At 72.1% G+C, this 114654-nt stretch carries 99 protein-coding genes, 1 tRNA gene and 2 pseudogenes (2 of these 102 running past the window's edge); 65 read left to right on the top strand and 37 right to left on the bottom strand.

The genetic code is table 11. From position 1 onward, the window contains the following. From GA0070607_RS17610 to GA0070607_RS17620, 3 genes are all read left to right on the top strand, one after another. Nucleotides 1-346, top strand: the final stretch of a protein-coding gene (locus tag GA0070607_RS17610) for a fatty acid desaturase family protein (protein ID WP_089019181.1). It extends 707 nt beyond the left edge of the window; the window shows 346 of its 1053 coding nt (coding positions 708-1053); its start codon lies beyond the left edge, outside the window; it ends in the stop codon at nt 344-346. Nucleotides 347-462: 116 nt separating this feature from the next. Beyond that, nucleotides 463-756, top strand: a complete 294-nt coding sequence (locus GA0070607_RS17615; protein WP_089019182.1) for a 4a-hydroxytetrahydrobiopterin dehydratase — start codon at nt 463-465, stop codon at nt 754-756. Beyond that, nucleotides 753-1907, top strand: a complete 1155-nt coding sequence (locus tag GA0070607_RS17620; RefSeq protein WP_089019183.1) for an FHA domain-containing protein — start codon at nt 753-755, stop codon at nt 1905-1907. The genes GA0070607_RS17615 and GA0070607_RS17620 overlap by 4 nt, the downstream gene beginning before the upstream one ends. A gap of 168 nt (nt 1908-2075) precedes the next feature. Here GA0070607_RS17620 and rocD read toward each other — a convergent pair whose 3' ends face one another. From rocD to GA0070607_RS17635, 3 genes are all read right to left on the bottom strand, one after another. Beyond that, nucleotides 2076-3290: an ornithine--oxo-acid transaminase gene (gene rocD / locus GA0070607_RS17625; RefSeq protein WP_172899198.1), complete on the bottom strand. Its 1215-nt coding sequence runs from the start codon at nt 3288-3290 to the stop codon at nt 2076-2078. Then, complete coding sequence (gene ddaH / locus GA0070607_RS17630) at nt 3290-4105, bottom strand: dimethylargininase (RefSeq protein WP_172899199.1); 816 nt, start codon at nt 4103-4105, stop codon at nt 3290-3292. Before ddaH ends, rocD begins: the two co-directional genes overlap by 1 nt. A gap of 351 nt (nt 4106-4456) precedes the next feature. Further along, a complete protein-coding gene (locus GA0070607_RS17635) occupies nt 4457-5203 on the bottom strand; it encodes a DMT family transporter (RefSeq protein WP_231931236.1) in 747 nt (248 codons plus the stop codon). A gap of 132 nt (nt 5204-5335) precedes the next feature. Here GA0070607_RS17635 and GA0070607_RS17640 point away from each other — a divergent pair, with 132 nt between their 5' ends. Then, complete coding sequence (locus GA0070607_RS17640; RefSeq protein WP_089019186.1) at nt 5336-6145, top strand: Fpg/Nei family DNA glycosylase; 810 nt, start codon at nt 5336-5338, stop codon at nt 6143-6145. Between the two features lie 28 nt (nt 6146-6173). On the opposite strand, the gene GA0070607_RS17645 is transcribed toward GA0070607_RS17640, so the two are convergent. Beyond that, nucleotides 6174-7058, bottom strand: coding sequence for an aminoglycoside phosphotransferase family protein (locus GA0070607_RS17645; protein ID WP_231929968.1), 885 nt, complete (start codon nt 7056-7058; stop codon nt 6174-6176). A gap of 200 nt (nt 7059-7258) precedes the next feature. Here GA0070607_RS17645 and GA0070607_RS17650 point away from each other — a divergent pair, with 200 nt between their 5' ends. Together GA0070607_RS17650 and GA0070607_RS17655 are read left to right on the top strand one after the other, a co-directional pair. Further along, the gene (locus GA0070607_RS17650; protein ID WP_089019188.1) at nt 7259-8524 is read left to right on the top strand and encodes an AGE family epimerase/isomerase; all 1266 of its coding nucleotides are present in this window, start codon (nt 7259-7261) and stop codon (nt 8522-8524) included. Continuing rightward, the gene (locus GA0070607_RS17655) at nt 8521-9468 is read left to right on the top strand and encodes a carbohydrate kinase family protein (protein WP_089019189.1); all 948 of its coding nucleotides are present in this window, start codon (nt 8521-8523) and stop codon (nt 9466-9468) included. Before GA0070607_RS17650 ends, GA0070607_RS17655 begins: the two co-directional genes overlap by 4 nt. Before the next feature lie 90 nt (nt 9469-9558). On the opposite strand, the gene GA0070607_RS17660 is transcribed toward GA0070607_RS17655, so the two are convergent. The 3 genes from GA0070607_RS17660 to GA0070607_RS17670 form a co-directional block, all read right to left on the bottom strand. Next, nucleotides 9559-10539 (bottom strand): LacI family DNA-binding transcriptional regulator, encoded by a 981-nt coding sequence (locus GA0070607_RS17660; protein WP_089021906.1) that lies wholly within the window; start codon nt 10537-10539, stop codon nt 9559-9561. A gap of 72 nt (nt 10540-10611) precedes the next feature. Further along, nucleotides 10612-11991 carry an FAD-dependent oxidoreductase gene (locus GA0070607_RS17665; RefSeq protein ID WP_089019190.1) on the bottom strand — a complete coding sequence of 460 codons (1380 nt, stop codon included), beginning with the start codon at nt 11989-11991 and terminating at the stop codon, nt 10612-10614. Nucleotides 11992-12014: 23 nt separating this feature from the next. Then, on the bottom strand, nt 12015-13151 hold the full coding sequence (locus GA0070607_RS17670; protein WP_172899054.1) for a carboxylate-amine ligase: 1137 nt from the start codon (nt 13149-13151) through the stop codon (nt 12015-12017). A gap of 206 nt (nt 13152-13357) precedes the next feature. Here GA0070607_RS17670 and GA0070607_RS17675 point away from each other — a divergent pair, with 206 nt between their 5' ends. The 4 genes from GA0070607_RS17675 to GA0070607_RS17690 all read left to right on the top strand — a co-directional run bounded on the left by GA0070607_RS17675 (nt 13358) and on the right by GA0070607_RS17690 (nt 17788). Then, entirely contained in the window at nt 13358-13651 is a 294-nt protein-coding gene (locus GA0070607_RS17675; RefSeq protein WP_231929969.1) for a DUF6412 domain-containing protein, read from the top strand. Nucleotides 13652-13750: 99 nt separating this feature from the next. Beyond that, a complete protein-coding gene (locus GA0070607_RS17680) occupies nt 13751-14506 on the top strand; it encodes a YidC/Oxa1 family membrane protein insertase (protein WP_089019192.1) in 756 nt (251 codons plus the stop codon). A gap of 71 nt (nt 14507-14577) precedes the next feature. Further along, the gene (locus tag GA0070607_RS17685) at nt 14578-15999 is read left to right on the top strand and encodes a carbohydrate-binding protein (RefSeq protein WP_089019193.1); all 1422 of its coding nucleotides are present in this window, start codon (nt 14578-14580) and stop codon (nt 15997-15999) included. Between the two features lie 223 nt (nt 16000-16222). Further along, nucleotides 16223-17788, top strand: coding sequence for a cellulose binding domain-containing protein (locus GA0070607_RS17690; RefSeq protein WP_089019194.1), 1566 nt, complete (start codon nt 16223-16225; stop codon nt 17786-17788). Nucleotides 17789-17801: 13 nt separating this feature from the next. Here GA0070607_RS17690 and GA0070607_RS17695 read toward each other — a convergent pair whose 3' ends face one another. Next, a complete protein-coding gene (locus tag GA0070607_RS17695) occupies nt 17802-18473 on the bottom strand; it encodes a DedA family protein (protein WP_089019195.1) in 672 nt (223 codons plus the stop codon). 124 nt (nt 18474-18597) lie between these two features. Continuing rightward, nucleotides 18598-19212 (bottom strand): DUF1349 domain-containing protein, encoded by a 615-nt coding sequence (locus GA0070607_RS17700; RefSeq protein WP_089021908.1) that lies wholly within the window; start codon nt 19210-19212, stop codon nt 18598-18600. A gap of 93 nt (nt 19213-19305) precedes the next feature. Here GA0070607_RS17700 and GA0070607_RS17705 point away from each other — a divergent pair, with 93 nt between their 5' ends. Further along, complete coding sequence (locus GA0070607_RS17705) at nt 19306-20964, top strand: alpha-amylase family protein (RefSeq protein ID WP_089019196.1); 1659 nt, start codon at nt 19306-19308, stop codon at nt 20962-20964. A 36-nt stretch (nt 20965-21000) separates the two neighbouring features. After that, entirely contained in the window at nt 21001-21759 is a 759-nt protein-coding gene (fabG, locus tag GA0070607_RS17710; RefSeq protein ID WP_089019197.1) for a 3-oxoacyl-ACP reductase FabG, read from the top strand. 60 nt (nt 21760-21819) lie between these two features. Here the strand turns inward: fabG and GA0070607_RS17715 are convergent, their stop codons facing one another. Together GA0070607_RS17715 and GA0070607_RS17720 are read right to left on the bottom strand one after the other, a co-directional pair. Further along, nucleotides 21820-22236 carry a hypothetical protein gene (locus GA0070607_RS17715; RefSeq protein ID WP_089019198.1) on the bottom strand — a complete coding sequence of 139 codons (417 nt, stop codon included), beginning with the start codon at nt 22234-22236 and terminating at the stop codon, nt 21820-21822. Then, nucleotides 22229-22624, bottom strand: coding sequence for a hypothetical protein (locus GA0070607_RS17720; RefSeq protein WP_089019199.1), 396 nt, complete (start codon nt 22622-22624; stop codon nt 22229-22231). The genes GA0070607_RS17715 and GA0070607_RS17720 overlap by 8 nt, the downstream gene beginning before the upstream one ends. A gap of 243 nt (nt 22625-22867) precedes the next feature. Here GA0070607_RS17720 and GA0070607_RS17725 point away from each other — a divergent pair, with 243 nt between their 5' ends. Both GA0070607_RS17725 and GA0070607_RS17730 read left to right on the top strand, forming a co-directional pair. Continuing rightward, nucleotides 22868-23770: a Gfo/Idh/MocA family protein gene (locus tag GA0070607_RS17725; RefSeq protein WP_089019200.1), complete on the top strand. Its 903-nt coding sequence runs from the start codon at nt 22868-22870 to the stop codon at nt 23768-23770. A 365-nt stretch (nt 23771-24135) separates the two neighbouring features. Next, nucleotides 24136-24646 (top strand): annotated as a pseudogene (locus tag GA0070607_RS17730) (rRNA adenine N-6-methyltransferase family protein). A 12-nt stretch (nt 24647-24658) separates the two neighbouring features. Here GA0070607_RS17730 and GA0070607_RS17735 read toward each other — a convergent pair. Next, the gene (locus GA0070607_RS17735) at nt 24659-24850 is read right to left on the bottom strand and encodes a DUF2795 domain-containing protein (RefSeq protein WP_089019201.1); all 192 of its coding nucleotides are present in this window, start codon (nt 24848-24850) and stop codon (nt 24659-24661) included. A 118-nt stretch (nt 24851-24968) separates the two neighbouring features. Between GA0070607_RS17735 and GA0070607_RS17740 the strand changes: the two genes are divergently transcribed. Then, nucleotides 24969-26225: an erythromycin esterase family protein gene (locus tag GA0070607_RS17740; RefSeq protein WP_089021909.1), complete on the top strand. Its 1257-nt coding sequence runs from the start codon at nt 24969-24971 to the stop codon at nt 26223-26225. Between the two features lie 21 nt (nt 26226-26246). Here GA0070607_RS17740 and GA0070607_RS17745 read toward each other — a convergent pair whose 3' ends face one another. The 3 genes from GA0070607_RS17745 to GA0070607_RS17755 form a co-directional block, all read right to left on the bottom strand. Then, the gene (locus GA0070607_RS17745; protein WP_089019202.1) at nt 26247-28463 is read right to left on the bottom strand and encodes an MMPL family transporter; all 2217 of its coding nucleotides are present in this window, start codon (nt 28461-28463) and stop codon (nt 26247-26249) included. After that, on the bottom strand, nt 28463-29050 hold the full coding sequence (locus GA0070607_RS17750; RefSeq protein WP_089021910.1) for a TetR/AcrR family transcriptional regulator: 588 nt from the start codon (nt 29048-29050) through the stop codon (nt 28463-28465). Before GA0070607_RS17750 ends, GA0070607_RS17745 begins: the two co-directional genes overlap by 1 nt. 100 nt (nt 29051-29150) lie before the next feature. Further along, the gene (locus GA0070607_RS17755; RefSeq protein WP_231929970.1) at nt 29151-29585 is read right to left on the bottom strand and encodes a winged helix-turn-helix transcriptional regulator; all 435 of its coding nucleotides are present in this window, start codon (nt 29583-29585) and stop codon (nt 29151-29153) included. A 76-nt stretch (nt 29586-29661) separates the two neighbouring features. On the opposite strand from GA0070607_RS17755, the gene GA0070607_RS17760 reads away from it, so the two are divergent. Next, nucleotides 29662-31113, top strand: a complete 1452-nt coding sequence (locus GA0070607_RS17760) for an MFS transporter (RefSeq protein WP_089019203.1) — start codon at nt 29662-29664, stop codon at nt 31111-31113. A gap of 31 nt (nt 31114-31144) precedes the next feature. Then, complete coding sequence (locus GA0070607_RS17765) at nt 31145-32104, top strand: DNA polymerase domain-containing protein (protein WP_089019204.1); 960 nt, start codon at nt 31145-31147, stop codon at nt 32102-32104. A 74-nt stretch (nt 32105-32178) separates the two neighbouring features. On the opposite strand, the gene GA0070607_RS17770 is transcribed toward GA0070607_RS17765, so the two are convergent. The 5 genes from GA0070607_RS17770 to GA0070607_RS17790 form a co-directional block, all read right to left on the bottom strand. Then, nucleotides 32179-33492, bottom strand: a complete 1314-nt coding sequence (locus GA0070607_RS17770) for a carbohydrate-binding protein (protein ID WP_408630837.1) — start codon at nt 33490-33492, stop codon at nt 32179-32181. A gap of 246 nt (nt 33493-33738) precedes the next feature. After that, nucleotides 33739-33813: transfer RNA gene (locus tag GA0070607_RS17775), tRNA-Arg, on the bottom strand. Between the two features lie 158 nt (nt 33814-33971). Next, a complete protein-coding gene (locus GA0070607_RS17780; protein WP_089019206.1) occupies nt 33972-34664 on the bottom strand; it encodes a winged helix-turn-helix domain-containing protein in 693 nt (230 codons plus the stop codon). Between the two features lie 356 nt (nt 34665-35020). Next, complete coding sequence (locus GA0070607_RS17785; protein WP_089019207.1) at nt 35021-35689, bottom strand: DUF305 domain-containing protein; 669 nt, start codon at nt 35687-35689, stop codon at nt 35021-35023. A gap of 8 nt (nt 35690-35697) precedes the next feature. Next, nucleotides 35698-36498, bottom strand: coding sequence for a DUF3105 domain-containing protein (locus GA0070607_RS17790; protein ID WP_089019208.1), 801 nt, complete (start codon nt 36496-36498; stop codon nt 35698-35700). A 98-nt stretch (nt 36499-36596) separates the two neighbouring features. Between GA0070607_RS17790 and argS the strand changes: the two genes are divergently transcribed. From argS to GA0070607_RS17835, 9 genes are all read left to right on the top strand, one after another. After that, a complete protein-coding gene (argS, locus tag GA0070607_RS17795; RefSeq protein ID WP_089019209.1) occupies nt 36597-38264 on the top strand; it encodes an arginine--tRNA ligase in 1668 nt (555 codons plus the stop codon). Nucleotides 38265-38270: 6 nt separating this feature from the next. Continuing rightward, nucleotides 38271-39656, top strand: coding sequence for a diaminopimelate decarboxylase (lysA, locus tag GA0070607_RS17800; protein WP_089019210.1), 1386 nt, complete (start codon nt 38271-38273; stop codon nt 39654-39656). A gap of 8 nt (nt 39657-39664) precedes the next feature. After that, nucleotides 39665-40975, top strand: a complete 1311-nt coding sequence (locus tag GA0070607_RS17805; RefSeq protein ID WP_172899200.1) for a homoserine dehydrogenase — start codon at nt 39665-39667, stop codon at nt 40973-40975. A gap of 138 nt (nt 40976-41113) precedes the next feature. Beyond that, complete coding sequence (thrC, locus tag GA0070607_RS17810) at nt 41114-42163, top strand: threonine synthase (RefSeq protein WP_089019212.1); 1050 nt, start codon at nt 41114-41116, stop codon at nt 42161-42163. Between the two features lie 163 nt (nt 42164-42326). After that, nucleotides 42327-45626: an efflux RND transporter permease subunit gene (locus GA0070607_RS17815; RefSeq protein ID WP_089019213.1), complete on the top strand. Its 3300-nt coding sequence runs from the start codon at nt 42327-42329 to the stop codon at nt 45624-45626. 153 nt (nt 45627-45779) lie between these two features. After that, nucleotides 45780-47024 carry an MFS transporter gene (locus GA0070607_RS17820; protein ID WP_089019214.1) on the top strand — a complete coding sequence of 415 codons (1245 nt, stop codon included), beginning with the start codon at nt 45780-45782 and terminating at the stop codon, nt 47022-47024. A 64-nt stretch (nt 47025-47088) separates the two neighbouring features. Beyond that, nucleotides 47089-48033, top strand: coding sequence for a homoserine kinase (thrB, locus tag GA0070607_RS17825; protein WP_089019215.1), 945 nt, complete (start codon nt 47089-47091; stop codon nt 48031-48033). Nucleotides 48034-48329: 296 nt separating this feature from the next. After that, complete coding sequence (gene rho / locus GA0070607_RS17830; protein ID WP_089019216.1) at nt 48330-50483, top strand: transcription termination factor Rho; 2154 nt, start codon at nt 48330-48332, stop codon at nt 50481-50483. Nucleotides 50484-50636: 153 nt separating this feature from the next. Next, nucleotides 50637-54125 (top strand): phosphodiester glycosidase family protein, encoded by a 3489-nt coding sequence (locus tag GA0070607_RS17835; RefSeq protein ID WP_089019217.1) that lies wholly within the window; start codon nt 50637-50639, stop codon nt 54123-54125. A 178-nt stretch (nt 54126-54303) separates the two neighbouring features. On the opposite strand, the gene GA0070607_RS17840 is transcribed toward GA0070607_RS17835, so the two are convergent. Beyond that, nucleotides 54304-55200 (bottom strand): phosphatase domain-containing protein, encoded by an 897-nt coding sequence (locus GA0070607_RS17840; protein WP_089019218.1) that lies wholly within the window; start codon nt 55198-55200, stop codon nt 54304-54306. A 275-nt stretch (nt 55201-55475) separates the two neighbouring features. Here GA0070607_RS17840 and rpmE point away from each other — a divergent pair, with 275 nt between their 5' ends. Both rpmE and prfA read left to right on the top strand, forming a co-directional pair. Next, nucleotides 55476-55700 (top strand): 50S ribosomal protein L31, encoded by a 225-nt coding sequence (rpmE, locus tag GA0070607_RS17845; RefSeq protein WP_089019219.1) that lies wholly within the window; start codon nt 55476-55478, stop codon nt 55698-55700. A gap of 132 nt (nt 55701-55832) precedes the next feature. Beyond that, entirely contained in the window at nt 55833-56921 is a 1089-nt protein-coding gene (gene prfA, locus GA0070607_RS17850; RefSeq protein ID WP_089019220.1) for a peptide chain release factor 1, read from the top strand. Between the two features lie 55 nt (nt 56922-56976). Here the strand turns inward: prfA and GA0070607_RS17855 are convergent, their stop codons facing one another. Beyond that, on the bottom strand, nt 56977-58524 hold the full coding sequence (locus GA0070607_RS17855; protein ID WP_089019221.1) for a GGDEF domain-containing protein: 1548 nt from the start codon (nt 58522-58524) through the stop codon (nt 56977-56979). A gap of 72 nt (nt 58525-58596) precedes the next feature. On the opposite strand from GA0070607_RS17855, the gene prmC reads away from it, so the two are divergent. The 4 genes from prmC (at nt 58597) to GA0070607_RS17875 (ending at nt 63024) form a co-directional block, all read left to right on the top strand. Then, nucleotides 58597-59544, top strand: a complete 948-nt coding sequence (gene prmC, locus GA0070607_RS17860; RefSeq protein WP_089019222.1) for a peptide chain release factor N(5)-glutamine methyltransferase — start codon at nt 58597-58599, stop codon at nt 59542-59544. Further along, complete coding sequence (locus GA0070607_RS17865) at nt 59544-60191, top strand: L-threonylcarbamoyladenylate synthase (protein WP_089021912.1); 648 nt, start codon at nt 59544-59546, stop codon at nt 60189-60191. The genes prmC and GA0070607_RS17865 overlap by 1 nt, the downstream gene beginning before the upstream one ends. After that, complete coding sequence (locus GA0070607_RS17870) at nt 60192-60803, top strand: arsenate reductase/protein-tyrosine-phosphatase family protein (protein WP_089019223.1); 612 nt, start codon at nt 60192-60194, stop codon at nt 60801-60803. Between the two features lie 106 nt (nt 60804-60909). After that, nucleotides 60910-63024, top strand: coding sequence for a transglycosylase domain-containing protein (locus tag GA0070607_RS17875; protein ID WP_089019224.1), 2115 nt, complete (start codon nt 60910-60912; stop codon nt 63022-63024). Between the two features lie 42 nt (nt 63025-63066). Here GA0070607_RS17875 and GA0070607_RS17880 read toward each other — a convergent pair whose 3' ends face one another. Further along, nucleotides 63067-64554 (bottom strand): SDR family oxidoreductase, encoded by a 1488-nt coding sequence (locus tag GA0070607_RS17880; RefSeq protein ID WP_089019225.1) that lies wholly within the window; start codon nt 64552-64554, stop codon nt 63067-63069. A 47-nt stretch (nt 64555-64601) separates the two neighbouring features. Here GA0070607_RS17880 and GA0070607_RS17885 point away from each other — a divergent pair, with 47 nt between their 5' ends. The 13 genes from GA0070607_RS17885 to GA0070607_RS17945 all read left to right on the top strand — a co-directional run bounded on the left by GA0070607_RS17885 (nt 64602) and on the right by GA0070607_RS17945 (nt 75557). Next, nucleotides 64602-65879 (top strand): serine hydroxymethyltransferase, encoded by a 1278-nt coding sequence (locus GA0070607_RS17885; protein ID WP_089021913.1) that lies wholly within the window; start codon nt 64602-64604, stop codon nt 65877-65879. Continuing rightward, nucleotides 65872-66297: a hypothetical protein gene (locus tag GA0070607_RS17890; RefSeq protein WP_089019226.1), complete on the top strand. Its 426-nt coding sequence runs from the start codon at nt 65872-65874 to the stop codon at nt 66295-66297. The genes GA0070607_RS17885 and GA0070607_RS17890 overlap by 8 nt, the downstream gene beginning before the upstream one ends. Nucleotides 66298-66489: 192 nt before the next feature. Next, a complete protein-coding gene (locus GA0070607_RS17895) occupies nt 66490-66726 on the top strand; it encodes an AtpZ/AtpI family protein (RefSeq protein WP_089019227.1) in 237 nt (78 codons plus the stop codon). An 11-nt stretch (nt 66727-66737) separates the two neighbouring features. Further along, nucleotides 66738-67535, top strand: coding sequence for a F0F1 ATP synthase subunit A (gene atpB / locus GA0070607_RS17900; RefSeq protein WP_089019228.1), 798 nt, complete (start codon nt 66738-66740; stop codon nt 67533-67535). Nucleotides 67536-67598: 63 nt separating this feature from the next. Then, nucleotides 67599-67826 carry an ATP synthase F0 subunit C gene (locus GA0070607_RS17905; RefSeq protein ID WP_074314047.1) on the top strand — a complete coding sequence of 76 codons (228 nt, stop codon included), beginning with the start codon at nt 67599-67601 and terminating at the stop codon, nt 67824-67826. A gap of 26 nt (nt 67827-67852) precedes the next feature. Further along, a complete protein-coding gene (locus GA0070607_RS17910) occupies nt 67853-68392 on the top strand; it encodes a F0F1 ATP synthase subunit B (protein ID WP_089019229.1) in 540 nt (179 codons plus the stop codon). Beyond that, nucleotides 68392-69213: a F0F1 ATP synthase subunit delta gene (locus tag GA0070607_RS17915; protein ID WP_089019230.1), complete on the top strand. Its 822-nt coding sequence runs from the start codon at nt 68392-68394 to the stop codon at nt 69211-69213. The genes GA0070607_RS17910 and GA0070607_RS17915 overlap by 1 nt, the downstream gene beginning before the upstream one ends. A gap of 117 nt (nt 69214-69330) precedes the next feature. Then, nucleotides 69331-70983, top strand: coding sequence for a F0F1 ATP synthase subunit alpha (gene atpA / locus GA0070607_RS17920; protein ID WP_089019231.1), 1653 nt, complete (start codon nt 69331-69333; stop codon nt 70981-70983). 4 nt (nt 70984-70987) lie between these two features. After that, nucleotides 70988-71917 carry a F0F1 ATP synthase subunit gamma gene (locus GA0070607_RS17925; RefSeq protein ID WP_089019232.1) on the top strand — a complete coding sequence of 310 codons (930 nt, stop codon included), beginning with the start codon at nt 70988-70990 and terminating at the stop codon, nt 71915-71917. Beyond that, the gene (atpD, locus tag GA0070607_RS17930; RefSeq protein ID WP_089019233.1) at nt 71917-73353 is read left to right on the top strand and encodes a F0F1 ATP synthase subunit beta; all 1437 of its coding nucleotides are present in this window, start codon (nt 71917-71919) and stop codon (nt 73351-73353) included. Before GA0070607_RS17925 ends, atpD begins: the two co-directional genes overlap by 1 nt. 222 nt (nt 73354-73575) lie before the next feature. Beyond that, nucleotides 73576-74718 carry an LCP family protein gene (locus GA0070607_RS17935; RefSeq protein ID WP_089019234.1) on the top strand — a complete coding sequence of 381 codons (1143 nt, stop codon included), beginning with the start codon at nt 73576-73578 and terminating at the stop codon, nt 74716-74718. 89 nt (nt 74719-74807) lie between these two features. Then, on the top strand, nt 74808-75089 hold the full coding sequence (locus GA0070607_RS17940; RefSeq protein ID WP_089019235.1) for a F0F1 ATP synthase subunit epsilon: 282 nt from the start codon (nt 74808-74810) through the stop codon (nt 75087-75089). Between the two features lie 12 nt (nt 75090-75101). Next, nucleotides 75102-75557: a DUF2550 domain-containing protein gene (locus tag GA0070607_RS17945; RefSeq protein WP_089019236.1), complete on the top strand. Its 456-nt coding sequence runs from the start codon at nt 75102-75104 to the stop codon at nt 75555-75557. Nucleotides 75558-75787: 230 nt separating this feature from the next. Here the strand turns inward: GA0070607_RS17945 and GA0070607_RS17950 are convergent, their stop codons facing one another. Beyond that, complete coding sequence (locus GA0070607_RS17950) at nt 75788-76360, bottom strand: cob(I)yrinic acid a,c-diamide adenosyltransferase (protein ID WP_089019237.1); 573 nt, start codon at nt 76358-76360, stop codon at nt 75788-75790. Here GA0070607_RS17950 and murA point away from each other — a divergent pair. Next, nucleotides 76359-77801 carry a UDP-N-acetylglucosamine 1-carboxyvinyltransferase gene (gene murA, locus GA0070607_RS17955; RefSeq protein ID WP_089019238.1) on the top strand — a complete coding sequence of 481 codons (1443 nt, stop codon included), beginning with the start codon at nt 76359-76361 and terminating at the stop codon, nt 77799-77801. The two genes, GA0070607_RS17950 and murA, sit on opposite strands and share 2 nt — an antisense overlap. A 108-nt stretch (nt 77802-77909) precedes the next feature. After that, complete coding sequence (locus GA0070607_RS17960) at nt 77910-78758, top strand: 3-hydroxyacyl-CoA dehydrogenase family protein (RefSeq protein WP_089019239.1); 849 nt, start codon at nt 77910-77912, stop codon at nt 78756-78758. A gap of 177 nt (nt 78759-78935) precedes the next feature. Here the strand turns inward: GA0070607_RS17960 and GA0070607_RS17965 are convergent, their stop codons facing one another. Together GA0070607_RS17965 and GA0070607_RS17970 are read right to left on the bottom strand one after the other, a co-directional pair. Beyond that, nucleotides 78936-79781 carry an ABC transporter permease gene (locus GA0070607_RS17965; RefSeq protein ID WP_089019240.1) on the bottom strand — a complete coding sequence of 282 codons (846 nt, stop codon included), beginning with the start codon at nt 79779-79781 and terminating at the stop codon, nt 78936-78938. Further along, nucleotides 79778-80629: an ABC transporter ATP-binding protein gene (locus tag GA0070607_RS17970; RefSeq protein WP_089019241.1), complete on the bottom strand. Its 852-nt coding sequence runs from the start codon at nt 80627-80629 to the stop codon at nt 79778-79780. Before GA0070607_RS17970 ends, GA0070607_RS17965 begins: the two co-directional genes overlap by 4 nt. Nucleotides 80630-80780: 151 nt before the next feature. On the opposite strand from GA0070607_RS17970, the gene GA0070607_RS17975 reads away from it, so the two are divergent. Next, nucleotides 80781-82787 (top strand): protein meaA, encoded by a 2007-nt coding sequence (locus GA0070607_RS17975; RefSeq protein ID WP_089019242.1) that lies wholly within the window; start codon nt 80781-80783, stop codon nt 82785-82787. A gap of 19 nt (nt 82788-82806) precedes the next feature. Here the strand turns inward: GA0070607_RS17975 and GA0070607_RS17980 are convergent, their stop codons facing one another. Then, on the bottom strand, nt 82807-83103 hold the full coding sequence (locus GA0070607_RS17980; RefSeq protein WP_089019243.1) for a DUF1540 domain-containing protein: 297 nt from the start codon (nt 83101-83103) through the stop codon (nt 82807-82809). An 861-nt stretch (nt 83104-83964) separates the two neighbouring features. On the opposite strand from GA0070607_RS17980, the gene GA0070607_RS17985 reads away from it, so the two are divergent. Beyond that, on the top strand, nt 83965-84519 hold the full coding sequence (locus tag GA0070607_RS17985; RefSeq protein ID WP_089019244.1) for a hypothetical protein: 555 nt from the start codon (nt 83965-83967) through the stop codon (nt 84517-84519). A gap of 57 nt (nt 84520-84576) precedes the next feature. Here GA0070607_RS17985 and GA0070607_RS17990 read toward each other — a convergent pair whose 3' ends face one another. After that, nucleotides 84577-85194, bottom strand: a complete 618-nt coding sequence (locus GA0070607_RS17990) for a DUF4126 domain-containing protein (protein WP_089019245.1) — start codon at nt 85192-85194, stop codon at nt 84577-84579. 71 nt (nt 85195-85265) lie between these two features. Here GA0070607_RS17990 and nucS point away from each other — a divergent pair, with 71 nt between their 5' ends. Next, a complete protein-coding gene (gene nucS, locus GA0070607_RS17995) occupies nt 85266-85925 on the top strand; it encodes an endonuclease NucS (RefSeq protein ID WP_074318900.1) in 660 nt (219 codons plus the stop codon). 106 nt (nt 85926-86031) lie between these two features. Here nucS and GA0070607_RS18000 read toward each other — a convergent pair whose 3' ends face one another. Next, nucleotides 86032-87528 (bottom strand): aldehyde dehydrogenase family protein, encoded by a 1497-nt coding sequence (locus GA0070607_RS18000; RefSeq protein ID WP_089019246.1) that lies wholly within the window; start codon nt 87526-87528, stop codon nt 86032-86034. Between the two features lie 255 nt (nt 87529-87783). Between GA0070607_RS18000 and GA0070607_RS18005 the strand changes: the two genes are divergently transcribed. The 7 genes from GA0070607_RS18005 to GA0070607_RS18035 all read left to right on the top strand — a co-directional run bounded on the left by GA0070607_RS18005 (nt 87784) and on the right by GA0070607_RS18035 (nt 94222). Beyond that, nucleotides 87784-88200, top strand: a complete 417-nt coding sequence (locus GA0070607_RS18005) for an FHA domain-containing protein (protein WP_089019247.1) — start codon at nt 87784-87786, stop codon at nt 88198-88200. Between the two features lie 148 nt (nt 88201-88348). After that, nucleotides 88349-89422: an alpha/beta fold hydrolase gene (locus tag GA0070607_RS18010; protein ID WP_172899055.1), complete on the top strand. Its 1074-nt coding sequence runs from the start codon at nt 88349-88351 to the stop codon at nt 89420-89422. 146 nt (nt 89423-89568) lie between these two features. After that, entirely contained in the window at nt 89569-91359 is a 1791-nt protein-coding gene (locus tag GA0070607_RS18015; RefSeq protein ID WP_089019248.1) for a 3-hydroxyacyl-CoA dehydrogenase family protein, read from the top strand. A 40-nt stretch (nt 91360-91399) separates the two neighbouring features. Further along, nucleotides 91400-91894 carry a SigE family RNA polymerase sigma factor gene (locus GA0070607_RS18020; protein WP_089019249.1) on the top strand — a complete coding sequence of 165 codons (495 nt, stop codon included), beginning with the start codon at nt 91400-91402 and terminating at the stop codon, nt 91892-91894. Further along, a complete protein-coding gene (locus tag GA0070607_RS18025) occupies nt 91891-92955 on the top strand; it encodes a hypothetical protein (RefSeq protein WP_089019250.1) in 1065 nt (354 codons plus the stop codon). The genes GA0070607_RS18020 and GA0070607_RS18025 overlap by 4 nt, the downstream gene beginning before the upstream one ends. A gap of 64 nt (nt 92956-93019) precedes the next feature. Next, entirely contained in the window at nt 93020-93346 is a 327-nt protein-coding gene (locus tag GA0070607_RS18030) for a hypothetical protein (protein ID WP_172899056.1), read from the top strand. A 66-nt stretch (nt 93347-93412) separates the two neighbouring features. Beyond that, entirely contained in the window at nt 93413-94222 is an 810-nt protein-coding gene (locus GA0070607_RS18035; protein WP_089019252.1) for an alpha/beta hydrolase, read from the top strand. A gap of 10 nt (nt 94223-94232) precedes the next feature. Here GA0070607_RS18035 and GA0070607_RS18040 read toward each other — a convergent pair whose 3' ends face one another. From GA0070607_RS18040 to GA0070607_RS18050, 3 genes are all read right to left on the bottom strand, one after another. Beyond that, entirely contained in the window at nt 94233-95327 is a 1095-nt protein-coding gene (locus GA0070607_RS18040; protein ID WP_089021915.1) for an AI-2E family transporter, read from the bottom strand. Nucleotides 95328-95438: 111 nt separating this feature from the next. Continuing rightward, complete coding sequence (locus GA0070607_RS18045; RefSeq protein ID WP_089019253.1) at nt 95439-95633, bottom strand: DUF397 domain-containing protein; 195 nt, start codon at nt 95631-95633, stop codon at nt 95439-95441. After that, nucleotides 95624-96403 (bottom strand): helix-turn-helix domain-containing protein, encoded by a 780-nt coding sequence (locus GA0070607_RS18050; RefSeq protein WP_089021916.1) that lies wholly within the window; start codon nt 96401-96403, stop codon nt 95624-95626. The genes GA0070607_RS18045 and GA0070607_RS18050 overlap by 10 nt, the downstream gene beginning before the upstream one ends. A 352-nt stretch (nt 96404-96755) precedes the next feature. Here GA0070607_RS18050 and GA0070607_RS18055 point away from each other — a divergent pair, with 352 nt between their 5' ends. After that, on the top strand, nt 96756-97094 hold the full coding sequence (locus GA0070607_RS18055; protein ID WP_089021917.1) for a hypothetical protein: 339 nt from the start codon (nt 96756-96758) through the stop codon (nt 97092-97094). 98 nt (nt 97095-97192) lie between these two features. Here the strand turns inward: GA0070607_RS18055 and GA0070607_RS18060 are convergent, their stop codons facing one another. The 4 genes from GA0070607_RS18060 to mce all read right to left on the bottom strand — a co-directional run bounded on the left by GA0070607_RS18060 (nt 97193) and on the right by mce (nt 103328). Further along, nucleotides 97193-99448, bottom strand: a complete 2256-nt coding sequence (locus tag GA0070607_RS18060) for a coiled-coil domain-containing protein (protein WP_089019254.1) — start codon at nt 99446-99448, stop codon at nt 97193-97195. 177 nt (nt 99449-99625) lie between these two features. Beyond that, nucleotides 99626-100873 (bottom strand): cell division protein DivIVA, encoded by a 1248-nt coding sequence (locus GA0070607_RS18065; RefSeq protein ID WP_089019255.1) that lies wholly within the window; start codon nt 100871-100873, stop codon nt 99626-99628. 311 nt (nt 100874-101184) lie between these two features. Further along, nucleotides 101185-102540, bottom strand: coding sequence for a crotonyl-CoA carboxylase/reductase (ccrA, locus tag GA0070607_RS18070; RefSeq protein ID WP_089021918.1), 1356 nt, complete (start codon nt 102538-102540; stop codon nt 101185-101187). 314 nt (nt 102541-102854) lie between these two features. Further along, nucleotides 102855-103328, bottom strand: a complete 474-nt coding sequence (gene mce, locus GA0070607_RS18075) for a methylmalonyl-CoA epimerase (protein WP_089019256.1) — start codon at nt 103326-103328, stop codon at nt 102855-102857. Between the two features lie 62 nt (nt 103329-103390). Between mce and GA0070607_RS18080 the strand changes: the two genes are divergently transcribed. The 6 genes and pseudogenes from GA0070607_RS18080 to GA0070607_RS18105 form a co-directional block, all read left to right on the top strand. Beyond that, entirely contained in the window at nt 103391-104590 is a 1200-nt protein-coding gene (locus GA0070607_RS18080) for an acetyl-CoA C-acetyltransferase (RefSeq protein ID WP_089019257.1), read from the top strand. Between the two features lie 55 nt (nt 104591-104645). Continuing rightward, complete coding sequence (gene meaB, locus GA0070607_RS18085) at nt 104646-105650, top strand: methylmalonyl Co-A mutase-associated GTPase MeaB (protein WP_089019258.1); 1005 nt, start codon at nt 104646-104648, stop codon at nt 105648-105650. A 192-nt stretch (nt 105651-105842) separates the two neighbouring features. Beyond that, a complete protein-coding gene (locus GA0070607_RS18090) occupies nt 105843-106253 on the top strand; it encodes an Asp23/Gls24 family envelope stress response protein (protein WP_089021919.1) in 411 nt (136 codons plus the stop codon). 107 nt (nt 106254-106360) lie between these two features. Beyond that, complete coding sequence (locus GA0070607_RS18095; RefSeq protein ID WP_089019259.1) at nt 106361-108049, top strand: acyl-CoA mutase large subunit family protein; 1689 nt, start codon at nt 106361-106363, stop codon at nt 108047-108049. Nucleotides 108050-108227: 178 nt separating this feature from the next. After that, nucleotides 108228-109151: a tetratricopeptide repeat protein gene (locus GA0070607_RS18100; protein WP_089019260.1), complete on the top strand. Its 924-nt coding sequence runs from the start codon at nt 108228-108230 to the stop codon at nt 109149-109151. Nucleotides 109152-109217: 66 nt separating this feature from the next. Further along, a pseudogene (locus tag GA0070607_RS18105) lies at nt 109218-110285 on the top strand (arginase family protein); the annotation flags it as partial. A 299-nt stretch (nt 110286-110584) separates the two neighbouring features. Here the strand turns inward: GA0070607_RS18105 and GA0070607_RS18110 are convergent. Next, the gene (locus GA0070607_RS18110) at nt 110585-112549 is read right to left on the bottom strand and encodes a penicillin-binding transpeptidase domain-containing protein (protein ID WP_089019261.1); all 1965 of its coding nucleotides are present in this window, start codon (nt 112547-112549) and stop codon (nt 110585-110587) included. 289 nt (nt 112550-112838) lie between these two features. Here GA0070607_RS18110 and GA0070607_RS18115 point away from each other — a divergent pair, with 289 nt between their 5' ends. After that, nucleotides 112839-114654: the 5' end (the start) of an NAD-glutamate dehydrogenase gene (locus tag GA0070607_RS18115; protein ID WP_089019262.1), read on the top strand. Its footprint extends 3266 nt past the window's final position; 1816 of the gene's 5082 nt are visible here — the first part of the coding sequence; its start codon is at nt 112839-112841; its stop codon lies off the right edge, out of view.

Genomic DNA, 114654 nt, shown 5'->3' on the forward strand with positions numbered 1-114654 from the left:
CCAGGCGCTGTGGGGCCTCTACATGGGCTGCGCGTTCGCGCCGAACCACAAGGGCATGCCGATGCCGACCGCCGAGGACGAGCTGGACTTCCTGCGCAAGCAGGTGCTGACCTCCCGCAACGTTCGGGGCAGCCGGTTCGTGGACACCGCGCTCGGTGGGCTCAACTACCAGATCGAGCACCACCTGTTCCCGAACATGCCCCGGGCCAACCTGCGCCGAGCCCAGCCGATCGTTCGCGCCTACTGCGCCGAGCAGGGCATCTCGTACGCCGAGACCGGGCTGGTCGAGTCGTACCGGCAGGCGCTCGGCCACCTGCACGAGGTGGGCCAGCCGCTGCGCGGCTGAGCGACGTACCTGGCGGGGGCGGTGCCGTAGGGCACCGCCCCCTTCGTCGTGCCGGGCCGTCCGACACCCCGCCACCGCTGGTCGATGCCGCTCGCCGGCCCCGGTAGGGTCGGCGCATGGCAGACCTGCTCACCGCGGAAGCGGTGCGAGAGAACCTGGGCGGGCTGACGGGCTGGTCCGGTGACGGCACCGGGATCACCCGCACGGTGGAGCTGCCCAGCTTCCCGGCGGCCATCGCCGTGGTGGACCGGGTGGCGACGGTGGCCGAGGCGCTCGACCACCATCCCGACATCGACATCCGATGGCGGACCCTGACCTTCCGCTGCGTCACGCACTCGGCCGGTGGGGTCACCCACCGTGACATCGAGCTGGCCGGGCGGATCGACGACATCCTCCGGAGTGCGGCATGAGATTCGAGATCAGCAAGGTGCTGGACGCCATCGAGGGCCGGGTCTGCACGGACCCGTCGTTGGCCCGGGCTGTGCTCGACCTGGCGGAGGTGATCCGCTACCAGGACCTCGACGGCGGCCGGCCGGCCAGCCTGCTGCGGCTCGGCATGGTCATCGACGCGCTCTCCCGTGAGCTGGAGGAGGACAGCGTCCAGGTCTACGCGGTGGTGCACCGGGCCCTGCTCTCCGACGCCGACCTCACCTCCAACGAGCGGATGGTGGTCCGGCGCTGGGCCGACGACGGGCTCGTCGAGGTGCTCGACAACCCGGGCGACCGGATGCTGGAGGTCGCCGACCTGCTCGGGCTGCCGGTGCTCAGCCGGGTCCGCTTCGACGGGCTGCGTGGGCGGTTCCCGTGGTTGGTCGAGCAGCCCGGTCGGGTGCTCGCCCCGGTGCCCGGCGCCGGCGGGCCAGCGTTCATCGCGCACGTCGGTGGCGGGCACGCGCCGGTCGCGGGCAAGCGCTCGCCGACCGGAGCCAAGCTGCTGGCCCGCCAGTGGCGCTGCCCGGAGTCGGGCTGTGCCCTGTTCGGCAGCGGTGGTGGGGGCGGCGCCTTCGCCGACCTGGCCGGAGGGGCGGACCGCAGCCCGGCCGGGCAGCCGCCGCCCGCGCTGCGCGGCGGCGTACCGACCTGCCCCCGGCACGGCGTACGGCTCGGTGACGGCGGTCCCCGGCCACGCAGCGAGGTGCTCGCGGTGCGGGTCGGCGGCCTGGTCCGGCGGCGCTTCGTGCTGACCGAGGACCAGCCGGTCGTGGCCGGCCGTGCACCCGAGCAGGACGGCGGGATCATGCTCGGGCAGTGGCTCAACGACGAGGCCCGGCGGTGGATCAGCCGGGGTCACGTCCACTTCGAGCTGCGGGTCGGCGAGGTCATCGTGACCGACGTGAGCACCAACGGCTCCGGCATCCGACCGGCCGGTTCGATGTCCGAGTCGGACCGGATCCCCCTGGCGCCGCAGCAGTCCCGGGTGTTGGGCGAGAACGACATGGTGGAGCTCTACCCCGGGGTGCAGATCGGCCGCGCGGAGGAGTTGCCGACCGGCGCCCCCTTTACCCCCACCTCGGTGATGGCCGAAGCCCCGACGATGGCCATGCGCCTACCCCGCGCCTAACCCCGCGCCCCCTGCCGGCGCCCGCGCCCGCGCCCGCCCCGCGCCCGCGCCCCCGCCTCGTCGATCTAGGGCATGTCGTCGCTGATTGATCTACAACCGCGACGATATGCCCTAGATCAACGGGGGTGGGGGCGGGGGGACGGGGGGGAGGGGGCGGGGGGAGGGGGGTTAGGCGGTGAGGACTGCTGCGAGTTGGGCTACCGCTAGGTCGATCTCCTCTTCGGTGATCACCAGTGGCGGGGCGAGTCGGATGGTGGAGCCGTGCGTGTCCTTGGCGAGCACGCCCCGCTCGGCGAGCCGCTCACACGCCTCCCGTCCGCTCATCAGCGCCGGGTCGATGTCCAGACCGGCCCAGAGACCGCGGACGCGTACCCCGACCAGGCCCTTGCCGATCAGACCCTCCAGGCCGGCGCGCAGCCGCTCGCCCAGCTCGGCCGAGCGGCGCTGGAACTCGCCGGTGGCCAGCAGCCGGACCACTTCGATCGCGACCGCGCAGGCCAGCGGGTTGCCACCGAAGGTGGAGCCGTGCTGGCCGGGCTTGAGCACGCCGAGCACGTCGGCGTTCGCGGCCACCGCGGAGACCGGCACGATGCCGCCGCCGAGCGCCTTGCCCAGCAGGTACATGTCCGGCACTACGCCCTCGTGGTCACAGGCGAAGGTCGCACCGGTACGCCCCAGACCGGACTGGATCTCGTCGGCGATGAAGAGCACGTTGCGATCGGTGCACACCTGGCGTACGCCCGGTAGGTAGCCGTCCGGCGGCACCACCACGCCCTGCTCGCCCTGGATCGGCTCCAGCAGCACGGCCACGGTGTTCTCGTCGATCGCGGCGGCCAGCGCGTCCAGGTCGCCGTACGGGACCACTGTGAAGCCCGGGGTGTACGGCCCGAAGTCGGCGCGGGCGTCCTCGTCGGTCGAGAAGCTCACGATGGTGGTCGTCCGGCCGTGGAAGTTGCCCTCGGCGACCACGATGTTGGCCTGGCCGGCGGGCACGCCCTTGACCTGGTAGCCCCACTTGCGGGCCACCTTGATCCCGGTCTCCACCGCCTCGGCGCCGGTGTTCATCGGCAGCACCAGGTCCTTGCCGCACAGCTCGGCCAGCTCCCGGCAGAAGTCGGCGAACTGGTCGTGGATGAAGGCCCGGCTGGTCAGCGTCAGCCGGTCCAGTTGCGCGTGCGCGGCGGCGATCAGCTGCGGGTGGCGGTGGCCGAAGTTGAGCGCGGAGTAGCCGGCCAGGCAGTCCAGGTAGCGCCGGCCGTCCACGTCGGTGAGCCAGGCGCCCTCGGCCGACGAGATCACCACCGGCAGCGGGTGGTAGTTGTGCGCTGTCCAGCGCTCGGCGTCTCGGACCGCTCCCGGCGTCCGCAGGATGTCATCCACGATCACTTGCTTGCCTTTCCCTGACGGAGTCGCAGCGTGCAACACTTCGGTCCGCCGCCGGCCTTACGCAGCTCGGACAGGTCGACACCGATGGTCTCGTAGCCTCGGTCGCGCAGCTTGGCGGCCAGGTCGGTGGCCTGCGCGGGCAGCACCACGTGCCGCCCGTCGCTTACCGCGTTCAGCCCCAGCACCTCGGCGTCGGCCATGGTGGCGTGCACGGCGTCGGGGAAGAGCCGGCGCAGCACGGCCTGGCTGCCGGGGGAGAACGCCTCGGGCAGGTATGCCACGGTCCGCTCGTCGAGCACGGTCAGCGCGGTGTCCAGGTGGTAGAAGCGCGGATCGACCAGCTGCATGGTGATCACCGGGTAGCCGAAGACCTCCTGCAACTGGGCGTGCGAGGCGTGTGCGGTGCGGAAACCGGTGCCGGCCAGCAGGTGGTCACCGGCAAGCAGGACGTCGCCCTCGCCCTCGTTGACGTGCTTCGGGTCGTACATCTCGAAACCGGCGGCCTCGAACCAGGCCCGGTAGGCCGGCGCCTCGTCGGCGCGCTGCGGGTCGCGGAACTGCACGGCCATCGCCTTGCCGTCGATCACGGTGCCGCCGTTGGCGGCGAAGACCATGTCGGGGAGGCCGGGCACCGGAGTGATCTCCTCGACGGTGTGGCCCAGGTCAAGATACGTCTGGCGCAGCTGCTCCCACTGCCGGACGGCCAGGGCGGCGTCGACCGGCGCGCTCGGGTCCATCCAGGGGTTGATCGCGTAGTCGACGGCGAAGTACGTCGGCCGGCACATCAACAGGCGCTGGCTGGTGGCGTCCATCGTCATTGTGGTGCTCCCAGGGGTCGGGCGCGCCCGGCCACCGTGGCCCACGGGCTGGCGCCGTTGCTCAACGGTATGCGGCGCCAGCGGCAGGATCCACCACCGAGGCTTGCGCGGGCCGAACATTCGTTGCGTGTGGCCGGTCTGCCGCTGCGATTCGTTGCGTGGATGGCTGGATGGACCCTGGAAACGCCCCGGGGCCCGGCGAACCGGACCCCGGATGCACTTCAGGGGCGGCGAACCGCCGCCCCTGAAAGGGTGTCGCCCGGCCGGTGAACCACCGGGAAGTTCGGGCTGCCGGCGAACCGCCGGTTTTGGCCGGTGCACCACCGGCGAGCGGGACAGTGCCCGCTAGAAACGATCGACAAACTGTGAGTCGAGCCACTCCCGGAACCGCTGCACCCAGTCGCCGTCGGTGGTCGGCCAGTCGAACTGACCGGTCATCGCCAGCACGCCGAGCACCACCGCGGCCAGCCCGATCAGCACGCCGAACAGCGCGTCGGTCTTGCCGGCGATGTGCCGGCGGCGGGTGGCGATCAGGCCGAGCACCGCAAGCACCGCGCCGAGGGCGCCGAGCCCGATGCCGTACCCGGCCAGGGTGCCGGTCAGCACGAAGAGCGCGCCGACGACCGCCACGATCAGGCCGAGGGTGGCGAGCAGGCTGGCCCGCGGCTTCGGGCCGCGCGTCACGGGCGCCTCCGGCGCGGTCCGGTCGGGGGTCGGCTCGACCGCCCGGTCGGTCGAGACCCGGTCCGTCGTGTCGGACCGACGGGTCGTACGGTCGGGCTCGGCGTCCCGGTCGGCGGTGCGCTCGGGGGCTGACACCGGGGCGGTGCCGGTTCGGGGCTCGGTCTCTGCCGGACGGGCGGTGGCGGCGCGGGCCACGGCCGCCCGCTCGCTCGCCCGCCGCTCGGCCTCGCCGGCCTGCTCGGCGGCCTCGCCGGCCTGCTCGGCGGGCGCGGCGGCACTGCGGTACGTCGTCTGATCGGCGTCCCGGTCGGTGACCGGGGTGTCTCGGCCGTCGATGCGGCCGTCGAGGTTCTCGTCCCGCGTCGGTGCCGGCTCGGACCGGCGGGACAGCGAAGGAATCCTGACCACAACACACCTCCTGATGAATGCGTGGTGGCCGACGGAACGGGTGGCACCCACGCGGTACCGCCCCGAAGTACCCAGGTGGGCGTTTCCTGACACCAGTTCCGGGTACGGCCCGGTTGGCTATCCTTGGCAGCCGTGCCAGAGGGACACACGATCCACCGCCTGGCGGCCCGGCACGCCGAGCTGTTCGCCGGGGACAAGCTGCACGCCGCCAGCCCGCAGGGCCGCTTCGCCGACGGCGCCGCCCGGCTCTCCGGCACCGTCCTGGAGGACACCGAGGCGTACGGCAAGCACCTGCTGCACCACTACGCCGGCGAGCTGACGCTGCACGTGCACCTCGGGCTGTACGGGAAGTTCACCGACGGGCCGGGGGAACCGCCCGAGCCGGTTGGTCAGGTACGGCTGCGGCTGGCCAGCGACCGGCACTGGCTCGATCTGCGTGGCCCGACCGCCTGCGAGCTGCTCACCCCGCCGGAGGTGTCCGCGCTGCGTGCCCGGCTCGGGCCGGACCCACTGCGCCCCGACGCCGACCCGGAGCGGGCGTACGCCCGGATCTCCCGCAGCCCGACGCCGCTGGCCGCCCTGCTGCTGGACCAGTCGGTGGTGGCCGGCACCGGGCTGATCTTCGTGACCGAGGCGCTGTTCCGGGCCGGGTTGCCGCCGACGCTGCCCGGCCGGCAGCTGACCCGCGCCGGTTGGGACACGCTCTGGGCCGATCTGGTCGGGCTGATGCGGCTCGCGGTCGAGCACGGCCGGATCGACACCGTGCGCGACGCGCACCTGCCGGAGGCGATGGGCCGTCCGCCCCGGGTGGACCGGCACGGCGGTGAGGTGTACGTCTACCGCCGCCCCGGCGCGCCCTGCCACGTCTGCGGCGGCGAGGTCAGTCGCGGTGAGCTGGCCGGCCGCAACCTCTACTGGTGCCGTACCTGCCAGGCCGCCTGACCGGCCCGGTGGCCGCGGCGGCGGTCGGTCACCGCTCGTCGAGCAGCCAGCGGACCACCTCGAGGTGGTGCCCGATGACCGCGTCGCCGTCGAGACTCCAGGCCAGCGTCTGACCGATCGTCCAGCCCCGGACCCGTTCCCGGTCCAGCCTCAGCTCCGCGCTGAGCCGGTCCAGCCGGTGCCGGACGGCGGCCGGCGAGTGGCCCAGCTCGCGGCCGCGCACCATCGGCGCCACCGAGAATTCCCGCTCGCCGGTGAGCGGCTTCGGGTCGATCACCAGCCATGGTTCCCGTTCGGCGGAGAGCACGTTGCCGGCGTGCAGGTCCTGATTGACAAGCACCTGCTCGCCCTGGCTCGACGCCAGTTCGGTGAGCAGGGCGACCGCCGCGTCGAGCAGCCGGCGCTCGTACGGCCGGCCGGCCCGTTCCCAGTTGCGGGGCATCCGGTCGATCCAGCCGGCGGCCTCCTCGGCGACCGGGGTGAACGGGGTGCCGGCCGGGCGCCAGAGCCGGGGGAGCAGCCCGGTCAGCACGTCAAGCGCCCGGTCGGGGGGCAGCTCGTGCAGCGGACTGCCGGGTCGACAGCGCTCCAGCAGCAGTGCCCGGCGCCGCGGATCGTGCCCGAGCAGCCGGATCGCCCCGTCGCCGTCCCACCGGGCCAGGGCGTCGGCCTCGTGCCGGCTCTCCCGGTCGGGGTACTGGAGCTTGAGGACCACCGCCGTACCGTCGGGCAGTTCGGCCGGAAGCGCCAGGGAGGCGAAGGCGTACCCGAAGGGCTGCCCGAGCCTCAGCGACCACCGCTCGGCGCACTCGGCCAGCCAGGTGGGGAGCGTGGCCAGCCAGGCCCGGCCATCCGGCGACCGGCGTAGCCAGGCGAGCCCCTCGGGCAGTTCCATCCGGTCATCCTGGATCACCCGCCGGCACCTCGCTGTCCGGGGCCGGGCGCGCGGTTGGCGGTGTGACGAAGCAGAATTGACAGCCGACCGGCCGCCGGAGCAGGGTGGAGGTGAGACAACGATGTCAACGGGCAAATGGGGGAAACGGTACCCATGATTCGTCTCGCCCGCCGACTCTGGCCATATGTCCCTTCCCTACTCGACGGTGACCAGCTGAGATGACCGACGTGCCCCGATCCGCAGCCGAATCGATCCCTGCTCCGGCAGGATCACCCGACCTGCCCGACCTTGATCTGTTCCTCGCCGACCAGACCCACACGCTGCTCGACACGGCGCGGCGGGCGGTCCGGCCCGAGGGCGGCTTCTGGTGGCTGACCGACGACCGCACCCCGGACCGCAGCGAGCCGCTGCACACCTGGATCACCTGCCGGATGACCCACGTGTCCGCTCTCGCCTACCGCAACGGCGATCCGGAGGCGGCCGCCCTGGTCGACCACGGCGTCGCCGCGCTCAGCACGCTGCTGCGCGACGACCGGTACGGCGGCTGGTTCGCCGCCGTCGACCAGCAGGGCACGCCGACCAACGAGCGCAAGGCCGGGTACGACCACGCGTTCGTGCTGCTCGCCGCGTCCGGCGCGGCGCGCGCCGGGCGGCCCGGCGCGGACCGGCTCCTCGACGACGCCCTGGCCGTGGTGCGGGACCGGTTCTGGGACGCCGAGGTCGGCGCGGTCCGCGAATCCTGGAACCGGGACTGGACGGTCACCGAGGACTACCGGGGCGCGAACAGCAGCATGCACATGGTCGAGGCGTTCCTCGCCGCCGCGGCCGCCACCGGCGACGCGAGCTGGACCGACCGGGCGCTGCGGATCGGCACCCACCTGGTGCACGGCGAGGGCGCCCGGCACGACTGGCGGCTGCCCGAGCACTTCACCGCCGACTGGACTCCGCTCCCCGACTACAACCGGGACCGGCCCGCCGACCCCTTCCGGCCGTACGGCTCGACCATCGGGCACTGGCTGGAATGGGCCCGGCTGCTGCTGGAGTTGGAGGCCGTCCTGCCGCAGCCGCCGCGCTGGCTGCTCGCCGACGCCCGCGCCCTGTTCGCCGCCGCCGTACGCCGGGGCTGGGCGGTGGATGGCGCCGACGGCTTCGTCTACACCATCGACTGGGACGACCGGCCCGTCGTCCGCTCCCGGATGCACTGGGTGCTGGCCGAGGCGATCGGGGCGGCGATCACCCTGCACCGGCGCACCGGGGACGCGGTCTACGCCGACTGGTACCGGGTGTTCTGGGCGTACGCGCGCCACCACCTGATCGACGACGCCGGGTGGCGGCACGAGTTGGACCCGCGGAACCAGCCCGCCGGCACGGTCTGGCACGGCCGGCCGGACGTCTACCACGCGTACCAGGCCGTGCTGCTGTCCCGCTCGGCCGACGCGCTCGGCGGCCCCGGCCCGCTCGCCCCGGGCGAGGTGCCGGCGTGATCGTGGTGGCGGGTGAGGCGCTGATCGACCTGGTGGTCACCGCCGAGGGGCAGCGGGCGGTGCCCGGCGGCTCGCCGGCGAACGTGGCGGTCACGCTGGCCCGGCTCGAGCAGCCGGTGCGGCTGCTGGCCCGGCTCGGCAGCGACGAGTACGGCCGGCAGCTGGCCGAGCACCTGAGCGCCAATCAGGTGGACCTGGACTGGGCGGTCCGCGCCGAGCAGCCGACCTCGGTGGCGGTGGCCACCCTGAACGCCACCGGGCAGGCCAGCTACGAGTTCCGGCTGGCCGGCACGGCGGACTGGCAGTGGACGCCGCAGGAGTTGCCCCAGCTGGCCGGGTCGCCGGCGACGGCCCTGCACACCGGGTCACTCGCGCTGGCGCTGGCGCCGGGCGCGCAGGTCCTGGAGGACCTGCTGGCCCGCGAACGCCGCCGGGACGGGCTCACCGTCTCGATCGACCTCAACCTGCGCCCGAGCATCGTCACCGACCGGGCGGCGGAGCAGGCGCGGGTGCGGCGCCAGGTGCGCCTCGCGCACCTGGTCAAGGCCAGCGACGAGGACCTGGCCTGGCTCTACCCGGATCGGACGGTGTCCGATGTGCTGGCCGAGTGGCGCGAGGCCGGGGTGTGCTGCGCGGTGGTGACCCGGGGTGCCGACGGCGCCTGGCTGCTCGCCCCGGACGGCTCGCTGCACGAGGAGCCGGCGGTGCCCACGACCGTGGTCGACACCGTCGGCGCCGGCGACGCGTTCACCGGCGGCCTGCTGGCCGCGCTGGCCGATCTCGACGCCCTCGGTGACCGACCGGCCGACCGGCTCGCCGCGCTGACCCCGGCACAGTGGGCCATGGTGTCCCGGCAGGCCGCCCTGGTGGCCGCGCTGACCTGCGCCCGCCGCGGAGCCGACCCGCCCCGCCGGGCGGAGGTCGCGGCCCTGCTCGAGGCGTGACCGCAAGCGGGTCGATCACGGAGTTGTGGTGGGCGTTCGACAGCACTTCGCGGCATACGCCAAACGCCACAACTCCATGATCGACGCCGCTCAGGCGGCCGGCGGGGTCAGGCCGCGGTGTAGGAGGCGGGTGGGGAGCACGGTGGTCGACGGTGGGGAGTCGTCACCGGCGATCCTCCGGAACAGCCGCTCGCTGGCGATCCGGGCCAGCTCCCGGGTGTCGTAGCCGACGACGGTGAGCGGCCGGGGCATCAGGTGGGCCAACTCGAAGTCGTCGAAGCCCACCAACGCGGCGTCGCTGCCCCGCCTGTGCAGCTCCTGCAGGGCGCCGACGGTGAGCCGGTTGTTGCCGCAGAAGAACGCGGTGGGCGGGTCCGCGAGGTCGAGCAGCTCAGCGACCGCCCGACCGGCCTCCTCCGGTGCGATGAGCCGGTCGCGGACCAGCGACTCGTCGGGCTCGATACCGGCGTCGTCCAGCGCCGCCCGGGCGCCGGCCAGCCGCTCACGAATGGTGGGCACGGTCGGCGCACCGAGCAGGACACCCACCCGGCGGTGCCCCTCGTCGAGCAGTGCTCTCACCCCGGCGCGGCTGCCACCCTGGTTGTCCAGCAGTACGGCGTCCGCGAGCAGCCCCTGCGGCGGCCGGTCCAGGAAGACCACAGGCATGCCCAGCTCGACCTCGCGGCGCAGGAACGAGTGGTCCGGGCCGGCCGGCACCACCAGCAGCCCGTCGACCCTGCGCTGGGTGAAATCCTGGAGCAGGGCGCGTTCCCGCTCCGGGTCCTCCTCGGAGGAGGCGGTGATCAGCATTGTCCCGTGCGCGGCGGCGATCTCGGCGGCGACGCTGGCGATGGTGGCGTAGAACGGGTTGGCGATCTCCTCGATGAGCAGCCCGACGGTGGCGTTGAGCTGCCGGGAACGCAGGTTGCGGGCGATGTCGTTGCGCCGGAAACCCAGCTCGGCGATGGCGGCCAGCACCCGGCCGACCAGCTCCTGCCCCACCGGCTCGTCGTTGACCACCCGGGAGACGGTTTTCAGGCTGACCCCGGCGTGCCGGGCCACGTCGACCATGGTCGGGCGTCGGCGCGTGGTCGGCCGGGTCGGGGTCTGCGTCACGGGGTGGTCCTCCACGGGCGGCGCGGGTCAGCGGTCGACGGCGGCGAGCACGTCGACGGCTTTTCGGGCGGCGATCAGCACCGGGTCCCACGCCGGCGCGTACGGCGGAGCGTAGCCCAGGTCGAGCGCTGTCATATCGTCCACCGTCATGCCGTTCCACAGGGCCACGGCCAGCGTGTCGATCCGTTTGGCCGCCTCGGACCAGCCGACGATCTGCGCGCCGAGCAGTCGCCCGCTCGGTCGCTCGGCGATCAGTTTGACTGTCATCCGCCGGGCACCGGGGTAGTAGCCGGCCCGGTTGGTCGACTCCGCGATCACGGAGATGAAGTCGAAGCCGGCCGCGGTGGCGTCCCGCTCGCGCAGGCCGGTCCGGCCCACCTCCAGGTCGCAGACCTTCGTGACGGCCGTGCCGATCACGCCCATGAAGGTGGCATACCCGCCGCCGATGTTGATCCCGGCAACCCGGCCCTGCTTGTTGGCGTGCGTGCCCAGCGGTATGTGCACCGGCATCCCGCTGACCCGGTGCAGTGTCTCCACGCAGTCGCCCGCCGCCCAGACACCGGGCAGACCGGGCACCCGCATCCGGCGGTCCACCCGGACGGCGCCGGTCGGCCCGAGCGGTATCCCGGCCGCCTCGGCGAGCGCGGCGTTCGGGCGTACGCCCAGACCCAGGACCACGACGTCGGTCGGGATCGGCCCCTCGGCGGTGACCACCGCGGATACCCGGCCGTTCCGCTGTTCCAGGCCGGTCACCCGCAGGTCGGTGCGGATCGTGACGCCCAGGCCGCGCATCGCCTCGGCGACCAGCTCGGCCATGTCACCGTCCACGGTCGCCATGGGCTGGGCGCCCGCCTCGACCAGGGTGACGGAGAGGCCGCGCTGGATCAGGGCCTCGGCCATCTCGACGCCGATGTACCCGCCGCCGACGACCACCGCCCGGCGCGGCTGCGGCTCGCCGTCCAGCCAGTCGCGCAGTGCCGCCCCGTCGTCGAGGGTCTGTATGCCGAACACGCCGCCCGCGTCGGTGTCCGCCCACGACGGCTTCACCGGTACCGCGCCGGCCGCGTACATCAGCTCGTCGAAGCGCTCGCGGACCTCGCCGCCCTGCTCCAGGTCCCGGGCGATCACCTCGCGGCGCTCCAGGTCGATTGCCGTCACCTCGTGGCGGGTCCGCACGTCGATGGCGTACTCGGTGCGGAACGTCTCCGGGGACCGGGCGATCAACTGCTCGGGGTCGGACACCAGGCCGCTGATCCAGTACGGGATGCCGCACGCCGAGTAGGAGGTGAAGTGGCCGCGTTCGAAGACCACGATCTCCAGATCGTCACGGCCACGGCGGCGTCGGGCCTGGGACGCCGCCGACATGCCGGCGGCGTCCCCGCCGATGACGATCAGCCGTTGCGCCACGGGACCATCCTGTCACGCGCTGCTCAGCCGCGGGTCTGCCGCGCCACGTCCTGCACGACGTCGATGAGGCGCCCGGTGCGGGCGAACACCGCCCGCTGCCGCGCCGCGCCGCTGCCGTGCCGGCGCAGCCCGCTCAGCAGGTCGGTCACCTCGGCCCAGTCACCGTGCTGCTCCAGCGCCGGTCGCATGCGTTCCACGAACCGGTCCAGCAGCTCCCAGGCCGGGCGCAGCTCGCCGGTGGTGACGTCGACGCCGTCACCTTCCAGGCCGTCGTGGGCGGCCCGCCAGTGCGCGCCGACCAGCAGGTGGTGGTCGGTCCGCAACGCCGGCCGGCCGGCTTCGACGTCCGCCATGGCGGTGGCCACCAGGGCCCGGACCAGCGCGGCGACCAGCACCGCGTCGTCGACCGACGGGCAGACGTCGCCGATCCGCAGCTCCACGGTCGGGTACTTCGCCGACAGCCGGGCGTACCAGTAGAGCATCCCCTCGTCGAGCATCACCCCGCTGGCGATCAGCTGGCGGATCAGCCGCTCGTAGTGTTCGTGCGACTCCAGCCAGGGTGTCGGCGCCACCGACGGCCACCGTTCCCACTCCACCGACCGCCAGCTGGCGTAGCCGGTGTCCTCACCGCGGGCGAACGGAGAGTTGGTCGTCACTGCGTGCAGCATCGGCAGCCAGGGCCGGACGTGGTTGAGCACCTGCACGCCGGTCTCCGGGTCGGGCACGCCCACGTGCACGTGCATGCCGTTGTTGCCGGGGCCGGGGACGAGCAGCCGGAACCGTTCGATCATCCGGTCGAAGCGGGGCTTGTCCACCACCGGCGGCACCGGGCCGTCCACCGGCCCGGTGCCGATGGCCAGCAGCCGTACGCCGGCCCGCTCGGCGGCGTCGGCGAGCGCACGGCGCAGCACGGCGAGGGAGTGCCGGATCGAGGAGAGTTCGAGGCCGGGCGGGCTGCCGATCTCGATCTGGCTGGTCTGGAACTCCCGCTCCACCTGCCCGCGCAGCTCCGCCGGCACCTGCTCGAGGACCAGGTCGACGGCGGGTACCGCGGCCCCGGTGTGCGGGTCGACGAGCAGGAACTCCTCCTCGACACCCACGGTGCGCAATTCGGTCCCCGCGGTCGTCCCGCTGGGCGCCTCCGCCACCTGGCCGGTCATCGACACCACCGTCCGTTCCTGCCGATCGCGGTCCGTCCGCGTCGGTCGGCCGCTTGGTTACCCACCGTGGCGATGACGGGAAACGTGGCGACAGCGCGTCGACACCGCGTGTCGGGCGGCACCGCGCGTCGCGCTCCGCGTGTCGGCCCGACCCGGCTGGCGGTGATTCGATCGGTTGGCGTGACTCCGGGTCCTAGGCTGGACCCGTGCCGGTGCCGCTGGGGCTTTTCGGGGTTGCGTGGGTCTCCGTGCTCGCGCAGCTCACCCTGCTCGCGGTGCGCCCGGCTGACCTGCTCGCCGGCGCCGCGTTGACCGCGCTGGTGCTGCTGGCCGTACTGCTCGCGGCGCGGGTGCCGGGCCGCTCGGGCGTGCCGGGCGTCGCCCGGCGCTGGACCGGTCTGCGAGCCCGCTCCCGTGGTCGCCGGGTGCCCCGGCAGGTCGACCCGGACGCCGCCGGCCGGCCCCGCCCCCGCGCGCCCGGGCACCCCTCGGTCGCGTAGCGCCACGCCGCCGCGCGGCCGATCCCGCCGCCATCGGTTCTCCCGTCGGGCGGACGCCGCCGGGGGAGGACCCACCGGAATCGGACCGAGGGGTATCCCATGCTCGCCTTCGCACCACTGCACGGCGTGGTCGGCGCCGCCGGCACCGCGCTGTCCTGGCTCACCGATCTGCTCGAACCGCTGGCCGGCGGCATGGCGACCGCCGCCGCCATCGTGCTGCTCACCATCGCCGTGCGGCTGCTGATCTCGCCGCTCACCGTCGCCCAGGTCCGCGGGGAGCGGCGCCGCGCGGCGCTCGCCCCGCAGGTGCGTGACCTCCAGCGGCGGTACGCCGACGACCCGACGAAGCTCCAGAGCGAGCTGTTCGCGCTGTACCGCTCGGCCGGCGCCAACCCGATCGCCGGCTGCCTGCCGTTGCTGCTCCAGGCGCCGTTCCTGCTCGTTCTGTACCGGCTGTTCACCACAGGTGAGGGCGGCACCGGGCTGCTCCAGGAGCGGTTGGCCGGGGTGCCGTTGGGCCAGCACCTCGGCGACGGGCTGGCCGGGGCCGCCGGTCCACTCTTCGCCCTGCTGCTGGCCGCGCTGCTGGTGTTGGCCTGGTGGTCGTCGCGGCGGGCCCGCCGGGCGTCGGCGGCGGTCGGCACGGTGGCCGGTACGCCCGCCGAGGGGCCGGGTGCGGCGACGCTCGGCTGGCTGCTGCCCCTGCTGCCGTTCACGACTGTGCTGGTGGCGTTGGTGCTGCCGCTCGCGGCGGTCATCTACCTGGTGACCACGACCGCCTGGTCGGCCCTGGAGCAGGTGGTGCTCCGACGGCCGCAGGCGGCTCCGGCGAGCGCCGACACAGATCGACGTTGACAACTGTTCCGAGGGGACGTACAACTCTGAGAGAGCGCTCTCTCGACCCGTCCCCGCAGAGAGGCACGTCCATGTCACCTCCACCGGCGGCCACCGCCGCCCCGCCCGTCCGACGCCGCGTGCTGGCGTCCGTCCTGCTCGTCGCCACCACCACCGCCCTGGCCGGCGTCACCGTCACCGCGCAGGCCGCAGTACCGCCACCCCCGGCCGGCTGGAGCACCGTCTGGAGCGACGACTTCACCGGCGCCGCCGGCACCCTGCCGTCGGCGGCCAACTGGATCATCGACACCGGCCACAACTATCCCGGCGGCCCGGCCAACTGGGGCACCGGAGAAATCCAGAACTACACCGCCAGCACCGCCAACGTCAGCCACGACGGCGGTGGCAACCTGCGGATCACGCCGTTGCGCGACGGCGGGGGCGGCTGGACCTCCGCCCGGATCGAGACCGTACGGAGCGACTTCAAAGCCCCGGCCGGCGGTGTGCTGGCCATCGAGGGCCGGATCCAGATGCCGAACGTCACCGGCGCCGCGGCGGCCGGCTACTGGCCGGCGTTCTGGGCGCTCGGCGCGCCCTACCGGGGCAACTACCAGAACTGGCCGGGCATCGGCGAGTTCGACGTGATGGAGAACGTCAACGGCATCAACTCGGTCTGGGGAGTGCTGCACTGCGGCGTCGCCCCGGGCGGGCCGTGCGACGAGTTCAACGGCATCGGCGCGTCCCGGGCCTGCCCGGGCGCCAGTTGCCAGTCCGCGTTCCACACCTACCGGTTCGAGTGGGACGCCTCCATCAGCCCGCAGCAACTGCGCTGGTACGTCGACGGGCAGCTGTACCACACAGTTACGCAGAGTCGGGTCGGCGAGCCCGCCTGGTCGCAGATGACCTCGCACGCCGGCTACTTCCTGCTGCTCAACGTGGCGATGGGCGGGGCGTTCCCGAACGGCGTGGCGGGCGGCGGCACGCCGACCGCGGCGACCGTTCCCGGCCGGCCGATGCTTGTCGACTACGTGGCGGTGTACCGCCGCGGCGGCGGAACCACCCCGCCGCCCACCACCCCGCCGCCCACCAGCCCGCCGCCCGGCGGCACGAGGGACGCGTACGGGCAGATCCAGGCCGAGGCGTTCAACGGGCAGAACGGGGTGCTCGTGGAGGCGTGCGCGGAGGGCGGCCAGAACATCGCCGCGCTGCGCAACGGCGACTGGGCGCGCTACGACAACGTCGAGTTCGGCTCCGCCGGACCCCGGGACTTCGTCGCCCGGGTGGCCTCCGGTGCGGGTAGCGGCGCGAGTGGGCTGGTCGAGGTGCGGTTGGACAGCCAGACCGCCGCGCCGATCGGCAGCTTCGCGATCGGCAACACCGGCGGCTGGCAGAGCTGGCGCTCGGTGCCCGGCAACGTCAGCGGGGTGACCGGCCGGCACACCGTCTACCTCACCTTCACCAGCGGGCAGCCCAACGACTTCGTCAACGTCAACTGGTTCACCTTCCGCCGCTGAGGCGGACCGTCCGGGTCGCCCGCCGCATGGTCGCGGCGGGCGACCCATTTATCTGCGTCGACCCCTGGACATAAACAGTTAACTATCTTAATAATAAGCACACGTTGACGTCCATGGATGCTCACCCGGCGCCCGCGCGGGCGCCGGCACCACCCGCCCGCGCGGCCGGCGTCGCCCGATCGGGCGGGCGGAACCCCCACCACCCCGGTCCCTGGAGGCCACCGTGAAACTCCGATCCCCCCGCGCGGCGACGTTCGCCGTCGCGCTGGCCGCCGCCCTGGTCGCGGCCACCGTCGTGGCGCCGCCGGCCGCGTCGGCGGCCACCGCCGCCTTCGTCCGCACAGCCAGCTGGAGCAGCGGGTACGAAGCCAAGTTCACCGTCACCAACAACACGTCCACCGCGATCACCTCGTGGAACGTCCAGTTCGACCTGCCCGCCGGCAGCACCGTCGGCTCGGCCTGGGACGCGGTGGTGAGCAGCTCCGGTCAGCACGTGACCGCCCGCAACCAGTCCTGGAACGGCGCTCTGGCGGCCGGAGGGAGCACCTCGTTCGGCTTCATCGTCGCCGGCACCGGTGATCCCACCAACTGCACGGTCAACGGCTCGCCCTGTGCGGGCGGTCCGACCATCCCGCCGGGCGCCCCCGCCACCCCCGGCGGCCTGCGCGTCACCGGCAGCACCAGCTCGGCGGTCTCGCTCGTCTGGAACGCGGTCGGCGGCACGGCGACCGGCTACCGGGTGTACGAGGGGTCGAGCGTCCGCGCCACCGTCACCGGCACCTCGGCCACCGTCTCCGGGCTGGCCGCCTGCTCGGCGCACAGTTACACGGTCGCCGCGTACAACTCGTCCGGGGAGTCGGCGCGCTCGGCGGCCGTCGCCGCGAGCACCACCGGCTGCACCGGCGGCGGCGGTTCGATGGCCGCGGCGCCCTACCTGTACCCGGGTTGGGGTGACCCTCCCGCGCCGGCGACGGTCATGTCGGCGACCGGCGTGAAGTGGTTCACCATCGCGTTCGTGCTCTCCGGTGGCGGCTGCACCCCGGCCTGGGACGGCGGCGGCCCGCTGGCCGGCGGCGCGCACGCCAGCACCATCGCGGCCATCCGGGCGGCCGGCGGCGACGTGATCCCGTCCATCGGCGGCTGGAGCGGCAACAAGCTCGGCCCGAACTGCTCCTCCGCGAGCGCCCTCGCCGGCGCGTACCAGCAGGTGATCAACGCGTTCGGACTCCGGGCGATCGACATCGACATCGAGAACAGCGACGAGTTCGAGAACGAGGTGGTGCAGGACCGGATCCTGGGCGCGCTCAAGATCGTCAAGCAGAACAACCCGGGGCTGAAGACCATCGTCACGTTCGGCACCACTACCACCGGGCCGTCGTACTACGGCACCCGGCTGATCAACCAGGCCGCCGCGCTCGGCGCCAACATCGACACCTTCACCATCATGCCGTTCGATTTCGGCGGCGGGGCCAACATGTACCAGAGCACGATCAACGCCGCCGAGGGGCTGAAGAACACGCTGAAGACCGCTTTCGGCTGGTCCGACGCGACGGCGTACGCGCACATGGGCATCTCCGGGATGAACGGGCTCTCCGACCAGCAGGAACTCACCACACCGGCCACCTGGACCCAGATCCGGGACTGGGCGAAGGCGCGTGCGCTGTCCCGGTTCACCTTCTGGGCGGTCAACCGGGACCGGCCGTGCCCCGGCGGGGGAGTGGTGTCCAACTGCTCCGGCATCGCGCAGAGCACCTGGGAGTTCACCTCGATCACCGCCCAGTTCGGCTGAGCGGAGCCGCGGATCAGCGACCGGCGGTCACCGACCGCCGGTCGTCGCGCGTCCGGCGGCGGCGGACCTTGCGGATCACCCAGCCGACCACCATGACGACGAAGACCGCGACGATCGCGTAGTTGAACCAGTCGCTGTACCGCTCGACGTCCTGCCAGCGGCTGCCGAGCGCGTAACCGGAGCCGACGATGAGGGTGTTCCACACCCCGCTGCCGATCGTGGTGAGCAGGATGAACTCGCCCAGCCGCATCCGGTTCGCCCCGGCCGGGACGGAGACCAGGCTGCGGACCACGGGCACGACGCGGCCGATCAGCACCGCCCACCGGCCGTGCCGTTCGAACCAGCGGTCGGCCTTCTCCAGGTCGTCGGCGTCCACCAGCGGGATGCGGTCCAGCCAGCGCTTGAGCCGCTCCTCGCCCAGCGCCGCGCCGAGCCAGTAGAGCACCAGCGCGCCGGCCAGCGAGCCGACCGTCGCGGCCAGCACCACGAGCACCACGTTGAACCGGCCCTCGCTGGCCAGGTAGCCGGCGAGCGCCAGCACGATCTCGCTGGGAATGGGCGGGACGATGCTCTCCAGCGCCACCAGCAGCGCGACGCCGACCGGCCCCATCCCCTCGATCACGGTGGCCACCCAACCGGTCAACCCGGTGAACCTGGCCGGGTCGACATTCTGGGCGAGCGCCATGATCGTCCTTCCGGGTCGGCGGCCGGGGATCAGATGGTCATACCCGATCGGCGTCCCGCCACACCCGCCGGTGAGCCGGGCCACGTAGCCACGTAGCCGTGCCGGTCGATGCCGGCCGTGCCGGTCAGTGCTCCGGGTGCAGCGCGGTGTCGGCCGGCCCCTGCCGCCAGCCGGTGAACACGACGGTGAGGCCGGCGCGGACCGGCGCGCAGCAGAACGGTCCGGCCATGGCCTCGGCCGCCGGGTCCAGCGGGGCGAGCCGGACCAGCCGCCACGGTTCGTCGTCCACCCGGGCCCGGACGGTCAGCGCGTCGCCGGCCCGGCTGACCCGGACGGTCACCTCCCGGCCCGCCCACTCCGGCACCGGTGCCACGGACCAGTCGGAGAACTCCCGGGTCACCACCGCGCCGAGTTGGAGTTCGCCGTCGCTCACCTCGACGCCGGCCTTGGTCCAGGTGCGCTCGTCCACCCGGACCAGCGCACCGGCCTGGTCGAACTGCCCGGTGAGGTCGAGCCGGAAACTCACCTCCATGGCGCTGCCGACCGGCAGCGGGGCCAGCAGGGCGGGACCGTTGTCGTGCACGAACCCGTAGCTGGTCCGCCGCCAGAGGTCGCTCTCCGCCGCCGGTTCGACGACCAACTCGCCGGCCGGGCCCTCCTCGGCGCGGACCGGCGGATACAGCCAGCCGCCCCGGGCCCAGTCCAACGGTTCGCTCGGCGGTACGAGGTCGATCTCCATGACCGGCACGGTACCGGCCGGAAGCGACCGTTCGGACTCCGCCGCCCGTCGTGGGGGTTTGCCGCGGTGATCCACCGGAGAAGTTCCTCCGGCATGGGTGACCGTTGGTATTCCGAAGCCGTCGTCTACTGCCTCGACATCGACACGTACGCCGATTCCAACGGCGACGGGGTCGGTGACATCCGCGGGCTGATCGGCCGGCTGGACTACCTGGCCCGGCTGGGCGTGACCTGCCTGTGGCTGCACCCGATCCACCCGTCACCCAACCGCGACGACGGCTACGACGCCACCGACTTCTACAACGTGGACCCGCGCTTCGGCACCCTCGGCGACTTCGCGGAGCTGCTGCACCAGGCGCAGAACCGGGGCATCCGCGTGATCATCGACCTGGTCGTCAACCACACCTCCGACGAGCACCCGTGGTTCCAGTCCGCCCGCTCGTCGCCGGACTCGCCGTACCGCGACTGGTTCGTCTGGTCCGACACCGAGCCGGACGATCGGCACCAGGGCATGGTCTTCCCCGGCGAGCAGGACGAGACCTGGAGCTACGACCGCACCGCCAAGGCATGGTTCTACCACCGGTTCTACAAGTTCCAGCCGGACCTCAACTTCGCCAACCCGGAGGTTCGGGCGGAGATCAAGAAGATCATGTCGTTCTGGCTCCAGCTCGGCGTCTCCGGCTTCCGGATGGACGCGGTGCCGTTCATCATCGAGCTGACCGAGCCGGGCAACCCGAACTCGCCGAAGGACTTCGAGTTCCTCACCGAGCTGCGCCAGCACGTGCAGTGGCGGCGCGGCGACGCGGTCCTGCTGGCCGAGGCGAACGTCGAGCCGGACCAGCTGCCGACGTTCTTCGGCGACGCCGGAGGCTCGGGCAACCGGATCCACATGCTCTTCGACTTCATGCTCAACGGCCGGCTCATGCTGGCCCTGGCCCGGCAGGACCCGGAGCCGCTGGTCGAGGCACTGCGGGACACCCCGACGCTGCCCGTCGGCGGCCAGTGGGCCACCTTCCTGCGCAACCACGACGAGATCGACCTGTCCCGGCTCACCACCGAACAGCGCAACCAGGTGTACGCGCAGTTCGGCCCGGACGAGGACATGCGCATCTACGACCGGGGCATCCGCCGCCGGCTCGCCCCGATGCTCGGCAACGACAGGCGTCGCCTCGAGCTGGCGTACGCCCTCCAGTTCTCGCTGCGCGGCACGCCGGTGCTGCGCTACGGCGAGGAGATCGGGATGGGGGACGACCTGTCGCTGCCCGGTCGGGAGGCGATCCGTACCCCGATGCAGTGGTCGTACCAGCCCAACGCCGGCTTCTCCACGGCGGACCCGGAGAAGCTGGTCCGCCCGGTGATCGACAAGGGTGAGTTCGGCTACCAGACGGTCAACGTCACAGCCCAGCGTGGTGACTCGAAGTCGCTGCTCGCCTGGTTCGAGCGCATGATCCGGACGCTGCGTGAGGCACCGGAGGTCGGTTCCGGCTCGACCACCCACATCGACGTGCCCGCGCCGGCCGGAGTGCTGGCGCACCGGGCGGACGGTCCGACCGGGACGATGGTCTTCCTGCACAACCTGGGCACCGACGACGTCGAGGTGGACCTGAGCACCCTGGAGGCCGAGGCCGACCTGCCGAACGACGTGCTCGCCGACCGCGGCTACGGCGAGCTGGGCAAGCTCGGCGCGGTCAAGCTCTCCGGTTACGGCTACCGCTGGATCCGGCTCTGTCGGGGCTCGGTGGGGACGGGTTAAGCTCCACCGACCGAGCCAAGTTACCCGGAGGTAATCATGTCGGAGGAGCCCCGCGTCGCCATCGTCACCGGAGCCGCACGCGGTATCGGTGCGGCCACCGCCCGCCGGCTGGCCGCCGACGGCATGGCCGTCGCCGTGGTCGACATCGAGGAGGCGGCCACCAAGGAGACAGTGGACGCCATCGCCGGTGCCGGCGGCCGGGCCCTCGGCGTCGGTGCCGACGTGTCCGACCGGGACCAGGTCGAGGCCGCCGTGGAGCGGATCGCCGCCGAGCTGGGCGCGCCCACGGTGCTGGTCAACAACGCCGGGGTGCTCCGCGACAACCTGCTGTTCAAGATGACCAACGCCGACTGGGACACGGTCATGGGGGTGCACCTGCGCGGCGCGTTCCTGTTCAGCCAGGCCGCCCAGAAGCACATGGTGGACCGGAAGTGGGGGCGGATCGTCAACCTCTCCAGCACCTCCGCGCTGGGCAACCGGGGCCAGGCGAACTACGCCGCCGCCAAGGCCGGTCTCCAGGGCTTCACCAAGACGCTCGCCATCGAGCTGGGGCCGTTCGGGGTGACAGTCAACGCGGTGGCGCCCGGCTTCATCGTCACCGACATGACCGCCGCCACCGCCGCCCGGATGAAGGTGGACTTCGAGGACCTCCAGAAGCACGCCGCCGCCGAGATCCCGGTACGTCGCCCCGGCCGGCCGGAGGACGTCGCGCACACCATCTCGTTCCTGGCCAGCGAGGGGGCGGGGTTCGTCTCCGGCCAGGTCATCTACGTGGCCGGCGGCCCGCGAAACTGACCCGTACCCGTCGAGGGCGCTCCCGCACGAGTGAGCGCCCTCGACGCGTGCGCGGGTCGTTCAGGCGGGGTCGCGGCGGGTGCGCCAGAGCCAGAACAGGCCGAGCACCGGCAACACCAGCGGGATGTAGCCGTACCCGCTGCCGAACTGCGACCAGACCGTCTCGTCGGGGAAGAGTTCCCTGTCGGCCAGGCTCAGGACGCCGACCGCGACCACCCCGACCAGCTCCAGCGAACAGCAGGCCAGCGCGACCCGTCGGCCGGTGTGCCCGGCGCGGGCCAACCCCACCGCGGCGACGATGTAGATGAGCGCGGCCAGCGCGGAGAGCAGGTACGCCACCGGCGCCTCGTCGAACCTGGTGGCGATCTGCAGGCCCGCCCGGCTGGTCGCCGCGATGGCGAAGAGCAGGTAGACCGCGATCAGCAGCCGGCCCGGACCGGTGTTCGTCGCGCGCCGCGCCGGTCGTGTCTCAACCACCGAGGACCTCCCAGGTCTGCTGCAACCGGACCACCACCACCGGGGCCACCAGGCAGACCGCGCAGACGATCGCCGAACCCCAGCGGGTCGGCTCCATCCGGGCCAGCACCCAGGCCAGCGGCGGCAGGCAGACCAGCGTGACCAGGTAGCCGAAGAAGGCGCCGGGCTCGCCGGGCCGGTCCCCGCCGCCGACCGCGACCAACGCCAGCACGGTCAGCGCGAGCAGCGCCAGTTCCAGGACGGCCAGGCCGGCGAACTGCACCCGGTCCGGTGGCCGGTGGCGTACCGCCGCCACCAGTGCCCACACCGCGACGAGCAGCGACAGCACTATCGACGCCGTCGCGAGAATCCCGTCCACCGGCGAGTTGGCCGCCGCCGCACTGGTCATCGGCCCCACCCGGTCGTTGCCTCGGTCACCGGCACAGCCTACTAACCGTCGTAGTACCTCGGTGATCCTGCCTCGCCGTCCTTCGCCACCGCCTGTCGAGCGGCCGGGCCGTGGCGGGCCGGGCGCGGCCGAGAACCCGCGGGCTCGGGGTTGGTCGACCCGCCGCCGTCACGGCTGGTGGGGCGACTAGCGTGGATCACGCCCGTGGCGTCGCCGCGGTGAGGGGAAACGGCGGAGGTACACGTGCTGCGGTTCGGGTTGTTCGGCACCGGTCACTGGGCGATCGAGACGCACGGGAAGGCGCTGCACGCACACCCGGACGCGGAGTTGGTCGGGGTCTGGGGGCGCAACCCGGAGCGGGCCGCCGCGCTGGCCGAGCGGTACGGGGTGCCGGCGTTCGCCGACGTCGACGCGCTGCTGGACGTGTGCGACGCGGTCGCTGTCGCGCTGCCGCCGAACATCCAGGCCGACATCGCGATCCGGGCGGCCGCCGCGGGCCGGCACCTGCTGCTGGACAAGCCGCTGGCGCTGACCGTCGAGGACGCCGATCAGGTGGTCGCGGCAGCCGAGGCGTCGGGCGTCGCCTCGGTCGTCTTCTTCACCCAGCGGTTCCAGCCGAACGTCACCGCGTTCCTCGCCGCCACCGCCGCCGCCGGGGGATGGCAGCACGGGCGGACAGTCGCGTTCGCCTCGATCTTCCAGGAGGGCAGCCCGTACGGCGGTTCGCTGTGGCGTCGGGAGCACGGCGCGCTCTGGGACATCGCCCCGCACGCGCTCTCCATCATCCTGCCGGTGCTGGGTCGGGTGACCCGGGTGGCCGCGATGGACGGACCGAGCGGGATGGTGCACCTGCTGCTGACCCACGACGGTGGCGCCACCAGCAGCGCCTCGCTCTCCCTGGACGCCCCGAGCGAGTCGACGACCCGCGAGTTCGTCTTCTACGGCGAGAACGGCATCGAGACCGTCCCGGCCGGCGAGAACGAACCGGCCACGGCGTTCGGCGTGGCGATCGACCAGCTCGTGGAGCAGGTGCGCGCGGGCACCCGCGACCACCGCTGCGACGTCCGGTTCGGCCGTGAGGTGGTCGCCATCCTCGCCGCCGCCGAAACCGCCCGCACCGAATCCCGCACCATCCCCCTCCCGTAACCCCACCCCCCACCCGTCCCCGTCCCCGCCCGGCCCCCGCCCGACCCCGGCCGTCCCCCGCCCGACCCCGTTGATCATGAAGTTAGCGACACCCGGCACGGCGTGTCGTGACGATAACTTCATGATCAACGGGGAAAGGCAACGGGGGAAGGCCTGGGGGGAGGGAGGGGGAGGGCTGCACCCCGCCACCGCTGATCGGCTCATTCCTGCCGCCGCACCGGCGCTGCCGCCCCGTCGCCGCCGCATCGCCGCGTCTCCGCGCCATCGTCCAGGGCCGTCCGAGTCCAGATCCCACTCGGACAGGCCCGGAATCCCGGCTGCCTGTCCAGCCCGTCGCCGAACGGCGACAGACAGGACGACGACCCGTGGCGCCCCGCAACTCCCGACCAACCGAACGCGACCGGTCCCGTCGCGTACTCAGCCAGAACTTTCTCGTCGACCGGGCCGCGGTGGCGCGGCTGGTCCGCGCTGCCGACCCCGATCCGGACGGGCTCCTGCTGGAGGTCGGCGCCGGTCGCGGCCAGTTGACCCGGCCGCTCGCCGCCCGCTGCGGGCGACTGACGGCGTACGAGGTGGGTCCGGCAGCCGGCCGGGAGTTGGCCGCCGTCCGCGCGGCCCTGCCCAACGTCGAGCACCGGCAGGCCGACTTCCTCGCCGCCGAGCCGCCACCGGTGCCGTTCGCGGTGGTCGGCAACATCCCGTGGTCGCTGACGGCCGCCGTGGTGCGGTTCGCTCGCGGCGACCCTGCGCCGGCACCACCCGCCGGCCCGGGCGGCCGCGGCGCTGCGCGCCACCCGGATAGCGTCGGACGCCCCGGTCGGGTACGTCTGGCCGGAACAGTGGCTGGTGCTGTTCCGACTGCTGCACGCCCGCTGATCGCGGCGGGGGTCAGGAGAGGGTCGTCAGCGCGGCGTTCAGTTCGTCCGGTGACTCGAACTGCTCCACCGGCAACGCCTGCAACATCTGCAACATCGCCGTGCTGGCCCCGTTCTCCTGGCCCCAGCGGACCAGGTCCTCGCGGGAGACCGGGTAGTCGAGCCCGGCCAGGTACTCCTGCAACTGAACCCCGGTGACGGTCATGCCGGCCGGCTACCCGCTCGCCGCACCCGTACACCGGTCGGCCGGGCGGCCGGCGGACGGCGTGTCGCCCGGCGGCGCGCCGACGGTTTGTCGGAGCGGCCGCCGGGTAGCCGCTGGCATGCTGGTTCAGCGGCTCGGCGCGCCGAGCGACTTCGACCCGTTGCTGGAGCGCGTCCGGGACGCCCGGGTGGTGATGATCGGCGAATCCACCCACGGCAGCTACGACTACTACCGGCTGCGCGAGCAGCTCACCCGCCGGCTGATCGCGGAGTGTGGCTTCTCGTTCGTGGCAGTGGAGGGCGACTGGCCGGACTGCGACCGGGTGCACCGCTCGGTCACCGGCGCGCCGGGTGGTGCTCCTGACCCGCAGACCGCGCTCGAGGGGTTCGAGCGGTGGCCGACCTGGATGTGGGCGAACGCCGAGGTGGCCCGGTTCTGCCGCTGGATGCGCGCGTGGAACCTGGAGCGCCCGGAGGATCAACGGGCTGGGTTCCACGGGCTCGACGTGTACAGCCTCTGGGAGTCGATGCAGGCGATCTTCGACTATCTGGGGGAGGAGGACCCGACCTCGCTGGAGGCGGCGCAGGACGCGTACCGGTGCTTCGAGCCGTACGGCAAACGGGTCGAGGAGTACGGCGCGGCCAGCCGGTTCGTCTCCGCCCGGTGCGAGGAGGAGGTGGTGCGACTGCTGGCCAGGACCCGGGAGCAGGCGCTCTCCGACGGTCCGGACCGCTTCTCGGCCTGGCAGAACGCGGAGGTGGTGGCCGGCGCGGAGCGTTACTACCGGGCGATGGTGGCCGGCGGACCGGATTCGTGGAACATCCGGGATACCCACATGCAGGACACCCTGGACCGGCTGCTGGACCGGTACGGCCCGGACGCCCGGGGCATCGTCTGGGCGCACAACACACACGTCGGGGACGCCCGGGCCACCGACATGACCGCGGACGGGATGATCAACATCGGCCAGCTGGCCCGGGAGCGGCACGGTGACGACGCCGTGGCCCTGATCGGCTTCGGCAGTTACCGGGGTACGGCGATCGCCGCACCCCGGTGGGGCTCACCGGCCGAGGCGATGATCGTCCCGCCGGCCCGGGAGGGGTCGGTGGAGCGGCGTCTGCACGAGCTGATGCCGGAGCGGGCGGTGCTGGTCTTCGGCGGCGACGACCAGCCGGGCTGGGTCACCGGCATCGCGGACCACCGGGCGATCGGAGTCGTCTACGACCCGTCCTTCGAGTCCTGGGGCAACTACGTGCCCACCCGACTCGGCGAACGCTACGACGCCTTCATCTGGTGCGACGAGACCACCGCCCTGCACCCGCTGCCCGTCCCGGCCGTGTCCGGCGAGATGGAGACCTACCCCGCGGGTGTCTGACCGGGCCGGGCAGCGGGAGGGTCAGACGTGCGTCGGGGTGCGGTCCGCGAGTTCCGCGCGCAGGCCCTCGCCCTCGATGTCGACGTTCGGTAGGGCGCGGTTGAGCCAGCGGGGGAGCCACCAGGCACGGTCCGCGAGCAGCGACATCACCGCGGGAACGATGGTCATCCGGACCACGAAGGCGTCGATGGCCACACCCACGGCGAGCGCGAAGCCCATCGACTTGATCACCGGATCCTCCAGGAAGACGAAGCCTCCGAAGACCGAGATCATGATGAGCGCGGCGGCGGTGACCACCCGGGCGCCGTGCCCCATGCCGCTGATGGTGGCCTGCCGGGCCGACTCGCCGTGCACGAAGTCCTCCCGCATCCGGGACACCAGGAACACCTCGTAGTCCATCGCGAGCCCGAACAGGATCCCGATGAGCAGGATCGGCAGGAAGCTGATCAGCGGGCCCGGGGTGTCCAGGCCGACGAGGTCGGCGAGGTGCCCCTGTTGGAAGACCGCCACAGTGATGCCGAACGTGGCGGCGACGGTGAGCAGGAAGCCCAGCGCGGCCTTGACCGGCACCAGCAGTGAGCGGAACACCAGCATCAGCAGCAGCACCGAGAGCCCGACCACCAGCAGCAGGTAGACCGGCAGCGCGTCGGAGAGCTTCTCGGAGACGTCGATGCCGATCGCGGTGACACCGGTGAGCAGCACGTCCGCGTCGCGGATCCCGCTCACCGAGGCACGGACGTCGTGCACCAGCGTCTCGGTGGCCTCGTCGGTCGGGCCGGTCTTCGGCACCACCCCGAGCAGGGCCGTCCGGCCATCCGGGCTGAGCTGTGCCGGCGCCACCGCGAGCACGTTGTCGGTGCGCTGGAGCAGCGCGGTGACCTGCGGCACCGCGGCCGAGGTGGCCTGTGGCGTGTCGCCCGCGACCACCACCGCGAGGCGGCCGGTGAAGCCCGCCCCGAAGCCCTCGGTGGTCAGGTCGTTCGACACCCGGGCGGGCGAGCCGGCGGCCGCCGTGGAGGCGTCCGGCAGGGCCAGCCGCATGTCCGGCGTGGGCAGCGCGAGCAGCCCGAGGCCGAGCAGGCCGACGAGGATGACGGGTACGCGGAACCGGGTGACCAGCCGCGCCCAGCGGAAGCCGAAGCCGGACCGGTCCTCGGTCGGCGCGGTGGCGGCAGCCGGGCGGTCGATGTCCGTGTCGTCGGCCGGCGTGCTGTCGGCGGTGACCGAGCGCAGCCGGCGGGGAAGCACCCGGCGACCGGCGAAGCCGAGCAGCGCGGGCTGGAGGGTGATGGCGACGAGCACCGCGACGGTGACCGTGCCGGCGGCGGCGAGACCCATCACGGTGAGGAACGGGATGTCCACCACGGCGAGCCCGGCCAGGGCGATGACGACGGTGGCGCCCGCGAAGACCACGGCGGAGCCGGCGGTACCCACGGCCCGGCCGACCGCCTCCTCGGGGGACAGACCGTCCAGCAGGTTCTGCCGGTGCCGGGAGGTGATGAACAGCGAGTAGTCGATGCCGACCGCGAGGCCGAGCATCAGCGCCAGGATCGGCGCGGTGCTGGTCAACTGGACCACGCTGCTCAGCGCGAACAGGCCGGCCATGCCGGCGCCCACGCCGATCAGCGCGTTGAGCATGGTCATGCCGGCGGCCACCAGCGAGCCGAACGTGATGATCAGGACGATCGCGGCGACCAGTACGCCGAGCGCCTCGGTGGAGCCGATCTCCGGCTCACCGCCCAGCACCTCGCCGCCCGGGGCGACCTGCCAACCCTGCGCCTCGGCCGCGGCGCCCACCTGCTCGTACGCCGTCTTCTGCTCGTCGGTCACCTCGTCCGCTCCGGTGGCGAACTGGACCTGGACCAGCGCGTACCGGCCGTTGGGCGAGACCGCGCCGACCTGGAACGGGTCGACGGCGCCGACCACGCCGGGCAGCGTCGCGGCCTGCTGGACGATCTCCTGCACCACGCCGCGACCCTGCGGGCTGGCCAGTTGGCCGTCACCCGGTGCCTTGACGGCGATGGTGCCGGTGGCACCACTGGCCGCGGGGAACTGCTGCGCGAGCAGGTCGAGCGCCCGCTGGCTCTCGGTGCCGGGCATTGTGAAGTTGCTCGCCGTCGGGCCGCGCAGGGTCGCCGCGGCCAGGCCGGCGACGACGAGTACGACGAGCCAGAGCGCGACGACGAGCCGTCGCCGGCGCAGCGCGCCCCGGCCGAGCCGGTAGAGCAGGGTGGCCATCAGGTTTCCTTGTCCTCGGTCGTGGGTGGTTGGGGCAGGGGAGGCTCGACGGGTTCGACGGCCCGCCGGACGAGGGTGAGCAGAGCGGGGCGCAACTCGTCGTCGGGAACGTCGACGAATTCGGCGCACGCTTCGGGGATGCCGGCGAGTAGCACCAGCGCGCTGATCCGCGCACCGGGCCGCTCGGAGTGCCCGGCGAAGGCGTCCCGCAGGCGTTCCGAGATCTGCTGGATGTGCGCGAACGCCGGCTGGGCCAGCAGCTCCGGGAACTCGCCGCGGAGCAGCGCGATCTGCCGCCGGAACCGCACCGCGAGGTCGACGAAGCCGACCGCGGCGACCTGCTGGGCGGCCGCGCCGGTCAGGCCGGTGAGTTGGTCGTCGAGGTCCCGCAGCATCGCGATGGCCGGGGCCATCAGCTCGGCGAGCAGGGCTTCCTTGTTGGCGAAGTGGTAGAGCACTGTGGCCTTGGAGCAGCCGACCTCGCGGGCGATGTCCTGCAACGAGGTGCCCCGGTAGCCGGTCACCGCGAACCGTCGCGCCGCCGCTGCCAGGATCTCGCCGTGCGTCTCGGACACCGCTCTGGCCATCACCGGTCCACCTCCGCAGACCAGCATGCCTGACCGATCGGTCAGACCCTGACCGATCGGTCAGCTCAATGTGGTGGTGTTCCCCACACGCCGGCGGGGTTTAACCGGCGTGGTCGCGGTCGTACCTGGTCCGCGCCTCGGCGATGGCCCGGCGGTGCCGCTCGGCCCAGCTGGTCAGCGCCACCAGCGACTCGTAGAGCTCCAGCGCCATCGGGGTGGCGGTGTACTCCACCTTGGGCGGGACGGTGGGGTAGACCGTGCGGTGCAGCAGGCCGTCCCGCTCCAGGTTGCGCAGGGTCAGCGTGAGCATCCGGCGGCTGATCCCCTCGATGTGCCGCTCCAGCTCGGTGAAGCGCACCGGACCGTTCGAGGCGGCCACCAGGATGCCGATGCTCCACTTGCCGCCGACCCGGTCGAGCACCTCGCGGACGGTGCACGCCCGGGCCTGGCCCGGGGTGAACGGCACGTTCCCCGGCGCGCAGGCCAGCTCGGCCTGGACCAGCGCGGACACATCGCTGTTCCTCTGGGACATCACAGTGCCTCCTTCCGCTCCCGCTCATGGTCACAGACGATGGCGTCGGTAACAAACAATGCACCAAGGAGGCGTTCCGATGGACCGTGCCGTCCCGTCCCGCTGGCCGGCGCTGCTCGTGCTCTGCGCCGGCAGCCTGATGATCATTCTGGACGGCAGCGTCGTCGCGGTGGCGCTGCCCGCCGTGCAACGCGATTTGGGCTTCACCGCCGCCGGCCTGGCCTGGGTGGTCAACGCCTACCTGGTCGCGTTCGGCGGGCTGCTGCTGCTCTCCGGCCGCCTCGGCGATCTGCTCGGCCGGCGGCGGATCTTTCTGGCCGGCATCGCGCTGTTCACCCTGGCCTCGCTGGCCTGCGCGTCGGCCACCGGGCCGGCCGTGCTGGTCGGGGCCCGCTTCGGCCAGGGTGTCGGCGGCGCCCTGGCCATGGCGGTCAGCCTCGGCATGATCGTCCGGCTCTATCCCGAGCCGGCCGAGCGGGCCCGCGCGATCGCCGTCTTCAGCTTCACCGGGGCGGCGGGCGCCTCGGTCGGCACGGTGGCCGGCGGGCTGCTCACCGAGCTGGCCGGCTGGCGGTCGATCTTTCTCATCAACGTGCCGATCGGGGCGGCGATCCTGCTCGCCGCCGTCCGCCGGCTCCCCGTCGAGCGGGGCGTCGGCCTGCGGGCGGGCCTGGACCTGCCCGGCGCGTTGCTCGCCACCGCCGGCCTGATGGCCGGTGTGCTGGGCATCGTGGGGACCGGCGAGCACGGCTGGACCAGCCCGCGCACCCTCGGCGCGGCGGCGCTCGCGGCGTTGCTGCTGGGCGGGTTCGCGGCCCGGCAGCGGGTGGCACCCGTACCGCTGCTGCCGGCCCGCGTGCTGCGCGTACCCGGCCTGGTCGCGGCGAACGCCGTGCAGTTCCTCATGATCTCCGCGTACTTCGGCTTCCAGTTCCTGCTCGCCGTGGAGCTGCAACTGGTGCTCGGGCTGGACGCGGCGGCGACCGGCTGGGCCTTCCTGCCCACCCCGGTGGTGATCGCGGTGGTGTCGCTCGGCCTGGCGGGTCGGCTGATCGCCCGGTGGGGCGCCCGGGCCGTGCTGCTGGCCGGGCTCGGCCTGGCCACAGTCGGTTTCCTGCTGCTCGGCCGGCTGCCCGCCGACGGCGGCTACCTCGCCGACGTGCTTCCCGCGATGCTGATCTTCGGGATGGCCGGTGGCCTGACCCTGCCGGCCGTCACCACGCTCGCGATGTCCGGCGCGACCGACGCGGACGCCGGGCTGGCGTCCGGGCTCGCCAACACCACCCAGCAGGTCGGCGGGGCGGTCGGGCTCGCCGCGCTGGCGACCCTGGCCGCCACGCGCGCCGACGGTCTGCGGGCCGCAGGCTGGGCCGAGGCGGCGGCGTTGGCCGGCGGCTACCGGATGGCGTTCACCGTCGCCGCCGCCCTGGTGGTCGCCGCGCTGCTGGTCGCGCTGACCACGCTGCCGGGTGCCCGCCGCGCCGCGCCGCCGGCCGGGATCGAGCGGCAGCGAAGCGCCGCGTCCAGTTGACCGACGACACCGGGACCGGGAGGGTGAGCGGGTGAGCGAGGCTGACGAAACCCGGGACGGGGTGGCCCTGACCAACCTCGACCAGCCGCTGTCCGACCGCGACGACGCGACCAAGCGCGACCTGGTCGACTACCTCGACGCGGTCCGGGACCGGATCCTCCCGCAGTTGCGGGACCGGCCGTTGTCGGTGATCCGGGTCCGCCCCGGCCAGCCGCCGTTCATGCAGAAGAACCTGCCCCGGTACACCCCGGACTGGGTCCGCCGGGTGCCGGTCTGGGCGGAGGCGTCGCACCGGGAGGTCTCGTACGCCCTCTGCGACGACCGGCGCACCCTGCTCTGGTTCGCCAACCAGCGGGCGGTGGAGTACCACCCGACGCTGGCCACCGCGGCCGACCTGCACCGCCCGACCCACCTGGTGCTCGACCTGGACCCGCCGGAGGGGGACGGCTTCGGCGCGGCGGTCGGCGCCGCGCTGCTGGTCCGCCAGGCGCTCGCCGACGCCGGTCTGTCCGGGGCGGTCAAGACCAGTGGCGCCAAGGGCGTGCACGTCTTCGTCCCGATCTCCGACGGCCCCATGGCCGAGGAGTTGGCCGCCGCCACCCGGGCGGTGGCCGCCCGGGCCGAGCGGCTGGACCCGGCGCTGGCCACCACGGCGTTCATTCGGGAGGACCGGGGCGGCCGGGTCTTCGTGGACGCCACCCGGGCCGGCGGGGCGACCGTGGTGGCGGCGTACAGCCCGCGGCTGCGCCCCGGGCTGCCGGTCTCCTTTCCTGTCGACTGGGCCGACCTGACCGAGGTGACCCCGGCCGACTTCACCATCCGGACCGTCCCGGCGCTGGTGGCCGGGGCCGACCCGTGGGCCGGGTCGATGCCGGCGCCGCAGCCGCTGCCCGCCGACCTCGTGGCCGAAGGGCGGACCATCCCGGTGGCCCGGGTGCAGGCCATGCACGAGGGCAAGCGCCGGGCCCGCGCCCGCCGTGAAGCCGGCTGACGGTACGCCGACCAGCCGTGGTCTCCGCGGGCGAGGGCGCTCCCGCGGAGACCGTCAGCTGTGGTGGCGAGCTTTCAGCGTCCCTGCAGACGCTTCACGTTGTCGCCGAAAGTCCAGCCCTTCGACCCGTCCCAGTTCGCCGACCAGGTCATCAGGCCCTTGATTCCGGGTACGGCGCTCCACGCCTGCGTGACCAGCGACGTCGACATGTAGCCGCCGCCCGCGCCGGTCTGCGCGGGAAGGCCCGGAACCTGCTTGTCGTACGGCACGCGGATGGTGGTGCCCTGGATGGTCAGGCCGTTGTTCAGGCACTGCGTCTGCACAGTGAAGCCCTGCACCGTGCCGGCGGGGTACGAGTCGCCGGCGCAGCCGTACATGCTGCCGTTGTAGTACTGCATGTTCAGCCACCAGAGCCGGCCGTTGTCCACGTACCTCTTGATGATCGGCAGGTATGAACCCCAGATCGAGCCGTAGACCACGCTGCCGCCTGTGACGTAGGCCGTCTCCGGCGCCATGGTCAGGCCGAAGTTCGACGGCATCCGGGCCAGCACTCCGTCGATGATCCGGATCAGGTTGGCCTGCGACGTGGACAAGGTGTTGATGTTGCCACTACCGGTCAGGCCGGTCTCGATGTCGATGTCGATCCCGTCGAAGTGGTACGCCGTCAGGATCGGCACGATCGTCGCGATGAAGCGGTCGGCGACCGCGCTGGAGCTCAGGTCGATGCCCGCCGCGGCCCCGCCGATCGACATCAGAATGGTGGCTCCAGCGGCCTTGGCCTGGCACATCTCGGCCGGGGTGGCCACCTTCACGCCAGCGTCCATGCCGTTCTCCCAGAGCACCGTGCCGTCCGCGCGGATCACCGGGAAAGCCGCGTTGATCACGTTGTAACCGTGCTGGCTGAGCCGGCTGTCGGTGATCGGGATCCACCCGAGGCCGGGGTGCACGCCGTTGGAGGCGCCGTCCCAGTTCTCCCAGTAGCCCTGCAGCACCTTGCCGGCGGGCCGCGACTTCACCCCGCAGGTCCCACCGGTCGGCGGCGGCGTGGTGGGTGGAGGGGTGGTGGGTGGCGGAGTGGTCGGTGGAGGCGTGGTGGGTGGCGGAGTGGTCGGTGGCGGCGTGGTCGGTGGCGCTGTGCCTCCCGAGCACGCGCCCAGGTCACGCCACAGCGACGGGGTCGCGGCCGGGTTCCAGCCGGCGCCGGGGTGTGCGGTGTGGGTGACCAGAGCCTGGTAGAGCCGGCCGCCGTAGGTGACCTGCGCGCCCGCCTGGTAGGTGTTGCCCTCGGCCCAGGCCGGCGCGGTGCAGGCGACCATCGCGGCGGCGTCCGCCGAGGACACGGCGGCGGTACTGCTGGGGACGAAGGCGACGGCTGTCGCGACGGTCATCGCCGCCCCGGCTACCACTGCGAAAATCCGACGGCTTCTCATGGCTCACTCCCCAGGCATCGACGACCCGCGACCTCCACATATTGACGTTCGTGAAGTTTAATATCAAGGGTTGTTAACAGATTCGGGGACGCCGCGGTGTACGGGAGGTGTCGCCTGGGCCGGGACCGGCGGTGCCTGCCCGGACACACGATTAAGGCCCCTGACCGGTTTCCCTGGTCAGAGGCCTTACGTGCTGAGCGGCTTTGGTGCCCCCGGCAGGATTCGAACCTGCGCCCCCGCCTCCGGAGGGCGGTGCTCTATCCCCTGAGCTACGGGGGCTCAGCGACTGGAGAAGACTAGCAAACCTCCACCACGAACGCCGAATCGGTATCCGGTGCCCCGATCGTGTCGCCGATTGCCCGATGCCCCTGGCCGTCAGGTCGCCCGGCCGGCCGAAACGGGACGGTCAGGCTGCCCGGCCGCGCGAGCCGGGACGGTCAGGCCGCGACCGCCCGGCCGCAGCTGGGCAGGGGGTGCAGCACGATCCGCCGTGGGAGTCGGCGCGGCCACTCGTTGCGCGGCCACGAGCCGTCCACGATCAGGTGCACGGTGCGCTGCTCCTCGCCGCTGAGTCGCAACACGAAGTCGCGGGGGAGTGGCGGGTCGACGGTCGGCGTGGTGATCATGAAGCGAACCCGACCGCGGGACGAGACGGCGGAGATCACGTCGGCCGCCGGCATGGTGCCGCGCAGCCGCACCCGGCCGATCCAGTAGACCTCGGCGAGGTGCTCCTGGGCAGCCCGGGTGATCGTCGGGTACTCGCTGCGTACCCAGCGTTCGACCGCGCTGACGCAGAGCCCGCAGGCGCGCTCGCGCGGCTCCCGCGGACCCAACCCCCAGGCCCGCAGGTACGCCCCGACCGCGCCCGCGTCCAGCGGCAGGTCGAACCGGCGCTGGATGAGCGTGGTCAGGCTCTGCCGCGTCCACAGCTCCTCGTCCAGGCCGAACTCGTCGGGGTGGACGCCCCGCAGCACGTCGATCAGTTCGAGTTCCTGTTCGCGGCTGAGCATTCCCGGCTCGCCCTGCCGCTGTCCGCGACGGACGGCTGCCACCGCCCCGTCACCGCCGATTGTGTGGCGCCGGCACCAACTGGTGACCGAACGCCGTGCGTCTCTGAGTGCAACCCCCACGTCCTGCGCAACGAGCCCGAATCGCAACTGGTCACGATATGTGCGGAGAAAACTCTCTAAGCAACGTAATCGGTTGGACCGACCAAAACGCCCATAAGGAACATTGCCGGACAATAGGCCATGACACCGGCCTTGCAGTGGCGAGTCGATCAACCGCGGGCAGCGAACCAGCCTTTGATCCACTTCAGGTCGCCGATGCGGGGCATCCACACCCGGGGACACCCCCACGTCGGCGATCTGGAGTGGATCAAGCTGACGAGGCGTGCACCGGCGTCATCGTCGTACGCCGACAGGCGAGGGCCCGCGCCCCGCCGGTCTCACGGCGGTGACGCGGGCCCGGGTGCCCGTACGGTGGATCAGCCCTTGGCCTGCGCCTGGAGCTGCCGGAGGTTGTTCAGCTCGTTCTGCTGGGTGGCCTTCATGGTGCGCGCCACCCGAAGCACCTCGGCGTTGTCGGTCTCGCCGAGCACCGCGTCGATCATGTGGATGCCGCCGAGATGATGGTTGATCATCAGGGTCAGGAACTGCCGGTCGACCTCGACACCCTGGGCGTCGCGCAGCGCGGCCATCTCCTGCGGGGTCGCCATCCCCGGCATCAGCCCGTTCTTCACGGTTGCCCCGTCGGACATCCACGACATTGGAGGCTGCGACCCGGTCGGGCTCAGCTCCCACTCCCGCAGCCAGGTCTGCATGGCGCCGATCTCGCCCTGCTGCCCGGTGGCGATGTCCACGGCCATCTGCCGCACCCCGGGCAGCGTCGCCGACCGGTAGGCGGTCAGGCTCATCTCCACCGCCTGGGCGTGGTGCGTCGTCATGTCCCGAGCGAAGCCCGCCTCGACCGAGGTGTCACCGGGCCGGGTGAGGCCCGGGGTGAGCAGGCCGCCGGCGTACCCGAGCAGCAGGCCCACCACCAGCATGGCGGCCAGGGCCAGTACGCCGTAGCGCCGCGTGGCGGGCCGGTCGCCCCGATCCGGAGCGACCGGAGCCTCGTCGTGCTCGCTGTCGGTGGTGGCGGGAGCGGTCATCGCGGTCCTTACTGGGTCGGCGGCTGCTGCTGAAGTTCACGCGGCGTGGTGCCGGTGGCGGTGACACCCTGGTTGCACAGCGCGGTCGGGCCCTCGACGGAGGCGTTCACCCGCAGGTCCTTGATGAACTCGTCGATCCGCGAGTCGTCGGCGTTGTCGACCTTGAGCTGGTAGCCCCACGCCTGGAGCGAGATCGGCTTGTCCAGTCCCTCGTACGGGCTCATCATCGTCTTCTCGACGCCACGCACCTTGCCGGCGAGCTTGTCGACCTGGTCCTTCGGCAGGTCCGGGCGGTAGGTGATCCACACCGCGCCGTGTTCCAGGCTGTGCACCGCGTGCTCGTTGGCGATCGGGGCGTCGTACACCTCGCCCATGCAGTTCTGCCAGGCGGCGTTGTGCACCCCACCCACCGGCGGCGAGATCTTCCAGGTCAGCGGACCGGACTTGTGCGACTCGTACTTCAGGCTGTCCGGGTCCGACTTGCGGATGTTGACGATGCCGTCGATGGCGTTCGCCCGCTTGTCCCACGGCTTGGAGCCCTGGAACGACGCCCAGGCGCCGTAGCCGATGATGCCGGCCGCGAGCACGCCCACGGCGACGAAGAGAGCGATCGGGCCCCAGGCCCGGCCCTGACTCACCTTGACCGGGGCGATCGGCTTGCGGGGACCCTTGCCACCTGCCCGCGGAGTGCCCGCCGGCTTGCCGGAGCCGGCCTTGGCGCCGGACGCCGGCCGGCCCGCGGCCGGCTTCTTGCCGGTGCTGACCACGGTCGGGCGGCGCTCAGGGCCACCCGGGGTGCTGATGCTCATCGTGCCTCGTCAGGTCGGTTGGTCAGGGGAGGTGGCGGGCGGGATGACGTGCAGGGTCGCCGCCGAGTGCCCGAGTCTACCCCCGATAACATGGTTCGGTGACTCCTGCAGAACTAGCCTCGGTCGTCCTCACCGCTGCCCACGCCGTCTTCGCCGAGCGTGGCCTGGACCACGCCGCGCTGCCGGAGCGTACGGCGGTGGAGCGACCGCGCAACCCCGAGCACGGCGACTACGCCTCCACGCTCGCCCTGCAGTTGAGCAAGAAGGTGGGCGTCCCGCCGCGCGAGCTGGCCGCCGCCCTGGCTGATGAGCTGGGCCGGGCGCCCGGGGTCAAGTCGGTGGAGATCGCCGGTCCGGGCTTCCTGAACATCCGGCTGGACGCGGCCGCCGCCGGCCAGCTCGCCCGGGTGATCGTCGAGGCCGGCGCGGAGTACGGCCGCAGCGACCGGCTCGCCGGCGAGAAGATCAACCTGGAGTTCGTCTCGGCCAACCCGACCGGTCCGGTGCACATCGGTGGGGTCCGCTGGGCGGCCGTCGGTGACGCGCTCAGCCGGCTGCTGCGGGCCACCGGCGCCGAGGTGGGCACGGAGTACTACTTCAACGACGCCGGGTCCCAGATCGACCGGTTCGCCCGTTCGCTGCTCGCCGCCGCCAAGGGTGAGGCCGCGCCGGAGGACGGCTACGGCGGGGCGTACATCTCCGAGATCGCCGCCGAGGTGCAGGCGCGTCGGCCGGACGTTCTGACCATGGACGACGCCGCCGCCCAGGAGGTGTTCCGGGTCGAGGGTGTCGCGCTGATGTTCGACGAGATCCGCTCCTCGCTGCGCGACTTCGGGGTGGAGTTCGACACCTACTTCAACGAGAAGGACCTGCACGACCGGGGTGAACTGGACCTCGCCCTCACCCGGCTGCGCGAGCAGGGCCAGGTGTACGAGTCCGAGGGCGCCACCTGGCTGCGCACCACCGACTTCGGTGACGACAAGGACCGGGTGCTGCGCAAGTCCAACGGCGAGTGGACGTACTTCGCCGCGGACTGCGCCTACTACCTGGACAAGCGCGAGCGCGGCTTCGAGCGGGTCGTGATCATGCTGGGCGCCGACCACCACGGCTACATCGGCCGGATGAAGGCGATGGCCGCCTGCTTCGGGGACGACCCGGAGCGCAACCTGGAGATCCTCATCGGGCAGCTGGTCAGCCTGCTGCGCGACGGCGCCCCGATGCGGATGAGCAAGCGGGCCGGCACGGTGATCACTCTGGAGGACCTGGTCGACGCGATCGGGGTGGACGCCGCCCGGTACGCGCTGGCCCGCTACTCCAGCGACTCGCCGATCGACATCGACATCGAGCTGTGGACCCGGGCGACCCGCGACAACCCGGTCTACTACGTGCAGTACGTGGCGGCCCGGACGGCGGGTGTGGCCCGTAACGCCGCCGAGGTGGGGCTGGTCCAGGGCGACGCCGATGCCTTCCGCCCCGAGCTGCTCGGGCACGAGAAGGAGAACGAGCTGCTCAAGGCGCTCGCCGAGTTCCCGGCCGTGGTGGCCACCGCCGCCGAGCTGCGCGAGCCGCACCGGGTGGCCCGCTACCTGGAGGAGAGTGTCGCCGCCTCCTTCCACCGGTTCTACGACAACTGCCGGGTGCTGCCGTTGGGCGACGAGGAGGTCACCGACCTGCACCGCGCACGGCTCTGGCTCAACAACGCCACCCGCACGGTGATCGCCAACGGCCTGCACCTGCTGGGCGTCTCCGCTCCCGAGAGGATGTAGTACCTGATGCGTGCTCACGAGGCTGGTGCGCTGCACGGCGACATCGGCAGCCGAGGGCCGGCCTGGCTGCGTACCCCGGACGACGTCAACGCCCTGATGCCGGCGCTGTGGCCGCGCACCGTGACGCGCGGCGCCGACGGCGCGCTCGCCGTCGCGGGCCTGAGCGTCCGCGACCTCGCGGCCGAGTTCGGCACCCCGATGTACGTGCTGGACGAGGACGACCTGCGGTCACGCTGCCGGGACTTCCGGGCGGCCTTCCCGACCGAGGACGTCTTCTACGCGGGCAAGGCGTTCCTCTGCCGGGCGGTGGTCCGGATGATCGCCGAGGAGGGGCTGCACCTCGACGTCTGCACCGGTGGCGAGCTGGCCACCGCCCTCTCGGCCGGGATGCCGCCGGAGCGGATCGGCTTCCACGGCAACAACAAGTCGGTGGCCGAGTTGGCCCGGGCGCTGGACGCCGGTGTCGGGCGGATCATCGTCGACTCGTTCACCGAGATCGACCGGCTCACCGCGCTGGCCCGCGAGCGGGGCGTCCGCCCCCGGGTCCTGGTCCGGGTCACCGTCGGGGTCGAGGCGCACACCCACGAGTTCATCGCCACCGCCCACGAGGACCAGAAGTTCGGCTTCTCCCTGGCCGGTGGTGCGGCCGCGGCGGCCGCGTTCAAGATCCTCGACGAGGGCGTGCTGGAGCTGCGTGGCCTGCACTCGCACATCGGCTCGCAGATCTTCGACGCCAACGGCTTCGAGGTCTCTGCCCGCCGGGTGCTCGCCCTGCAGGCGCAGATCCGCGACGCGCGGGGGGTGGAGCTTCCCGAACTGGACCTGGGCGGCGGTTTCGGCATCGCGTACACCACCCAGGACGACCCGGCCACTCCGCAGGACCTGGCCAAGCGGCTCCGCAAGATCGTCGACTCGGAGTGCGCCGCCGAGCGGCTGGCCGTGCCGCGGCTCTCCATCGAGCCGGGGCGGGCCATCGTCGGGCCGTCCGTGTTCACCCTCTACGAGGTCGGCACGGTCAAGGACCTCGACGGCATCCGGACGTACGTCAGCGTGGACGGCGGGATGAGCGACAACATCCGCACCGCGCTCTACGACGCGTCGTACTCGGCGACGTTGGCCTCCCGGGCGTCGACCACGGAGCCGATGCTCGCCCGCGTGGTGGGAAAGCACTGTGAGTCCGGGGACATCGTGGTGAAGGATGAATTCCTGCCCGCCGACGTGCAGCCCGGAGATCTTGTCGCGGTGCCCGGCACGGGCGCCTACTGCCGCAGCATGGCCAGCAACTACAACCACGTACCGCGGCCACCGGTGGTCGCGGTACGCGACGGCCACGCGCGTGTGATCGTCCGGCGGGAAACCGAAGAGGACCTGCTCGCATTGGATGTTGGATGACGTCACCTGTGCGCTTGGCGCTGCTCGGCTGTGGCACGGTCGGCCAGGAGGTGGTCCGGCTGCTGCACGAGCAGGGCACGGACCTGGCCGCCCGGATCGGCGCTCCGCTGGAGATCGCCGGCATCGCCGTCCGTCGGCTCGGCCGGGACCGCGGTGACCTGCCGATCGACCCGACCCTGTTCACCACCGACGCGCTCGGCCTGATCAAGCGCGACGACGTGGACGTCGTGATCGAGGTCGTCGGCGGTATCGAGCCCGCCCGGAGCTGGCTGGTCGAGGCGCTGCGCGCCGGCAAGAGCGTGGTGACCGCCAACAAGGCGCTGCTCGCCGAGGACGGCGTGGCGCTGCACGACGCGGCGGCCGAGGGCGGTGGCGACCTCTACTACGAGGCGTCCGTGGCCGGGGCCATCCCGCTGCTGCGCCCGCTGCGCGAGTCGCTGCACGGGGACCGGATCAACCGGGTCACCGGCATCGTCAACGGCACCACCAACTTCATCCTCTCCGCCATGGACGCCACCGGCGCCGGCTTCGCCGAGGCCCTCGAAGAGGCCACCGAGCTGGGGTACGCGGAGGCCGACCCGACCGCCGACGTGGAGGGCTTCGACGCGGCGGCCAAGGCGGCGATCCTCGCCTCGCTGGCGTTCCACACCCGGGTCGGCGCCGCCGACGTGCACCGGGAGGGGATCACCGAGGTGACCGCCGCGGACGTGGCCAGCGCGCAGGCGATGGGCTGCACGATCAAGCTGCTCTGCATCGCGGCCCGGGGAGTCGACCCGGCCGGCCGGGAGACGGTCAGCGTCCGGGTGCACCCGGCGATGATCCCGCGCAGCCATCCGCTGGCCAGCGTCGGTGACGCGTTCAACGCGGTCTTCGTGGAGGCGGACGCCGCCGGGGAGCTGATGTTCTACGGCCGGGGCGCGGGTGGCGCGCCGACCGCCAGCGCGGTGCTCGGCGACGTGGTGGCGGTGGCCCGCAACCGGCTCGCCGGGGTGCGCGCGGCCAGCGAGAGCGCGTACGCCGATCTGGCGGTAAGGCCGATGGGCGAGGCGCTGACCCGCTACCACGTCAGCCTGGACGTGGCCGACCGTCCGGGTGTGCTGGCCGCGGTGGCCGGCGTGTTCGCCCGGCACGACGTGTCGATCGCGACAGTGCGGCAGGGTTCGGCCGGCGGTTCGCCCGGCCGGGACGGCGACGCCGAGCTGGTGATCGTCACCCACGTGGCGCCGGACGCCGCGCTCGCCGCGACCGTGGGCGAGCTGCGCGGCCTGGACATCGTCCGGTCGGTGACCAGCGTGCTGCGGGTCGAGGGCGGGGTGTGAGTCGTTGACCCCGTGGTGGGACGGCCCGCTCGTCCCGCCAGGTGGGTAACCCGGTGTCCGCCGTCGGTCGCTCCGGCAGGCTGGTCCAGGGTGGCCTGGTCCTCAGGTCGGCGCGACGGTAGAGGCGAGGAGAACGACATGTGGCGGGGTCTGATCGAGGCGTACCGGGACCGGCTGCCGGTCACCGCGGCCACGCCCGTCGTCACGCTGCACGAGGGGAACACCCCGCTGCTGCCCGCACCGGTGCTCTCCGCCCGGATCGGGTGCGACGTGCACCTCAAGGTGGAGGGCGCCAACCCGACCGGCTCGTTCAAGGACCGCGGGATGACCCTCGCGGTCTCCAAGGCGGTCGAGGCCGGCAACAAGGCGATCATCTGCGCCTCCACCGGCAACACCAGCGCCTCCGCCGCGGCGTACGCGGCACGGGCCGGGCTGACCTGTGCGGTGCTGGTGCCGCAGGGCAAGATCGCGCTGGGCAAGCTGGCCCAGGCGCTGGTGCACGGCGCGAAGCTGCTCCAGGTGAACGGCAACTTCGACGACTGCCTCGCGACGGCCGCCAAGCTCGCCCAGGACTACCCGGTCGCACTGGTCAACTCGGTCAACATCGACCGGCTGCACGGACAGAAGACCGCCGCGTTCGAGATCGTCGAGGCGCTCGGTGACGCCCCCGACATCCACTGCCTGCCGGTCGGCAACGCCGGCAACATCTCCGCCTACTGGATGGGGTACGCGGAGGAGCAGGCCGCCGGCACCACCACCCGGGCGCCGAAGATGTACGGCTTCCAGGCCGCCGGGGCGGCGCCGATCGTCACCGGCCAGGTGGTGGCGGAGCCGTCGACCATCGCCACCGCGATCCGGATCGGCAACCCGGCGAGCTGGACCAAGGCCCTGGACGCCCGGGACGCCTCGGGTGGCCTGATCGCGGCGGTGACCGACCGGGAGATCCTGTCCGCGTACCGGCTGCTCGCCCGCGAGGTGGGGGTCTTCGTCGAGTTGGGCAGCGCGGCCAGCGTGGCCGGTCTGCTCCAGCAGGCGGCGGCGGGCGCGATTCCGGCCGGGTCGACGGTGGTCTGCACGGTGACGGGTCACGGCCTGAAGGACCCGGAGTGGGCGATCTCCACGGCGCCCGCCCCGATGACCATCGCGAACGACCCGCTGGCCGCGGCCCGCGCCCTCGACCTGGCCTGAGCGGCCACCCGCGCCCGACTGTCGTGGCCCGGCCGGGCGGCGACCCGGGGTGGAACGCGGCAGGCGTTGGGACGGCAGGGGTCCGGCGGGGGTCGGGGTGATCGAGTCAGGCACACTTTCGGGTATCCCCGCCCGCATTCTCTTTCAGGAGTGAGCCAGGCCGATGTCGCTGCTCGCCAGATTCAGCCTCGCCAACCGAGGGCTGGTTGCCCTCATCGCGGTGGTGACCACGGTGTTCGGAGCGTTCGCCGTGCCGTCGCTGAAGCAGCAACTGCTGCCGTCGCTCGAATTCCCGGCCGCGTTCATCGTGGCCGCCTATCCCGGCGCCGGACCCGAGATCGTCGAGTCGCAGGTGACCGAGCCGATCGAGAACGCGCTCCAGGGCATTCCCGGGCTGGACCAGGTCACGTCGACCTCCCGCGAGGGGGCGGCGACGGTCCAGGTGCTGTACGAGTTCGGCACCGACCTGGACGACGTGGTCAACAAGATGCAGACCGCGCTGAGCCGGATCGACGCCCAACTGCCGGAGAGCGTCGACCCGCAGGTCATCGCGGGCAGCACCGACGACCTGCCGGCGGTGGTGCTGGCGGCGACCGGCGCCGCGGACGAGCGGGCGCTCGCCGAGAAGCTGCGCGCGACGGTGGTGCCGGAGCTGGAGGGCATCGAGGGGGTCCGTACGGTCGAGGTGACGGGGACCCGCGACGACGTCGTGGTGGTCACCCCGGACCCGGCCAAGCTGGCCGCGGCGAAGCTCCAGCCGACCGTGATCGGCGCCGCGCTGAAGACCAACGGCGTGTCGGTGCCGGCCGGTGCGGTGACCGACGGTGGCCTGGCCCTCCCGGTGCAGGTCGGCACGCCGGTCGCCACCCTGGCCGACCTGCGGGGCATCGTGGTCGCCCCCGGAGCCGCCCCGGTGCGTCTCGGTGACGTGGCGACAGTCGAGCAGCAGCTCGCCCCGGCCACCGCGATCACCCGGACCAACGGCAAGGACAGCCTCGGCATCGCGGTCACTGCGGCGCCGGACGGCAACGCCGTGGAGATCTCGCACGAGATCCGGGACCGGCTGGCTGACCTGAAGGACGCCTCCGGCAGCGAGCTGACCGTGGTCTTCGACCAGGCGCCGTTCGTCGAGAAGTCGATCGAGTCGCTGACCACCGAGGGCCTGCTGGGCCTGCTGATGGCGGTCATCGTCATCCTGGTCTTCCTGCTGTCGGTGCGGTCGACAGTGGTCACCGCCGTCTCCATCCCGCTCTCCGTGCTGGTCGCCCTGATCGCCCTGTGGATCGGTGACTACTCGCTCAACCTGCTCACCCTCGGCGCGCTGACCATCGCGGTCGGCCGGGTGGTGGACGACTCGATCGTGGTGTTGGAGAACATCAAACGACACCTGGAGTACGGCGAGGAGAAGCGGCACGCGATCATCACCGGCGTCCGCGAGGTGGCCGGCGCGGTGACCGCGTCCACCCTCACCACGGTCGCGGTGTTCGCGCCGATCGCGCTGGTCGGCGGGTTCGTCGGGCAGCTCTTCGCGCCGTTCGCGATCACCGTGACGGTGGCTCTGCTCGCGTCGCTGCTGGTGTCGCTGACCGTGATCCCGGTGCTGGCGTACTGGTTCCTCAAGCCGCGCGGTGGCACGCCGGACGACGAGGCGGTGCGCCGCGGCGCGGAGGAGAAGGAGCTGCGCAGCCCGTTGCAGCGGGCGTACCTCCCGGTGATCGGGTTCGCCACCCGCAAGCGGGCCACCCGCTGGATCACCGTCGGGCTGGGCCTGCTGGTGCTCTTCGGCACCTTCGGGCTGGCCCAGAAGCTGGAGACAAACTTCCTGGACGACTCCGGTCAGGACACGCTCAGCTTCCGGCAGGAACTGCCGGCGGGTAGCGGCCTGGCCGCCACCGACGCGGCGGCCAAGCAGGTCGAGACGGTGCTCGGGCGTACCGACGGGGTCGAGACATACCAGGTGACCGCCGGCGGCGGGGACAACCCGTGGGCCGGCGGCGGTGGCAACAACGTCGCGAGCTGGTCGGTGGCCCTCGACGGGGACACCGATGCGAAGCAGATGCGCGAGGTGCTGCGCAGGGAGTTCGACACGCTCGGCACCGGGCTGGGCGAGATCAGCTTCGGCGGTGGACAGGACGCCTCGACCAGCCAGCTGGAGGTGATCGTCCAGGCCAGTGACCCCGAGGTGCTGACCAGGGCCGCCGAGGCGGCCCGGACGGCGCTGGCCGGGGTTCCGGACGTCGAGGACGTCACCACCAGCCTGGCCGACCAGGTGCCGCGCGTCGACGTGACAGTCGACCGGGTGGCTGCCGGCCGGGTCGGGCTCACCGAGGCCGCGGTGGGTCAGCTCGTCTCGCAGGCGTTCCGCGGGGCGCCGCTGGGCCAGGTCACGCTCGACGGCCAGCAGCAGAACGTGGTGCTGCGGCTGGGCGCGCGGCCGCCGGTGTCGGTGGAGGAGCTGCGGGCGCTGCCGGTGGGTCCGGTCAAGCTGGGCGACATCGCCGCCGTCACCCAGGGCGAGGGGCCGCAGCAGGTCACCCGGATCGACGGTGAGCGCAGCGTTTCGGTCACCGGCACGGCGACCGGCTCCAACCTGGGCGCGACCAGCCAGGAGCTGCAGAAGCGGCTGGACGCCATCGATGTGCCGGGCGCGAGCCTGACCATCGGCGGGGTCAGCGCGGACCAGGCGGACGCCTTCGGCGACCTGGGCCTGGCGGTGCTGGCCGCGATCGCGATCGTGTTCCTGATCATGGTGGCCACGTTCCGTAGCCTCACCCAGGCGCTGATCCTGCTGATCTCCATCCCCTTCGCGTCGACCGGCGCTATCGGTCTGCTGCTGATCACCGGGACTCCGCTGGGCGTGCCGGCGTTGATCGGCGTGCTGATGCTGGTCGGCATCGTGGTGACCAACGCGATCGTGCTGCTCGATCTGATCAACCAGTACCGGGCCCAGGGCATGGGGGTCCGGGACGCGGTGGTCGAGGGCGGACGGCGCCGGCTGCGCCCGATCCTGATGACGGCGGTCGCGACCATCTTCGCGCTGCTGCCGATGGCGCTCGGGTTGACCGGCGAGGGTGGGTTCATCTCCCAGCCGCTGGCTGTCGTGGTGATCGGTGGCCTGCTCAGCTCCACGCTGCTGACGCTGATCCTGGTGCCGACGCTCTACACGATGGTGGAACACACAAAGGAGTCGCTCCGGGAGCGGCGCAGCCGCAGGCGCCGTCGGCGGAGCGCCGGCGACCGGGCGGTGACCGGGCAGACCGACCCGGAGACCCCCGAGCCGGCCAGCCCGAACAAGGTGGCGGTGCCGTCCGGTGCGTCGGCGGTACACGCCGCGGGTTCGCAGCCCGCGGCGGGGCGAGGCGCACCGTCGGGTGCGCTGGTGGAGGGCACGGACCAGTTCGAGGTGCTACGGCTGCCGCGCAGCCGCACCTCGCCGCTGCCCCCCACCGAGCCGACCGAGTAGTCGGACCGGCACCTCGGAACGCCCCCGGCGGGTTCACCCGCCGGGGGCGTTCCGGCACCCGGCGCGCCGGCCGGTTCCGAGCGGAACCGAGGGGCCGGTCGGTGCTGCTCGCGGGGGGTATCGAGCGCGGTCGACCGGGTAGCGTCGCGCTACGTGGCGTCCACCCTCTCGGTCCTGACCGGCAACCGGAGCTTTCGCAACCTCTTCCTCGCCGAGCTGGTCGTCTTCGGCGCCGACTGGTTCGTCATGGTGCCGCTGCTGGTGCTGCTGCCCCAGTTGACCGGCAGCGGGGTCTGGGGCGCGCTGGTGCTGGCGGTGGACACCGGCATCGTGGCACTGCTGCTGCCGTACACCGGCACGGTGGCCGACCGGTTCGACCGGCGGAAGGTCATGATCGCCGCGAACGTGGCGGCGCTGGCGGGCGTGCTGCTGCTGCTCGGCGTCCGGAGTGCCGGGACCGCGTGGCTGGCGCTGGTGGCGATCGGCGTGGTCGCGTTCGCCAAGGCGTTCTACTCGCCGGCCGCCCAGGCCGCCTTGCCCAACGTGCTGGAGCCGCACGAACTGGCCGCCGGCAACGCGGTGGCCGGTTCGGCCTGGGGCACCATGACGGTGGTCGGCGCCTCCCTCGGTGGTGTGCTCAGCTCGGCCGTCGGCCCGTACGCCTGCTTCTGGGTGGCGGCGGTGGGCCTGGCGCTGGCCGCGGGCCTCGCCGGGCGGATCCGCCGGCCGTTGCAGGCCCCCCGGGACGTCGACCGGCCGGCGCAGCGGACCTGGCCGGCGGTCCGCGAGGCGCTCGTTTACATCGGGCACCGGCCGCGGGTCCTGGCGCTGGTCACGGTGAAGTCGGCGGTCGGCCTGGGTAACGGGGTGCTGACGGTGTTCCCGCTGCTCGCCAGCGTGTACGGGGTCGGCTCGCTGGGCGCCGGCCTGCTCTTCGCGGTACGCGGAGCGGGGGCCCTGGTGGGACCCATCCTGATGCGTCGGGTGCTGACCAACCGGTCCTGGCTGCTGCCGGGCCTCGCGCTGTCCATGTCGCTCTACGGCCTGTCCTACCTGGGCGCGTCGGTGGTCCGCTGGTTTCCGCTGGTGCTGCTGCTGGTATTCGTGGCGCACTTCGCGGGCGGCAGCAACTGGGTGATGTCGAACTTCGCCCTTCAGGGCGAGGTGCCGGACCGGTTGCGCGGTCGTGTCTTCGCCACCGACATGATGCTCGCGACACTGGCCATCTCGGTGAGCCAGCTGGCGGTGGCCCTGGTGGTGGACGTGGTGGACGAGCGGGTGGTGCTCGCCGGCTGCGGGCTGGTCACCGTCGTGTACGCGGTCGGCTGGCGGATCGCCACCCGCCGGCTCTCGCTCACCGACCCGGCCGCCGAACCGGTTCCGGACCCGGCCGGCTGAGCTCGCCGGTCCCACGGTGCGGGCGTCGGGCCGGATCGTCGGTGCCGACGCCTAGCATGAGCGCGTGCCGACGAACTTCAGCGCCGGACCGGTCCGGGTCCGGGTCCCCGCGACCAGCGCCAACCTGGGCCCGGGCTTCGACGCGCTGGGCCTCGCCCTCGGGCTGTACGACGACCTGGCGGCCGAGGTCGCGCCGGGTGGGGTCCGGGTGACGGTGACCGGGCAGGGGGCGGGTGAGCTGCCCGACGACGACCGGCATCTGGTGGTGCGGGCCATGCGGGCCGCCTTCGACGTGCTCGGCGGGCAGCCCGCGGGGCTGATCGTGGAGTGCGTCAACCGGATCCCGCAGGCCCGTGGGCTGGGCTCATCGTCCGCCGCGATCGTCGCCGGGGTGTTGCTGGCCCGCGCCCTGGTCGCCGACGGGGAGCGGCGGCTCGACGCGTCGGCGGTGCTCCGGCTGGCCGCCGAGATCGAGGGCCATCCCGACAATGTCGCCCCGTGCCTGCTCGGCGGCTTCACACTGGCCTGGTCGGAGCCGACCGGCGCTCGCGCGGTGTCCCTGGCGGTCGCCGACGGGGTCCGGCCGACGGTTTTCGTGCCGTCGGAGCGGGGATTGACCACGACCGCCCGCGCTGCGTTGCCGGCCACAGTGCCGCACGGCGACGCGGCGTTGACCGCCGGGCGGGCGGCACTGCTGGTGCACGCGCTGACCGCCGACCCGTCGCTGCTGCTGCCGGCCACCGTCGACCGGCTCCACCAGGCATACCGCGCACCGGGGATGCCGGGCACATCGGCCCTGGTCAACGCGCTGCGAGCGGCGGGTGTGGCAGCTGTTGTCAGTGGGGCGGGGCCGACCGTGCTGGCGCTGACCGAGCCGCCGCCAAGCTTCCCGGTGGGAACAGACTGGCAGATCTGGCAGTTACCGATAGACGTCAGCGGTGCACGGGTTGCCCGGGGTAGACTTGGACACGCCGAGCGGGACCCTGTTGCCGCAGGTCGGAAGAGTTGATTACGCTCTAGACCTAGCACAGCCGCGAAGCACGCGATCTCCTGCGGGGCGGCGCACCCCCGAAGCTCTCGGCGGTCAGCCCGTCACCCCTGCCAAGGCCCACGCCGCGCCGCAGTTTCCACAGGTCGCCGCAGACGGCGAGACCTGCTCACCGACGTTTGGTGAGTCGGGAAACCGACCGGCTGCTGTGTCACAGACTCCCGCGACGCGTCCTTGCGAGGCGGGTGCACCGAGGCCGCCCGGCCACCTGAGTCCGACTCCGGGCAGTCCCGGCCTTTATCGAGGGAAGGAATCCATTGAGCGACACCACCGACGTGACGTCGGATGTTTCCAACGTCGCTGGCGATGCCACCACCGCCGCTCCCGCCCGTCGTCGGCGTAGCGGCACCGGTCTGTCGGCGATGCTGCTGCCAGAGCTGCAGAGCCTGGCCGCGTCGCTCGGCATCTCCGGCACGGCTCGCATGCGTAAGGGCGAGCTGATCGCCGCGATCTCCGAGCGGCAGGGCGGCAACGCCGCCGGTACCCCTCGACCGCGGGCCGAGGTCGCGGCCGCGGCCGCTCCGACCCGCGAGGAGGTGCGGGAAACCGTGGACCGTCCGGCGACGGAGGGACGCACCGACCAGGCGCCGGCCGAGCCGGCTGCCGAGACCGAGGGCCGAAGCCGTACCCGGCGCAGCCGGACCGCCGCGGCGGAGGCGCGTACCACTGAGGCGCGTACCACTGAGGCGCGTACCACTGAGGCGCGTGCCGTTGAGGCTCGCACCGACGAGGCGGAGGCCGGCGAGCGGACCGACCGGAGCGAGAACCGCCGGGACCGGGCCGAGCGCCCGGAGCGGGCCGAGCGCACCGAGCGGGGCGACCGTGCCGAGCGGGGCGACCGTGCCGAGCGGGGCGAGCGTGCCGAGCGGGGCGACCGTGCCGACCGCACCGACCGTGCCGAGCGGGGCGAGCGCACCGAACGTGGTGACCGTGCCGAGCGGGGCGAGCGTGCCGAGCGTGGTGACCGGGGCGAGCGCAACGATCGGGGCGAGCGGGGCGAGCGTGCCGAGCGGGGCGAGCGCACCGAACGTGGTGACCGTGCCGAGCGGGGCGAGCGGGCCGAGCGCAATGAGCGTGGTGACCGCAACGATCGGGGCGACCGCAACGACCGTGGCCAGCGGGCCGAGCGCGACAACGACGACGATGACGGCGAGGGCGGTGGTCGGCGTGGCCGGCGCAGCCGCTTCCGTGACCGTCGGCGCGGCCGCGGCGAGCGCACCGAGACCGGTGGCGACACCGGTGGGCGTGAGCCGCAGGTCAGCGAGGACGACGTGCTCGTCCCGGTGGCCGGCATCATCGACGTGCTCGACAACTACGCCTTCGTGCGGACGACCGGCTACCTGGCTGGCCCGAACGACGTGTACGTCTCGATGTCCCAGATCAAGAAGTACGGGCTGCGCCGCGGTGACGCGATCACCGGTGCGGTGCGTGCGGCCCGCGAGGGTGGCAACAGCGGCGATCAGCGGCGGGACAAGTACAACCCGCTGATGCGGCTCGACACGATCAACGGGATGGAGCCGGAGGAGGCGCGGCGCCGGCCGGAGTTCTACAAGCTCACGCCGCTCTACCCGCAGGAGCGCCTGCGGTTGGAAACCGAGCCGCACATCCTGACCACCCGGGTCATCGACCTGGTCATGCCGATCGGCAAGGGCCAGCGAGCGCTCATCCAGTCGCCGCCGAAGGCCGGTAAGACGATGGTGCTCCAGGCGATCGCGAACGCGATCACCCGGAACAACCCGGAGTGCCACCTGATGGTGGTGCTGGTGGACGAGCGGCCTGAAGAGGTCACCGACATGCAGCGGTCGATCAAGGGCGAGGTCATCGCGGCCACGTTCGACCGTCCGCCGCAGGACCACACGACGGTGGCCGAGCTGGCGATCGAGCGGGCGAAGCGCCTGGTCGAGCTGGGGCACGACGTGGTCGTGCTGCTCGACTCGGTGACCCGGCTCGGTCGGTCGTACAACCTGGCGGCGCCGGCCAGCGGCCGGATCATGTCGGGTGGTATCGACTCCACCGCCCTCTACCCGCCGAAGCGCTTCCTCGGCGCGGCTCGCAACATCGAGAACGGTGGCTCGCTGACCATCATCGCCACGGCGCTGGTGGAGACCGGGTCCATGGCGGACACGGTCATCTTCGAGGAGTTCAAGGGCACCGGCAACGCGGAGCTGAAGCTGGACCGGAAGATCGCTGACAAGCGCACCTTCCCGGCCATCGACATCAACCCGTCCGGCACCCGTAAGGAAGAGGTCCTGCTCGCGCCCGAGGAGCTGGCCATCATCCACAAGCTCCGGAAGGTGCTGCACTCGCTGGACTCGCAGGCGGCGATGGACCTGCTGCTGGACCGCCTCAAGCAGTCCCGCACCAACATCGAGTTCCTGATGCAGATCGCGAAGTCGACGCCGGGGGAGTAACCACTCTCGGATGACCGACGACGAAGGGGCACGGCCACGCGGCCGTGCCCCTTCGTCGGCACGACGCGGAAAGAGCCGACGAGGGTGGAGTTTTCCTTCGGTTCAGTCGGTGCATCTTGAAACTTCTATTCACCATCGGGTTGACTGTCGTCCATGCGTACCCGCAGACGATCCGCCCGTCGCACCGGCGTCCTGCTGCTGACGCCGTTGCTCACCCTGGCTGGTCCGGTGCCGGCGACAGCCGCACCGCCGGCCCCGTCCATCGCCGCACCCGTGGCCCCGTCCACCGTCGCCGAGGACGCGCCGCCCGCGTCGTCCCGGCCGGCCGGCTGGGTCAGTCTGGCCGCCGACCCCGCCTCCGCGACCGCCTCGACCGCCGCCGCCGACGGCGTCGAGCCGGCCGGCGGCCTGGAGACCACCAAGGCAACCCGGCCGGTCGCGCCGGGCGTGCAACTCACCTCCTTCGACAGGTACGACGCCGAGGGCTGGCTGCGTGCCGACGCGCTCACCACCGACCTCGCCGGTGGGGCCACCGTCGACTACGTCAACTCCGGGGCCGTCAGCCGGGCCGAGCCGCTGCGGGGAACGGTGGACCGCTCGCGTGCCGTGGCCGCGGTCAACGGTGACTTCTTCGACATCAACAACTCCGGCGCCGCTCAGGGCGTCGGCATCCGCGGCGGCGAGCTGATCCAGTCGGCGGTCAGCGGGCACCGCAATGCGGTGGCGGTCACCGCGGACGGGCTCGGCCGGGTGATCGAGGTGAACTTCGACGGCACCGCCACCCTGCCCACCGGGCCGGTGCCGTTGACGCAGTTCAACAACATCGTGCAGGCGGGCGGCGTCGGCGCGTTCACCGAGCTCTGGGGGACGTACCCCCGGGAGCGGGCGGTCGCGGGCGCGGCCCGGGTCGTCGAGGTCGTCGTGGCCGGCGGCCGCGTGGCCACGGTGACCACCGCGGCCGGCAGCGGCCCGATCGTCGCCGGCAGCACGGTGCTGCTCGGCCGCGACGCCGGCGCGGACGCGCTGGCCGGGCTCCGCCCCGGTGACCCGGTGTCGGTCGCCTGGCAACCGAAGCCGTCCGACGGCAGTACCCTGCACGCGGCGGTCGGCGGCGGCGAGGTCCTGGTCCGCGACGGCGTCGTGCAGAGCATCGCCGACCCGTCGCTGGCGCCGCGCACGGCGGTCGGCTTCACCGCCGACGGTCGTAGAATGATCATGCTGACGGTGGACGGCCGGCAGGTCGACAGCCGTGGCGTCACCCAGACGGAGATGGGCCGGATGATGGCCGAACTGGGTGCCCACCACGCGCTCAACCTGGACGGCGGCGGCTCGTCCACGCTGCTGGCCCGGGAGCCGGGCGCCCCGGCCGTGCAGGTCGAGAACACACCCTCCGACGGCAGCGAGCGGGCGGTGCCCAACGGCCTGGCCATCTACGCGCCGAAGGGCAGCGGCCGGCTCACCGGCTACTGGGTGGAGACCGCCAGCGACCCCACCGCCGCTCCCGGCATCTCACCGGTCCGCGGCGGCCGGCCCGACCGCGTCTTCCCCGGCCTCACCCGCACCCTCACCGCGGCCGGCTACGACGAGACGTACGGCCCGGCGGCCGGCGCCCCGACCTGGCGCGTGACCCCGGCGGTGCACGGCCGGGTCGACCGCGACGGGGTGTTCCACGCCGACGTGCCGGGGGCCAGCACGGTCACCGCGTCGCGCGGCCGGGCAACCGGCTCGCTGGGCCTCACTGTGCTCGGCCCACTGGCCCGGGTCAGCTCCACACTGGAACGCGTCGGGCTGACCGGCCGGGACGGCAACGCCCTGGTCGGGGTGGTCGGCCACGACGCCGAGGGCAACACCGCCCCGATCGAGCCGGCCGACCTGACCCTCGACTACGACCGGGACCTGCTGCGGATCACCCCCACCGACGACGGCAACCTCGCCGTAACCGCGCTGCGTGAGACCGGCTCCGGGCTCGTCACCGTCCACGTCGGACGCCACACCACCGTGCTGCCGGTCACCGTCGGGCTGACCGACGTCCCGGTGGCCGGCTTCGACGACGCCGCGTCCTGGCGGTTCAGCCAGGCCAGGGCCAGCGGCTCGGTCGCGCCGGCGCCGGGGCACACCGGCACCGGCCTGCGGATGTCGTACGACTTCAGCCAGTCCACCGGCACCCGGGCCGCGTACGCCGACCCGCCGGCCTGGATCGAGGTGCCCGGCCAGCCGCAGGCCTTCGGCATGTGGATTCACGGCAACGGCACCGGGGAGTGGCCCAGCCTGCACCTGCACGACGCCCAGGACACCCAGCACGTGCTGCGTGGCCCGCTGATCACCTGGACCGGCTGGCGGTACGTGGAGTTCGCGGTGCCACCGGGGGTGCAGTACCCGGTGCGCGTCCGTCGCTTCTACGTGGCCGAGACCAACGCCGCCGCGCAGTACACCAGCGAGGTGGTCATCGACGACCTCGTGGCGAAGGTGCCGCCCACGGTCGACATGCCGCCGGTGGCGCCGCGTACCGATCGGGTGGTGGTCCGTGACGGCACCGTGGACGGCGCACCCTGGCGGTTCGCGGTGCTGTCCGACGCCCAGTTCGTCGCCGCCGACCCGGACAGCGAGCTGGTCGCCCAGGCGCGACGGACGCTGCGCGAGGTGAAGGCGGCCCGACCGGATTTCCTGCTGATCAACGGAGACTTCGTGGACACCGCCTACCCGGCCGACTTCGCGCTGGCGAAGCGGATCCTCGACGAGGAGCTGGGCGACGCGCTGCCCTGGTACTACGTGCCCGGCAACCACGAGATCATGGGTGCTCCGATCAGCAACTTCCAGGCCGCGTTCGGCGCGACCACACGGGTCTTCGACCACGCCGGCACCCGGTTCGTCACCCTGAACTCGTCCACCGGGACACTGCGCGGCGGTGGCTTCGACCAGGTACGGATGCTGCGCGAGACACTGGACGCGGCGGCCGCCGACCGGCACGTCGGCTCGGTCGTCGTCCTGCACCACCACCCGCCGCGCGACCCCAGCCCGGCGCAGGCCAGCCAGCTCGGTGACCGCAAGGAGGCGGCGCTGCTGGAGCAGTGGCTGGCCGACTTCCAGCACCGGACCGGCAAGGGCGCGCTGTTCGTGGGCGGACACGTCGGCACGTTCCACGCCGACCGGGTGGACGGAGTCCCGTACGTGATCAACGGGAACGCGGGCAAGACGCCATCCACCCCGGCGGAGCAGGGCGGTTTCACCGGCTGGACAGAGGTCGGCGTGGACCCGGTCAGCCCGGCCGAGGCCGACCGGGCCCGGCGCGACCCGCTCGCCGAGGGGCCCCGCTGGGTGGACGCGGAGTTCCACGCCCACGTGGACCGGCTCGCGGTGAGCGCCCCGGCCAGCGTCGCGGTCGGCGTCCCGGCGGCGGTCACCGCCACGCTGACCCAGCCGGGCGGGCGTGCCGTTCCGGTGGCCGCCCCGGTCAGCGCGGACTGGTCCGCCTCACAGGGGGTGCACATCGGTTCGGCGGCCGGGGTACGCCCGTGGCACACCGCCCGCTTCGACCCGGCCACCGGCACCCTGACCGCGCTGCGCCCCGGCGCCCCCATCCGCCTCACCGTCACCGTCAACGGCCTCGTCGCCAACGCCACAATCAAACCCACCGCCGGCTAAGTGCAAGGAAGGGCCCCTTCTTATCGCCTTGTGCATAGGAAGGGGCCCTTCTTAACAACTCGGGTTCCGTTCGCGTCCGCTCCCGTACGTCGGGGCGCGACCCGCCTGCTGGGCGGGGCGGGTGTTAATAGGGGGCCCCTGCTCTACCGGAGGCGTTAATAAGGTGCCCTTCCTTCGCTCAGAAGTCGCCGTCGGCCACCTGGAAGACGGTGAGGCCGAGCGAGCGCCACATCCGGACCACCTGGACGCGGTCGTCGAAGACACCCACCACCCGGTAGCGGTCCCGGATCTCCCGGTCGTAGATCTCGCGCTTGACTATCGCGTCCTTGCGGGAGTCGCCGACGGCGCGCAGGTGCAGGCCGAGGTAGGGAACCCGTACGTGCCGGGCCAGCCACGTCTCGGTGGCCGCCCGCGCCGAGGCGTCCCGCCCGGAGCAGAAGACCACCCCGTACCCGGCGGCGTGCATCGCCCGGACCGCCGCGATCACCGCCGGGTTCGGCTGGTCCTCGCCCACCCGGGTCATGTCGTACGGGCTGCGCGAGACGGCCAGCGCGACCGTGCCGTCGATGTCCACCAGGACGATCTCCGGTGGCTCGGCCGACGGTGGGTGCACGGCGGCGGGTCGTCCGGTGCGGGCCTGCGGCACCGGCAACGGCAGGGTCCGCCCCTCCAGGTAACGCTCGTGCAGTCGGCAGATCACGTCCGCGCCGACCCGGTCGGCCTCCGGCCGGGCGGCGTCGCGGCGCAGGCATTCGGCCAGCGGCACGTCGGTGAAGTCGTGCACCTCGAACTCCGCGCCGTACCGGGCGGCCAGGTCGGCCCAGTCCCGCAGGGTCCGTGAGCGCAGGTTGGTGTCGTCCACGCAGACGTCCGCCCGGGTCCGCAGCAGCGCCTCGACCTGGGCCCGCTGCACGGTGGTCACCTGCGCCTCCGCCCACTGGGTGAAGAGCCGCTCGCCGTGCAGCATCCGGCGCAGGTCGTCGCGGTTGACCCGGACCACGGACGGCTGGAGGGTCCGGGCGAAGGTGGTCTTGCCGGATGCCGGCAGGCCCCGGGTGGCGATCAGGCGGGTCATCGGCTCCCCTCCGGCTCTGCGGACGTACCCCCGTCGGGGTACTCGGCGGCGGCCCGCCGGGTGGGTGAATGCCCGGCCGGGCGGCGGGAATGCGGACGGGAGGGCACGTGTTGACGATGCCGGACGAGGTGTGCGGCCCGATTACCGGGTCGGCTCAGGCCCATGGCACACTGGTCAATCGGCCACCGGTTCCGGTTCACGCCCGAGCCCGTCGCGTACGGCGCGACGGGCGGTGACGGCGACCCGGCGACCATCAACGAGAGGACCGAGGCGAGATGAAGGCAAACATCCACCCGGAGTACGTGACCACCGAGGTCAGCTGCTCCTGTGGCAACACGTTCTCGACCCGCAGCACCGCCAAGGGCGGGGCGATCCACGTCGAGACCTGCAGCGCCTGCCACCCGTTCTACACCGGTAAGCAGCGCGTTCTCGACACCGCCGGCCGGGTCGCGAAGTTCCAGCAGAAGTACGCCAAGGTTCAGGCCAAGAAGGCCAAGTAGCTCCTCGTTCGGCGCCCGCGTCCGGTTTTCCGCCGGACGCGGGCGCCGTCCGCGTTTCGCCCTTTTTCCGGCCGGCGACCGGCACTCGGTCCGGCCCGGCCGGCGCCGCACCCTCGAAGGAGCATCCGCAGCATGAGCAGCGAGCGTCTGGCCGGCCTCCTCGACGAGTACGCGCAGTTGGAGAAGCGGCTGGCCGATCCGGCGATCCACGCCGACCAGGCGACCGCGCGGCGGGTCGGCCGGCGGTACGCCGAGCTGGTGCCGCTGCACAAGGCTGCCGGCGAGCTTGAGCAGGCGCGCGCCGACCTGGCCGCGGCCCGCGAGCTGGCGGCCGAGGATCCCTCCTTCGCCGCCGAGACCGAGGCGATCGCGGCGTCCCTGCCGGTCCTGGAGGAGCGCCTCGCCGAGCTGCTCATCCCGCGTGACCCGCACGACGCCAAGGACGTGATCGTCGAGATCAAGGCCGGTGAGGGCGGCGAGGAGTCGGCGCTGTTCGCCGGTGACCTGCTGCGGATGTACACCCGGTACGCCGAGCGCCACGGCTGGATCACCGAGGTGATCGACGCGCAGGACTCCGACCTGGGCGGGGTCAAGGACGTCTCGTTGTCGATCAAGACCAGGGGTGTCCCGGAGGGCGGCAACGGCGTCTGGTCGCGGCTCAAGTGGGAGGGCGGTGTGCACCGGGTGCAGCGCGTTCCGGTCACCGAGTCGCAGGGCCGGATCCACACCAGCGCCGCCGGGGTGCTTGTGCTGCCCGAGGCCGAGGACGTCGACGTCACAATCGACCAGAACGACCTGCGCATCGACGTGTTCCGCTCGTCCGGCCCGGGCGGCCAGTCGGTGAACACCACCGACTCTGCGGTGCGGATCACCCACCTGCCGACCGGCATCGTCGTCTCCTGCCAGAACGAGAAGTCCCAGTTGCAGAACCGGGAGCAGGCGATGCGGATCCTGCGGGCCCGGCTGCTCGCCGCCGCCCAGGAGCAGGCCGACGCCGCCGCCTCGGACGCCCGCAAGGCGCAGGTGCGCACGGTGGACCGCTCGGAGCGGATCCGCACCTACAACTTCCCGCAGAACCGGATCACCGACCACCGGATCGGCTACACGGCGTACAACCTGGATCTGGCACTGGCCGGCGAGCTGGACGGGGTGCTGGACGCCCTGACCGAGGCCGACCGCGCCGCACGGCTGGCCGGCGACACCGAGCTGACCCGCCGCTGACCGCGGCGCCCCGGGCCCGTCGCCCGGCGGGGGCGCCCAGCGGGTGCCCGGGCGGTCAGCTCGCGCGCGGGCGGCTCTTGGCTCGCAGCATCTCCCGGTCGGCCTCCTCGAAGGCGATGCTGAGCGCGTCGCGCAGCCCACCTCCGCCGGAGACCTCGGCGAAGCCGATGCTCACCCCGACAGGGGTCCCCGGCACCAGCGACTCCCAGTCCTCGGCGTGGACCGCCGCCTCGATCCGGCGGGCGACCTCGGCGGCCTCGGTCATGCCGGTGTCCGGCAGCACCACCACGAACTCGTCGCCGCCGTAGCGGGCCACGAAGTCGCCCCGCCGCATCACCCGGTTGATCACCCCGGCGATGCGTTGCAGCACCAGGTCGCCGGAGTGGTGCCCGTGCCGGGTGTTGACCGCCTTGAAGCCGTCCAGGTCGCAGACGCCGATCACCACCCGCTCGCCGCGGGTGACCACGGCGGTGATGTACCGCTCCAGCCGCCGCCGGTTGGGCAGCCCGGTGAGCGGGTCGGTCAGCGCCTCGCCCTCGAACCGCGCCGCCTCGCGGCGCATCTCCTCGTGGTCGATCCGGGCGGCGATGCCGTCGATGTAGACGTCGCGCAGCCGGTCGTTGCGCTGTGCGGCGAGCCGGAACGCGAGCCGGTCGGCGCGGTGCGCGGCCACGTGGTCCCCGGCCCGGGCCAGCGCGATGCTGCGCAGCCGGGCCGGCTCGGCCGCGCCGAGCGTCTCGGTGGACACCCGGATGGAGTCCAGTCGGGTGACCGCCTCGATCGGCCGTCCGGCGGCGACGGCCAGGCAGACCTGCCCGAGCTGGCGCATGTCGCGCGCCCGGGCGCTGTCCCCGCCATGGCTGAGCAGCCGGGACGGGTCGCCGTCTCCGCCGGACTCCACCCGGTCGCCGAGCGCGGCCTGCCGGGCGGCCGCGTAGCCGTACGCGGCGAGGCTGCTGGGACGCAGCCTGCCGGCCCGCCCGGCGTTCATGAAGCGGGCCAGGTCGGCGGCGACGTCCCGGAGCACGCGCAGGCAGCCGTCGCTGTCGCCGTTGTGGTCCAGCGCCACGGCGTTGCGCAGCCGGATGCCCGGCGCGGCGAACGTCTCCTCCGGGATCCCGGCGGTCAGCCCCAACTGCCGGGCGCGTTCGATCGCCCCGAGGGCGTACCCGTGGAAGCTGAGGTAGCTGTACGCCATCGCGAGGTCGTGCCAGCCCCAGGCGGTGTCCCGGTCCGGGTCCTCCACGGCGCCCAGCGCCCGGGCGGCCTTGACCAGGTGGGTGACGCAGCGGTCCAGTGCGCCCTGGTGGTGCGCGGCGAGCGCGGCCAGCGCGTTGAGGTGCCCGTGCAGATAGGGCTCGGCGAGGTCGCGGACCGCCGCCGAGGCCTCCTCGATGGCTCGGGTGAACTCCGCCGTCCGTCCGAGATTGATCAGCGCGGAGAGTCGCTGCACCATGGCGTCCGCTCGCGCCGCCGGGTCCGTCGTGTTGCGGATCACCCGCTCCAGCAGCGCGTACGACTCTGCGGAACGACTGGCCTCCTGCAACGCCCGGGCGTGCGTGAGGGCGTCAACCTGGTCTTCGACCCGGTCGAGCCAGCCCACTCGCGACCTCCCGTCGTGTGCGCCTCGACGCACCGGTTCGTGGCGTCACCCGCGACGCTTCATGATTATGGCGTGACCACTCTGCCGCAACACCCCCCCGAAGGGACAGGGCGGCTCCGTCCGTCCGCCGCGGTGGCCCGGGCGGCCCGGTTGCTCGCCGCCGCCGGGGTGGGCCCGGCACGTGTGGAGGCCGAGCTGCTGGCGGCGTACGTGCTGGGGGTGCCCCGGGGTCGACTGGCGCTCGCCGACGACCTGACCGACGATCACCGCGCCCGGCTGGACGAGCTGGTGCGCCGCCGTGCCGCCCGGGAGCCGTTGCAGCACCTGACCGGTCGGGCCGGCTTCCGGCACCTGGAGCTGGCGGTCGGTCCGGGCGTCTTCGTGCCCCGACCGGAGACCGAGCTGCTGGCCGGCTGGGGCCTCGAACAGGGCCGGCGCCGGCCCGACCCGCTGGTGGTGGACCTGTGCAGCGGTTCCGGCGCGATCGCGCTGGCGGTCGCTCAGGAGCTGCCGGGGGCGCGGGTGGTGGCGGTGGAGCGGTCCCCGGAGGCGCTGGCCTGGCTGCGCCGCAACGCGGCGGAACGCGCCGAGTCGGGGGACCACCCGATCGAGGTGGTCCAGGCCGATGTCACCGCGCCCGACCTGCTGGCCGACCTGGTCGGCCGGGTGGACGTGCTGCTCTGCAACCCGCCGTACGTGCCCGTCGACGTGGTGGTGCCGCCGGAGGTGGCCGGGCACGATCCGGCGGAGGCGGTCTTCGGCGGCGCGGACGGTCTGGCGGTGATCCGGCCGGTGATCAGCCGGGCGGCGGCGCTGCTGCGCCCCGGCGGCGTGATCGGGGTCGAGCACGACGACACGCACGGCCGGGCGGTGCCCGAGCTGCTCGCCGCGGACGGCCGGTTCACCGCGATCACGGAGCATCCGGACCTCACCGGTCGCCCGCGCTACGCCACCGCGTCCCGACGGGCGGACGGCCAGCACGCCCCGGGCGCGACGGCGTGGCAGACTGACTCCTCGTGATGCTCTACGACTGCCGGTCGCCCGCCGATCGGGACCGCGGCATCGCTGCGGCCATCGAGGCGGTCAAGAACGGCGAGCTGGTCGTCCTGCCGACGGACACCGTCTACGGGATCGGCGCGGACGCGTTCACCCCGTACGCGGTCAAGGCGCTGCTGGACGCGAAGGGCCGGGGGCGGCAGATGCCGCCGCCGGTGTTGATCGGTTCGCGGCAGACCCTGGACGGGTTGGTCTTCTCGCTGCCCAGCGCCGCGCGGGACCTCGTCGAGGCGTTCTGGCCGGGTGCGTTGACGATCGTGGTCGAGCACTCACCGAGCTTGCAGTGGGACCTCGGCGACAAGTCGGGCACGGTGGCGGTGCGGATGCCGCTGCACCCGGTGGCGCTGGAGGTGCTGCGTGAGACCGGCCCCATGGCGGTCTCCTCGGCGAACAAGACCGGCCAGCCCGCCGCGGTCACCGCGGAGGAGGCGCGCGACCAGCTCAGCTACTCGGTGCGGGCCTACCTGGAGGCGGGGCCCTGCCCGGACCCGGTGCCCAGCACGATCGTGGACCTGACCGGCGAGGTGCCGCAGCTGCTGCGGGCCGGCGCGATCCCGCTGGAGAAGCTGCGCGACGTGGTGCCGGATCTCGTCGACGGCCGGGGGGTCTGAGTGCCCCCGTTCACCGTGCTGCACGTCTGCATGGGCAACATCTGCCGCTCGCCGATGGCCGAGCGGCTGCTCGCCCTGGCCGTGCGGGAGCGGTTGGCTCGGCGCGAGCAGGACCCGGCCGGGGCCGAGGAGCTGCTGCACAGCCACAGCGCCGGCACGGGCGGCTGGCACGCCGGCGAGGAGATGAACCCGCCGGCGGCCCGGCAGGTCGTCGGCCGGGGCGGGGACGTGGAGGGGTTCGCCGCGCGCAAGCTGCGCTCGGAGCACATCGACGCCGCAGACCTGGTCCTGACCGCGACCGCGGATCAGCAGGAGTACGTGGTGGCGCTGCGTCCGGACGCGGCGGCCCGCACCTTCGTGCTGGGTGAGTTCGGCCGCCTGCTGGCCGCGGTGGACGCCGCCGCGCTGCCGCCGGCCGAGGCGACCCCGGAGGCGGTGTACGCCCGGGGTGTGGCCCTGGTGGCGGCGGCCCACGACGCCCGGTTGGGCGCCTCGCTGCTGCCCTCCGACGATCTCGACGACCCGTGGGGTCGCGGCGATCAGTGCTTCAGCCGGGTCGCCGACGAGATCGAGGAGACGGTCCACCCGTTGGCCGCCGCGCTGCTTTCCTGAGCGGCGTGCGAGTTTCCTCCGGGTTTGGGGAAAACCCGGGGCGAAAGGGGCGTTCCGGGTCATTCTGAACGGGTCCTAGCGTGACCGGCTCCTGCGGGGAGAGCTGATGATCCGGGCCCATCTCGACAAACTGCTGACCGTGGTGATCGCCGGTGTGCTGGCCGGACTGGTGCTGGCGGCGGCCGCCCTGCCGGTGGCCCTGGTCTTCGGGATCGGCTTCAGCGCCCTGTCCACGCCCTACTCGGAGCTGCCGAACACGCTGCGCACGCCACCCACCGCCCAGCGTTCCAACCTGTACGCCAACGACGGCACCACCCTGATCACCTCCTTCTACCAGGAGGACCGGGTGGACGTGCCGCTGCACGAGGTCGCGCCGGTGATGCGCCAGGCCATCGTGGCCGCCGAGGACGTCCGGTTCTTCCAGCACAGCGGGGTGGACCTGCGGGGTGTGGTGCGCGCGTTCACCGTGAACAAGCGCGACGGTCAGACCCGGCAGGGCGCCTCGACGCTGACCATGCAGTACGTCCGCAACGTGCTCAGCAGCGATCCCCGGTTGACCGAGAGCCAGCGCAGGGCGGCCACCGAGGTCACCACCGCCCGCAAGATCCAGGAAATGCGGTACGCGCTGGCGCTGGAGCGGGAGCTGAGCAAGGACGAGATCCTCACCCGCTACCTCAACATCGCCTATTTCGGCGCCGGGGCGTACGGCATCGCGGCGGCCAGCAAGCGCTACTTCTCCCGGTCCCCGGCCGAGCTGACCCTGGCGCAGGCCGCGCTGCTGGCCGGGCTGGTCCAGTCGCCGGACAGCGACGACCCGATCAACGGCGACGCCGACAGCGCCCTGCACCGCCGGGCGTACGTGCTGGAGCAGTTGGTGGAGTCGAGCCACGTGTCGGCGGACGCGGCGGCGGCGGCGCGGAACGAGCCGCTGGACCTGCGGCCCAGCGAGACCCCGAACGACTGCACGGCCGTGCCGGCCGGTCACAACGACTGGGGGTTCTTCTGCGACTGGTTCACCCGGTGGTGGAGTGACCAGTCGGCGTTCGGGTCGACCGCCGACGAGCGGCAGCGCACGCTGCGCCGGGGCGGATTCTCGATCGTCTCCTCGCTCGACCCGGCCGTCCAGCGGGCCACCACCGAGCAGGTGCTGCGGATCTACCAGCCGACCGAGGCCCGGGCGGTGCCGACCGCGGTGGTGCAGCCCGGCACCGGTCGGGTACTGGCGATGGCGGTGAACCGCAGCTACAGCGTGGCGGACAACCCGGCCGGGCAGAAGAACCACCCGAACACGGTCAACCAGCTGGTGGCCGGCGGCGGGGCGATCGAGGGGTACCAGGGCGGGTCGACGTTCAAGCTCTTCACCATGCTGGCCGCGCTGGAGTCCGGCCTGCCGCTGTCGACCGAGTTCACCGCCCCGACCCGGCTGGTCACGAAGTTCCCGGTGACCGGGGAGGCGAGCTGTGACGGCCGCTGGTGCCCGGAGAACGCCACCCCCTCGTCGATGGACGGCCCCCGCACCATGTGGACCGCGTTCGGGCGTTCGGTGAACACCTACTTCGCCTGGCTCACCGAGCGCGTCGGCGCCGACCGGGTGGTGGAGATGGCCGAGCGGCTCGGCATCGTGCTGCGCGCCGACTCCGACGCCCGGCTGGCCCGGTACGGGGCGAAGAACTGGGGCCCGTTCACCCTGGGCGTGGCCGCGACGACCCCGCTCGACCTGGCCACGGCGTACGCCACGGTGGCGGCCGAGGGGACCTGGTGCGCCCCGCTGCCGGTGGTCTCGATCACCGACTCGGCCGGCCACCCGGTCGACGCCGCCAAGCCGGACTGCCGGCAGGTGCTCGACCCCGACGTGACCCGGGCGGCGGCCGACGCGTCCCGCTGCCCGGTCGGCGACCAGTCGATGTACGGGCGTTGCGACGGCGCCACCGCAGGCGGTCTGCGGGCCGCGCTCGGCCGACCGGTGGCCGGCAAGACCGGCAGCTCGGAGCGGTACGAGACGGAGACGGTGGTGGCGTTCACCCCGCAGCTCGCGGTGGCCTCGATGGCGACGAACCCGGACGACCCACGTGACGCGGTGGGTCAGGCGGTGCAGGCCCGGATGGTGGACGCGGTCGGCAAGGTGCTCACCTTCGCCCTGCGCGACCAGCCGGTGCGGGACTTCGTGCCGCCGAGCGAGCGGGTCGCCTTCGAGGTCACCGGTGCCCGTACGGGCAACTGAGCCCGGCCGGCTCCGGTCCGCCTGCCCACCGGGCCGGCGGGGTCAGCCGGTGTGCGTGACGGAACGGTCGGGGGCCCGCTCGGCGCCGCGGGCGATGTTGCGGGCCATCCCGCCGAAGACCACCGCGTGGAACGGGGCCACCGACCCCCAGTAGGCGTGCCCGGCCAGACCGCGTGGCAGGAAGACCGCGCGTTGCTGGTAGCGGCTGCGGCCGTTGTCGGCGGGCAGCACCCGCATCTCCAGCCAGGCCCGGCCGGGCAGCCGCATCTCGGCGCGCAGCCGCAGCAGCTCGCCCGGGACGATCTCCTCCACCCGCCAGAAGTCCAGGGCCTCACCGACCTGGAGGCGGTGCGGGTCGCGCCGGCCCCGGCGCAGCCCGACACCACCGATCAGCCGGTCCAGCCAGCCACGGATCGACCAGGCGAGTGGGAACGAGTACCAGCCGTGCTCGCCGCCGACACCCTCGATGACCCGCCAGAGCTCCGCCGGCGGCGCGTCCACCGTCCGTTCCCGGATGTCGGTGTAGGCGGTGCCGCCGGACCAGTCCGGGTCGGTGGGCAGTGGCTCGGCCGGAGCGTCCGGCCCGCTCGCGGTCGACCAGCGCGTCTCCACCTGGGCGTCGCGCACCCTGGCCAGCGCCAGCGCCACCGCCTGGTCGAACCCGGTCAACCCGTCCGGGGGGTCGGGAACGTACCGGGCGATGTCGTGTTCGTGCGCGATCGCCTCGTGGACCAGGCTCTCCACCAGCGGGCGGGCGATGGCGTTGGGCACCGGGGTGACCAGGCCGACCCAGTGCGAGGAGAGCGACGGGGTCAGCGGGCGGACCGGCACGATGACCCGCCGGCGCAGGCCGGCCACCCGGGCGTAGCGCTGCATCATGTCGCGGAAGCTGAGCACGTCCGGCCCGCCGATGTCGAAGCCGCGGTTGACCTCCGGCGGCAGCGCCGTGCAGCCGGCCAGGTAGCGCAGCACGTCGCGGACCGCGATCGGCTGGATCCGGTTGCGGACCCAGCGCGGGGTGACCATGACGGGCAGCCGCTCGGTCAGGTAGCGCAGCATCTCGAACGAGGCCGAGCCGGAGCCGATGATCACCGCGGCCCGGAGCACCGCCGTGGGCACGCCGCTGGCCAGCAGGATCCGGCCCACCTCGGCCCGGGACCGCAGGTGCGGGGAGGGGACCTCCTCGTCGGCCGCCGGCTCCGGGCCGCCCAGGTAGACGATCCGGCGTACGCCGGCCGCCCGGGCCGCGGCCGCGAAGTTGGTCGCCGCCGTCCGGTCGGCCGCCTCGAAGTCGGGCCGGCCCAGCGAGTGCACCAGGAAGTAGGCGACGTCCACGCCGGTGAACGCGACGGGCAGCGTCTCCGGCCGGCTCAGGTCGCCCTGGACGATTTCGGCGGCCGACGCCCAGGGCACGTCGCGCAGCCGCCCGGCCTTGCGGGCCAGGCAGCGCACGGTGTGGCCTTCGTTGAGCAGCAGGGGCACCAGCCGCCCGCCGATGTATCCCGTGGCTCCGGTGACGAGGCATCGCACGGCTTCCAGTGTGCGGCCCCCTAGACTCGTTCGCTGTGGACACCGAGATGAGCACCTTCTGGGGGCCGGATTTCGCGCAGCTCAGAGCCACCGACCCGGAGATCGCCGGGGTGGTCCTCGGCGAGCTGGAGCGGCTGCGCGGGGGCCTTCAGCTGATCGCCAGCGAGAACCTGACCTCGCCGGCGGTGCTGGCCGCTCTCGGTTCGACGCTGACCAACAAGTACGCCGAGGGCTACCCGGGCCGGCGCTACTACGGCGGCTGCGCCGAGGTGGACCGGGCCGAGGAGATCGGCATCGCCCGGGCGAAGGAGCTCTTCGCCGCCGAGCACGCCAACCTCCAGCCACACTCCGGCGCCAGCGCCAACCTGGCCGCGTACGCCGCGCTGGTGCAGCCGGGGGACACGGTGCTGGCGATGGACCTGCCGCACGGCGGGCACCTGACCCACGGCAGCCGGGTGAACTTCTCCGGCAAGTGGTTCGCCACAGTGGGGTACACCGTCCGTCCGGACACCGAGCTGATCGACTACGACGAGGTGCGGGACCTGGCCCGGGCGCACCGGCCCAAGATGATCATCTGCGGCGCCACCGCGTACCCCCGGCTGATCGACTTCGCCCGGTTCCGGGAGATCGCCGACGAGGTCGGCGCGTACCTGATGGTGGACGCGGCGCACTTCATCGGCCTGGTCGCCGGTCGGGCGATCCCGTCCCCGGTGCCGTACGCCGATGTCGTCTGCGCCACCACCCACAAGGTGCTGCGCGGCCCGCGCGGCGGCATGATCCTCTGCCGCGAGTCGCTGGCCCAGCGGATCGACAAGGCGGTCTTCCCGTTCACCCAGGGCGGCCCGCTGATGCACGCGGTCGCGGCCAAGGCGGTCGCGCTGCGCGAGGCAGCCCAGCCCGAATTCCAGACGTACGCCGATCAGGTGGTCAGCAACGCCCAGGCGCTCGCCGCCGGGCTGGCCGCCGAGGGCATGCGCCCGGTGTCCGGGGGCACCGACACCCACCTCACCCTGATCGACCTGCGGGAGTTTGGGGTGACCGGCACCGAGGCCGAGGCGCGCTGCGACGCCGCGTCGATCACCCTGAACAAGAACGCGATCCCGTACGACCCGCGTCCGCCGATGGTCGCCTCCGGCATCCGGGTGGGCACGCCCAGCGTCACCACCCAGGGCATGCGCGAGGGGGAGCTGCGGCAGGTGGCCGCCCTGATCGCGCGGGCGGTACGCGCCGACCCCGGCGCCCCGGGCGGCGCCGACGAGCTGTCCCGGGTCGGTGCCGAGGTGGCCGAGCTGGTCGCCGCGTTCCCGGCGTACCCCCGTGGCTGAGCCCGGGGTGGTCACGCCCGACGCCGACCGGCGCTGGCGGCTGCGGCACCTGCCGGTGCTCCTGGCCGCGTCGGTGGCGCTGGCCGCCGTCGCCGCGGTGGTCGGCGGGGTGGTCGGCGGAGCGACGGCCGCGCTCGGCGCGGCGGCCGGCGTCGGCATCACCGTGCTCAGCTACACGCTCACCACCGTGGTGCTTGCCTGGGCCGACCAGATCAACCCGCAGCTGGTGCTGCCGCTCGGTCTGGGCCTGTACGCGCTGAAGTTCACCCTTCTGGGTGTGGTGCTGGTGGCTGTGGCATCGACGGACTGGCCCGGATTGGTCCCGCTCTGCCTCGGCATCGTCGCCGGGGTGGCAGTGTGGACGGCAGTGCACCTGTGGTGGCTGACCAGGGTGTACGCCCGTCGGCCGCGGGGCTGACCGACCTGCGATCGGCCGGTCGTCCCACCTACCGGACGCGCGGCAATGTGTCGGCCTCCGGTCATTTTCCGACGGGCGGAAGGGGAGTAGCGTGCCCACAGACGACGGCGCCCACGAGATGCCCACACAACGACGGTTGTGCGGGGGGTGAGGCACAGCCTCGTCTTCCCGGCTGATATCGTTCGCCCCGTCATGGCTGGTGACCAAACCCCCCGTCCCGCCGGTGAACCGGACGACTATCCGTCCGGCGCCGGTCAGGGTTGGACCGCGCTCAGCTACCTCATCGGAGGCATGCTCGTGTGGGGTTTCATCGGCTGGCTGGTCGACCAGTGGCTCGACACCGGTGGCGTGGCCACCGGGATCGGCGTCGTGATCGGCGTAACCGGGGGGATCATCCTCGTCGTTCGCCGGCTCGGCACGCCTACTTAGGAAGGGACACGGTGTTCGGACAGGCGAACGTTCTGGCAGCGGGCCAGGCGGCATTCCCACCCAGTGTGGACGACTTCTACCTGCCCGCGATCGTGCCCTGGGGTGTGGAAAACGCTCCCTGGTTCACCAAGTTCACGGCGATGATCTGGATCGCGGTCGGCGTCCTGATCATCTTCTTCCTGGCGACCTACCGGAAGCCGCAGTTGGTGCCGACGAAGAAGCAGTGGTTCGCCGAGTCGATCTACGGCTTCGTCCGGAACAACATCTCGGTCGACATGATCGGTCACCAGGGTGTGCGGTTCGCGCCCTACTTCACGTCGCTGTTCTGCTTCGTGCTGCTGACGAACGCGTTCGCGATCATCCCGTTCTTCCAGATCTCGCCGAACTCGCACATCGCCTTCCCGGCGATCCTCGCGGTGCTCAGCTACGTGCTGTTCAACTACATCGGCATCCGGCACCACGGCTTCGTCAAATACTTCAAGCACGCCCTGATCCCGCCGGCACCCTGGTACATCCTGCCGCTGCTGATCCCGATCGAGGCGTTCTCGACCTTCATCATCCGGCCGTTCTCGCTGGCCGTCCGTCTCTTCGCGAACATGTTCGCCGGCCACATGCTCCTGCTGGTCTTCACGCTCGGCGGCTTCGCGATGCTCAACGCCAACGCCTGGCTGGCGCCGGTCTCGGTGGTGTCCTGGGTGATGACCGTGGCGCTGACGCTTCTCGAGGCGCTGGTCATCGTCCTGCAGGCATACGTCTTCACCGTGCTGAGCGCCAGCTACATCCAGGGCGCGCTCGCCGAAGAGCACTGATCCACGCACCAACCGTTGTCGTCCCGCGTGAGAGTCACGCGTGATAACCAGGAGGAACCACTAATGGATTACGTCGCCGCGGTAGAGGGCAGCACCGCCGCCATCGGCTACGGCCTCGCGGCCATCGGCCCGGGTATCGGCGTCGGCCTGGTCTTCGCCGCCTACATCCAGTCGACGGCCCGTCAGCCCGAGTCGTCCCGCATGACCCTGCCGTACGTCTGGATCGGCTTCGCCGTCATCGAGGCGCTGGCGCTGTTCGGCATCGCCTTCGGCTTCATCTGGGCCGGCTGATCCCGCCCATCGACCGGGAGGTAACCATGTTTTTCCTCGCCGCTGAGGGTGGTGAGTCGACCCACAACCCGATCATCCCGATTTGGCAGGAGATCGTGGTCGGCACGGTCGCCTTCGCCGTGCTCTGCTTCGTGCTGATGAAGTTCGTCTTCCCGCGCATGGAGCAGACGTTCCAGGCCCGGGTCGACGCGATCGAAGGCGGCATCAAGCGCGCCGAGGCCGCTCAGGCCGAGGCGAACAAGCTGCTCGAGCAGTACCGTGCCCAGCTCGCCGAGGCCCGCACCGACGCCGCGAAGATCCGCGACGACGCCCGGGCCGACGCCGAGGGGATCCGGCAGGACGTCCTCGCCAAGGCGCGCGAAGAGTCCGACCGGATCATCGCGGCCGGCAAGGACCAGCTCGCAGCCGAGCGGGCCACCATCGTGCGCGAGCTGCGCACCGAGGTCGGCACGATCGCGGTGGACCTGGCCAGCAAGATCGTCGGCGAGTCGCTGGCCGACGAGGCGCGGCGCAAGGGCACCGTCGACCGGTTCCTGAGCGGTCTCGAGAGCACGGGGGCCCGCTGATGCAGGCCGCCAGCCGGGAGTCGTACAAGATCGCGGCCGAGCGCCTCGACGCGTACGTCCGCGGCGCGGAGCCGTCGGCGGTGACGTCCACCGCCGACGCCATCCTCTCCGTCGCGGCCCTGCTGCGGCGCGAGCCGCGGCTGCGCCGCGCCCTGTCCGAGCCGGCCCGTTCCGGCGAGGACCGCGGCGCTCTGCTCGGCGACATGCTGGGTGGCCGGATCGGCGCCGACGCGCTCGACCTGCTCGTGACGCTGGTCTCCGGCCGTTGGTCGGCACCGTCGGAGTTGCTCGACGGCGCCGAGCGGCTGGGCGTGGAGGCGCTGCTCGCCAGCGCCGACAAGGCCGGCGAGCTGGGCGAGGTCGAGGACGAGCTGTTCCGCTTCGGCCAGGTCGTGGCGGGCCAGTCGGCGCTGAGCAACGCGCTGGCTGATCCGGTCGCGCCGGTCGAGCAGCGGGCCACCCTGGCCCGTGAGCTGCTCGCCGACAAGGCCCGCCCGGTCACGGTCCGCCTCGTCGAGGCGGCGCTCGGCGGGTTCGGGGGACGCTCCTTCATCGGCGCGCTCACCCGGCTGGTGGAACTCGCCGCCGAACGACGCGACCGGCAGGTGGCGTACGTGACCGTCGCGGCCCCGTTGAGTGACGAGGACGAGCGTCGGCTGGGCGCGAGCCTCACCGCCATATACGGTCGAGAGGTCTCCGTCAAGCAGACGGTCGACCCTCAGATCCTGGGTGGCGCGAGCGTGCGGGTCGGCTCCGACCTGTACGACGGCACCATCCTGCGCCGCCTCAACGAGACCCGCAACGCGCTCGCGAAGCGCTGAGCGGCACCGCCGCCCAGCGTTGAGGCGGCTCCGCCGCGCAGCGCCCGGAATGACAGACGCCATTCGGACCGGTCGGTACTAGGTATCCCGGGCCCCTGAATTTTAAGGAAGCAGAGGATGGCCGAGCTGACCATCTCGACGGAGGAGATCCGCGGCGCCCTTGAGCGCTACGTCTCCTCCTACTCGACCGACGTCTCCCGCGAGGAGGTCGGCACCGTCGCCGACACCGGTGACGGCATCGCCCACGTCGAGGGCCTGCCCTCGACCAAGACCAACGAGCTGCTGGAGTTCGAGGACGGCACGCTCGGCGTGGCGCTGAACCTCGACGTCCGGGAGATCGGTGTCGTCGTTCTCGGTGACTCCGCCAAGCTCGAGGAGGGGCAGCGCGTCAAGCGCACCGACCGGGTGCTCTCCGTGCCCGTCGGCGACGCCTTCCTCGGCCGCGTGGTCAACGCGCTCGGCCAGCCGATCGACGGCCTCGGTGACATCGCCGACGAGGGCTACCGCGAGCTGGAGCTGCAGGCTCCGAACGTGATGTCACGGCAGTCGGTGTTCGAGCCGCTGCAGACCGGCATCAAGGCGATCGACGCGATGACGCCGATCGGCCGGGGCCAGCGGCAGCTGATCATCGGTGACCGGAAGACCGGAAAGACCACGGTCGCCCTGGACGCCATCCTCAACCAGCGGGAAAACTGGCGCACCGGCGACCCGAAGAAGCAGGTCCGCTGCATCTACGTCGCCATCGGCCAGAAGGCCTCCACGATCGCCTCCATCAAGGGCCAGCTGGAGGAGGCGGGCGCGATGGAGTACACGACCATCGTCGCCTCCCCGGCGTCGGACCCGGCCGGCTTCAAGTACATCGCCCCGTACACCGGCTCGTCCATCGGGCAGCACTGGATGTACGGCGGCAAGCACGTCCTGATCGTCTTCGACGACCTGAGCAAGCAGGCCGAGGCGTACCGGGCCGTGTCGCTGCTGCTGCGCCGCCCGCCGGGCCGCGAGGCGTACCCGGGTGACGTCTTCTACCTGCACTCGCGCCTGCTGGAGCGCTGCGCGAAGCTCTCCGACGAGCTGGGTGGCGGCTCGATGACCGGTCTGCCGATCATCGAGACGAAGGCCAACGACATCTCGGCCTTCATCCCGACAAACGTCATCTCGATCACCGACGGCCAGATCTTCCTGGAGACCGACCTGTTCAACCAGGGCGTCCGTCCGGCGATCAACGTCGGCACCTCGGTCTCCCGGGTCGGCGGCGCCGCACAGGTGAAGCCGATGCGGAAGGTTGCCGGTTCGCTGCGCCTCAACCTGGCCCAGTACCGCGAGCTGGAGGCGTTCGCCGCCTTCGCCTCCGACCTGGACAAGGCCTCGCGGGCCCAGCTGGACCGCGGTGTCCGGCTGGTCGAGCTGCTCAAGCAGCCGAACTACTCGCCGTACCCGGTGCAGGAAGAGGTCGTCTCGGTCTGGGCCGGCACCGAGGGCAAGCTGGACGACATCCCGGTGGGTGAGATCCGGCGCTTCGAGTCGGAGTTCCTCCAGTACCTGCGGCACAAGCACGCGGGTGTGCTGGCCGGGATCGCCGACAACCAGTGGAGCGACGACATCATCGGCTCCCTGGACGCCGCGATCAGCGAGTTCAAGCAGGTCTTCCTCGGCAAGGGCGACGAGCGTCGGGTCAACGACGCGCCGGCCGCGCCGCTGGAGGGCGACGAGAACCGCGAGACGGTGACCCGCTTCCGCGACGGCACGACCGACCGCCCGGCCGAGAGCTGATCCCATGGCGGCCCAGGTACGCGTTCTTCGTCAACGGATCCGCTCGGCGAAGTCGATGAAGAAGATCACCAAGGCGATGGAGCTCGTGGCGACGAGCCGGATCGCCAAGGCCCAGGCCCGGGTGCAGGCGTCCCTGCCGTACGCCCAGGCCATCACCGGTGTGCTCACGGCGCTGGCGTCCAACGCGCGGATCGACCACCCGCTGCTCACCCCGCGCGAGCGGGTGCGGCGGGCGGGCGTCCTGCTGGTCACCAGCGACCGTGGCCTGGCCGGCGGCTACAGCTCCAACGCGATCAAGACGGCGGAGTCGCTCATCGCGCGGCTCCGGGCGGACGGCAAGGAGCCGGTGCTCTACGTCATCGGACGTAAGGGCGTCGGGTTCTACCGGTTCCGCAACCGCCCGATCGAGGCGAACTGGACGGGGTTCAGCGAGCAGCCGTCGTTCGAGGACGCCCGCGCGGTGGGTGAGACGCTGATCAAGGCGTTCACGGCCGGTGCGGACGACGTCGACGGCGGTGCCGGTGCGGACGGGGTGCTCGGCGTCGACGAGCTGCACATCGTCTACACCGAGTTCCACTCGCTGATGACGCAGACCCCGGTCGCCAAGGTCATCGGCCCGATGCAGGTGGAGGACCGGCCGCGCTCCGAGGGGCTGCTGCCGGCGTACGAGTTCGAGCCGGAGGCGGAGGCGCTGCTCGACGCGCTCCTGCCGAGGTACATCAACACGCGGATCTACGCGGCGTTGATCGAGTCGGCGGCGAGTGAGTCGGCGGCACGGCGGCGGGCGATGAAGAGCGCCACCGACAACGCCGAAGACATGATCGAGAAGTACACGCGTGAGATGAACTCGGCTCGCCAGGCCGGGATCACCCAGGAGATCAGCGAGATCGTCGGCGGCGCCAACGCGCTGGCCGCGTCGGGAAGTGAAGTGTGATGACTGCACCAGTAGAGACCAAGACGGCCACGGGTCGCGTGGTCCGGGTCATCGGCCCGGTCGTCGACGCCGAGTTCCCGCGCGACGCCATGCCGGCCCTGTTCAACGCCCTGAACGTTGACGTGACCCTGTCCGGCGGTGAGAAGACGCTGACCCTGGAGGTTGCCCAGCACCTGGGTGACAACCTGGTCCGTGCCATCTCGATGCAGCCGACCGACGGCCTGGTCCGTGGCGCCGAGGTGCGCGACCGCGGCGAGCCGATCACGGTGCCGGTGGGCGACGCGGTCAAGGGCAAGGTGTTCAACGCGATCGGCGAGGTGCTCAACCTCAAAGAGGGCGAGACGTTCGAGGCCGACGACCGGTGGGGCATCCACCGCAAGGCCCCGGCCTTCGCGGACCTTGAGCCGAAGACCGAGATGCTGGAGACCGGCATCAAGGTCATCGACCTGCTCGCCCCGTACGTCAAGGGCGGCAAGATCGGCCTGTTCGGCGGCGCGGGTGTGGGCAAGACGGTGCTCATCCAGGAGATGATCACCCGTGTGGCCCGCAACTTCGGTGGTACCTCGGTCTTCGCCGGCGTGGGTGAGCGCACCCGTGAGGGCAACGACCTCATCGCCGAGATGACCGAGTCCGGTGTCATCGACAAGACCGCGCTGGTCTACGGCCAGATGGACGAGCCGCCGGGCACCCGGCTGCGGGTGGCGCTCTCCGCGCTGACCATGGCCGAGTACTTCCGCGACGTCAAGAAGCAGGAGGTGCTGCTCTTCATCGACAACATCTTCCGCTTCACCCAGGCCGGTTCGGAGGTCTCCACCCTGCTCGGCCGTATGCCGAGCGCGGTGGGCTACCAGCCGACCCTGGCCGACGAGATGGGCGAGCTCCAGGAGCGGATCACCTCGGTCCGGGGCCAGGCCATCACCTCCATGCAGGCGATCTACGTGCCGGCGGACGACTACACCGACCCCGCCCCGGCCACCACGTTCGCCCACCTGGACGCGACCACCAACCTGGAGCGGTCGATCTCCGACAAGGGCATCTACCCGGCCGTGGACCCGCTGGCGTCCTCGTCGCGGATCCTCGCCCCGGAGTTCGTCGGCCCCGAGCACTTCCAGGTCGCCACCGAGGTGAAGCGGATCCTGCAGCGCTACAAGGACCTGCAGGACATCATCGCCATCCTCGGCATCGAGGAGCTCTCCGAGGAAGACAAGATCACCGTGGCCCGGGCCCGGCGGATCGAGCGCTTCCTGTCGCAGAACACCTACGCCGCGGAGCAGTTCACCGGCGTGCCGGGCTCGACGGTCCCGATCAAGGAGACCATCGAGGCGTTCCGCAAGATCAGCGAGGGCGAGTACGACCACTTCCCCGAGCAGGCGTTCTTCATGTGCGGCGGTCTCGAGGACCTGGAGCGCAAGGCTGAGGAGCTGATGAAGGGCTGACAGCCCGATCAGATCTGTAACACAAAAGACTGCCCCGGCAATGCCGGGGCAGTCTTTTGTTCATTTTCACGCCTTATCATCGCCGCGGTCCGTTACTCGCGGTCGTCGTTTCCGTACCGCGCGAGATACGGTCGTTCGGCGCGCTCACCTGAACGAGCGTTGATCTTTGCAACCTTTCGGCTACGTGCGCCCGTCTCCTCCTCGTGGGCGTAACGAACGGAGATGCTCGTGGGTAAGGCCGGCAAGAGTGGCCGCAAGTCGTCCATCTGGCGGGGCGTGCCGCGCTGGGCCAGGATCTGCACGGTGTTCGGCACCGTGCTGACCATGCTCAGCGGGATGGTGCTGGTCGGCACCGAGGTGCTGATGGCCCGCTACGAGGGCGCGGTCGGCAAGGCCGACCTCTTCGGCGACCAGGCGGCCGGGGCGCAGCCGAAGAAGACCGACATCAAGGGCCCGCTCAACATCCTGCTGGTCGGCATCGACCCGCGTACGCCGACGGCGGCGCCCCTCGCCGACTCGATCATGGTGCTGCACGTGCCCGCGTCGATGGACCGGGCCTATCTGTTCTCGCTGCCCCGGGACCTCTACGTGGACATCCCGGCCTTCAAGAAGGCCGACTTCCCCGGGAAGACCACGAAGATCAACGCCGCCATGTCGTTCGGCAGCCGGGTGCCGGGAGGGAACCCGGACGCGGCGCGGGGCTTCGAGCTGCTGGCCACCACCGCGCAGAACGTGACAGGCATCAAGCGGTTCGACGCGGGCGCGATCATCAACTTCACCGGCTTCCAGAAGATCGTCGACGCGATGGGCGGCGTCGACATGTACGTCGAGCGGGAAGTGCGCTCCGAGCACAAGCAGCCGGACGGTAGGCCGCGGCCGGGCAACCCGCACGGCGAGGGCTACATCGGTCCGCAGGCGGTCTACGAGAAGGGCAACCAGCACCTCAGCGGGTGGCAGGCGCTGGACTACGTCCGGCAGCGCTACCCGAAGAACGGTGTCCCGGACTCGGACTACGGCCGGCAGCGTCACCAGCAGCAGTTCGTCAAGGCCATGGTCGGGCAGGCGTTCAGCGCCGACGTGGTGTCCAACCCGATCAAGCTGGACAAGGTGCTTCGTGCCGCGGGCCAGTCGCTGATCTTCAGTGGTCGCGGCAACAGCGTGATCGACTTCGGGCTCGCCCTGAAGAACATCCGCCCGAACACCATCCAGATGATCAAGCTCCCGGGTGACGGGGTCTACGACGGCAAGAAGTACAAGGGTGAGCAGTTCAAGCCAGGCGTCTCGGACTTCTTCACCGCCCTGCACAATGAACAACTGGACCCGTTCCTGCTGGAGCACCCGGAATTCCAGAACAAGACCAAGTAGTCGTGGCGCAGCTCTCCCCACCCGCCTTGGGGGCGGGTCAGCGTCAGGACTAGACTTTCGGCAATCCGCCGCCGCAGCAAGGAGACAGCGTGGCACAGCAGCTTCACGTCGAGCTCGTCGCCGTCGAGGAGAAGGTCTGGTCCGGTGACGCCGAGATGGTCGTCGCCCGGACGACCGAGGGTGAGCTCGGTGTCCTGCCGGGGCACGCGCCGCTGCTCGGCCAGCTCGCCGAGCCCGGCCAGGTGCGCATCAAGCTGGCCGGCGGTGAGCAGGTCTCGTACGACGTGGCCGGCGGCTTCCTCTCGGTGAGCGCCGACGGTGTCACAGTGCTGGCCGAGAGCGCGACCCCGGTCTCCGCGCAGAGCCACTGAGCCGTACCGGGGATGGAGATCGTCGAGGGAATCGGGATCGGCGTCGCCGTCATCCTCGGTGCGCTCCTCATCCTCTTCGTCCGGCGGGCCCTGGTCACCCGGAGCGGTGGCATCATCCGGCTCAGCGTGCGGGTTTCCACCATGCTCGACGGCCGCGGCTGGTCGCCCGGCTTCGGCCGGTTCGCCGGTGACGACCTTCGCTGGTACCGGATGTTCAGCTTTGCCCTGCGGCCCAAGCGGGTGCTCTCCCGCAAGGGGCTCGCGGTGGAGCGCCGCCGGTTGCCGGAGGGTCAGGAACGCCTCTCCATGCCGGCCGACTGGGTGATCCTCCGCTGTACCAGTCACCACGCACCGGTGGAGATCGCCATGGCGCGGTCGACAGTGACCGGTTTCCTCTCCTGGCTCGAGGCCGCCCCTCCGGGGGCGGTCTCGCCGCGTATGGCCTCCCAAGACTGGCCTGCTGCCTGACCCCTCGCACCGTCGGGCGTGATCGACACGGTATCGGCGATGTCGGGGTGTCCTGCTGGCTCGGATACCCCGATATCGCCGACCTGGAGTTGATCAAAGGGGGGTCGAGGCGCCAACCGGCCAGTCCTGGTGGAGCGTCCAGCCCAGCTCGCCCAGGAGCCAGCCCCAGCTACGCGTGGCCACGTCGAGATCGGGAACCCACACCTCGACGTGGTGCAGCCCGCCGACGCTCAGCGCTTACCGCCCGGCACCCATAGCACATCTCCCGCCGGATTTGCCGTTCTTGACAGGATAAAGAGCAGATCGGAGAGCCGGTTGAGATACTTTGCCGGGAGCGGGCTGGTCCGTTCCGGATCGTGGCTGACCAGCGCCCACGCTGCCCGTTCGGCACGCCGGGCGATGGTCCGCGCCACGTGCAGCAGCGCCGCGCCTGCGGTGCCGCCGGGGAGGATGAAGGAGTCGAGCTTGCTCAGGCGTGCGTTGTACTCGTCGCACCAGCCCTCAAGGCGCTCGACGTACTCCTCGGTCACCCGCAGCGGCGGATACTTCGGCTCCGGCTCGACCGGCGTGGACAGGTCGGCACCCACGTCGAACAGGTCGTTCTGGATCGACGCCAGCACGGCCCGCAGTTCCTCGTCGAGCTGGCCCAGTGCGAGCGCGACGCCGATCGCCGCGTTGCACTCGTCGACATCGGCGTACGCGGCGATCCGTGGATCGCTCTTCGGCACCTGCTCGTTGTTGCTCAGCCTGGTCATGCCGGCGTCGCCGGCCTTGGTGTAGATGCGCGTGAGGTGGACGGCCATGACGCACAGCCTACGGATACCGGACCTGACGATCCCGGCACGGCCGGACACCACCGCCGGCTGGCCGGCGGTGGTGGGCCCCGGGGACGGGGGCGATTCGGCGGTCAACGATGTCGACGTCATCCGGGTACGCGGTGACGCCCGGCTTGCCGGCACCGTGCACGTGGTGGGTGCCAAGAACTCGGCGTTGAAGTTGATGGCCGCCGCGCTGCTCGCTCCGGGCCGCAGCGTGATCACCAACGTCCCGCGGATCACCGACATCGCGATCATGGGGGAGGTGCTGCGCCGGCTGGGCTGCGACGTGCGGTTCGACGCGGACGACCCGGTCGATCCGATGGTCGCGCGGGGCGGGGTGGCCCGGTCCCGCTCGGTGACCATCGACGTACCCGAACAGCCGGGCGCGGACGCGGACTACGACCTGGTCCGCCGGCTGCGCGCGTCGATCTGCGTGCTCGGCCCGTTGCTGGCCCGCCGGGGGTACGTGCGGGTGGCGCACCCGGGCGGCGACGCGATCGGCTCGCGCGGGCTGGACATGCACGTCTCCGGGCTGACCCGGATGGGCGCGGACATCTCCGGTGAGCACGGCTTCGTCATCGCCACCGCACCGCACGGGCTGCGCGGCGCGGACATCGTGCTGGACTTCCCCAGCGTCGGCGCGACCGAGAACCTGGTGATGGCGGCGGTGCTGGCCCAGGGCACCACGATGATCGACAACGCCGCTCGGGAGCCGGAGATCGTCGACATCTGCACCATGCTCAACCAGATGGGCGCGCGGATCTCCGGCGCCGGAACGTCCACCCTGCGGATCACCGGCGTACCCGGGCTGCGCCCGGTGCGGCACGCCACGGTGGGGGACCGGATCGTCGCCGGCACCTGGGCGTTCGGCGCGGCGATGACCCGTGGCGACGTGACCGTGACCGGGCTCGACCCGGCCTTCCTGGAGGTCGCGCTGGACAAGGTGGTGGCGGCCGGCGGCCTGGTGGAGACCCGGGGAGACGGCTTTCGGGTGCGGATGGACGACCGGCCCCGCGCGGTCGACGTGGTGACGCTGCCGTACCCGGGCTTCGCCACCGACCTGCTGCCGATGGCGATCGGCCTGGCCGCGGTCAGCGACGGCGCCTCGTTGATCACCGAGAACATCTTCGACGGCCGGTTCATGTTCGCCAACGAGATGATGCGCCTCGGCGCGGACATCAAGACCGACGGGCACCACGCGGTGGTCCGGGGCCGGAGCAGGCTCTCCGGGGCGCCGGTGCGGGCCACCGACATCCGCGCCGGGGCCGGCCTGATCATCGCCGGGCTCTGCGCGGACGGGGTCACCGAGGTCTCCCACGTGCACCACGTCGATCGCGGCTACCCGGACTTCGTGGCCGACCTGCGCGCGCTCGGAGTGGCCGTCGAGCGCGGGACGACGCCGGACGAACCAGCGCTGGAGATCTGACGCCGACCGGGCCCAGGGCTGCCGGGTCTCCCGACAGCCCCTTAGCCGTCGTTCAGGCTCGCCGACTAGGGTGCAGGCAGGCACTCAATCGCAGCGAGGGAGAAGCAGATGGCGGGTCGACTCGCGGTCGTCGGGGCCGGGCTGATGGGCTCCGGCATCGCCCAGGTGGCGGCGCAGGCGGGCTGGCAGGTGACCCTGCGTGACCTGGACGACGCGGCCACCACCCGGGGGCTCGGCGGCATCCGGAAGTCGCTGGAGAAGTTCGCCGAGAAGGGCAGGATCGAGGCCTCCGAGGTCGAGGCGACGCTCGCCCGGATCACCCCGACCACCGACCTGGAGGCGGCGGCGGACGCGGACATCGTGGTCGAGGCGGTCTTCGAGCGTCTGGAGATCAAGCACGAGGTGTTCCGCGCCCTGGACAAGATCTGCAAGGCCGACGCGGTGCTCGCCACCAACACCTCGGCCATCCCGGTCACCCAGATCGCCGCTGTCACCGAGCGGCCCGAGGCGGTCGTCGGCACCCACTTCTTCTCCCCGGTGCCGATGATGCAGCTCTGCGAGCTGGTCCGGGGCTACAAGACCAGCGATGCCACGCTGGCCACCGTACGGGCCTTCGCCGAGGAAATCGGCAAGACGGTGGTGGTGGTCAACCGGGACATCGCCGGCTTCGTCACCACCCGGCTGATCTCCGCCCTGGTGGTGGAGGCGGTCAAGCTGGTCGAGTCCGGCGTGGTGTCTGCGGAGGACCTGGACACCGCCTGCCGGCTGGGCTTCGGGCACGCCATGGGCCCGCTGGCCACCACCGACCTGACCGGCGTTGACGTGCTGCTGCACGCCTCGAAGAACATCTACACCGACACCGCGGACGAGAAGTTCTTCCCGCCGGAGCTGCTCCAGCGCATGGTCACCGCCGGCGACCTGGGCCGCAAGACCGGCAAGGGCTTCTACACGTACTAACCCCCACGCCCCCCACGCCCCCTCCGCGCCCCCTCCGCGCCCCCTCCGCGCCGCCCCCCTCCCGCGTCGATCTAGGGCGAATCGCTGTCGTTGGAGATCAAGAAACGACAACGAGCCCTAGATCGGCGGGGCGGGCGGGGCGGCGGGCCGGGGGCGGGCGTGGGTGCGGGCAGCGGGTTAGCCGTCGCGCTTGGTCGTCCAGCGGAAGGTGGTCAGGCAGAGCACCAGGCCGATCACGCACCACAGGGCCAGCACCAGCGCGACGCGGCCCAGCTCGAACGAGCCCCCGGGCTCCTGCGCGCCGAAGCTCGACGGCAGGAAGACCGACCGCAGCCCCTGGCACATCCACTTGAGCGGGAACAGCGCGGCCACCTGCTGCATCCAGGTGGGCAGGTCGGTGAAGACGAAGAACACCCCGGAGATGAACTGGAGTACCAGGGCGACGGGGGTGACGACCGCCGAGCCGCTGCGCGCGGTGCGGGCCAGCGACGAGATGGCGATGCCGCACAGGGTGCAGGCGGTCACCCCGAGCACGGAGACCCAGCCGAAGGTGAGCCACTTCCCGGCGGTACCCGGCAGGTCGAGGTCGAACAGCGCCACCGCGACCGCCAGCAGCAGAGCCGTCTCGGCGATGCCGATCGCCACCACCATGATCACCTTGCCGGCGAACCAGACCCACTTCGGCATCGGCGTGCCCCGGTAGCGCTTGAGCACGCCCCGGTCCCGCTCGATCGGGATCCAGATGCCGAGGTTCTGGAAGCTCACCGTCATCAGGCCGGTCGCGATCATGCCGGTGATGAAGTACTGGGTGAACTTGACCCCGCCGCCGATCGTGCCACCGAAGATCGACGCGAAGATCAGGATCATGATGATGGGGAAGCCCATCGTGAAGACCACGGATTCCCGGCTGCGCAGGAACTGGGTGATCTCCAGCCGGCCCTGCCGCAGGGCGAGCGCGACGACGTTCGGCCGCCGGCCCCTAGGCGTGGCGACCGCGGAGGCCGGTTCGGTCGTGGTCGTCATCGCGCGTGTCCGATCATCTTCAGGTAGACGTCCTCCAGGGTAGGCCGGGTCACCGTGAGGCCGGGGACCTCGCCGCCGTAGCGCGTGGCCAGGTCGGCCACGAGGGCCGTCGGCGTCGCGGTTTGCGCAAGCTCCGGCGCCCCTTCCGGGGTACGCCAGGAGACCGTCGCCAGCGCCTCCTGCCGGTTGCCCAGCCGGTTCGGCGCGGCCACCTCGACCAGGCGGCCGCCGGCGATCACGCCGACCCGGTCGGCCAGCGCCTCCGCCTCGTCCAGGTAGTGGGTGGTCAGCACGATGGTGGTGCCGGCCGCGGCGAGGTCGCGGATCAGCTCCCAGAACTCGCGACGGGCCTCCGGGTCGAAGCCTGTGGTCGGCTCGTCGAGGAAGAGCAGCTCCGGGCGGCCGACGATGCCCAGCGCCACGTCGAGGCGGCGCTTCTGCCCACCCGAGAGGGTGTGCGTACGGGCCTTCGCCTTGCCGGCCAGCCCGACCCGCTCGATCACCTTGTCCGGGTCGTCGGCGTCCGGGTAGAAGCCGGAGAAGTGCCGGATCACCTCGGCCACGGTCAGCTCGTCGAACTCTCCGGTGCCCTGGAGCACGATGCCGACCCGGGACCGCCAGCCGGGTTCCGGGTGGGCGGGGTCGGCCCCGAGCACGGCGACCTCGCCGGCGTCCCGGCGGCGGTAGCCCTCGAGGATCTCCACCGTGGTGGTCTTGCCGGCGCCGTTCGGGCCGAGCAGTGCGAACACCTCGCCGCGGTGGACGTCGAGGTCCACGCCCGCCACGGCCACGTTGTCGCCGTACGCCTTGCGCAGCCCCCGGACGGAGATGGCCAGCTCGTCATCCATGGTGTCCAGTGTGCGTCCTGGTCGACGTGGCGTGGTGCCCGGGGTGTAGCGGTCCGGGACACTGCGGGCGCTTCGCACCCGGACGTCCGCGACATGGACCTGTGTGGTTTTCCACAACCCGTTTTACTGAACGGTAACTTAGACTCCGGCCATGGACGAGAAGGCATCTACGGGGCGGCTGCCCGAACGGGACCGCCCGTGGGTGATGCGCACCTACGCCGGCCACTCGTCGGCCGCCGCGACCAACGCCCTCTTCCGCCGCAACCTGGCGAAGGGGCAGACCGGTCTCTCGGTCGCCTTCGACCTGCCCACCCAGACCGGGTACGACCCCGACCACGAGCTGGCCGCCGGTGAGGTCGGCCGGGTCGGCGTACCGGTGGCCCACCTCGGCGACATGCGGGCGCTCTTCGACGGCATCCCGCTGGCCGACATGAACACCTCGATGACCATCAACGCCCCGGCGATGTGGCTGCTCGCCCTCTACGGCACCGTGGGGTTGGAGCAGAACGCCGAGCTGGCCCGCTGCGCCGGCACCACGCAGAACGACATCATCAAGGAGTACCTGTCCCGGGGGACGTACATCTTCCCGCCGGCGGCGTCGCTGCGGCTGACCGCCGACGTGGTGGCCTACACGCTGCGTGAGATGCCGCGGTGGAATCCGGTGAACATCTGCTCGTACCACCTCCAGGAAGCCGGTGCCACGCCGGTGCAGGAGGTCGGTTTCGCGCTGGCCACGGCGGTCGCCGTGCTCGACGCGGTCCGCGACTCGGGCCAGGTGCCCGCCGAGCGGATGGGTGACGTGGTCCAGCGGATCTCGTTCTTCGTCAACGCCGGGGTGCGGTTCGTGGAGGAGATCGCCAAGATGCGCGCGTTCGGCGTGCTCTGGGACGAGATCACCCGGGACCGGTACGGAGTCACCGAGGCCAGGCAGCGCCGGTTCCGCTACGGCGTGCAGGTCAACTCGCTCGGCCTGACCGAAGCGCAGCCGGAGAACAACATCCAGCGCATCGTGCTGGAGATGCTCGGCGTGACGTTGTCCCGCGACGCCCGGGCCCGCGCGGTCCAACTGCCCGCCTGGAACGAGGCGCTCGGCCTGCCCCGCCCGTGGGACCAGCAGTGGTCGCTGCGAATGCAGCAGGTCCTGGCGTACGAGTCGGACCTGCTCGAATACCCCGACCTCTTCGCCGGCTCGCACGTGATGACCGCGCTGGTCGACGAGATCGCCACCGGTGCCCGCGTCGAGCTGGACAAGGTGCTGGAGTTGGGCGGCGTCGTCGCCGCCGTGGAGACCGGCTACCTCAAGAGCGCGCTGGTCGCCTCGCTGGCCGAGCGCCGCCGCCGGATGGAGTCCGGCGCTGACGTGGTGGTCGGCGTCAACCGGTTCACCGAGACCGAGTCGTCCCCGCTGACCGCGGCCGGAGCGGAGGCGGTCGAGCAGGTCGATCCGGCGGTCGAGGCCGCCGCCGCCGACGGCGTACGCCGGTGGCGGGCCGACCGGGACGACGCGGCCGTCGACGCGGCCCTGGCCCGGCTCCGCGCGGACGCCGCGACCACCACGAACCTGATGCCGGCCACCCTGGAGTGCGTGCGGGCCGGCGTGACCACCGGCGAGTGGTCCGGCGCGCTGCGCCAGGTCTTCGGCGAGTACCGGGCGCCCACCGGATTGGCCGGCGCCACCGGCACCGGCGGCGACCCCGGCCTCGCGGCCGTCCGCGAGCGGGTCACCGCCACGGCCCGCGAGCTGGGCAGCGGTCGGCTGCGGCTGCTGGTCGGCAAGCCCGGCCTGGACGGGCACTCCAACGGCGCGGAGCAGATCGCGGTACGCGCCCGCGACGCCGGCTTCGAGGTCGTCTACCAGGGCATCCGGCTGACCGCCGGGCAGATCGTCGCCGCGGCCGTGGAGGAGGACGTCGACCTGGTCGGGCTCTCCGTGCTCTCCGGCTCGCACCTCGCGGCCGTGCCGGCCGTGCTCGACGGGCTGCGCGCCGCCGGCCGGGCGGACCTGCCGGTGGTCGTGGGCGGCATCATCCCCGCCGGCGACGCCGACACGCTGCGGGCGGCCGGGGTGGCTCGGGTCTTCACGCCGAAGGACTTCGCCCTCACGGGCATCATCGACGACCTGGTGACGGTCATCCGCCGCGCCAACGACCTGCCCTGACCGGGGCCTGTGTGACCGGTCAGCGACCGGCGTAGGTCATGCAGTCGGCCATGTCGTTGTCCGGGCCGACCCTGATGGACGAGGCGTGGCACTCGAGTTGCTCATTGTGCCGGCAGTCGGACCGCTGGCACGCGCCCACCTGAGCGATCAGGCTGTCCACACCGCCCCGTACCGGCGACTCGACGAAGGTGTGGCAGTGCGCGTGATCCATGCTGCCGATCGTGATCGCGAAGGCGTGGCAGTCGCCGGCGCTGTTGTACGCGCAGGCCACGACCACGCACTCCTGGACCCGGGGCATCTCCATCGCTGTAGTCATGCCGACCTCCTCTAGGACTCTTGCCCGATCGTAGGCTTTTGCCGGCTTCGCGACCGTCGCTATGCCGTGACGTTGGGTAGCTGTCCGGTCTGCGGGGTGTTGGGGTTTGTCGGCCTCCGTCCGGTGCGTTCATCTGGGGGTGTGGGGCCCGCCGTGCCCGGCTTCGGGCGGTCAGGCTTGATCCCTACGCCAGGCAGGGCGGGCCCCACCCCGTCGGTGGTCGCCGTGCGTCGTGACCCCTGCGCTACGTGACGGACCATCCCGTCGGCGGGGTGGCGGGGTCCGATCGGTCCCCGGTGGGCGCCTCGTTCGCGCTGATCGACTCCGTATCGGCGATGTCGGGGTGTCCCGGGCGACCTGATAGCCCGATATCGGCGATACCGAGTCGATCACCCCCCAGCCAGCCGAGACGGCCGGCGATCTGCGCGCCGAATGTCCGGTATCGGGGTTTCTGGGCTGTGACCGGGTGCATCCGTGGGCCGGAATCGTGGCGGGCCGGGGGTCGTTACACACCCTGACGATCGCAGCACCACCGCCCGCCGCCCCGCCCCCGCAGGGTTGGGGATGGTGGCCGGGCCCGGGTGGGAATGCCCGCCGGTGGCCGGTCGTTGCAGACCCCCTGAACGACCGCACCAGCACCCGCTCACCCAGGGTGCCGATGGATGGGCCACCCCCGGAATGAGCCCGGCCCGGCGGTCGTTACACACAGACCCGGCGCCACGAGCCCCCCGCCCGTAGGCCGCCGACCTCGAAGACTTTTCCCCGTGTAGTTGAAAGCGCCCGACGAGGTGCTCGCACCCTGCGCCGTTTCCCCCGGATCGCCGCGCGGGTGTCTACCCCCGTGAAGGAGCTGACCCCCTCATGAACACGATCATTCGTAAGAGCATGCTGTCTGTTGCTGGTCTCGCGTTCGCCGGTGGTGTGTTCGCCGGTCCGATCGCCGCGCACGCCGCGACCCCCGTCGTGGACGGCAAGCCCGCCGCCGTGGCGGTGGCCAAGGTGCAGGGCGCGCAGTCGCACATCGACCTGAACGACGAGCAGACCGCCAACGTCAAGGCGATCATCGCCGCGACGAAGAAGGCCGGCCTGCCCGAGCGGGCCGCGGTCATCTCCATCGCCACCAGCCTGCAGGAGTCGAAGCTGGAGAACCTGGGCCACCTCGGCGACATGAACGACCATGACTCGCTGGGCCTGTTCCAGCAGCGCCCCTCCAGTGGTTGGGGCACCCCGGAGCAGATCACCAACCCCGAGTACTCGACCACCGCGTTCCTCAAGGGTCTCAAGCAGGTTGACGGGTGGCAGGACATGGCGTTGACCGACGCCGCGCAGACCGTGCAGGTCTCGGCCTACCCGGACGCCTACGCCCAGTGGGAGCAGCAGGCCACCGACCTGGTCGCCCAGCACTGGAACAGCTGACCCACGCGCACTGACCGCTGGCCGGCACCCCACCCCGGGGTGCCGGCCAGCGGCTCGTCAGGCGCGGAAGCCGGCGGCGCGGGCTGCCTCGCGTTCCCGGCGGCGTTCGGAGCGTCGGCGTAGGAACCAGTAGACGAAGGCCACCAGGCCGAGCAGGAAGGCGAGCACCAGCACCGGCAGGATGATCGCCACCAGGGAGACCACCACGCTGGTGGCATCCTCGGCGGTGCTGGCCACCGGGGCACCGAACCCGGCGGTGGTCGCGTTGACGACCGGCCGCGCGGCGGACTTGAGCAGGTGTACGCCGAACGCGAGCAGAACGCCGGTGACCACGGGCACCCACTGGTGCGACGAGAAGAAGCTCCCCGGGTCGGTGACCGTCACCGTCTCCGACGACGATCCTGCGCCGAAGGCCAGGCCGCCGGCGGTGGGTCGGACCACGGTCTGCACCACGTCGTTGACGTGGTCGACCACCGGCACCTTGTCCGCCACCATCTCGACGGCGAGCAGCAGGGCCAGGATGGCGACGACCCAGCCGTTGCCGAGCCACGTCCAGCCGCTGGGCAGGTCGATCAGGTCGGTGTAGCGGGCGAGCAGACCGAGGGTGAGCAGGGGTATGTACGCGTTCAGGCCCGCCGAGGCGGCGAGACCGGTACCGGTGAGGACTTCGAGCACCGTCTCAGCATCCCATCGACGCGCCAGTGCCGCTCGGTGGTGACCGCTGGGTGCTCGGCTACCCTCGTCGGGTGCGGTTGGTCATTGCGAAGTGCTCGGTGGACTACGTCGGACGACTCTCGGCTCACCTGCCGCTGGCGACCCGGCTGTTGATGGTGAAGGCGGACGGGTCGGTGTCGATCCATGCCGACGACCGGGCGTACAAGCCGTTGAACTGGATGAGCCCGCCGTGCCGGCTGGAGGAGGCCCCCGGCGTGTGGCGGGTGGTCAACAAGGCTGGCGAGGAACTGCGGATCACCCTGGAGGAGATCTTCCAGGACACCTCGTACGAGCTGGGGGTGGATCCCGGCCTGCGCAAGGACGGGGTGGAGGCGCACCTCCAGGAGCTCCTGGCAGCCAACCCGAGCGCGTTGGGCGACGGGTACACGCTGGTCCGCCGCGAGTACATGACGGCGATCGGCCCGGTCGACCTGCTCTGCCGGGACGCCAACTCCGGTGCGGTGGCGGTCGAGGTCAAGCGGCGCGGTGAGATCGACGGGGTCGAGCAGCTCACCCGCTATCTCGAACTGATGAACCGCGACCCGCTGCTCAGCCCGGTCACCGGGGTCTTCGCCGCGCAGGAGATCAAGCCGCAGGCACGGGTGCTCGCCGCCGACCGGGGCATCCGGTGCGTGGTCGTGGACTACGACAAGCTGCGGGGCATCGAGAAGGACGAGCTGACCCTCTTCTGACCGTTGGCGAGCTGCGGCGGCAGGTCGCAGGCATCGGCCTGGACCGGTCACTGTCGACAAGGCGGTAGCGCAATCGATTAGGGCCTGGAGATCGGTTGTCCGACAATCACCTGCCGTACATCATCTTGATGGCCTTGACGAGTCGGGCCACGTCGGTCGGGGTCCGCTCGAAGGTCATGGACGGCAGCAGCGACCGCGCCCTCCGGCGGGTGATCGCCTTGGCCCGGCCGAACTCGCGCAGCCCGTCCTCGCCGTGGATCCGGCCGAAGCCGGAGTCGCCGACCCCGCCGAACGGCAGGGTGGACATCCCGGCGAAGGTGAGGGTGGAGTTGACCGAGGCCATCCCGGAGCGCAGCCGTCGGGCGATGGCGACCGCGCGCCGCCGGCCGAAGACCGAACCACCCAGGCCGTACGGAAGCGCGTTGGCCCGGGCGAGGGCCTCGTCGGCGTCGCGGACCCGGCTGATGGTGAGCGTCGGCCCGAAGGTCTCCTCGCGGACGGCGGCCGACTCCTCCGGTACGTCCACCAGCACGGTCGGGTGCACGTACGGCGGCTGCACCGCGCTCGGGCCGCCCAGCACGGCGCGCCCGCCGGAGCTGACCGCGGCCTCGATGTGGCGGCGGATCACGTCGACCTGGCCGGGCATGGTGATCGGGCCGATGTCGCTGCCCTCCGGCCCGACGGTCAGCCGGCCCGCGCGGGCCACCACCTTGTCGACGAAGGTGTCGAAGACCTGGTCGACGGCGTACACCCGCTCGATGCCGATGCAGGTCTGGCCGGCGTTGGTCATTCCGCCCCAGACGCACGCCTCGGCGGCGGCGTCCAGGTCGGCGTCGCTGTCGACGATCATGGCGTCCTTGCCGCCGCCCTCGATGAGCACCGGGGTCAGCGTCTCGGCGCAGGCGGCCATGACCTTGCGGGCGGTGGCGGTGGAGCCGGTGAAGGCGAGCTTGTTCACCCCGGAACGGCACAGCGCCGCGCCCACGCCGCCCAGCCCGTGCACGGCGGTGAACACCGGTTGCTCGGGTACGACCTCGGCGAAGCTGTCCACCAGCCACTGGCCGACCGCGGGCGTGTACTCGCTCGGCTTGAGCACGACGGCGTTGCCGGCGGCCAGCGCGTACGCGGCGGAGCCGATCGGGGTGAAGACCGGATAGTTCCACGGCCCGATCACGCCGACCACGCCGTACGGCTGGTATTCGAGGTGCCCGGAGAACTCAGCCAGGATGAGCCGGGACCGTACCCGGCGCGGGCCGAGCACCCGGCCGGCGTTGCGGGCGGCCCAGTCGATGTGCTCGATCGCGGTGACGATCTCGACGATGGCGTCGGCGACGGGCTTGCCGCCCTCGACGTGCACCAGCTCGGCGAGCTGCTCGATCCGCTTGGCGAGCAGGGCACGCCAGCGCAGCAGCCGTTCACGGCGGCCGGTGAAGCCCAGCCCGGCCCACCACTCGCCGGCGGTGCGGGCGCGCTCGACGGCCCGCCGGACGTCGGCGTCGGTGGCGATCGGGAGGCGACCGGCCTCGACGCCGGTGGCGGGGCTGGTGGACACCAGTTGACCCGCCTCGATGACCGGGTTGCCGGGGACATACACAGCCGTCATGGCGGAAGTCTAGACCCGAAGATTACTCGCCGGTAGGCGGTGATTCGGTCCGACGGGACGGGAGTCGCACCGGGCCGCCCACTCGTTGATCAGGGCAAGTCAGGCCCTCTGCGTCGGATCCCGCCCGCCCGAACCGTCGAACGGGAGATGGCCGGGAGGTGGCGAGGAGTTGACCGGCCGGTCGGTACTGACGATTACCGTCTGATGGCAGGCTGACGCGCGGGGTAGTGGTGTGGGGTGGAGGGCTGACTGTCCATGGAGGAACATCCGGAACTGATGCCGCTGTTGACGGTCGCGGGTGGGCCGATGCGCGGGGCGAGCTTTCGGCTGCGGGCCGAGCCGCAGGTGATCGGTCGGGCGCCGACCGGTCACGTCGTCATCAACGATCCGCACCTGAGCCGGCAGCACGCGGAGGTGTGGCTGGCGTCGGAGGGCCCGGCGCTGCGTGACCTGGGCTCGACCAACGGCACCTGGCTCAACGACCGCCGGATCACCGAGGTGGAACTCCTCTCCGACGGCGACGTGATCCGGCTCGGCCGTACCGAGCTGCGCCTGTTCGATCCGGGAGTGGCCCACACCGATCCGGTCGGGCTCAGCTTCGGCCCGTCCCGGCGGGACGTCCGGCCGACGTTGCCGCTGCCGCTGGCCACGCCGCCCACCGCACGTCGCTGAGTGAAAGGAAGGGCCCCTTATTAACGCGACGCGTTAATAAGGGGCCCTTCCTTTCACTTGAACGCGCCGTGCCCGGTGCGGGCACACACTCGGGGCGTACCCCGGATGGCTGTCGCGCACCTGGACCGGCGCGGACCAGGGTGGCAGCATGCCGCGGGTGGAGACCGAGCAGCGGACAGTGACGGCGAACGGCATCACCCAGGCGGTACGCGTGGCCGGCCCGCCGGACGGCACGCCGGTGCTGCTGATCCACGGCAACTGCTCGTCCGCGCTGTTCTGGGAGCCGCTGATCCGGCGACTGCCGCCGACGCTGCGGGTGGTCGCGCCCGACCTGCGCGGCTACGGCGCCTCGGAGACCGCCCCGGTGAACGCGACCCGGGGCCTTCGGGACTTCTCCGACGACGTGGCCGCCCTGCTGGACGACCCGACGCTCTTCGGCGCCGCCGACGCCCGCCCGGTGGTGGTGGGGCACTCCCTCGGCGGGGGCGTGGCGATGCGACTGCTGGTCGACCACCCGCACCGGGTGGGCGCGCTGCTGCTCGCCGCGCCGGTCTCCCCGTACGGTTTCGGTGGCACCCGCGACCTGGCCGGCACGCCGACGACGCCCGACTTCGCCGGTACCGGCGCCGGCACGGCGAATCCGGACTTCGTCGCCCGGCTCACCGCGGGTGATCGCGGCACCGAGGCGCAGACCAGCCCGCGCGCCGTGCTGCGAGCCACCTATGTGGCCGATCCGGCGTCGCTGGGCAGCGACGAGGAGTTGCTGCTCGACAGCCTGCTCTCCACCGCGACGGGGGATGACAACTACCCCGGCACGGCGACGTCCTCGGAGAACTGGCCGGGCGTGGCGCCGGGGGAGCGCGGGGTGCTCAACGCGCTCGCGCCGACCTGGTTCCGGCTCGCCGACGAGCTGGTGGCCGTCGCCGACAAGCCTCCGGTCACCTGGGTACGCGGTGACGCCGACGTGATCGTCTCGGACACCTCGCTGTTCGACCTGGCGTACCTGGGCTCGCTGGGTGCCGTACCGGGCTGGCCCGGCGCGGCGGAGTGCCCGCCGCAGCCGATGGTCGGCCAGACCCGGGCGGTGCTGGAGCGGTACGCGGCAGCCGGTGGCGCATACCACGAGGTGGTGCTGCCCGGCTGCGGGCACAGCCCGCACCTGGAGCGGCCGGCGGAGTTCGTCGGGGAGCTGCTGGCGCTGACCGCCGTCCCGGCCGGCTGAGCGCACGCCCGGCCAGCCGGGCAGCCGGTGGCGCGGTGGGTGAAATATGCCACGGCGTCTCGACAACCCAGCGTCACGTGGCAGACTCGCGCGCATAACCTTAGCGGCCGTTCAGCGGTCGTGCGGAGTGTCTGGGGAGGCCGGTCGTGGCGCGCGAGTTCAGCACCGTGGGTGTGGTGGGGCTGGGCACCATGGGTGCCGGCATCGTCGAGGTCTTCGCACGCAACGGCATCGACGTCGTCGCGGTGGAGATCTCCGAGCCGGCCGTCGAGCGTGGACGGGTGACCCTGACCGGCTCCACCGACCGGGCGGTGGCCAAGGGCAAGCTCGCCCCGGAGGACCGGGACGCGCTGCTCGGCCGGGTGCACTTCGCTGTCGGGCTGGACGCGTTGCACTCCGTCGACCTGGTCATCGAGGCGGTACCCGAGCACCTGGACCTGAAGCAGCGGATCTTCGCCGAGCTGGACCGGGTCTGCAAGCCCGAGGCGATCCTGGCGACCAACACCTCCTCGTTGAGCGTCACCGAGATCTCGGTGGCCACCCACCGGCCCAACCAGGTCATCGGCATCCACTTCTTCAACCCGGCCCCGGTGATGAAGCTGGTCGAGGTGGTCCGGACCGTGGTCACCTCGGCCGAGGTGGTCGCCGACGTGGAGGCGCTCTGCGCCCGGCTCGGCAAGGTCGACGTGACCATCAACGACCGGGCCGGCTTCATCGCCAACGCGCTGCTCTTCGGCTACCTCAACCACGCGGTCGGCATGTTCGAGTCGCACTACGCGACGCGGGAGGACATCGACGCCGCGATGAAGCTCGGCTGCGGCCTGCCGATGGGTCCGCTGGCGCTGATGGACCTGATCGGCCTGGACACCGCGTACGAGATCCTGGACACCATGTACCGGCGCGGCGGGCGGGACCGCCGGCACGCCCCGGTGCCGCTGCTCAAGCAGATGGTGACCGCGGGGCTGCTCGGCCGGAAGTCCGGCCGGGGCTTCTACACCTACGAACGGCCCGGCTCGCCGGTGGTCGTACCCGACGAGGCGACGCCGCTGGCCACGGAGGCCGCGCTCGCCGACGGCGCGCGCGCCATCGCCAAGGTCGGCGTGGTGGGCTCCGGGACGATGGCCACCGGGATCATCGAGGTGTTCGCGAAGGCCGGCTACGAGGTCATCTCGGTGACCCGGGGCGCGGAGAAGTCCGCGAAGGTCTGCGAGGCGGTGAAGACTTCGCTGAACAAGGGCGTGGTGCGCGGCAAGCTCGCCGAGGCCGACCGGGACGCCGCGTTGGGCCGGATCAGCTGGTCCGCCACGCTCGACCACCTCGCCGACGTCGACCTGGTGGTCGAGGCGGTGGTCGAGGAGTTGAGCGTGAAGAAGGCGCTCTTCGCGAGCCTCGATGAGATCTGCAAGCCGGGCGTGGTGCTGGCGACGACCACCTCCTCGCTGCCGGTGATCGACGTGGCGATGGCCACCCAGCGGCCCGCCGACGTGGTGGGGCTGCACTTCTTCAACCCGGCGCCGGTCATGCCGCTGGTCGAGGTGGTCCGCACCATCCGTACCTCCCCGGAGACCACGGCGACCGCCCGGGCGGTCTGCGCCGCGCTGGGCAAGACCGGCGTGGTGTGCGGCGACCGGTCCGGGTTCATCGTCAACGCGCTGCTCTTCCCGTACCTCAACGACGCGGTGAAGATGCTGGAGGCCAGCTACTCCACGGCCGACGATATCGACTACGCGATGAAGCTGGGCTGCGGTTACCCGATGGGCCCGTTCGAGCTGCTCGACGTGGTCGGGCTGGACGTCTCGCTGGCCATCCAGCGGGAGCTGTACCTGGAGTTGCGTGAGCCGGGCTTCGCGCCCGCGCCGCTGCTGGAGCACCTCGTCACCGCCGGCTACCTGGGCCGCAAGACCCGTCGGGGCTTCCGCGACCACTCGCACCGCTGACGAGGTCAACGCCGGACGGTCCCGGCCGCGTCTGAGGGGTGTGACCTTCGAGGAGTACGTCGGCAGCCGCGGCCCGGCCCTGATCCGGCTGGCGCGGCTGCTGACCGGCGACGACCACCGGGCCGAGGACCTCACCCAGGAGGTGCTGGCCCGGGCGTACGTGCACTGGCGCAAGATCTCCCGGGCCGACCGGCCCGACGTGTACGTGCGCCGGATGCTCGTCAACGCCAACAATTCCTGGTGGCGCCGCCGGTCGAGTCGCGAGCTGGCCGTCGACACCGTCGTCGACCGACCGCAGCGTGGCGACCTCAGCGGTGAGGTGGCCGACCGGGACCAGATGTGGCGGCTGATCCTCGGCCTGCCCGACCGCCAGCGGGCGGTGCTGGTGCTGCGCTACTACGAGGACCTCGACGACGCGACGATCGCCCAGATCCTCGACTGCTCGCCGGTCACCGTCCGCACCCATGCGATGCGGGCCTTCGCGAACCTCCGGGAGCGCTGCGGCATCCCGGCCAAGAACGGGAGCCGGCCGTGATTGACCTCGACGAACAGATCGTCCAGACCCTGCGGGAGCGTGCCGAGGGCGACGTGGACCCCAACCGGCTGCTGCGGGCGTCCCGCGCTCGCGGCCGCCGCCGGCAGACACGCCGCCAGGTCGCTGCAGGCACCGCGCTGGCCCTGGTCGGAGCCCTCGGCTTCGCCGGGGTGACCGGGACGGGCCTCGACGGACTGACCGGCCGTCTGCCCTGGACCGCCACCGCGCCGGCCGAGGCCACGCCGGTGCCGCCTCGGGTCGACGGGGTGCCCGGGGCCGCCGCCGACCCTGCGCTGATCGGCACCGATCCGAATGTGCTGCACTTCGGCCTCGACCCGACCCGCGCACGCTACCTGAGCTGGGAGGTCCTCACGGGTCGGACCGAGACCGTGCGGTTCAGCGTGCGCGACGGCCAACCCGTGCACGTCGACGTGAGCAGATCAGCCGAGTTGCCCACAAACGTGACGTTCGATGGTGCTTCCGTTGACTTTCCCAAGGCGGGGCCCCAGACCTTCGACGGCGCCGTCCAGCCGGCCGCCGGCACGGCCGGTGGGCTGGTGAAGTCGTGGCAGCCGGCACCGGGCGTGTACGCCCGTGCCTTCCTGCCGCGCGGGGGCCGGGCCGGGCTGGAGCAGGCAGTCGAGGCCCTACGCTGGAACGAGGCCCGCCGTTGCGCCGCGCCCCTGCGGCTCGGTGCCCTGCCCGAGAGCGCGACGATCAGTTCCTGTTCGGTCGACATCACCTCGTACCCGAGACTGGTGACCGCCCAGTTCACCCTTCTGCGAGCGAAGAGCCAGGTCATGTCGGTGCGGTACCGGTATGTGGTTCAGGCGGGCACCCACACCGGGGGGAACCGGACCATCGCCGGCCGACCGGCATTCCTCTCGGCGGACGGGAGGAGGCTGGAGCTCTTCGGCATTCCCAGGACGGAGGTGATCGCCGAGTTCGACTGGGAGTGGGAGCCTCGCACCAAACCGAGGTTCACCGAGGCGGACGCCACGACGGTGCTGGCGGGGGCGCGGGTCATCGAGGACCCGACGCGGCTGGAGAACTGGGAGTGAGCGCAGCCGTCGGCCGGACCGCCCCCGGGGCTGGTCCGGCCGACGGAACGTACGCTTGGTGACTGTGAGCCCCCGTCGCAATCGCCCTCGCCGGGACGAGAACGCCAACCTGGACGCCGATCGTGTCCGGCAGGGCGTCGCCTCGGTGCAGCAGTGGACCGACGGCGCCTGGCAGGTACGCGGGATCGGCGCGGGCGCGTCGGTCAAGACGTACCGCTGCCCGGGCTGTGACCAGGAGATCCGGCCGGGGGTGGCGCACCTGGTGGCCTGGCCGGCGGACGGCCTGGGTGACCTGACCGACCGGCGGCACTGGCACAGCGGCTGCTGGCGCGCCCGGGAGCGGCGTGGCCCCGCGGTGCAGCGCGGCCGGGGCGCCCCGCGCCACGGCTGAGCGATCTGGATCACCCTCTTCGCGCCCGAGCGGGCGAAGGCGGCGACTTCGGGCCAGACTTGACGGGTGAGCACACCGATCCGCGCGTCGTCGGTCCTGCCCGGTCGCCGGGAGGACATCGAGCTGCACACCGCCGACGGCCTGCGGCTGGTCGGTGAGCTGGCCCTACCGGCCGACCGGCCGCCGGTGGCCACCCTGGTCTGCCTGCACCCGCTGCCCACCCACGGCGGGATGATGGACAGCCACGTGTTCCGCAAGGCGGCCTGGCGGCTGCCGGCGCTGGCCGACGTGGCCGTGCTCCGGTTCAACACCCGGGGGACCAGCAGCCTGCGCGGCACCAGCGAGGGGGCCTTCGACGCGGCCGTCGGCGAGCGGTACGACGTCGCCGCCGCCATCGAGTACGCGGAGTTCGCCGAGCTGCCGAACATCTGGCTGGTCGGCTGGTCGTTCGGCACCGACCTGGCGCTCAAGTACGGCTGCGACCCGGCGATCGCCGGGGCGATCCTGCTCTCCCCGCCGCTGCGCTTCTCGGCTCCGGAGGATCTGGCCACCTGGGCCGGTTCCGGTCGGCCGTTGGTGGCCCTGGTGCCGGAGTTCGACGACTACCTGCGCCCGGCCGAGGCCCGGGAGCGGCTCGCCGCGGTGCCGCAGGCCGAGGTGGTGGGTGTGCCGGGCGCCAAGCACCTCTGGGTGGGCGACGCCGAGACGGTGCTCGACGAGATCGTCCGCCGGGTGAACCCGGCGGTCGCGGTGCCGCTGCCGACGACCTGGGACGGCCCGATGGAGACCGGTGACGTCAGCGGGTACGCCGACCGGACGGTGGCCTCGTTCGCCGACACTCCCGTTCCCGGCCCGCTCGCCAACAGGGCCGACTGACCCGTACGGCTCAGCGGGTCTCCTGGCGGGGCAGCACCACCTCGCGCAGGATCAGTTGCAGCGCGGCCACCGTGGGGATGGCGATCAGCGCGCCCACCACGCCCAGCAGCGCCACCCCGAGCAGCGCGGCCAGCAGGGCGGCCACCTCGTTGACCTCCACCGAGCGCCGCATCACCTTCGGGTAGATCAGGTAGTTCTCGACCTGCTGGTAGATGAGGAAGAAGACAGCGCAGGCGATGCCGGTCGGCAGGTCGGTGGCGAAGCCGACCAGGCTCACGATCACCGCGCCGAGGGTGGCGCCGATCTGCGGGATCAGGTCGGTCACCGCGACCACCACGGCCAGCGCGAAGGGGTACGGCAGCCCGACGACCAGCGCGAAGACGAAGGTGGTCGCGCCGGCCAGCACCGCGATGCTGAGCGCGCCGACCATGTACGCGCCCACCTTGGCCAGGATCTCGTCACCGATCAGCTCCACCCGCTCGCGCCGCGACCGGGGCACCAGCGCGTAGCCCAGGGAACGCAGCCGGTTGAAGTAGGCCAGGAAGTAGATGGTCAGCACCAGCACGGTCAACGCCCGGAACACCGTGCCGAAGATCAGTTGGGCGCCGCCGAGCACCCCGCCGAGCGCCCGGCCGACGGTGCCCGCGTTGACCGTGCCCTGCACCCGCTCCATCAGGCCGTACCGCTCCACCAGGTCGTTGACCGTCGGGTTGCGGCGCAACTCCTCGAGGTAGCTGGGCACCTGGTCGATGAACTGCCCGGACTGGGTCACGATCGGCGGGACCAGCGCCACCACGCCGCCGCAGAGCAGCAGCACCACGGTAAGCGCCACCACCGCGACCGCCAGGCCGTGCGGCAGCCCCCAGCGGCGCAGCCGGGTCACCGCCGGGTAGAGGCCGACCGCCAGGAAGAGCGCGATCACCACCAGCACCAGAATGCCGCCGGCGTTACGAATCCCCAGATAAAGGGTGTACGCCAGCAGCACGCCGAGCGCGCCGGTGAACCCGATCAGGAAGCTGCTGCGCCGCAGCGGACGCCCCGGCGTGCCGAACTTGCCGGACGGGACGGCCGGCGGCTCGTCCCGGTCGACGTTTGGGTCGGGGATCGGCACCGGGTGTGGCGCCTCGGCAGCCGGGGGTTCGGCCGGCGGGGGAGCGGGTGTTGCGTCCGGATCGTCGGCCGGCCGGCCGTGCTGCGGCACCAGGGACCTCCCGGGTCAGACGGTGGGGCGACGGGCGACGGCGACGAACGCCCGCCAGGCGGCCGGCGCGAACACCAGCACCGGGCCGGTCGGATCCTTGCTGTCCCGCACGCCCACCACCCCGGGCAGATTGTCCGCCACCTCGACGCAGTCGCCCCCGCTCACGCCACTGCGGGTTGATTTGCGCCACTGAGCACCGTTCAGCTCCATGTCGTCACGATCCTCTTCATCAGCTCAATGGACTGCCGGCGGGACAAGGCGTCGTTCCGCACGCTCTCCCATCTCGCGAGCAGCGTAGCCAGACCATCCTCAGTGTCCACCACCGTGCCGCCAAGCTGGTTTTCCAGGTGCCCGACCCAGCCGCCGTCCGCGCCCCGAGCCAAGACGAATGGGCCTGACAGCCCTGCGTGCAGCCCGACCTCGGCCGGAACGATGTGCACGCTGACGTTTGGTTGCTCCGCGCAGGAGATCAGGTGGGTGATCTGTTCGACCATCAGCCCCAGGAACTCCTCACCGGTGCGCCGCAGCACCAACTCGTCGATGACCGCGACGAACTGCGGTGGCTCGGTCTGGGTCAGCAGCGACTGGCGGTCCAGCCGGCCGGCCAGCAACCTGTCCAAGCCGTCGGCGCTGAGGGATTCGTCGCCGCGGAGCACCGCGCGGGCGTAGTTCTCGGTCTGGAGCAGGCCGGGGATCAGTGTGGGCTGGAAGCAGCGCAGCTGGCGGGCGCTGCGCTCGGCGTCCAGCCAGGGCCGGAACCAGCTCGGCTGGCCGTCCCGCTCGGCGAGCTTGAGCAGGTAGACCAGCAGGCCGCCGGTGGCCAGCACCTCGTCGGCGCGGGCCAGGAAGAGCCGGTCCAGTGGACGCTGACCCAGCTCCAGTGCGGACACCATCGAGCCGGAGTAGTGCACCAGCCGGCCGAACTCCTCCTGGCTCATCCCGGCGGCCGTCCGCAGCCGGCGCAGTTGAGCGCGGATCATGTCGGCCGTCGGCGCCGCGTCGCCTTCCACAGTGCCTCCGCAGGTCGCAGGTCCTCTCCACCGGCCCGCCCGGCGGGTCGCGCCGCCGACGCAGTCACTCCTCCGGAAGCGCCGACGCCTTCCGACCGTAGCGGTGTGATCAGCAGACTGTCACGTACCGGATCCGCCGCCGGTCACTCCGGTCCCCACCGCCCGGGCCCGTGCGCGTCCCGTTCCCCAGTCGAGGAGGTACCCCATGCCCATCTCCACCCGTGCCGGCCGCCTCCGATGGTCCCTGATCACCGGGCCGACGCCGAGGTCGTCCGCTGGCTGCTCGCCGGACTCCGGCCGGGCGCACCCCGCCCGTACGCCGATGTTCGGACTGCCGCAGCCGCGGCTCGGGCCGTACCCCTCGCATCCCCGACCCTGCGGTGCTCGGACGCCGCACACCCCGCTGCGACCGACGTGGTGCTGCCGGGCCGACGGCCGGCCGTGGCCGTGCGCGGAGGCCCGGCTGCTGCTGAAGGCGGAGTTCGACGCGGACCCGGCGGCCCTGACCATCTACCTGGCCGGGCTGTATCACGAGGCGGCGCACGACCTGTACCAGCTCAACCCCTACGACGGGCCGACGTCACGGGAGCTTTTCGAACGCTTCGTGGCCTGGGGCCCGTTCCGCCGCCCGGTCATCGACCCGCCCGCCACCGGGCCCTGATCGGACACCCGGTCCCGGCATGTAAATCTTGGACAGTTACCGGTGAACGGAAACTGTCCAAGATTGCCGTAACTCGTGCGCGGGCGTCGCCGTGCCGGTCAGTCCTTCTCGACGGTGACCTTGCTGGGCTTGGCGCTGCGCTCGTCGATGGTCGGCTTGCTGGGCCGCTTGCCGTTCTCGCCGGTGCTGGTGATCTTCGTCGGCTTGGCGCCCCGGCCGCCCTCGCCCGGGACAGCGGCCACGGTCGGCTCGCCGTCCACCCCGGCACTGGCCGCTCCACCGTCCACAGTCGTCACGGGCTCGGCCACCGGCCGGGTCCTGGTCTGCCCGCCGTCCTTCGCCGGCTCCTCCCCGGCGTCCGCCGGCTGTCCGGCGTCGACGGGCTGTCCGGTGTTGTCCGCCGGCTGTCCGGCGGGTTGTCCCGCCTGGGCGGGCTGTGCGGGATCGGCGGGGTCGGCGGGCTGTGCGGCGTCGGCGGGGTCGGCCTTGATCCCGTTCGCCGCGCCGGCCCCGGCGGCTGCCGTGCCGTTCGCCGTCGTAGCGGCTCCGGCGGTCGCGCCGTTCGCCGTCCTGGCCGTAGCGCCTCCGGTGGCCGCCGCGGCGGGCGCGGGAATGGTGGCCGGGCCGTCGCCGGCGACCGGAACGGTGGCGCTCTGCAACCGCAGCTCGGCCACCTGTCGCTGGAGCTCGTCGGACTCCTGCCGGGACTTCCAGGTCTCCTGTCGCAGGTCGGCCAGTTGCTGCTGGGCCTGGGCGATCTCCAGCATCACCTGGGCGAGCTGCTGCCGGCCGGCGGCCGCCTCCTGCTGGGTGGCCGCCAGATGCTGCTGGGTGGTGGCCAGGTGCTGCTGCGTGGTGGCCGCGTACTCCTCGAACTGGCGGCGGGAAGCCGCGACGTGCTCGTCCGCCTCGCGGCGCTTGTCGCCCGCCTCGGTCTCGGCCCGGCTCAGTAGCGTCGCGGCCTCCTCCTCGGCCCGCAGGCGCATGGTCAGCGCGTCCTGCTCGGCCGCCTGGCGGACCGCAGCGGCGCCCTGCTCGATCTCGTTCTTACGGGTGGTGTACTCGGTCTCCAGCTCGTTCTTGCGGCTGGTGTACTCGGTCTCCAACTGGTCGCGACGGCTGGTGAAGCCCGTCTCCAGCTCCTGCTGACGGCCGCTGAAGGTGCTCTCCAGCTCCTGCTGGCGACTGGTGAACCCGGTCTCCAGCTCGTGCAGGCGGGACTTGTACTGCTTTTCCAGCTCGTCGCGGCGCTTGGCGAACTCCTGCTCGGCGGCGGCCCGCCGCTGGGCCAGCTCCCGGTCGGCCGTCTCCCGTCGGGAGTTGACCTCCTGCTCCACCCCGGCCCGCCAGGCGCCCAGCTCCTGCTGGGTCTGCGCCCGCGCGTGCTGCACGTACGCCTCGGTCTCGCTGCGCATCCGCTGCACGTACGACTCGGTCTCGGTCCGGCTGCGCTTGGCCGACTCGGTGGCCTGCGTGACCAGCCGCTCCGCCTCCTGCTGGGCCTTCGCCCGGGTGGCCCGCCCGGCCATCGACGCGTCGTCGATGATCTGCTTGGCTTCCCGCTGTGCCTTGGCGTGGGTGGCCCGGCCGGCCTCGGTTGCCGTGTCGGCGAGCCGCTTGGCCTCCTGAAGGGCCTTGGCGTGCACCTCCTTGGCGGCCTCGCGCAGCTCGCTGGCCTCCTGCCGGGCGGTGGCCAGCGCCTCGCGGGCCGACTCGCGCAGCTTCGTGGATTCCTGCTGGGCCCGAGTGTGGATCTCCTTGGCGGTGTCCCGCAGCTGGGTGGCCTCCTGCTGGGCCTTCGCCAGCGCGTCCTGCGCCGTCTTGCGCAGCTTCGCCGACTCGTCCTTGGCCGACCGCAGGGTCGACTCGGCCTCGGCGCGTAGGGCGGCGCTGTGCCGCTCCTCCTCCGCGCGCCGCGAGGCGAGGGCGAGCTCGAAATCCTTCAGTGCCCGGGCGGCCTGTTCACGGGCCTCCTCGATGATGTGCTCGGCGGCGGCGCGACGGGCCTCGATCTCCTCGTTCGCCGCGGACAGGATCTGCTCCGCCTGCTCCTCGGCGAGGGCGAGGATCGACTCGACCCGGGGGCCGAGGTGTCGGAACGAGGCGCGGTCCACCACGTTCATCTGCTTGCGCACCTGGGCGAGGTCCCGCTGGAGCACCTCGACCTGGCCGGCGAGCTTGTGGATCTGTGTGTACGCCTGTTCCCGTTCGGCGGCGAGGGTGGCGATCTCGTGCTCGGCGCGCGCCACGTACCGGTCGACCTGTCGTTTCTCGTAACCCCGCAGAGCGGACTCGAAGCTGGGCTCCGTGGTCACGTCCCCGCCGAGTGCAAACAGTTCCTCGCCGTGCGACATGCCCCCATCCTCACACGCATCGGGCCCGGCTGGGGCGATACGGACGCCCCTTGTGGGAGCTACTTCACTCCGTTCGCAGAGCGGGACGCCAAGGGGTGGGAAACGCATACGGCGCGAGGTCACACCGGTCACCCGGTGTCACCTCGCGCCGTCGATGCCCCGACCTGACGCCTCGCGTCAGCCGGCGGTCTCCGCGGTCACCCGCTCCTGACCGCCGTCGGCCTTCTTGGCTTCCGGCTTCGCCGCCGGAACGCCGGGGACGATGCCGGCGAGCCCGGAGAGCATCTGACCGAGCTGCGAGGTGACCGCGTCCTTCTGCCGGGTGAGGTCCTCGACCTCGCGGCGGGCGGCCTGAGTGGTCAGCTCCGCCTCGGTGCGGGCCTCGGTGAGCAGGCGCTGCGACTCGGCCTTGGCCTCGTTGAGCGTCTTCTCGGAGAGCGCCTTGGCCTTGTCGATCGTCTCGTTGGCGCTGCGCTCCGACTCGACCCGGCGGGCCTCGGCGCGCTGCTCGATCTCCTTGGCGCGTTCCTGCGCGGCCCGGGCCCGCTGCTCGGCCTCGCTGACCATCTTCTGGGTCTGCGCCACCTGGGCGGCGTGCCGCTCGGACTCCTCGCGCTCGGACTTCTCGCGCCGCTCGGCCAGCTGGAGCTCCAGGGCCTGGAGGTCCTTGTCGCGCTTGTCCCGCGCGTCGGTGAGCAGCTTGGTCGCCTCGGCGCGCTTCTCCTCGGCCTCCCGGGCCGCCTTGGCCCGCTGCTGGGTGATCTCGCGCTCGGCGGTGGCGCGGAGGGTGGCCACCTCCCGCTCCACCGTCGACTTCAGCTCGGCCACCTCGTGCGCGGTGACGGTACGCAGCTGCTTGGTCTCGCGGTCGGCGTCGGCGCGCAGCGTGTCGGCCTCGCGGCGGGCCTGCACCCGGACCTCGGCGGCCTCGCGCTCGGCGGCGGTGCGCAGGTTGCCGGCCTCGCGCTCGGCGCTGGCCTTCATCGCGGCGGCCTCGGCGCGGGCCTTGTCGGTGATCTCACGGGCCTCGAGGCGGGCGGCGGAGAGGATGCCCTCCGACTCGCGCTTGGCCTCGTTGCGGTGGTCGTTGGCCTGCTCCTCGGCGAGCCGGAGGATCTGCTCGACGCGGGTGCCGAGCCCGGAGAGGGTGGGCCGGCTGTTCTCCTCGAGCTGCTTGTTCGTGTCGGTGAGCTTCTGCTCCAGCGCGCTCATGCGCTGTTCGGCTTGGCGGAGCCGACGCTGGGCGTCGTTCATCCGCTGCTCGGCCTCGGCACGGGCCTGCTCGGACTGGGTCAGCGCGGCCGTCATCCGGCCGATGAAGTCGTCGACCTGGTGGGTGTTGTATCCGCGCAGGCCAACGGTGAAATCTGGCTGCGAGTTCGCGTTATCGAAGAACGCGAGAGGGGAGGACTGCTGCTGGGGCATTGGGACATACTGGCAGACGCCCCAGGGTGCTTCGCAAGAGCGGTGCGCAGCTTTCGTGTCCTCTTTACATGGTCAACTCCCGCGCTCAGCGAGGCCGGACCAATGGGCGATCTTGGCAGGTCCCGGGCGGGTCGGACGCCACGCAGCGTGACGCGGAAAAGGGCCACGAGACGTGCCCGTGGCCCTTTGTTCGATCCGGCCGGGTATCCCGCTAATGGCGTTGGAAGAACAATGGCCGTTCACCCCATTGGCCGTCCGGTGCTCGTCCGTCCGGCCGGCGGCCCGGGCACTGTCCGAACGGGCGGTGCCGCTCAGTGCCCCCGGAAGCGGTTGATCGCGTCCTCGTGCCGGGCCCGCAGCTCCCCGTCGCGTACGCCCAGCCCGTCGGCGGGGGCGAGGCAGCGCACGCCGACCTTGCCCTGGTGGGCGTTGCGGTGCACCTCGTACGCCGCCTGCCCGGTCTGCTCCAGCGGGTAGGTGCGGGACACCGTCGGGTGCACCTTGCCGAGCGCGACCAGGCGGTTGGCCTGCCACGCCTCGTGGTAGTTGGCGAAGTGGCTGCCGACGATCCGCTTGAGGTGCATCCACAGGTAGCGGTTGTCGTACTGGTGCTGGTAGCCGCTGGTGGAGGCGCAGGTGACGATGGTGCCACCGCGCCGGGCCACGTAGACGCTCGCGCCGAAGGTCTCCCGGCCGGGGTGCTCGAAGACGATGTCCGGGTCCTCGCCGCCGGTCAGCTCGCGGATCCGCTCGCCGAAGCGCTTCCACTCGTCCGGGTCCTGGGTCTCCTCGTCCTTCCAGAACCGGAAGCCCTCCGCCGCCCGATCGATGACCAGCTCCGCGCCCATCCGGCGGCACAGCTCAGCCTTCTCCGGCGAGGAGACGACGCAGACCGGGATGGCCCCGCCGTTCAACGCCATCTGGGTGGCGTACCCGCCGAGGCCGCCGGAGGCGCCCCAGATCAACACCACGTCGCCCTGCTTCATGTTCGCGCCGTGGTGCGAGACGAGCTGCCGGTACGCGGTGGAGTTGACCAGCCCCGGGCTGGCCGCCTCCTCCCAGCTCAGGTGCCGTGGCCTGGGCATCAGCTGGTTGGCCTTGACCACGGCCAGCTCGGCCAGCCCGCCGAAGTTGGTCTCGAAGCCCCAGATCCGCTGCTGCGGGTCGAGCATGGTGTCGTCGTGCCCGGCCGCGTCCTCCAGCTCGACGGAGAGGCAGTGCGCGACCACCTCGTCGCCGGCGGCCCACCGGGTCACCCCGGGGCCGGTGCGCAGCACCACGCCGGCCGCGTCCGAGCCGACCACGTGGTACGGCAGGTCGTGCCGGCGGGTCAGCTCCGAGATCCGGCCGTATCGCTGGAGGAACTTGAAGGTGGGCAGCGGCTCGAAGATGCTGGTCCACACCGTGTTGTAGTTGATCGCGCTGGCCATCACCGCGACCAGCGCCTCGCCCGGCCCCAGCTCCGGCGTCGGCACCTCCTGCACGTGCAGCGCCTTGCGGGGGTCCTTGTCCCGGGTGGCCATGCCGTCGAACATCCGGGCCTCTTCGGCGCGGACGACCACGCCCCGGTAGCTCTCCGGAACGGGCAGCCCGGCGACGCCGGCGAGCTCGCGGTCCGGATCGCTCGATTCCTCCGCCGCCATGATCGCTTCGAGGATGTCCTGCACGGTGACCTCCGGTTCGTCCGCACCCGCACGGGCCCGGGTGCTGCCATCGTCGGCGCCGGTGGGCGCGACCGCCATGTCGGCATTCGACACATCCGGCACCGGTCGCGCTCCTGTGGGCCGGGACGTTACTGAACGGTAGCTAAAGTCGGAAGTCCTCTGTGAAAAACTGCATCCGCCGATGCGTGAAGGTGTCCGGCCGCCCCGTCAACCGCGCACCCACGCGCTCGCGCACCTCGGCCGCGCCCGCCGAAGCGGCGTTAGGAAGGGACCCTTCCTATACACGAGGCGATAGAAAGGGTCCCTTCCTTGCACGGTCAGTGGGTGGTGGCGGGCTCGACGAGTTCGACCAGGACGCCGCCGGCGTCCTTGGGGTGCACGAAGTTGATCCGGGAGTCCGCGGTGCCGCGCCGTGGTGTGTCGTAGAGCAGCCGCATCCCGCGCGCCCGCAGCGCGGCGCAGGCCGCGTCGATGTCCACCACGGTGTACGCGACCTGCTGCACGCCCGGCCCGTTGCGGTCCAGGAACTTGGCGATCGTCGACTCCGGGGTGAGCGGGGCGAGCAACTGCACGCAGCCGCCCTCGGCGGTCGGCCCGACGGCCAGCATCGCTTCCCGGACGCCCTGCTCAGCGTTGGTCTCGGTGTGCACGCAGCGCATCCCGAACGTCCGCTGGTAGAAGTCGATCGCGGCGTCCAGGTCGGCCACGGCGATCCCGACGTGGTCAATCTTGCGAAGCCCGATGTCTGTGACGTAGTCCGCACCGGGCTCGGCGGGGGAGTTCTCAGCCATGGCGCTAGTCTGGCCGAACAATCGTTAAGGCGTACAGCTCGGCACCCCCCTCGGAGGCAGGCATGGCTTCGGTGATCGTCAGCGGCGCGCGGACCCCGATGGGGCGGCTGCTGGGCAACCTCAAGGACCTTCCCGCCACGAAGCTCGGCGGGATCGCGATCAAGGCGGCGCTGGAGCGCGCCGGCGTCAGCCCGGACCAGGTCCAGTACGTGATCATGGGGCAGGTGCTGCAGGCCGGCGCCGGCCAGATCCCGGCCCGGCAGGCGGCGGTCGAGGCCGGCGTGCCGATGTCCGTGCCGGCGCTGACCATCAACAAGGTCTGCCTCTCCGGCCTGGACGCGATCGCCCTGGCCGACCAGCTCATCCGGGCCGGCGAGTTCGACATCGTGGTGGCCGGTGGCATGGAGTCGATGACCAACGCCCCCCACCTGCTGCTCGGCCAGCGCTCCGGTTACAAGTACGGCGACGTAGTGGTCAAGGACCACATGGCGCACGACGGGCTCAGCGACGCCTGGGACTGCTGCTCGATGGGCGAGTCCACCGAGCGGCTCGGCACGAAGCACGGCATCTCCCGCGAGGAGCAGGACGCCTTCGCCGCGGCCAGCCACCAGCGGGCCGCCGCCGCCCAGAAGAACGGCCACTTCGCGGACGAGATCACCCCCGTGGTGATTCCGCAGCGCAAGGGCGACCCGCTGGTGATCAGCGAGGACGAGGGCATCCGCCCGGACACCACCGTCGAGTCGCTGGCCAAGCTGCGTCCGGCGTTCAGCAAGGACGGCACCATCACCGCCGGCAGCTCCTCGCCGATCTCCGACGGCGCCGCCGCGGTGGTCGTGATGAGCATGGCGAAGGCCAAGGAGCTGGGGCTGACCTGGCTGGCCGAGATCGGCGCGCACGGCAACGTGGCGGGCCCGGACAACTCCCTGCACTCGCAGCCGTCCAACGCGATCAACCACGCCCTGAAGAAGGGCGGCCTGAGCGTCGAGGACCTGGACCTCATCGAGATCAACGAGGCGTTCGCCCAGGTCGGCATCCAGTCCACCCGTGACCTGGGCATCAGCCCGGACAAGGTGAACGTCAACGGCGGCGCGATCGCGCTGGGGCACCCGATCGGCATGTCCGGTGCCCGGCTGGTGCTCACCCTCGCGCTGGAGTTGAAGCGGCGTGGCGGCGGCACCGGTGCGGCGGCGCTCTGCGGCGGCGGCGGCCAGGGGGACGCCCTGATCATCCATGTCCCGGGGAATGCAGCGGCCAACCAGTGAGCGCGACAAGCGAGCCGGTTCTGCGAGCCCCGCAGTCGTGAACGAAGATGACACAGTGAGCGAAGCGGTCGAGCACGTTCCGGCGGCCGGCGCGCCAGCGGTGCGCCGGAGTCGGGACGTGCCCCTGCTGGTCGAGCGGGCCCGCGCGGGTGACCCCCGCGCGGTGGCCCGCCTGATCACGCTGGTGGAGAACGGCGACGAGCTGCTGCCGGAGATCGCCGCCGCCCTCGCGCCGTACGCCGGTCAGGCCCAGGTGGTGGGGCTGACCGGCTCGCCCGGGGTGGGTAAGTCGACCACCACGAACGAGCTGGTCCGCGCGCTGCGGGCGCGGGGGCACCGGGTCGGCGTGCTGGCGGTCGACCCGTCCAGCCCGTTCACCGGCGGGGCGATCCTCGGTGACCGGGTGCGGATGCAGGACCACGCCACCGACCCGGGCGTCTACATCCGGTCCATGTCCAGCCGCGGGCACCTCGGTGGACTGGCTGCGGCGACGCCGCAGGCGGTCCGGGTGCTGGAGGGCGCCGGCTGCGACGTGGTGCTGGTGGAGACCGTCGGCGTCGGGCAGGCCGAGGTGGAGGTCGCCTCGCTGGCCGACACCACGCTGGTGCTGCTCGCTCCCGGCATGGGTGACGCGATCCAGGCGGTCAAGGCCGGCATCCTGGAGATCGCCGACGTGTTCGTGGTCAACAAGGCCGACCGGGACGGCGCCGACGCCACCGTCCGCGACATCCAGGGCATGATCGCGCTCGGTGAGCGCGGCCCGGGGATGTGGCGGCCGCAGGTGGTCCGTTCGGTCGCCGCCCGTGGTGAGGGCATCGACGACATCGCCGCCGCGATCGACAAGCACCGTGGCTGGCTGGTCGAGCACGGGGAGCTGCGCCGCCGCCAGGAGGCGCGGGCCGCCGCCGAGATCGAGGCCATCGCGCTCGGCGTGCTCCGCGCCCGCATCGGCTCCCTACGCGACGGCACCGAACTGCAGACGCTGGCCGCGAAGGTCGCCGAAGGCGCCCTCGACCCGTACGCGGCAGCGGACGCCCTGCTCGCCCAGGTCGCCCGCTAACCCGCCCCCCCCGCGCCGCGCCGCGCCGCGCGCCGCCGCACCCCGCCTCGTCGATCTAGGGCGCATCGTCGTGAGTGGATCTCCACAAGCGACGATAGTCCCTAGATCGACGAGGCAGTAGGCTCGCGGACGCGCGGGGTGGTTCGCGTGCGGCCGGAGGACGGCAGCGTGGATGAGAGCGGGGAGCGGGACGTGAGCGACGAGGCGACGCGGGAGCTGACCACTGTGCCGTCGGTGGCCGGCGGGTCGACGCAGGTCTCCGACGAGGTGGTCGAGAAGATCGCCGTCGCGGCGGCCCGCGCGGTGCCCGGGGTGGCCGAGCTGGGCGGGGACGTCGCCCGGTTCTTCAACTCCGTCCTCGACCGGGTCGGGCTGGACCAGGTGGGCGACGCCCGGCGGGGCTGCTCGGCGCACGTGACCGGGGACGCCGCAGTGGTCAACCTGGTGCTGGTCATCCAGGCCGGCCAGCCGGTTCCGGAGATCACCGGCCAGGTGCGGGCCCGGGTCACCGAGGCGGTCGAGGCGTACGGGCTGCGGGTGGACGAGGTCAACATCCGCGTCGACGACGTGGCGATGGGCGGGCCGGCGACGCCAGCCGTCTGATCGTCGGCGCAGCTCAGGTTACCCGTCAGTACGACGTGACTTAGCGATCGTTCAGGCAAGGGCTCTACACTCGACGTGCAGTCGAGGACCGAGGAGGAGCCCTGCGCATGGACGCCGACGAGATCGCCGCCGGACGGGCACGCTGGCAGGCCCGGTACGACTCCGCGCGCAAGCGGGACGCGGACTTCACCACGCTCTCCGGGATGCCGGTCGACCCGGTCTACGGGCCGCCGGAGGGTGCCGCCTACCCGGGGTTCGAGCGGATCGGCTGGCCGGGCGAGTACCCGTACACCCGGGGCCTGCATCCGACCGGCTACCGCGGGCGGACCTGGACGATCCGGCAGTTCGCCGGCTTCGGCAACGCCCAGCAGACCAACGAGCGCTACAAGATGATCCTCGGCGCCGGCGGCGGTGGCCTCTCGGTCGCGTTCGACATGCCGACCCTGATGGGCCGCGACTCCGACGACCCGCAGGCGCTCGGCGAGGTCGGCCACTGCGGCGTCGCCATCGACACCGCCACCGACATGGAGGCGCTCTTCGACGGCATCGACCTGGCCGGCGTCACCACCTCGATGACCATCTCCGGCCCGGCCGTGCCGGTGTTCTGCATGTACCTGGTCGCCGCCGAGCGGCAGGGCGCGGATCTGTCCAAGCTGGATGGCACGCTGCAGACCGACATCTTCAAGGAGTACATCGCGCAGAAGGAGTGGCTCTTCGACCCGGAGCCGCACCTGCGCCTGATCGGCGACCTGATGGAGTACTGCGCCCAGGAGATCCCGCGCTACAAGCCGCTGTCGGTCTCCGGCTACCACATCCGCGAGGCCGGCTCGACAGCCGCGCAGGAGCTGGCGTACACCCTGGCCGACGGTTTCGGCTACGTGGAGCTGGGCTTGAGCCGCGGGCTGGACGTCAACGTCTTCGCGCCGGGTCTCAGCTTCTTCTTCGACTCGCACCTCGACTTCTTCGAGGAGATCGCCAAGTTCCGCGCCGCCCGGCGGATCTGGGCCCGGTGGCTGCGCGACGTCTACGGAGCGACCAGCGAAAAGGCCCTCTGGCTGCGGTTCCACACGCAGACCGCCGGCGTGTCGCTGACCGCCCAGCAGCCGGTCAACAACGTCGTACGCACCGCCGTCGAGGCGCTGGCCGCGGTGCTCGGCGGGACGAACTCGCTGCACACCAACGCGCTGGACGAGACCCTTGCGCTGCCCACCGACGAGTCGGCCGAGATCGCCCTGCGTACCCAGCAGGTGCTGATGGAGGAGACCGGCGTGGTCAACGTGGCCGACCCGCTCGGCGGCTCCTGGTACGTGGAGGCGCTCACCGACAAGATCGAGGCCGAGGCGGAGGAGATCTTCGCCCGGATCCGGCAGCTCGGTGGGGAGGGCCCGCACCAGATCGGCCCGATGACCTCCGGCATCCTGCGCGGCATCGAGGACGGCTGGTTCACCGGGCACATCGCCGAGTCGGCCTTCGTCTACCAGCAGGCCCTCGAAAAGGGCGACAAGAAGATCGTCGGCGTCAACTGCCACACCGGCACGGTCGCCAAGGAGCTGGAGATCCTGCGCATCTCGCACGAGGTGGAGCTGGAGCAGCGCCGGGTGCTAGCCGAGCGCAGGAGCGGACGGGACGAGTCCGCCGTCCGCGCGGCGATCGCCCGGATGGTCGACGTCAGTCGTACCGACCAGAACATGATCCCCGCCATGCTCGACGCCGTCCGCGCCGAAGCCACCCTCGGCGAGATCTGCGACGCCCTCCGCGCGGAATGGGGCACCTACCGCGAACCCGCGCGCTTCTGACGCACCCCGCCAAACCCCCGTCGATCGTGCACGTGCTGCCCCGGCAGATGCCGCAGATGCCGCGTCTCCGGGGCAGAAAGTGCATGATCACGGGGGTTGGGCCGGTGCGGGTGAGAGTTGCAACGTCCCAGTTGCGGGTGAGGGGAGATCGCGGGCTCACGTGCGAGACTAGGTAACCATGAGCGACCCACGGATCACCTCGTCGATCTTCACCCGCGGCGCGGTCGACCTCAGCACGCTGCGCGGCCCCGCACCAGCCAGTACCCGCCCCGGCACACCCCCGCAGGGCGCCCCGTCCGCCGGCGCTCCCGGCGCACCCACCGCCGGCGGTAACGCCGCCATCGTCGACGTCACCGAGGCGACCATCCAGGCCGACGTGCTCGAGCGGTCGATGGCCATGCCCGTCATCGTCTTCTTCGGCGCGGCCGGCTTCCCGGAGAGCGACGAGTTCGCCCCGGTGCTGGAGCGGCTGGCCGCCGAGAGCGGTGGCACGTGGGTGCTGGCACGGGTCGACGTGCAGGAAAACCCCCGGATCGCCCAGATGTTCCGGGTCCAGGGCATCCCCATGGTCTACGCGGTCGTCGGCGGCCAGCCGATCGACGCCTTCTCCGGCGTGGTGCCGGAGGCGCAGCTGCGCCAGTGGATCCAGGCCGTGCTCAAGGCCGGCGGCGTGGCCGTCGCCGAGCCGGAGGACCCCCGCCTCGACGAGGCTGACGACGCCCTGATGAGCGGCGATCTGGACGCCGCCGAGCGGGCGTACCGCAAGATCCTGGCGGACAGCCCGGCGGACGCCGCCGCCGAGGCGGGCCTGGCCCAGGTCGGGGTGGCCCGCCGGGTGGCCGGCGCCGACCCCGCGACCGCGCTGGCCGCCGCCGAGAGCGCCCCCGACGACGTGGCGGCCCAGCTGCTCGCCGCCGACATCGAGGTGCTCAGCGGCCTGGCCGACCAGGCGTACGCCCGGCTCGTCAGCCTCGTCCGGCGCACCGCCGGCGAGGACCGCGAGACGGTACGCCAGCACCTGGTCTCGCTGTTCACCATCGCCGGCCCGGATGATCCGGCGGTCGCCTCGGCACGCCGGGCCCTGGCCAGCGCCCTGTTCTGAGTTCGTAGCACGCCAGCGCGGGCCGGCGTTCCGGCCGGCCCGCCCGACCAACGAGGACGGGAGCTCATGATGCGCCGGATCGCCGTCCTCGACGCGCCGACAAACCTCGGTCTGCGGCCGCCGACGTCCACCTCGGTCCCGGGCTGCGCGAAGGCGCCCGGTGCGCTGCGCGACCACGACCTGCTGGCCCGACTGCGGGCCCGCGACGCCGGCTGCCTCACCCCACCCCGGTACGACCCGGGTGACTGGCGGCCCGGCGACGGGGTGTGCCACGCCCGGGAGATCGCCGACTACTCGTTGGCGCTCGCCGAGCGGATCGGCTCCATCATCGACCGGGGGGAGTTCCCGGTGGTGCTGGGCGGCGACTGCTCCGTTCTGCTCGGCTCGGCGCTGGCCATGCACCGTCTCGGCGAGGCGGTCGGCGGGCGGATCGGGCTGGTCTTCGTGGACGGGCACTCCGACTTCCGGCATCCCGGCAACGCCTCCTACGTGGGCGCGGCGGCCGGCGAGGACCTGGCCCTGGTCACCGGGCGGGGGCAGGCCGACCTGGCCGCGCTGGAGGGGCGCCGACCCTACTTCCGTGACATCGACGTGGTGGTGCTCGGCATCCGGGCGCAGGACGAATACCGGCTCGACCTCCAGGCGGCCGGGATCGTCACCCGGCCGGTGCCGGCGCTGCGCGCCGAGGGCGCCGCCCGGACGGCCCAGTGGGCGCACGAACAGCTCGCCGACTGCGCGGGCTACTGGGTGCACATCGACGTGGACGTGCTCGACCCGGCGGTGATGCCCGCCGTGGACGCGCCGGACCCGGGCGGGATCGCCTTCGCCGAGCTGGAGATCCTGCTCGCCGGCCTGGTCGACACCCCGCACTGCCTCGGCGTCGAGCTGACCGTCTTCGACCCCGACTACGACCCGGACGGCTCCTACGCGGCCGAGATCGTCAACACCGTGGTGGCCGGGCTGGCCCCGGTGACCGCCCCCGAGGCGGTGCCGCCCCGGTTGCTGTCGGCCCGGCCGGCACCCACGCCGCGCCGCGGCAATGGCCGACTCGGGGCCGGCCCCGGGCGGCTCGACGGCCCTCGACCCGCCCCCGGTGACGCGGCCGAAGCCGAACCCTCCGGCGTCCGCCCCGCTGGGGGGCGGTCGCCCCTCGACGACCTGGCGCCGGCCGAGTCGGAGCCGCTGGGCGCACTCGTGCCGGTGCAAGCGGAGCCGCCGGGCGATGGTCCGGGCCGCGACGGCCGAACGGACCGGGAGCACGTCGCGCACGTCGCGGCTCCGGTCGAGCGAGAACCGGTCGGCCCGCCCGCGTCGGCCGGCCCGGGTCTGCTGCGGCGACCCTCGCCGACCGCCTCGGACCCCAGCGCCGACACGGCCTGACCACCGGCCGCTCCCACCAGGGGCGGCCGGTGGTCAGACCAACGCCCGGTGGGTCAGCGGGCCGGGAGGGCGCGCAGGAAACGCTCGGCGATCGGTACGGCGGACGCGCCGCTGGCGCCGCCCTTCTCCACGAAGACGGCGAACGCGACGTCACCCTGCCAGCCGACGAACCAGGCGTGCGTGTGGGCCGGGTTGTCGTCGTACTCGGCGGTGCCGGTCTTGCCGTACACCTGGCCGCGCGGGACGTCCTTGAGCGCGCTGCCGGTGCCGGCGGTGACCACCTCGCGCATCATCGTGCGCAGCGGCTCGATCGACTGCGGCTTGAGCGGTCCGTCGGTTGCGGCCGACCTGGCCGGCGCCGGGTCGATCAGCAGCTTCGGCTGGATGAAGGCGCCCCGGGCGACAGCGGCGGTGGCGCCCGCCATCGCCAGCGGGCTGACCAGCGTGGTGCCCTGCCCGAATGAGGCGGCGGCCTGCTCGGCGAGGCTGCCGCCCGTCGACACCTTGCCGGTGAACGCGTCCGTGCCGATGTCCCACTGCCCCTCCAGGCCCAGCGAGCGGCCGGCGGCGGCCAGCCCGTCGCCGCCGAGCTTCGGTGCCAGCGAGGCGAACGCCGTGTTGCAGGACTTGGCGAAGTCGGTGCGGAACGGCACCGAGCCGAGCTCGAAGTTGTCCGAGTTCTTGAAGGACCGGCCGTCGACGGTGAAGGTCTTCGGGCATGCCACCGGCCCGTCCAGCGTGACCGCTCCGCGATCCAGCAGGCCCAACGCGCTGACCATCTTGAACGTCGAGCCCGGCGGCACCTGGGCGGTGAAGGCCAGGTTCTCACCGGCCGGCCCGGGCCCGTTGGCCGCGGCGAGCACCGCGCCGTCGCTGACCCGCACCGCCACCAGGGCCGACCGGTGGGGCTCGGCGCGCAGCGCCCCGTCGGCCGCGTTCTGGGTGGCCACGTCCAGGGTGGTCTTCAACGTCTGCCCGGGCTGCGGCTCCCGGCGGAACAGCTCGGTGCCGGTGGATTCAAGCTTGCCGTCCTCGGCGGGACGCTCGATCAGCACGGTCAGCCCCGGACCGCCGCGCAGCCGCTCGTCGTAGCGACCCTGGAGCCCTCCGTGCCCGACCAGGTCACCGGCGACGTAGCGGTCGGGGTGCGCGGCGAGGTCGTCGGCCTGCGCCGGGTCGACCGATCCGAGTAGTGCCCGCGCGAACTCCCGGGTCGGCGCCAGGTCGAGCTTGTCGGTCGGGAACTTGGTGCCGGGCAGGTCGTAGATCCGGGGCTTGATCTGCCGGTACGCCTCCTGGCGCAGGGTCACCACCTCGACGAGGGCATTCGGCTCGGCCTTGGCGATACGGTCGGGCAGATCGGACAGGTCGACTGCGGGGACCAGCGCCGGACGGATCGCCCTGAAGGCCGCGTCGAGGTCCTTGACCAGCTTCTTGACGTCGGTGACCTCACTCGGCTGCACACCCACCCGGACCACCGGGCGAGGTGTCACGATCGGTTGCCCGGCGCCGTCCAGCACCCCCGCCCGGGGGGCGGTGTCACGGCGCAGCGCCAGCCGGTCACCCTTGGTGAGCTGCTCGTGCACCACCCGGGGCTCCCAGATCACCTGCCACTGGTCGTCGTCGCCCTGGGTGAGCCGCACCTCCCGGTCGTACGCCCAGCGGACCTGACCGGGAAGCTGCCACTCCACCCGGACGCTCGCGGTCGCGGTGTCGGCCGTGATCTTCGGATCGCCCTGGCGGGTCAGCGTGGGCGGGGTGGCCGCCAGCTCACCGGAGAGCTCCTTGATCTCGCGCGCCACCTCGGCCGACGGCAGTTTGGCGCCGGTCGTGTCGACCACGCCGACCGCCTGGAGGTCGCCGCTGCGCCAGCCCGCGAGGAAGGCGTCGACGCTGCGCTCCGGCCCGTCGTCACCTGAGCAGGCGGCCAGGAGACCGGCGGTGAGCAGGGCCGCGGCGAGGGCGGCGACTCGCCGCCGGTGGTTCGGTCGGTGGAGCCGGGGGTACGACAGGGGCATGGAGCAGGTCCTTCCGATCTCGGAATGCCCCTGCACGGTAGTACGCCACCGCTGTCCCGAGCGTCCCATGGTGCCGCCCGACGTGCGGAAAGACGGCCCGCGCCGGTGTGATGAACATCGCGTGGCGGGGTATCCCGCAACCGGCCAACCTCGGACCCGCAACGGGTGAAAGGACAGAGTCCCGATCCGGACGTCCGGCCAGTGGTCCACCGACGAAGGTGCAGAGCGGTAGGCCTAGGCTGGGCGGCAGAGTGACCCACAACGCGGTGGGTCGAGGGGAGTGGCACCGATGGACCGGCGTCCGGCGATCAAACCGGAACCCGACCTCCGGCAGGATGACTCCGGCCGGGACGACGACAGCTTCGATTCGGCGACCGACGGGGACGGCTACGGCCGGCTCGACACGGGAGTGACCGGGCTGACCGGGTCGAGCATCGACACCATCTACGATCTGGGCCTGCCGACCGAGGCGTTGGCCGACGACGTGGAGGACGCCGAGCTCGATGAACCGGTGCCCAACGCGGAGCGCCTGGTGGCGCAGGCTGTCGCACTCGCAGGGGACGACCACGACGCGGCGACCCTGGTCGGACGCTTCTGGCGGTTCGCCCCGGACGAGGAGCTGGTCGGCTTCACGGCGGAGGAGATGCTCGACGCGGCCCGGGCGCACCGGGACCTCGCCCAGCAGCGGGTGCCCGGGGAGCTGAAGCTGCGGATCCACGAGCCGCACGCGGACCAGCACCACACGGTTGTCGAGATCGTCACCGACGACATGCCGTTCCTGGTCGACTCGGTGACCGCGCTGCTCAACTCGTACCACCTGGACGTGCACCTGCTGGTGCACCCGCTCGTCGTGGTCCGGCGCGAGCCGCTGGGCCGCCTCACCGAGGTCTCCGCGGACGTGGAGCCGGACGACGCGATCGCCGGCGACATCATCGAGAGCTGGATGCGGGTCGAGATCGACCCGGTCCGGGACGCGGCCGAGCGGGACCGGCTGCGCCGCGAGCTGCAGCGGGTGCTCACCGACGTGCGGGAGGCGGTGGAGGACTGGCCGAAGATGCGCCAGCGCGCCCTGGCTCTGGCCGACGACCTGGCCGCGGCGCGTACCTCCGACAACCGTCCGCCGGTGCCGGAGAAGGACATCACCGACTCGGTGGAGCTGCTGCGCTGGCTCGCCCAGGACCACTTCACCTTCCTGGGCTACCGGGAGTACCGGCTGGTGGACGCCCCCGGCGGGGACGGCGCGGACGTGGTCGACGGCAAGGCGCTGGAGGCGGTACTCGGCACCGGTCTGGGCATCCTGCGGTCGGATTCGCCGGAGGCCCGTTCGCTGACGTCGATGACGCCGGAGGCCCACGAGAAGGTGCTCGAGAAGCGCCTGCTCATCATCACCAAGGCCAACTCGCGGGCCACCGTGCACCGCTCGGCGTACCTGGACTACATCGGCTTCAAGATCTTCAACGAGGCCGGCGAGGTGATCGGCGAGCGGCGCTTCCTGGGGCTGTTCTCCACCGCCGCGTACCGGACCAGCGTGCGGGAGCTGCCGGTGGTGCGCCGCAAGGTGGCCGAGGTCCTGGACCGCTCCGGCCTGAGCCGGCGCAGCCACTCCGGCAAGGATCTGCTCCAGATTCTGGAGACCTACCCGCGCGACGAGCTGTTCCAGATCAAGACCGACGACCTGTACCACGCCGTGATCGGCGTGCTGCGGATGGCCGGCCGCCGGCAGCTGCGGGTCTTCCTGCGCCGGGACGCCTACGGGCGGTTCATCTCCTGCCTGATCTACCTGCCCCGGGACCGGTTCACCACACAGAACCGGCTACGGATGCAGGACATCCTGCTGCGCGAGCTGAACGGTGTCGGGGTGGACTACACCACCCGGGTCACCGAGTCGATGCTGGCCCGGGTCCACTTCATCGTCCGCACCGACCCGACCCGGCCGCCTGGCGAGATCGACGCCGACCTGCTCGCCGAGGAGCTCGCCGACGCGACCCGGCTCTGGGACGACGACTACCGGCTGGTGCTGGAGCGCAAGCTCGGCGACGAGCAGGCCAAGCACCTGTTCGCCCGGTACGCCGACGCGTTCCCCGAGGGCTACAAGGACGGGCACA

The sequence above is a fragment of the Micromonospora coriariae genome (assembly GCF_900091455.1).
Classification (GTDB): Bacteria; Actinomycetota; Actinomycetes; order Mycobacteriales; family Micromonosporaceae; genus Micromonospora; species Micromonospora coriariae.

Bases quoted from the DNA above. Each gene is read 5' to 3' on its own strand.
- GA0070607_RS18050 (WP_089021916.1), bottom strand. From the start codon at position 96,403: ATGATCCGCGCTCAACTGCGCCGGCTGCGGACGGCCGCCGGGATGAGC.
- ddaH (WP_172899199.1), bottom strand. From the start codon at position 4,105: ATGGACGCCACCAGCCAGCGCCTGTTGATGTGCCGGCCGACGTACTTC.
- GA0070607_RS17705 (WP_089019196.1), top strand. From the start codon at position 19,306: ATGGGTGACCGTTGGTATTCCGAAGCCGTCGTCTACTGCCTCGACATC.
- GA0070607_RS17650 (WP_089019188.1), top strand. From the start codon at position 7,259: ATGACCGACGTGCCCCGATCCGCAGCCGAATCGATCCCTGCTCCGGCA.
- GA0070607_RS17875 (WP_089019224.1), top strand. From the start codon at position 60,910: ATGATCCGGGCCCATCTCGACAAACTGCTGACCGTGGTGATCGCCGGT.
- GA0070607_RS18065 (WP_089019255.1), bottom strand. From the start codon at position 100,873: ATGCCCCAGCAGCAGTCCTCCCCTCTCGCGTTCTTCGATAACGCGAAC.
- GA0070607_RS17685 (WP_089019193.1), top strand. From the start codon at position 14,578: ATGTCACCTCCACCGGCGGCCACCGCCGCCCCGCCCGTCCGACGCCGC.
- thrC (WP_089019212.1), top strand. From the start codon at position 41,114: ATGTGGCGGGGTCTGATCGAGGCGTACCGGGACCGGCTGCCGGTCACC.
- GA0070607_RS18000 (WP_089019246.1), bottom strand. From the start codon at position 87,528: ATGACGGCTGTGTATGTCCCCGGCAACCCGGTCATCGAGGCGGGTCAA.
- GA0070607_RS17785 (WP_089019207.1), bottom strand. From the start codon at position 35,689: ATGACCGCTCCCGCCACCACCGACAGCGAGCACGACGAGGCTCCGGTC.
- GA0070607_RS17970 (WP_089019241.1), bottom strand. From the start codon at position 80,629: ATGGATGACGAGCTGGCCATCTCCGTCCGGGGGCTGCGCAAGGCGTAC.
- GA0070607_RS17925 (WP_089019232.1), top strand. From the start codon at position 70,988: ATGGCGGCCCAGGTACGCGTTCTTCGTCAACGGATCCGCTCGGCGAAG.
- GA0070607_RS17735 (WP_089019201.1), bottom strand. From the start codon at position 24,850: ATGACCGTCACCGGGGTTCAGTTGCAGGAGTACCTGGCCGGGCTCGAC.
- GA0070607_RS18055 (WP_089021917.1), top strand. From the start codon at position 96,756: ATGTTCGGACTGCCGCAGCCGCGGCTCGGGCCGTACCCCTCGCATCCC.
- GA0070607_RS17950 (WP_089019237.1), bottom strand. From the start codon at position 76,360: ATGGCCGTCCACCTCACGCGCATCTACACCAAGGCCGGCGACGCCGGC.
- GA0070607_RS17835 (WP_089019217.1), top strand. From the start codon at position 50,637: ATGCGTACCCGCAGACGATCCGCCCGTCGCACCGGCGTCCTGCTGCTG.
- GA0070607_RS17740 (WP_089021909.1), top strand. From the start codon at position 24,969: ATGCTGGTTCAGCGGCTCGGCGCGCCGAGCGACTTCGACCCGTTGCTG.
- GA0070607_RS17960 (WP_089019239.1), top strand. From the start codon at position 77,910: ATGGCGGGTCGACTCGCGGTCGTCGGGGCCGGGCTGATGGGCTCCGGC.
- GA0070607_RS18060 (WP_089019254.1), bottom strand. From the start codon at position 99,448: ATGTCGCACGGCGAGGAACTGTTTGCACTCGGCGGGGACGTGACCACG.
- GA0070607_RS18005 (WP_089019247.1), top strand. From the start codon at position 87,784: ATGGAGGAACATCCGGAACTGATGCCGCTGTTGACGGTCGCGGGTGGG.
- GA0070607_RS17720 (WP_089019199.1), bottom strand. From the start codon at position 22,624: ATGACCAGTGCGGCGGCGGCCAACTCGCCGGTGGACGGGATTCTCGCG.
- GA0070607_RS18080 (WP_089019257.1), top strand. From the start codon at position 103,391: ATGGCTTCGGTGATCGTCAGCGGCGCGCGGACCCCGATGGGGCGGCTG.
- GA0070607_RS17660 (WP_089021906.1), bottom strand. From the start codon at position 10,539: ATGGTCGACGTGGCCCGGCACGCCGGGGTCAGCCTGAAAACCGTCTCC.
- GA0070607_RS17840 (WP_089019218.1), bottom strand. From the start codon at position 55,200: ATGACCCGCCTGATCGCCACCCGGGGCCTGCCGGCATCCGGCAAGACC.
- GA0070607_RS17915 (WP_089019230.1), top strand. From the start codon at position 68,392: ATGCAGGCCGCCAGCCGGGAGTCGTACAAGATCGCGGCCGAGCGCCTC.
- GA0070607_RS17945 (WP_089019236.1), top strand. From the start codon at position 75,102: ATGGAGATCGTCGAGGGAATCGGGATCGGCGTCGCCGTCATCCTCGGT.
- lysA (WP_089019210.1), top strand. From the start codon at position 38,271: ATGCGTGCTCACGAGGCTGGTGCGCTGCACGGCGACATCGGCAGCCGA.
- rpmE (WP_089019219.1), top strand. From the start codon at position 55,476: ATGAAGGCAAACATCCACCCGGAGTACGTGACCACCGAGGTCAGCTGC.
- GA0070607_RS17790 (WP_089019208.1), bottom strand. From the start codon at position 36,498: ATGAGCATCAGCACCCCGGGTGGCCCTGAGCGCCGCCCGACCGTGGTC.
- GA0070607_RS17670 (WP_172899054.1), bottom strand. From the start codon at position 13,151: ATGACCGGCCAGGTGGCGGAGGCGCCCAGCGGGACGACCGCGGGGACC.
- GA0070607_RS17620 (WP_089019183.1), top strand. From the start codon at position 753: ATGAGATTCGAGATCAGCAAGGTGCTGGACGCCATCGAGGGCCGGGTC.
- GA0070607_RS17910 (WP_089019229.1), top strand. From the start codon at position 67,853: ATGTTTTTCCTCGCCGCTGAGGGTGGTGAGTCGACCCACAACCCGATC.
- atpA (WP_089019231.1), top strand. From the start codon at position 69,331: ATGGCCGAGCTGACCATCTCGACGGAGGAGATCCGCGGCGCCCTTGAG.
- GA0070607_RS17750 (WP_089021910.1), bottom strand. From the start codon at position 29,050: ATGGCCAGAGCGGTGTCCGAGACGCACGGCGAGATCCTGGCAGCGGCG.
- GA0070607_RS17885 (WP_089021913.1), top strand. From the start codon at position 64,602: ATGAGCACCTTCTGGGGGCCGGATTTCGCGCAGCTCAGAGCCACCGAC.
- GA0070607_RS17895 (WP_089019227.1), top strand. From the start codon at position 66,490: ATGGCTGGTGACCAAACCCCCCGTCCCGCCGGTGAACCGGACGACTAT.
- atpD (WP_089019233.1), top strand. From the start codon at position 71,917: ATGACTGCACCAGTAGAGACCAAGACGGCCACGGGTCGCGTGGTCCGG.
- GA0070607_RS18010 (WP_172899055.1), top strand. From the start codon at position 88,349: ATGCCGCGGGTGGAGACCGAGCAGCGGACAGTGACGGCGAACGGCATC.
- GA0070607_RS18110 (WP_089019261.1), bottom strand. From the start codon at position 112,549: ATGCCCCTGTCGTACCCCCGGCTCCACCGACCGAACCACCGGCGGCGA.
- GA0070607_RS18045 (WP_089019253.1), bottom strand. From the start codon at position 95,633: ATGGAGCTGAACGGTGCTCAGTGGCGCAAATCAACCCGCAGTGGCGTG.
- GA0070607_RS17815 (WP_089019213.1), top strand. From the start codon at position 42,327: ATGTCGCTGCTCGCCAGATTCAGCCTCGCCAACCGAGGGCTGGTTGCC.
- GA0070607_RS17700 (WP_089021908.1), bottom strand. From the start codon at position 19,212: ATGGAGATCGACCTCGTACCGCCGAGCGAACCGTTGGACTGGGCCCGG.
- GA0070607_RS17965 (WP_089019240.1), bottom strand. From the start codon at position 79,781: ATGACGACCACGACCGAACCGGCCTCCGCGGTCGCCACGCCTAGGGGC.
- GA0070607_RS17975 (WP_089019242.1), top strand. From the start codon at position 80,781: ATGGACGAGAAGGCATCTACGGGGCGGCTGCCCGAACGGGACCGCCCG.
- GA0070607_RS17905 (WP_074314047.1), top strand. From the start codon at position 67,599: ATGGATTACGTCGCCGCGGTAGAGGGCAGCACCGCCGCCATCGGCTAC.
- GA0070607_RS17865 (WP_089021912.1), top strand. From the start codon at position 59,544: ATGCTCTACGACTGCCGGTCGCCCGCCGATCGGGACCGCGGCATCGCT.
- GA0070607_RS17745 (WP_089019202.1), bottom strand. From the start codon at position 28,463: ATGGCCACCCTGCTCTACCGGCTCGGCCGGGGCGCGCTGCGCCGGCGA.
- GA0070607_RS17985 (WP_089019244.1), top strand. From the start codon at position 83,965: ATGAACACGATCATTCGTAAGAGCATGCTGTCTGTTGCTGGTCTCGCG.
- fabG (WP_089019197.1), top strand. From the start codon at position 21,001: ATGTCGGAGGAGCCCCGCGTCGCCATCGTCACCGGAGCCGCACGCGGT.
- prfA (WP_089019220.1), top strand. From the start codon at position 55,833: ATGAGCAGCGAGCGTCTGGCCGGCCTCCTCGACGAGTACGCGCAGTTG.
- GA0070607_RS17695 (WP_089019195.1), bottom strand. From the start codon at position 18,473: ATGGCGCTCGCCCAGAATGTCGACCCGGCCAGGTTCACCGGGTTGACC.
- GA0070607_RS18100 (WP_089019260.1), top strand. From the start codon at position 108,228: ATGAGCGACCCACGGATCACCTCGTCGATCTTCACCCGCGGCGCGGTC.
- GA0070607_RS17980 (WP_089019243.1), bottom strand. From the start codon at position 83,103: ATGACTACAGCGATGGAGATGCCCCGGGTCCAGGAGTGCGTGGTCGTG.
- GA0070607_RS17935 (WP_089019234.1), top strand. From the start codon at position 73,576: ATGCTCGTGGGTAAGGCCGGCAAGAGTGGCCGCAAGTCGTCCATCTGG.
- mce (WP_089019256.1), bottom strand. From the start codon at position 103,328: ATGGCTGAGAACTCCCCCGCCGAGCCCGGTGCGGACTACGTCACAGAC.
- GA0070607_RS18095 (WP_089019259.1), top strand. From the start codon at position 106,361: ATGGACGCCGACGAGATCGCCGCCGGACGGGCACGCTGGCAGGCCCGG.
- GA0070607_RS17770 (WP_408630837.1), bottom strand. From the start codon at position 33,492: ATGACCGTCGCGACAGCCGTCGCCTTCGTCCCCAGCAGTACCGCCGCC.
- murA (WP_089019238.1), top strand. From the start codon at position 76,359: ATGACGCACAGCCTACGGATACCGGACCTGACGATCCCGGCACGGCCG.
- GA0070607_RS17680 (WP_089019192.1), top strand. From the start codon at position 13,751: ATGCTCGCCTTCGCACCACTGCACGGCGTGGTCGGCGCCGCCGGCACC.
- GA0070607_RS17615 (WP_089019182.1), top strand. From the start codon at position 463: ATGGCAGACCTGCTCACCGCGGAAGCGGTGCGAGAGAACCTGGGCGGG.
- GA0070607_RS17760 (WP_089019203.1), top strand. From the start codon at position 29,662: ATGGACCGTGCCGTCCCGTCCCGCTGGCCGGCGCTGCTCGTGCTCTGC.